The organism is Streptomyces axinellae, from assembly GCF_039532135.1.
Classification (GTDB): Bacteria; Actinomycetota; Actinomycetes; order Streptomycetales; family Streptomycetaceae; genus Streptomyces; species Streptomyces axinellae.
On sequence record NZ_BAAARJ010000006.1, the window covers coordinates 1 to 115,343 of the forward strand.

91 protein-coding genes and 1 pseudogene (1 of these 92 running past the window's edge) are annotated in these 115,343 nt (G+C 69.0%); 57 read left to right on the forward strand and 35 right to left on the reverse strand.

Annotation, left to right across the window (positions count from 1 at the left end; all coding sequences use genetic code 11):
• Positions 1 to 454 precede the first annotated feature (454 nt).
• The 7 genes from ABD339_RS10250 to ABD339_RS10280 all read left to right on the forward strand — a co-directional run bounded on the left by ABD339_RS10250 (position 455) and on the right by ABD339_RS10280 (position 6,732).
• Positions 455 to 673 (forward strand): hypothetical protein, encoded by a 219-nt coding sequence (locus ABD339_RS10250; protein WP_344564463.1) that lies wholly within the window; start codon positions 455 to 457, stop codon positions 671 to 673.
• 112 nt (positions 674 to 785) lie between these two features.
• A complete protein-coding gene (locus tag ABD339_RS10255) occupies positions 786 to 1,454 on the forward strand; it encodes a class I SAM-dependent methyltransferase (protein WP_344564464.1) in 669 nt (222 codons plus the stop codon).
• Between the two features lie 134 nt (positions 1,455 to 1,588).
• Positions 1,589 to 2,851 carry a N,N-dimethylformamidase beta subunit family domain-containing protein gene (locus ABD339_RS10260; RefSeq protein WP_344564465.1) on the forward strand — a complete coding sequence of 421 codons (1,263 nt, stop codon included), beginning with the start codon at positions 1,589 to 1,591 and terminating at the stop codon, positions 2,849 to 2,851.
• A 6-nt stretch (positions 2,852 to 2,857) separates the two neighbouring features.
• The gene (locus ABD339_RS10265) at positions 2,858 to 3,967 is read left to right on the forward strand and encodes a glycosyltransferase family protein (protein WP_344564466.1); all 1,110 of its coding nucleotides are present in this window, start codon (positions 2,858 to 2,860) and stop codon (positions 3,965 to 3,967) included.
• Between the two features lie 227 nt (positions 3,968 to 4,194).
• Positions 4,195 to 5,550 (forward strand): hypothetical protein, encoded by a 1,356-nt coding sequence (locus tag ABD339_RS10270; protein WP_344564467.1) that lies wholly within the window; start codon positions 4,195 to 4,197, stop codon positions 5,548 to 5,550.
• Positions 5,531 to 6,082 (forward strand): FkbM family methyltransferase, encoded by a 552-nt coding sequence (locus tag ABD339_RS10275; RefSeq protein ID WP_344564469.1) that lies wholly within the window; start codon positions 5,531 to 5,533, stop codon positions 6,080 to 6,082. The genes ABD339_RS10270 and ABD339_RS10275 overlap by 20 nt, the downstream gene beginning before the upstream one ends.
• A gap of 2 nt (positions 6,083 to 6,084) precedes the next feature.
• The gene (locus ABD339_RS10280; protein ID WP_344564471.1) at positions 6,085 to 6,732 is read left to right on the forward strand and encodes a histidine phosphatase family protein; all 648 of its coding nucleotides are present in this window, start codon (positions 6,085 to 6,087) and stop codon (positions 6,730 to 6,732) included.
• A gap of 26 nt (positions 6,733 to 6,758) precedes the next feature.
• Here the strand turns inward: ABD339_RS10280 and metG are convergent, their stop codons facing one another.
• A complete protein-coding gene (gene metG, locus ABD339_RS10285; RefSeq protein WP_344564473.1) occupies positions 6,759 to 8,480 on the reverse strand; it encodes a methionine--tRNA ligase in 1,722 nt (573 codons plus the stop codon).
• A 376-nt stretch (positions 8,481 to 8,856) separates the two neighbouring features.
• On the opposite strand from metG, the gene ABD339_RS10290 reads away from it, so the two are divergent.
• Together ABD339_RS10290 and ABD339_RS10295 are read left to right on the forward strand one after the other, a co-directional pair.
• Positions 8,857 to 10,083, forward strand: coding sequence for a nucleotide sugar dehydrogenase (locus ABD339_RS10290; protein ID WP_344565043.1), 1,227 nt, complete (start codon positions 8,857 to 8,859; stop codon positions 10,081 to 10,083).
• Between the two features lie 14 nt (positions 10,084 to 10,097).
• Positions 10,098 to 11,024: an NAD-dependent epimerase/dehydratase family protein gene (locus tag ABD339_RS10295; protein ID WP_344564475.1), complete on the forward strand. Its 927-nt coding sequence runs from the start codon at positions 10,098 to 10,100 to the stop codon at positions 11,022 to 11,024.
• Between the two features lie 137 nt (positions 11,025 to 11,161).
• On the opposite strand, the gene ABD339_RS10300 is transcribed toward ABD339_RS10295, so the two are convergent.
• A complete protein-coding gene (locus tag ABD339_RS10300; protein ID WP_344564477.1) occupies positions 11,162 to 11,713 on the reverse strand; it encodes a VUT family protein in 552 nt (183 codons plus the stop codon).
• Between the two features lie 488 nt (positions 11,714 to 12,201).
• Between ABD339_RS10300 and dpdE the strand changes: the two genes are divergently transcribed.
• Genes dpdE through dpdD form a run of 8 tightly spaced genes read left to right on the forward strand, consistent with a single transcriptional unit; the run spans position 12,202 to position 29,831 of the window.
• Positions 12,202 to 15,480 (forward strand): protein DpdE, encoded by a 3,279-nt coding sequence (dpdE, locus tag ABD339_RS10305; protein ID WP_344564482.1) that lies wholly within the window; start codon positions 12,202 to 12,204, stop codon positions 15,478 to 15,480.
• The gene (gene dpdF, locus ABD339_RS10310; protein WP_344564483.1) at positions 15,470 to 18,070 is read left to right on the forward strand and encodes a protein DpdF; all 2,601 of its coding nucleotides are present in this window, start codon (positions 15,470 to 15,472) and stop codon (positions 18,068 to 18,070) included. Before dpdE ends, dpdF begins: the two co-directional genes overlap by 11 nt.
• Complete coding sequence (gene dpdG / locus ABD339_RS10315) at positions 18,070 to 19,002, forward strand: protein DpdG (RefSeq protein WP_344564484.1); 933 nt, start codon at positions 18,070 to 18,072, stop codon at positions 19,000 to 19,002. Before dpdF ends, dpdG begins: the two co-directional genes overlap by 1 nt.
• Positions 18,995 to 22,096, forward strand: a complete 3,102-nt coding sequence (gene dpdH / locus ABD339_RS10320; protein WP_344564486.1) for a protein DpdH — start codon at positions 18,995 to 18,997, stop codon at positions 22,094 to 22,096. Before dpdG ends, dpdH begins: the two co-directional genes overlap by 8 nt.
• Entirely contained in the window at positions 22,093 to 22,779 is a 687-nt protein-coding gene (locus ABD339_RS10325; RefSeq protein WP_344564488.1) for a hypothetical protein, read from the forward strand. Before dpdH ends, ABD339_RS10325 begins: the two co-directional genes overlap by 4 nt.
• Before the next feature lie 22 nt (positions 22,780 to 22,801).
• Positions 22,802 to 27,286: a protein DpdJ gene (dpdJ, locus tag ABD339_RS10330; protein ID WP_344564490.1), complete on the forward strand. Its 4,485-nt coding sequence runs from the start codon at positions 22,802 to 22,804 to the stop codon at positions 27,284 to 27,286.
• Complete coding sequence (gene dpdK, locus ABD339_RS10335; protein WP_344564492.1) at positions 27,283 to 27,804, forward strand: phospholipase D-like domain-containing protein DpdK; 522 nt, start codon at positions 27,283 to 27,285, stop codon at positions 27,802 to 27,804. The genes dpdJ and dpdK overlap by 4 nt, the downstream gene beginning before the upstream one ends.
• Positions 27,801 to 29,831, forward strand: a complete 2,031-nt coding sequence (gene dpdD, locus ABD339_RS10340; protein ID WP_344564494.1) for a protein DpdD — start codon at positions 27,801 to 27,803, stop codon at positions 29,829 to 29,831. The genes dpdK and dpdD overlap by 4 nt, the downstream gene beginning before the upstream one ends.
• Positions 29,832 to 29,893: 62 nt before the next feature.
• On the opposite strand, the gene dbpB (ABD339_RS10345) is transcribed toward dpdD, so the two are convergent.
• Genes dbpB (ABD339_RS10345) through ABD339_RS10360 form a run of 4 tightly spaced genes read right to left on the reverse strand, consistent with a single transcriptional unit; the run spans position 29,894 to position 34,307 of the window.
• Positions 29,894 to 30,988, reverse strand: coding sequence for a DGQHR domain-containing protein DpdB (dbpB, locus tag ABD339_RS10345; RefSeq protein WP_344564496.1), 1,095 nt, complete (start codon positions 30,986 to 30,988; stop codon positions 29,894 to 29,896).
• Positions 30,989 to 31,033: 45 nt separating this feature from the next.
• The gene (dpdA, locus tag ABD339_RS10350) at positions 31,034 to 32,257 is read right to left on the reverse strand and encodes a tRNA-guanine transglycosylase DpdA (protein WP_344564498.1); all 1,224 of its coding nucleotides are present in this window, start codon (positions 32,255 to 32,257) and stop codon (positions 31,034 to 31,036) included.
• A complete protein-coding gene (gene dbpB / locus ABD339_RS10355; RefSeq protein ID WP_344564500.1) occupies positions 32,254 to 33,396 on the reverse strand; it encodes a DGQHR domain-containing protein DpdB in 1,143 nt (380 codons plus the stop codon). The genes dpdA and dbpB (ABD339_RS10355) overlap by 4 nt, the downstream gene beginning before the upstream one ends.
• Positions 33,393 to 34,307 (reverse strand): hypothetical protein, encoded by a 915-nt coding sequence (locus ABD339_RS10360; protein WP_344564502.1) that lies wholly within the window; start codon positions 34,305 to 34,307, stop codon positions 33,393 to 33,395. The genes dbpB (ABD339_RS10355) and ABD339_RS10360 overlap by 4 nt, the downstream gene beginning before the upstream one ends.
• 108 nt (positions 34,308 to 34,415) lie before the next feature.
• On the opposite strand from ABD339_RS10360, the gene queC reads away from it, so the two are divergent.
• The 4 genes from queC to ABD339_RS10380 are packed head-to-tail and all read left to right on the forward strand — an operon-like array spanning position 34,416 to position 36,875.
• Complete coding sequence (queC, locus tag ABD339_RS10365) at positions 34,416 to 35,111, forward strand: 7-cyano-7-deazaguanine synthase QueC (RefSeq protein ID WP_344564504.1); 696 nt, start codon at positions 34,416 to 34,418, stop codon at positions 35,109 to 35,111.
• Between the two features lie 2 nt (positions 35,112 to 35,113).
• The gene (queE, locus tag ABD339_RS10370) at positions 35,114 to 35,749 is read left to right on the forward strand and encodes a 7-carboxy-7-deazaguanine synthase (protein ID WP_344564506.1); all 636 of its coding nucleotides are present in this window, start codon (positions 35,114 to 35,116) and stop codon (positions 35,747 to 35,749) included.
• Positions 35,749 to 36,105, forward strand: coding sequence for a 6-carboxytetrahydropterin synthase QueD (gene queD, locus ABD339_RS10375; RefSeq protein WP_344564508.1), 357 nt, complete (start codon positions 35,749 to 35,751; stop codon positions 36,103 to 36,105). The genes queE and queD overlap by 1 nt, the downstream gene beginning before the upstream one ends.
• Before the next feature lie 2 nt (positions 36,106 to 36,107).
• Positions 36,108 to 36,875, forward strand: a complete 768-nt coding sequence (locus ABD339_RS10380; protein ID WP_344564510.1) for a GTP cyclohydrolase I FolE2 — start codon at positions 36,108 to 36,110, stop codon at positions 36,873 to 36,875.
• A gap of 350 nt (positions 36,876 to 37,225) precedes the next feature.
• Here ABD339_RS10380 and ABD339_RS10385 read toward each other — a convergent pair whose 3' ends face one another.
• Together ABD339_RS10385 and ABD339_RS10390 are read right to left on the reverse strand one after the other, a co-directional pair.
• Entirely contained in the window at positions 37,226 to 37,909 is a 684-nt protein-coding gene (locus tag ABD339_RS10385; RefSeq protein WP_344564512.1) for a hypothetical protein, read from the reverse strand.
• Positions 37,807 to 38,514 (reverse strand): recombinase family protein, encoded by a 708-nt coding sequence (locus ABD339_RS10390; protein ID WP_344564514.1) that lies wholly within the window; start codon positions 38,512 to 38,514, stop codon positions 37,807 to 37,809. The genes ABD339_RS10385 and ABD339_RS10390 overlap by 103 nt, the downstream gene beginning before the upstream one ends.
• A 347-nt stretch (positions 38,515 to 38,861) precedes the next feature.
• Between ABD339_RS10390 and ABD339_RS33755 the strand changes: the two are divergent.
• The 10 genes and pseudogenes from ABD339_RS33755 to ABD339_RS10435 form a co-directional block, all read left to right on the forward strand.
• Positions 38,862 to 39,113 (forward strand): annotated as a pseudogene (locus ABD339_RS33755) (DUF4158 domain-containing protein); the annotation flags it as partial.
• 133 nt (positions 39,114 to 39,246) lie between these two features.
• Positions 39,247 to 40,134 carry a hypothetical protein gene (locus tag ABD339_RS10395; RefSeq protein ID WP_344564516.1) on the forward strand — a complete coding sequence of 296 codons (888 nt, stop codon included), beginning with the start codon at positions 39,247 to 39,249 and terminating at the stop codon, positions 40,132 to 40,134.
• On the forward strand, positions 40,109 to 40,471 hold the full coding sequence (locus ABD339_RS10400) for a hypothetical protein (protein WP_344564518.1): 363 nt from the start codon (positions 40,109 to 40,111) through the stop codon (positions 40,469 to 40,471). Before ABD339_RS10395 ends, ABD339_RS10400 begins: the two co-directional genes overlap by 26 nt.
• Complete coding sequence (locus ABD339_RS10405) at positions 40,380 to 40,772, forward strand: Tn3 family transposase (protein WP_344564520.1); 393 nt, start codon at positions 40,380 to 40,382, stop codon at positions 40,770 to 40,772. The genes ABD339_RS10400 and ABD339_RS10405 overlap by 92 nt, the downstream gene beginning before the upstream one ends.
• Positions 40,773 to 40,801: 29 nt before the next feature.
• The gene (locus ABD339_RS10410) at positions 40,802 to 41,428 is read left to right on the forward strand and encodes a PadR family transcriptional regulator (protein ID WP_344564522.1); all 627 of its coding nucleotides are present in this window, start codon (positions 40,802 to 40,804) and stop codon (positions 41,426 to 41,428) included.
• 20 nt (positions 41,429 to 41,448) lie between these two features.
• Entirely contained in the window at positions 41,449 to 42,414 is a 966-nt protein-coding gene (locus ABD339_RS10415; protein ID WP_344565045.1) for a hypothetical protein, read from the forward strand.
• Positions 42,415 to 44,059: 1,645 nt separating this feature from the next.
• Entirely contained in the window at positions 44,060 to 45,229 is a 1,170-nt protein-coding gene (locus ABD339_RS10420; protein ID WP_344564524.1) for a 3-hydroxy-3-methylglutaryl-CoA reductase, read from the forward strand.
• Positions 45,230 to 45,519: 290 nt separating this feature from the next.
• On the forward strand, positions 45,520 to 46,692 hold the full coding sequence (gene pdhA / locus ABD339_RS10425; protein WP_344564526.1) for a pyruvate dehydrogenase (acetyl-transferring) E1 component subunit alpha: 1,173 nt from the start codon (positions 45,520 to 45,522) through the stop codon (positions 46,690 to 46,692).
• A 35-nt stretch (positions 46,693 to 46,727) separates the two neighbouring features.
• Entirely contained in the window at positions 46,728 to 47,750 is a 1,023-nt protein-coding gene (locus ABD339_RS10430) for an alpha-ketoacid dehydrogenase subunit beta (RefSeq protein WP_344565047.1), read from the forward strand.
• Positions 47,750 to 49,111, forward strand: a complete 1,362-nt coding sequence (locus ABD339_RS10435) for a dihydrolipoamide acetyltransferase family protein (RefSeq protein ID WP_344564527.1) — start codon at positions 47,750 to 47,752, stop codon at positions 49,109 to 49,111. The genes ABD339_RS10430 and ABD339_RS10435 overlap by 1 nt, the downstream gene beginning before the upstream one ends.
• A gap of 81 nt (positions 49,112 to 49,192) precedes the next feature.
• Here ABD339_RS10435 and ABD339_RS10440 read toward each other — a convergent pair whose 3' ends face one another.
• Positions 49,193 to 49,618 (reverse strand): SsgA family sporulation/cell division regulator, encoded by a 426-nt coding sequence (locus ABD339_RS10440; protein ID WP_344564528.1) that lies wholly within the window; start codon positions 49,616 to 49,618, stop codon positions 49,193 to 49,195.
• A gap of 426 nt (positions 49,619 to 50,044) precedes the next feature.
• On the opposite strand from ABD339_RS10440, the gene ABD339_RS10445 reads away from it, so the two are divergent.
• Complete coding sequence (locus ABD339_RS10445; protein WP_344564530.1) at positions 50,045 to 51,748, forward strand: amidohydrolase; 1,704 nt, start codon at positions 50,045 to 50,047, stop codon at positions 51,746 to 51,748.
• A gap of 248 nt (positions 51,749 to 51,996) precedes the next feature.
• Here the strand turns inward: ABD339_RS10445 and ABD339_RS10450 are convergent, their stop codons facing one another.
• A complete protein-coding gene (locus ABD339_RS10450; protein WP_344564532.1) occupies positions 51,997 to 53,205 on the reverse strand; it encodes a hypothetical protein in 1,209 nt (402 codons plus the stop codon).
• A 165-nt stretch (positions 53,206 to 53,370) separates the two neighbouring features.
• On the opposite strand from ABD339_RS10450, the gene ABD339_RS10455 reads away from it, so the two are divergent.
• Entirely contained in the window at positions 53,371 to 53,901 is a 531-nt protein-coding gene (locus ABD339_RS10455) for a nitroreductase family deazaflavin-dependent oxidoreductase (RefSeq protein ID WP_344564534.1), read from the forward strand.
• Between the two features lie 75 nt (positions 53,902 to 53,976).
• Here ABD339_RS10455 and ABD339_RS10460 read toward each other — a convergent pair whose 3' ends face one another.
• Positions 53,977 to 54,753 carry a hypothetical protein gene (locus ABD339_RS10460; RefSeq protein ID WP_344564536.1) on the reverse strand — a complete coding sequence of 259 codons (777 nt, stop codon included), beginning with the start codon at positions 54,751 to 54,753 and terminating at the stop codon, positions 53,977 to 53,979.
• 386 nt (positions 54,754 to 55,139) lie between these two features.
• Here ABD339_RS10460 and ABD339_RS10465 point away from each other — a divergent pair, with 386 nt between their 5' ends.
• A complete protein-coding gene (locus tag ABD339_RS10465) occupies positions 55,140 to 55,823 on the forward strand; it encodes a hypothetical protein (RefSeq protein ID WP_344564538.1) in 684 nt (227 codons plus the stop codon).
• A 269-nt stretch (positions 55,824 to 56,092) separates the two neighbouring features.
• Positions 56,093 to 56,581 (forward strand): phospholipase, encoded by a 489-nt coding sequence (locus ABD339_RS10470; RefSeq protein WP_344564540.1) that lies wholly within the window; start codon positions 56,093 to 56,095, stop codon positions 56,579 to 56,581.
• 5 nt (positions 56,582 to 56,586) lie between these two features.
• Here the strand turns inward: ABD339_RS10470 and ABD339_RS10475 are convergent, their stop codons facing one another.
• Genes ABD339_RS10475 through ABD339_RS10485 form a run of 3 tightly spaced genes read right to left on the reverse strand, consistent with a single transcriptional unit; the run spans position 56,587 to position 60,041 of the window.
• Positions 56,587 to 57,399 (reverse strand): DeoR/GlpR family DNA-binding transcription regulator, encoded by an 813-nt coding sequence (locus tag ABD339_RS10475; RefSeq protein WP_344564542.1) that lies wholly within the window; start codon positions 57,397 to 57,399, stop codon positions 56,587 to 56,589.
• Positions 57,400 to 57,441: 42 nt separating this feature from the next.
• Complete coding sequence (gene pdxA, locus ABD339_RS10480; RefSeq protein ID WP_344564544.1) at positions 57,442 to 58,446, reverse strand: 4-hydroxythreonine-4-phosphate dehydrogenase PdxA; 1,005 nt, start codon at positions 58,444 to 58,446, stop codon at positions 57,442 to 57,444.
• On the reverse strand, positions 58,443 to 60,041 hold the full coding sequence (locus tag ABD339_RS10485) for a four-carbon acid sugar kinase family protein (protein ID WP_425575950.1): 1,599 nt from the start codon (positions 60,039 to 60,041) through the stop codon (positions 58,443 to 58,445). Before ABD339_RS10485 ends, pdxA begins: the two co-directional genes overlap by 4 nt.
• A gap of 185 nt (positions 60,042 to 60,226) precedes the next feature.
• On the opposite strand from ABD339_RS10485, the gene ABD339_RS10490 reads away from it, so the two are divergent.
• The 4 genes from ABD339_RS10490 (at position 60,227) to ABD339_RS10505 (ending at position 64,749) form a co-directional block, all read left to right on the forward strand.
• The gene (locus ABD339_RS10490; RefSeq protein WP_425575951.1) at positions 60,227 to 61,294 is read left to right on the forward strand and encodes an aldo/keto reductase; all 1,068 of its coding nucleotides are present in this window, start codon (positions 60,227 to 60,229) and stop codon (positions 61,292 to 61,294) included.
• A 38-nt stretch (positions 61,295 to 61,332) separates the two neighbouring features.
• Positions 61,333 to 62,172 (forward strand): HpcH/HpaI aldolase family protein, encoded by an 840-nt coding sequence (locus ABD339_RS10495; protein WP_344564548.1) that lies wholly within the window; start codon positions 61,333 to 61,335, stop codon positions 62,170 to 62,172.
• Positions 62,169 to 63,128 (forward strand): phosphoglycerate dehydrogenase, encoded by a 960-nt coding sequence (locus ABD339_RS10500; RefSeq protein WP_344564550.1) that lies wholly within the window; start codon positions 62,169 to 62,171, stop codon positions 63,126 to 63,128. Before ABD339_RS10495 ends, ABD339_RS10500 begins: the two co-directional genes overlap by 4 nt.
• 208 nt (positions 63,129 to 63,336) lie before the next feature.
• Positions 63,337 to 64,749 (forward strand): Nramp family divalent metal transporter, encoded by a 1,413-nt coding sequence (locus ABD339_RS10505; RefSeq protein WP_344564552.1) that lies wholly within the window; start codon positions 63,337 to 63,339, stop codon positions 64,747 to 64,749.
• Positions 64,750 to 64,874: 125 nt separating this feature from the next.
• Here the strand turns inward: ABD339_RS10505 and ABD339_RS10510 are convergent, their stop codons facing one another.
• The 3 genes from ABD339_RS10510 to ABD339_RS10520 all read right to left on the reverse strand — a co-directional run bounded on the left by ABD339_RS10510 (position 64,875) and on the right by ABD339_RS10520 (position 68,592).
• Positions 64,875 to 65,345 (reverse strand): hypothetical protein, encoded by a 471-nt coding sequence (locus ABD339_RS10510; protein WP_344564554.1) that lies wholly within the window; start codon positions 65,343 to 65,345, stop codon positions 64,875 to 64,877.
• A 1,466-nt stretch (positions 65,346 to 66,811) separates the two neighbouring features.
• Complete coding sequence (locus tag ABD339_RS10515) at positions 66,812 to 67,543, reverse strand: hypothetical protein (RefSeq protein WP_344564556.1); 732 nt, start codon at positions 67,541 to 67,543, stop codon at positions 66,812 to 66,814.
• On the reverse strand, positions 67,540 to 68,592 hold the full coding sequence (locus ABD339_RS10520) for a C40 family peptidase (protein WP_344564557.1): 1,053 nt from the start codon (positions 68,590 to 68,592) through the stop codon (positions 67,540 to 67,542). The genes ABD339_RS10515 and ABD339_RS10520 overlap by 4 nt, the downstream gene beginning before the upstream one ends.
• Before the next feature lie 237 nt (positions 68,593 to 68,829).
• Between ABD339_RS10520 and ABD339_RS10525 the strand changes: the two genes are divergently transcribed.
• The 7 genes from ABD339_RS10525 (at position 68,830) to ABD339_RS10555 (ending at position 76,787) form a co-directional block, all read left to right on the forward strand.
• Positions 68,830 to 69,336: a DUF6668 family protein gene (locus tag ABD339_RS10525; RefSeq protein WP_344564558.1), complete on the forward strand. Its 507-nt coding sequence runs from the start codon at positions 68,830 to 68,832 to the stop codon at positions 69,334 to 69,336.
• A gap of 52 nt (positions 69,337 to 69,388) precedes the next feature.
• Positions 69,389 to 69,706, forward strand: a complete 318-nt coding sequence (locus ABD339_RS10530; protein ID WP_344564560.1) for a hypothetical protein — start codon at positions 69,389 to 69,391, stop codon at positions 69,704 to 69,706.
• A 57-nt stretch (positions 69,707 to 69,763) separates the two neighbouring features.
• Positions 69,764 to 70,549, forward strand: a complete 786-nt coding sequence (locus tag ABD339_RS10535) for a DUF8175 domain-containg protein (RefSeq protein WP_344564562.1) — start codon at positions 69,764 to 69,766, stop codon at positions 70,547 to 70,549.
• Positions 70,549 to 71,886, forward strand: coding sequence for a TrbL/VirB6 family protein (locus ABD339_RS10540; RefSeq protein ID WP_344564564.1), 1,338 nt, complete (start codon positions 70,549 to 70,551; stop codon positions 71,884 to 71,886). Before ABD339_RS10535 ends, ABD339_RS10540 begins: the two co-directional genes overlap by 1 nt.
• Positions 71,873 to 73,372 (forward strand): SCO6880 family protein, encoded by a 1,500-nt coding sequence (locus ABD339_RS10545; protein WP_344564566.1) that lies wholly within the window; start codon positions 71,873 to 71,875, stop codon positions 73,370 to 73,372. Before ABD339_RS10540 ends, ABD339_RS10545 begins: the two co-directional genes overlap by 14 nt.
• Before the next feature lie 14 nt (positions 73,373 to 73,386).
• Positions 73,387 to 74,919, forward strand: coding sequence for an ATP/GTP-binding protein (locus tag ABD339_RS10550; RefSeq protein WP_344564568.1), 1,533 nt, complete (start codon positions 73,387 to 73,389; stop codon positions 74,917 to 74,919).
• Positions 74,920 to 75,203: 284 nt separating this feature from the next.
• The gene (locus ABD339_RS10555) at positions 75,204 to 76,787 is read left to right on the forward strand and encodes an RICIN domain-containing protein (RefSeq protein ID WP_344564570.1); all 1,584 of its coding nucleotides are present in this window, start codon (positions 75,204 to 75,206) and stop codon (positions 76,785 to 76,787) included.
• Between the two features lie 208 nt (positions 76,788 to 76,995).
• On the opposite strand, the gene ABD339_RS10560 is transcribed toward ABD339_RS10555, so the two are convergent.
• Positions 76,996 to 77,364: a DUF4913 domain-containing protein gene (locus ABD339_RS10560; protein WP_344565049.1), complete on the reverse strand. Its 369-nt coding sequence runs from the start codon at positions 77,362 to 77,364 to the stop codon at positions 76,996 to 76,998.
• Between the two features lie 372 nt (positions 77,365 to 77,736).
• On the opposite strand from ABD339_RS10560, the gene ABD339_RS10565 reads away from it, so the two are divergent.
• Entirely contained in the window at positions 77,737 to 78,909 is a 1,173-nt protein-coding gene (locus tag ABD339_RS10565) for a hypothetical protein (RefSeq protein WP_344564572.1), read from the forward strand.
• 119 nt (positions 78,910 to 79,028) lie between these two features.
• Here the strand turns inward: ABD339_RS10565 and ABD339_RS10570 are convergent, their stop codons facing one another.
• From ABD339_RS10570 to ABD339_RS10585, 4 genes are all read right to left on the reverse strand, one after another.
• Positions 79,029 to 81,929, reverse strand: coding sequence for an AfsR/SARP family transcriptional regulator (locus ABD339_RS10570; RefSeq protein ID WP_344564574.1), 2,901 nt, complete (start codon positions 81,927 to 81,929; stop codon positions 79,029 to 79,031).
• A 209-nt stretch (positions 81,930 to 82,138) separates the two neighbouring features.
• A complete protein-coding gene (locus ABD339_RS10575; RefSeq protein ID WP_344564576.1) occupies positions 82,139 to 83,269 on the reverse strand; it encodes a hypothetical protein in 1,131 nt (376 codons plus the stop codon).
• Between the two features lie 339 nt (positions 83,270 to 83,608).
• Positions 83,609 to 85,078 carry a hypothetical protein gene (locus ABD339_RS10580; RefSeq protein WP_344564578.1) on the reverse strand — a complete coding sequence of 490 codons (1,470 nt, stop codon included), beginning with the start codon at positions 85,076 to 85,078 and terminating at the stop codon, positions 83,609 to 83,611.
• Between the two features lie 159 nt (positions 85,079 to 85,237).
• Positions 85,238 to 86,398 carry a hypothetical protein gene (locus ABD339_RS10585; protein ID WP_344564580.1) on the reverse strand — a complete coding sequence of 387 codons (1,161 nt, stop codon included), beginning with the start codon at positions 86,396 to 86,398 and terminating at the stop codon, positions 85,238 to 85,240.
• Between the two features lie 573 nt (positions 86,399 to 86,971).
• On the opposite strand from ABD339_RS10585, the gene ABD339_RS10590 reads away from it, so the two are divergent.
• Positions 86,972 to 88,042, forward strand: a complete 1,071-nt coding sequence (locus tag ABD339_RS10590; protein WP_344564582.1) for a DUF418 domain-containing protein — start codon at positions 86,972 to 86,974, stop codon at positions 88,040 to 88,042.
• Between the two features lie 225 nt (positions 88,043 to 88,267).
• Here ABD339_RS10590 and ABD339_RS10595 read toward each other — a convergent pair whose 3' ends face one another.
• The 8 genes from ABD339_RS10595 to ABD339_RS10630 form a co-directional block, all read right to left on the reverse strand.
• On the reverse strand, positions 88,268 to 90,124 hold the full coding sequence (locus tag ABD339_RS10595) for a type IV secretory system conjugative DNA transfer family protein (RefSeq protein ID WP_425575952.1): 1,857 nt from the start codon (positions 90,122 to 90,124) through the stop codon (positions 88,268 to 88,270).
• Complete coding sequence (locus ABD339_RS10600; RefSeq protein ID WP_344565053.1) at positions 90,121 to 91,671, reverse strand: ATP/GTP-binding protein; 1,551 nt, start codon at positions 91,669 to 91,671, stop codon at positions 90,121 to 90,123. The genes ABD339_RS10595 and ABD339_RS10600 overlap by 4 nt, the downstream gene beginning before the upstream one ends.
• Before the next feature lie 56 nt (positions 91,672 to 91,727).
• Positions 91,728 to 93,221, reverse strand: coding sequence for an SCO6880 family protein (locus tag ABD339_RS10605; RefSeq protein ID WP_344564584.1), 1,494 nt, complete (start codon positions 93,219 to 93,221; stop codon positions 91,728 to 91,730).
• Between the two features lie 122 nt (positions 93,222 to 93,343).
• Positions 93,344 to 94,705, reverse strand: coding sequence for a hypothetical protein (locus tag ABD339_RS10610; protein ID WP_344564586.1), 1,362 nt, complete (start codon positions 94,703 to 94,705; stop codon positions 93,344 to 93,346).
• A 1-nt stretch (position 94,706) separates the two neighbouring features.
• Positions 94,707 to 95,507 carry a DUF8175 domain-containg protein gene (locus ABD339_RS10615; RefSeq protein ID WP_344564588.1) on the reverse strand — a complete coding sequence of 267 codons (801 nt, stop codon included), beginning with the start codon at positions 95,505 to 95,507 and terminating at the stop codon, positions 94,707 to 94,709.
• A 38-nt stretch (positions 95,508 to 95,545) separates the two neighbouring features.
• Positions 95,546 to 95,821 (reverse strand): hypothetical protein, encoded by a 276-nt coding sequence (locus ABD339_RS10620; protein ID WP_344564590.1) that lies wholly within the window; start codon positions 95,819 to 95,821, stop codon positions 95,546 to 95,548.
• A 73-nt stretch (positions 95,822 to 95,894) separates the two neighbouring features.
• Positions 95,895 to 96,191, reverse strand: coding sequence for a hypothetical protein (locus ABD339_RS10625; RefSeq protein ID WP_344564592.1), 297 nt, complete (start codon positions 96,189 to 96,191; stop codon positions 95,895 to 95,897).
• On the reverse strand, positions 96,188 to 96,715 hold the full coding sequence (locus ABD339_RS10630) for a DUF6668 family protein (protein WP_344564594.1): 528 nt from the start codon (positions 96,713 to 96,715) through the stop codon (positions 96,188 to 96,190). The genes ABD339_RS10625 and ABD339_RS10630 overlap by 4 nt, the downstream gene beginning before the upstream one ends.
• 965 nt (positions 96,716 to 97,680) lie before the next feature.
• Here ABD339_RS10630 and ABD339_RS10635 point away from each other — a divergent pair.
• The 3 genes from ABD339_RS10635 to ABD339_RS10645 all read left to right on the forward strand — a co-directional run bounded on the left by ABD339_RS10635 (position 97,681) and on the right by ABD339_RS10645 (position 100,700).
• On the forward strand, positions 97,681 to 98,475 hold the full coding sequence (locus tag ABD339_RS10635; RefSeq protein WP_344564599.1) for a transglycosylase SLT domain-containing protein: 795 nt from the start codon (positions 97,681 to 97,683) through the stop codon (positions 98,473 to 98,475).
• A gap of 64 nt (positions 98,476 to 98,539) precedes the next feature.
• Positions 98,540 to 99,793 (forward strand): hypothetical protein, encoded by a 1,254-nt coding sequence (locus tag ABD339_RS10640; RefSeq protein ID WP_344564601.1) that lies wholly within the window; start codon positions 98,540 to 98,542, stop codon positions 99,791 to 99,793.
• Between the two features lie 349 nt (positions 99,794 to 100,142).
• Positions 100,143 to 100,700 carry a sigma-70 family RNA polymerase sigma factor gene (locus ABD339_RS10645; RefSeq protein WP_344564603.1) on the forward strand — a complete coding sequence of 186 codons (558 nt, stop codon included), beginning with the start codon at positions 100,143 to 100,145 and terminating at the stop codon, positions 100,698 to 100,700.
• A gap of 41 nt (positions 100,701 to 100,741) precedes the next feature.
• Here ABD339_RS10645 and narI read toward each other — a convergent pair whose 3' ends face one another.
• From narI to ABD339_RS10665, 4 genes are read right to left on the reverse strand one after another with little or no spacing between them, the layout of a single operon-like run.
• Entirely contained in the window at positions 100,742 to 101,509 is a 768-nt protein-coding gene (narI, locus tag ABD339_RS10650; RefSeq protein ID WP_344564605.1) for a respiratory nitrate reductase subunit gamma, read from the reverse strand.
• Positions 101,506 to 102,138: a nitrate reductase molybdenum cofactor assembly chaperone gene (gene narJ, locus ABD339_RS10655; protein WP_344564607.1), complete on the reverse strand. Its 633-nt coding sequence runs from the start codon at positions 102,136 to 102,138 to the stop codon at positions 101,506 to 101,508. Before narJ ends, narI begins: the two co-directional genes overlap by 4 nt.
• A complete protein-coding gene (narH, locus tag ABD339_RS10660) occupies positions 102,135 to 103,757 on the reverse strand; it encodes a nitrate reductase subunit beta (RefSeq protein WP_344564609.1) in 1,623 nt (540 codons plus the stop codon). The genes narJ and narH overlap by 4 nt, the downstream gene beginning before the upstream one ends.
• A complete protein-coding gene (locus ABD339_RS10665; protein ID WP_344564611.1) occupies positions 103,757 to 107,464 on the reverse strand; it encodes a nitrate reductase subunit alpha in 3,708 nt (1,235 codons plus the stop codon). The genes narH and ABD339_RS10665 overlap by 1 nt, the downstream gene beginning before the upstream one ends.
• Positions 107,465 to 107,942: 478 nt before the next feature.
• Between ABD339_RS10665 and ABD339_RS10670 the strand changes: the two genes are divergently transcribed.
• The gene (locus ABD339_RS10670; protein WP_344564613.1) at positions 107,943 to 108,365 is read left to right on the forward strand and encodes a CBS domain-containing protein; all 423 of its coding nucleotides are present in this window, start codon (positions 107,943 to 107,945) and stop codon (positions 108,363 to 108,365) included.
• 168 nt (positions 108,366 to 108,533) lie between these two features.
• Here the strand turns inward: ABD339_RS10670 and ABD339_RS10675 are convergent, their stop codons facing one another.
• Positions 108,534 to 110,159: a hypothetical protein gene (locus ABD339_RS10675; RefSeq protein ID WP_344564615.1), complete on the reverse strand. Its 1,626-nt coding sequence runs from the start codon at positions 110,157 to 110,159 to the stop codon at positions 108,534 to 108,536.
• A gap of 1,053 nt (positions 110,160 to 111,212) precedes the next feature.
• Between ABD339_RS10675 and ABD339_RS10680 the strand changes: the two genes are divergently transcribed.
• The 5 genes in view from ABD339_RS10680 to ABD339_RS10700 are tightly spaced (at most 4 nt apart) and all read left to right on the forward strand, a layout consistent with a single transcriptional unit that may run on beyond the window.
• The gene (locus ABD339_RS10680; RefSeq protein ID WP_344564617.1) at positions 111,213 to 112,823 is read left to right on the forward strand and encodes a sensor histidine kinase; all 1,611 of its coding nucleotides are present in this window, start codon (positions 111,213 to 111,215) and stop codon (positions 112,821 to 112,823) included.
• 4 nt (positions 112,824 to 112,827) lie between these two features.
• A complete protein-coding gene (locus ABD339_RS10685) occupies positions 112,828 to 113,232 on the forward strand; it encodes a roadblock/LC7 domain-containing protein (RefSeq protein WP_344564619.1) in 405 nt (134 codons plus the stop codon).
• Positions 113,229 to 113,597 carry a DUF742 domain-containing protein gene (locus ABD339_RS10690; protein WP_344564621.1) on the forward strand — a complete coding sequence of 123 codons (369 nt, stop codon included), beginning with the start codon at positions 113,229 to 113,231 and terminating at the stop codon, positions 113,595 to 113,597. The genes ABD339_RS10685 and ABD339_RS10690 overlap by 4 nt, the downstream gene beginning before the upstream one ends.
• Positions 113,578 to 114,198 carry a GTP-binding protein gene (locus tag ABD339_RS10695; protein ID WP_344564623.1) on the forward strand — a complete coding sequence of 207 codons (621 nt, stop codon included), beginning with the start codon at positions 113,578 to 113,580 and terminating at the stop codon, positions 114,196 to 114,198. The genes ABD339_RS10690 and ABD339_RS10695 overlap by 20 nt, the downstream gene beginning before the upstream one ends.
• A protein-coding gene (locus ABD339_RS10700) for a cytochrome P450 (protein WP_344564625.1) crosses the window boundary here: on the forward strand, positions 114,195 to 115,343 show its 5' portion. Its footprint extends 114 nt past the window's final position; 1,149 of the gene's 1,263 nt are visible here — the first part of the coding sequence; the start codon lies at positions 114,195 to 114,197; the stop codon falls past the right edge of the window. The genes ABD339_RS10695 and ABD339_RS10700 overlap by 4 nt, the downstream gene beginning before the upstream one ends.

Consider the following 115,343-nt stretch of genomic DNA (forward strand, 5'->3'; position numbering starts at 1 on the left):
GGGTCTCCTCCAGTTAAGGAAGTGATCAGGAACACCACTGGTCAGACGGCCATCCACCTGGAATTCCGGTGGCCATCAGCCTGGACTCGGCTGGCCGCACATCTGGACTTTGTCACGGCCACCGTCACCGTTCCGCGCCGTCCACGGTGAACTGCCTCGATCGGCAATCGGCGCGCACTGCCGACGAGGTGCTGCGCTGGATGCAGCACCGAGCTATCGCTTTGACTGCTGAGTGGGGCACCACGCTGGTGGTCTCCCAGGTGCGGGAGTGGGCCCGAGATCAGAGAGCCCAGGAAACGGCACTGCGTACGCTTCGTTCCGGGGAGATGTATCTGTTCGGAGTGGCGAACAGGGGCGTCCTGTACGAACTGACGGCACGGCCGCTCCAGCTCGTCTTGCCACCCGCTGAAGGGACGGCGGTACATCGGCCCGCGTCGGCAGGGGGTCCGTCCTGATGCCGGCCGATCACGAACGCCCCGTCTCGGTCTTCGATGTGAGCGCCGACATCCATAGCGACCGGCTCTACGGTCGCGCCTGCATCTGGTGCGGCAGCCGCTCGGGCCCGTTGACGTACGTCGGCTGGGCCCGCATGACGGGGCTCTTCGCGAAGGGCTACATCTCCTGCCCGGTGAACGCGTGTGCCGCGTGTCGTGCCTCCCCGCCTGCCCCATAGAGAAGACTCGGACGCGCTCTCGAATATCCGGCGCCACGTGGGGATACGTATGGGGCCGTATGGCTATTCAGTTGCGTACGAGACGATGCACGTCCTCCGGAGCTGTGACGTGATGGGCGAGGCGCCGGACAGTCGCCGGTGGCTGGACCGGCAGCTCGCCTACTACCGTGCCCGCGCCATCGAGTACGACGATGACTACGAGCAGCGCATCCCGGTGCCCTTGCTCCAGCAGGCGCTCGCGGAGCTCCCGATTGCCGGGGACGTGCTGGAGTTGGCGTGCGGCACCGGGTGGTGGACGCCGTTGCTGGCAGCCAGGGCGCGGGCGCTGACCGCGAGCGACGCCGCGCCCGAGACGCTGGAGATCGCCCGCCAACGGGTCCGGGACCCGAGGGTGCGGTTCCAGCAGATCGACGTCTTCGACTGGCGGCCCCGCGAGCGCTACGACACGGTCTTCTTCGGGTTCTGGCTCACCCACGTGCCGCCGGATCGGATGCCGGAGTTCTGGGCCGTGCTGCGGGGTGCGCTGCGTCTCGGCGGGCGTGTGGTCTTCATGGACGACGGTCCCGCGAAGGCGCAGATCGAAGAGCTGCTGGAGCCGGGCGGTCCGCCTCTTGTACGGCGCCGACTGCGCGACGGTGCCGAGCATTGCGCGGTGAAGGTGCTGTACGAGCCGGATGAACTCGCCTCCGTGCTGAGCGAACTGGGCTGGGATGCCGAGGTCCGGATGGTCGATGGTTATCACCTCACGGGGTGGGCGACCTGGCGGGGCGACCGCCGGTGACAGACTGCGTGCCGATAGCCGGGTACCCGTCCCGTCCGAGCATCCCGGCGGGGGCGAACCTGCGCCTGCATGTCTCCACGACCGCCCCGAGATTCCGCGCGGACTTCCACCGATTCGCCTCTCCCGTGCGGCACATGGCCTCGGCCGAGTGGTCGGCAGAGACGGCCCCCGGCATGCGCTTCGACGAGGACTGGGGCTGGCCCGGCTTCGACTTCGAAGTACCGGCGGAGTGGCCCTCCGGGGTGTACGTGGTGGTGCTCAGCACCGGGAGCACCCGCGGGGCGGAGCTGCCCCTGGATGCCCGGTCGGCGCGGTTGCTCGTGATCGTCACGCCGCCGAGCGGCAGCCGAAGCGCTGACATCTTGTACAAGGTCCCGGTGTTCACGTACCACGCCTACAACACCAGCGGCGGCGGCAGCCTGTACGGATCGCTGCGCCCCGAAGACATCCAAGAAGACGTCCAAGCCGGCACGCGCGTGTCCCGGGTGTCGCTGCTGCGGCCCGGCGGCGGTGTCGGCGGCCCGGTCAAGGGCCAGCCTGATCCATACGATCCACGCTCGCCGCGGCAGACGTTCGCGCACTGGGACGCGAAGTTCCTGGCGTGGCTGGAACGCGAGGGATTCGCATACGACTGCTGCACGGATCTCGATCTCCACGAAGGGAGCGTGCTACCCGACGGGTACCGGCTGCTCGTGTCCGCCGGGCACGACGAGTACTGGAGCGCCGAGGCCCGCGGCACCGTCGAGCGGTTCCGGGACGCGGGCGGCAACATCGCGAACTTCGGGGCGAACACGTGCTGGTGGCGCGTCACGCAGAGTGCGGACGGCGCCTTGCTGCGGTGCGAGAAGTTCCCGCCCGGTGCGCCGGCCGGTGCAGACCCGGACTCGCTGCGCGACGCGCCGGATCACTGGTGGGAGTCGGATCCGGAAAACGCCCTGTTCGGCGTCAGCTACCGCAATGGCGGCGGACACTGGAGCGGCCCGCGCCGCCCGCTCGGGTTCCGCATCCAGCACGCGGACCACTGGGTATTCGAGGGCATGAGCCTCCGCGAGGGCGACGTCCTGGGGGAGCATGACGCGCTCATCGGCTACGAGTGCGACGGTGCTGCCTACGTGCTGGACGACGCGGGCCACGCCCAGGCCAGCGGGAGCGACGGGACACCGCCCGGATTCCGCATCCTCGGCTTCGCTCCCCTGCCGCGTGAGGAGGCCGAGGGCTGGCAGTTCGCGGCGCGTGAGCCGACTGCCAGTCCACAAGCGGCGACGCTCGGCCTCCATCGGATGGGCGGCACGGTGTTCACCGCCGCCACTACGGATTGGGCCCGCCTCCTGGCAACGGACGCGCAAGTTCAGGCGATCACGCGCAACGTGCTGTCCCGGCTCTCGTCTCGGAGGTGATTCGCCATGCCCCTCGTCGCATCGCCGCTGGATGTCGTCATCGGGGTCAACGGCATCGGCATGGGCCACTCGGTCCGTGAGAGCGAGATCGCGCAGCACCTGCGAGCCCGTGGCCACCGGGTCCGGATCGTGACGACGAGCGAGCCGCGCGCCCGCTACTTCAGCGAGCAGGACTTCACCGTCCTGGAGGCGTGGATGCCCAAGCTCATCGAGCACGGTCACCGCATCCGCAAGCGCGACCTGGTGCGCAATAACGCCCGCCACGTCCTGCCTGGCCTGCACCGCCACCGCGCCGTACGCCACGCCCTGACAGCGGACGGTGTCCCGGACATCTTCCTCACCGACTACGAGCCCAACGTCTCGCGCCTCGCGGCGCACCTTCGACGACCGTTGATCTCCGTGGACCAGCAGAGCAAGTACCGCTACCTCGGCCTGCCGCCGCTGCCCCCGTACTCGCAGGCCCCTGACCGGCAGCGCCTGCGGCTGTTCGCCCCGCACCCGGATCACGCGTTCATCTGCTCCTTCGTGCCGCTGACCTCGGCCGACCCGAAGTTGGAGTTCCTTCCGCCGGTCCTGCCCGACGCCGTACGGAATGCCCAGACATCGAGCGAGCCCCTGTGCACGGGCTACTTCTCGCACTACTTCCACCACGGTCCCGGGCCGTACGTCGAACGCCTCGCCGCGTTTTTCCGCGACGACGTCCCGGACCGTCGGCTGCGCCTGTACGTCCAGCCAGCGGATCTGCCAGAGCTCACGGCGCACAGCGGAGGGAACGTCGAGATTCGCGCATTCGACCGTGCCGGGTTCCTGGCGGACATGGCACGTTCCGAGGCGGTCTTCTCCAACGCCGGCTTCAACCTGATCGCGGAGGCGATCGCGCTGGGCAAGCCGCTGTTCCTTGTGCCATTGCCGACATACGACCAGCACTGGTGCGCGCACGCAGTCGCCGATGCCGGTCTGGGGGTATGGTCCGCGGGGCTGGACGGCAAAGAGGTGCGGGAGTTCCTCCTCCGTGTCGATGATCTCGCCGCCGCCGTGCGCGATCACCGCGACCGTCATCTGGCCGGTGATCCGCGTAAGCGCATCGCGCAGTTCCTCGAAGCGATGCCCCGATGACGGCGACCGAACCGTTCTCAGGGGCCGTGGGACTCGCATTGTGTGTTGCGGCGACCTGCGGGTGCTACCGGTTCGCCGTCTCCCTGGCTGTACGGGACCTGGCACACCAGCTCGCCGCGAAGCGCGATCTCCGGCCCGCTACCTGGGCCGTGACAGCAGTCGCAGTCGCAGCTCCCGCCCTCGGGACTTCACCGTCCCCCGGGTCCCTGCGGTGGTGCACGCTGTTCGTGCTGGCCATACTCACATGGCGGTTCGCCACCACGGACTACGACCAAACTCAGCCGCTGGGCCCGCAGCGTCGTGCCTGGTGTCTCCTTCTCGCTTGTGCGGCAGGGGCTGCCCTGTGGCCTCCGCTGCTGCTGTACTGGCTCGCTCTCGCGTGCGGGCGGCTACGCGGATGGCAGCACCACCCGATGCTGGCACTTCGGCTGCTGAAGGCATACCTCGCCTGGTACTTCGCGGCCTTCCTCCTGAACGGAGCGGTCGCCGAATCCGTCCTCCAGGACGGACTCCTCCTCGTCCTGTGCTGCGTTGCCCTGTCCCACTACCTCAAGGCCGTCGAAAGCAAGCTCCGCCTCGGCCCTCACTGGTGGTCATGGGCCTGGCACAACCGCACCCACTGCCTGATCGCTTCGGCTTACTCCTGGGGCTGGGCCCGATTCATCTCGCCACCCACAGCAGTGCGCGTGATACGAGCAGCGGCACCGCTGAATCGGCCCCTGAACATCGCGACGATGCTGCTTGAGCTCGCGCCGCTCGTCGCCTTCGCAGACCGCTGGGCTCTCGTCGCCGCACTTGCCGCGACGGTGTCGTTCAATGTCGTCGTCGTGCTCGCTTCGGGGATCTTCTTCTGGGAGAACATCGCGGCGAACGCCGCCTTGGCCATCACCGTCGCGGCTTGGCCTCGGGACCTGTTCGGCTGGTCGGCTCTTCTCCTCGCATTCCCGGTGCTGGTCGCCGCCGTGGGCGGATGGCTGTGGCAGCCATGGCCGCTGGGCTGGTGGGACACACCGTTCACCGCGCGCATCCGATGGGAGGTCCGTACGGCTTCGGGGCGTCGGCTGGGCCTCTACAACGGCTTCATGTGCCCGTACGAACGGGACTTCGGCCGTGTGCTGGGCTACTTCCTCACCCACGAACCTGTCGTCCACGGCCATCTCGGCACCGTCTTCGACCACCAACTACGCGACCGGATTCTCACCGCAGACGCCGACCCGAGCACGCTCTCCCACATCAAGCAACACGACGGGCACGCACATGCCGACGCCACCCTCGCGAGGAAGCACCTGGACTATCTCAGCGCTACGTTCACTGCCCTGAACTCCGGTGCCCCCAAAGGACCGTTGCCCCGCCGCCTGCGCTGGCTCAAGGCGCCCGGAGGCCAGCTCTTCCGCTGGGGTGACCTGCCCTCCTACCAGGGAGAGGAGCCCGTGACCGAGATCAGCATCCACTACGAGGAGCGTTACTACCGCTCTGCGGTCGGGGAGTTCGTCACGCTCACCGACCGGCTCCTGCACCGCCTCGACATTCCGCTGTCCGTTCCCCGTCCGGCAAGGAGCGCAGATGAGAAAAATCCTCGTTGACTGCGGCGCGAACCTCGGCCACGTCCTGCGCGGATTCATCGAAGCCGAACCAGAACGGGACTTCTACGCCTTCGAGCCCAATCCCGCCTTGCTGTCCTCCCTGCGCGACGAGGTCGCCCACACCGACCACCCGCGCGTCGAGATCCACAACGGTGCGGTATGGACCCACGACGGAACCGTCGATCTGTTCCTCGGCCACCACGAAAGCTCCACCGTGATGCCCGGCAAACGCGTCCCGCCCGTCTACGACCAGCAGATCGACTACACCCGCCCAGTGCCCGTGCCGGCCGTGGACTTCAGCGCCTGGCTGCGGCGCACCGCTCGCACTGGCGACGACGTCACGGTGAAGATGGACATCGAGGGCGCCGAATACCCGGTCCTCGCGAAGCTGCTCCGCGACGGCACTCTCGACCTGATCACCACGCTCTACGTCGAATGGCACCACGACCGTTTCCCACACATGCCCCGCGCCGAGCACGACGCGCTCTACGCCGAGGTATGCGCGCGGACCGATGTACGGGAGTGGGACTGACCATGGACATACGCGCCACGAAGCGCATCCTGCTGTTCAAGCACGGCGAGACGGAAGAGAACTTGCGCGGCATCCACCAAGGACGTGGCATCGGCGGCACGCTCAGCGACCAGGGAGCCCGCGATGTCCACGCGTCCGCCGCAGCACTCGCCGAGGCGGGCCTGGAACCGGAGCTGATCCTGCACAGCCCGATGTCACGTTGCCGCCAGTCCGCCGATCTCGTCAGCGCACGATTCCCACGTGCCGCTGTGCGGGAATCCGTCCGCCTGGCCGCGAAGGACAGCGGCCACCTGTCCGGCCTCCCTCGCCGGGCCGCCGCCGATGAAGCCGCCGCAGTGGGCATCCCGATCCACCGACTGCGCGCCCCTGGCGGGGAGTCCTCCGAAGACGTCCAGGCCCGCTATGTGGATCTGCTGCGCGAGGTGAGCGAAGCGCCCTCATCGACGACGCTCCTGCTCGGCCACGGCGGAGGATTTGGCTGCCTGCTTCTGTGGCTGATGGGGCACGGCTGGGACCGGTACCTGGAACATGTCCCAGCCTCCGGAGCCCTGTCCTTGATCGAAGTCGACCCAGACGGCCCACATCTCACGCTCATCAATGTGCCGCCCGCCGAACTGCCGGGCGTACTCGCCGCCCGTACCGCATCATGAACGCTGTACAGGCGGCGATATCCAGTTCAGGCTGCTTCGGGCTCCGCGCCGAAGCGCTCGCGCCAAGCGGCCAGATCGTCCTCGGTGATCTTCTGGAAGAGCACCGGCGGCACAGTGAAGCCCGTCCCGGCCGGCACCGCGGTCAGCGCCTTCGCCTCATCCGCGCTCACCCACCGCGCGTCGTCGCCGGGCAGGTCGAAGACGCCCCGAGCCGTCTTCGCGGTCTCGGGGATGAAGGGCTCGGAGACGACCGCGTACAGCCGGATCAGGTTCATCGCGGTGCGCAGCGTGAGCGCGGCGGCGTCCTTGTCCTGCTTGATCTGGAGCCAGGGCGCCTTCTCCTCCAGATAGACGTTCCCGGCGCTCCACAGCGCGCGCAGCGCAGCGGCGGCCTTACGGAACTGGAGGGCCTCCATCTGCTGCTCGTACTCGGCCAGCAGACCCGCGATCTCCTGGCCGAGCCGCTGCTCGGCCTCGCCGGGCTCGCCGCCGGCCGGCACCTCGTCGCCGAAGCGTTTCCGGGAGAAGGACAGCACCCGGTTGACGAAGTTCCCGAGGGTGTCGGCCAGGTCCTTGTTGACGACCGCCGAGAACTGCTCCCAGGAGAAGGACGCGTCATCCGACTCCGGCGCGGAGGCGATCAGGTAGTAGCGCCAGTAGTCCGCGGGCAGCAGTTCCAGGGCCTGGTCGGTGAAGATGCCGCGGTTCTGCGAGGTGGAGAACTTCCCCCCGTAGTAGGTGAGCCAGTTGAAGGACTTCACGTAGTCCACGGTCTTCCACGGCTCGCGGGTGCCCAGCTCGGTGCCCGGGAACATCACCGTGTGGAAGGGGACGTTGTCCTTGGCCATGAACTGCGTGTAGCGCACGTCATTGGCCTCATACCACCACGACTTCCAGTCCCGGCCCTCGCCCGGTGCCGCGTCCGCCCACTCCTTGGTCGCACCCACGTACTCGATCGGGGCGTCGAACCAGACGTAGAAGACCTTGCCCTCGGCTGCCAGTTCCGGCCACGTGTCGGCCGGGACCGGCACTCCCCAGTCCAGGTCGCGGGTGATCGCCCGGTCGTGGAGGCCCTCGGTCAGCCACTTGCGCGCGATGGAGGTGGACAGGAGCGGCCACTCCTCGGCATGTGCATCCACGAACGTCTCGACCTCGGTCGACAGTTTCGACTGCAGCAGGAACAGGTGCGTGGTCTCGCGCACTTCCAGCTCACTGCTGCCACTGATCGCCGAACGCGGTTCGATCAGGTCGGTCGGGTCCAGTACCCGGGTGCAGTTCTCGCACTGGTCGCCGCGCGCCTTGTCGTAGCCACAGTGCGGGCACGTGCCGATGATGTACCGGTCCGGGAGGAAGCGGCCGTCGGCCGACGAGTACACCTGGGTTACGGCCCGCTCTTCGATGAAGCCGTTCTCCTTGAGCTTGCGCGCGAAGTGCTGGGTGATCTCCACATTCTGCGGCGAGGAGCTGCGGCCGAAATAGTCGAAGGCCAGTCCGAAGCCGTCGTAGATGGCCTTCTGAACATCGTGCTGCTGTGCGCAGAAGTCATCGACGGGCAGCCCGGCCTCGTTCGCGGCCAGCTCGGCAGGAGTGCCGTGCTCGTCGGTAGCGCAGATGTAGAGCACCTCGTGGCCGCGCTGGCGCATGTAACGGGAATAGACGTCCGCCGGGAGCATCGACCCGACCATGTTGCCCAGGTGCTTGATCCCGTTGATGTACGGAAGCGCACTGGTGATCAGGTGTCGAGCCATCCTCGGATGCTCCCTTTCATACGTACGGCGCGCACGGAAGCGCCGATGCGGGCCCAAGTCGGGAGGTCGCAGCGCGCACGGCTACGCGGGCCGGACCGCCGCGCTACGGGGCGTGACGGAACACACTGCGGACCGTCGCCATCGTATCGAACTGGGACCCCGCCCCAACCACTCGATATCCCCGGCCGAGACAGCCACAGACGGGCTGGAAAAGCGCTCGGCCGCAGCGGACAGGCGGCCAAGCGAGTCCGGTGCGGCCGAGCACTCCCCATCTTAAGGGCTCTGCACCCGCCCCGTGCCCGCCCCTCCCTTGCCGTCCCTACCGGAGGACCTCACCGTGACCCGCACCACCGTCCAGCCACTCCGCATCGTCATCATGGGCCAGGGCTACGTCGGACTGCCCCTGGCCGTGCGCGCCGCCGAGGCCGGACACGAGGTCGTGGGCTACGACGTGGACCCCGACCGCATCAAGACCCTGCTCACCGGTGGCACGGTCACTGACGACGTTCCTGCGGAGCGGATCGCACCACTGCTCGACGCAGGCCGCTACCGCCCCAGCATCGACGCCGCGGATTGCGCGGGCTTCGACCTTGCCGTGATCGCCGTTCCAACCCCGCTCGCCGACGGCGCCCCCGACCTCTCTCACGTCGAAGAGGCAGCCAGCACTCTTGGCTCCCACCTCCGCCCCGGCTCGACCGTCATCCTCGAATCAACCAGCTACCCCGGCACCACCGAGGACGTCCTCGCCCCGCTCCTTGAAGCCGCCTCGGGACTACGGGCCGGAGCGGACTATCACCTCGGCTACAGCCCCGAACGCACCGATCCCGGCAATCCGCGCTGGCGTCTGGAGAACACCCCCAAGCTCGTCTCGGGCATCGACGCAGCCTCAGCGACCATTATCGAGGACTTCTACGCGGGTCTGGTGGAGACCGTGGTGCCCATCGCCTCGTGCCGCACGGCCGAATTCGCGAAGCTGATCGAGAACACCTTCCGGCACGTCAACATCGCCCTCGTCAACGAACTCGCCACCGCAGCGCACGACGCGGGCCTCGACATCTGGTCCGCCCTGGACGCCGCCGCCACGAAGCCCTTCGGTTTCCTGCGCTTCACCCCGGGGCCCGGCGTCGGTGGCCACTGCCTCCCCACCGACCCGACCTATCTGTCCTGGCACGCAGAGCAGGCCACGGGCCGACGGCTCCGCCTGGTCGACCTGGCAAACGAGATCAACAACGACATGCCCGCCTACGTCGTCCGCCGCCTCAGCTCGGCTCTCCGCGCCCGGGACCGCCCCCTCGCCGGAGCCGACATCCTGCTCCTCGGCCTTGCCTACAAGCCGAACACGGCCGACCTCCGCGAAGCTCCCGCCCTCCGCATAGCGGACCTTCTAGCTTCCGAGGGCGCCCACGTCCAAGCGGCCGACCCCTACGTCACCGACGCTCCACTCCCTCTCGTGGTCCCCACCCCGGATCGCCTCGCCGCTGCCGACGCAGTCCTGCTCCTCACCAACCATGCAGCCTTCGACTACAGCAAGATCGCCACCCACGCCCGCTACATCCTCGACTGCCGCAACCGCCTGTCCGCCCCGCACATCGAGACCTTGTGAAGGAGCCCCACTCCATGCACGTCGTAATCACCGGCGGCGCCGGCTTCATCGGCAGCAACCTCGCCCGCGCTCTCACTCAACACCCGGACATCGCCGAGGTCCGCATCATCGACAACTTCGCCACCGGCACGAAGGACAACCTCACCGGCCTCGACGCCCAGCTCTTTGAGGGTGACGTCCAAGACCCCGCTCTCCTGGACTCAGCCCTCGACGGCACCGACGCGGTCGTCCACCTCGCTGCCCTCCCCTCCGTCCCCCGCTCCCTCTGGGACCCGATATCCACCCACCACGCGAACGCGACTGGCACCCTCCAGGTCCTCGAAGCCGCCCGCCGCGCCGGCAACCTCCACGTGATCGCCGCCTCCTCGTCCTCGGTCTACGGCGCGACCCCCGCCCTCCCCAAACACGAAGACCTCCCAACCGTCCCCATGAGCCCGTACGCGGTCACGAAGCTCGCCACCGAGGCATACCTGACCGCCTACCACCACAGCTTCGACCTCCCAGTGCTCCCGCTCCGCTTCTTCAACGTCTACGGCCCAGGGCAGCGCGCGGACCACCCCTACGCCGCCGTCATCCCCCGCTGGATCCACGCCGCCCTCAACGGCCACCCCGCCACGGTCTACGGCGACGGCACCCAGACCCGCGACTTCACCTACGTCGGCACGGTCACCACCCTGATCACCGACGCCCTCCTTCGCCGCATCGTCCACCCCACGCCAGTCAATCTCGCCTTCTGCACCCGCACTTCGCTCCTGAACCTCGCCGAAGAACTCGGCTCCGTCCTGGGCACCCCGCTCCCCCTCCAATACGAACCAGGCCGCCCGGGCGACGTTCCTCACTCTCAGGCAGACAGCGCGCGCCTCCGCGCGCTGTTCCCGGCGGTCACACCGACTCCTCTACTCCGAGGGCTCCTGGAGACAGTCGCATGGCATGCCCAATAGGCCGATTCGCAACCGGTCTGGCTTGACGGCCCGCACACAGGGCACACAGGGGGACAGGGCTGAACGATGGCAGACCCCCGAAGAGCGAAGAGCCATGCGTAGTTGTTGAAGTCGCTGCCGAATGGCCTGGGCGGGCTTTATACAGTGGCGTGCTTCCGGCGACGCAGGAGGACAAGGGTTGTGACTGCGCCCAGAGTCATCCAGGCCTTCCCGAGGATCTGCCCAGGCAGGAAGTCGAGGGAGCCGAAGGCAAGCTTGAGGAACAGCAGACTGTCGGCGAGGAGACCCACCGCATTCGAGACGAGCATGGCGACCAAGAAGCCGCGCGTCCGCAATGGCTCGTACACGGCGAAGTCCATGGTTTCGGCGACGGCGAACGCCGCGGCCGAGGCGAAGGCAAGAGTGGGGTCGGCAAGGAAGTAGGAGATGACAGTGCCGACGACTATCGCCGCGAGGATCGCCTTGCGGCCTGCGGTTTCGCGGGCGAGGTCGCGGAGTACGAGTGCCAGACCCACCATGTATACACCGGCAGGTGCGGCGTAGCCGAAGCCGACCGGCACAGCCCCGAAGTGGGCGACGACCATGTTGGCGCCCGGGATGGTGGCTATGTAGGTAATGAGCGTGGCGATGCCGACTGGAGCGGGGGCGTTCACGATCTTCTTTCTTCTCGGTGTTGCAGAACCGTCCACGTTGAGCAGGGCAGACGTGGTAGGTGTGCAGACAGTACAACTCACGGCACTGACAACAGCAGTCCGTCCAGGGCCTCGAGGCCCCGGCCGGAAGCTACCCCTCGCTCCAGGTTGCTCGGGAAGCACCTGGTAAGCGCCTGCACTGACTCAGGCTCAGGCCCGGGAGGGGGCCTCGGGAGCTTCCGAATCGGGCCCGCGAGCGGCTGGCGGGCACATGGGGGGCCGGGGGGATCGTCGAGTTCGATCACGAGAGGTGTGGACAGGCCCGGACACTGCACGTGTCGTCGCACCCTCGCTTCGCCTTCTGCTCGTCCGTCAAGGGCCGCATCGCGGGGTGTGATGTCAGGTGGTGAGCGGGCGGGAGGATCTCTCTCAGCCACTCTCGGAAGCGTATGCCAATGTGTGTGGTGCATTTTCGCCGCTGATGTCGGTGCCTCGGTTTACGCTGCGTCGGCACAGTCATACGAGCAGGTGGGGGCAACCGGAAGATGGCTTCGGGCTTCGCTGTGGGGTACCTCGTCGAGTTCCAGGGGGGCCCTGGGATCGGCAGAGTGGCGGCGACAGTTGACGGTTCGCTGCGCGTGGACTTCTTCGAGTCCACAGCTGAGCCCGTGGCCGAGTCTCAAACCGTTCCGGCCAGCAACTGCAGGCGCGTGCGACTCGAACCCCAAACCCGGGTGTTCCGGCGGAATCCCAGCACCAACGAGTGGAGAGCCGGCCGTGTGGTGGGCAGTACTCCCGGGGGCTACTTCGTGCGGTTCCCCAACACCGACTACGACCTGCCGGTGCCTGAATCCGAACTCCGGGTGCGCTGGAACAAGCCAGTTCGCGACCCGCTCGAGGTTCTTGTGTCCGGCGGTAACGAGTCCGGGCACCTCTACAACACGCGTATCCCAATGCTGCACAATCTGGTTGCGCAGCGTGCGGCGAGCGCCAGCACTCCAGCTCTATTGGCGGCTGCTACCGAAATTTACCCGCACCAGCTCCAGACCGCTTTGACCGTGCTGTCCGACCCCGTGCAGCGCTACCTTCTTGCGGACGAAGTCGGACTGGGCAAGACGATCGAGGCCGGGTATGTAGCGCTGCAGACCCTGATCGACAAGCCTTTGGCGCGCGTCACGATCCTCGCGCCGGATCCGCTGCGCCGTCAGTGGAGAGCTGAACTGCGGACAAAGTTCTTCACCGATGACTTCCCGGGCCGCGTAAAGATCGTCTCCCACGACACCCCAGAGCTGTGGGAGCGGCACCACGGTAGTGACCTTCTCGTGGTCGACGAGGCCCACCAACTGGTCCAGGACCGCGATGACTCCGACCCCACCTACAGCGAGCTGTGCCGACTCGCTCACTCAGTCTCGAAGCTCCTGCTGCTGTCCGCTACACCGGTAACTTCCAGTCACACCACGCATCTGGGGCTCCTTCACTTGCTGGATCCTGATTTGTACAAGTGGAGCGAGCAGGAGGCCTTCGAGCAGCGGTACCAGCACCGAGCCGAACTGGCCGACCACGTCCTGAGTCTCAGTGCGGACTTTCACCCTTTGCTGCCGTCCACCATCGATATGATCAAGGCGCTGCTGCCGCCGGAAGACTCCCGTTTCGAGGGTCTGGCAGCCCAGGTGCTGGACCTGCTCGACGCGGAGGGGAACCTGCTCGATACGGAAGGTCTGCCGACGCTTTCGGCACGTGTCACTGCCCTTCGCGCACATATCAGCGAGACGTACCGACTGCACCGCCGTGTGATCAGGCACCGCAGATCACACGTACTGCGCCCAGACGACGACTCCGCAACCGTTCCCTACGAGGCGCGTGGGCGAGCACAGCCGGAAAGGCTGATGGCCGAGCCCTACTCACTGGCCGCGGACGGTCTTCTGCAGTGGCAGACCCAACTGTGGGGGTATCTCCTCGACGAGGACCTGCAGGACAGGCGCACCGGCAGTGCAATGGCCCTCGCCGTGCTTGCTTCGCGCCTTGGCGGGCCCAGTGCTGACTTCGTGGACGCTCTGCGTTGGCGAGTTCGACGTGAGCACGACGCCGCGCGGCGTGCCGGCCTGAGTGCGCGGGAGCAAAGGCACCTTTCCCATGGCCCTGTAGCACCCCATGAGGCCGAAATTCTCCGCAATCTAGAATCCGAGATTGCGGAGGGCGGAGGCGCGTCCGAGACCGATGATCTCGTCAATGCTCTCTTGCCCGCCTTGCGCAAGGGCGGGCACATCATCGTTTTCTGCGGTCCGGGATCACTCGCTTCAGCTCTCACTGCGCGCTTGCGAGCGCGCTTCGCCAGGATCGGCTTCTTTGAACACTCCCGCAGCGCAGGACCCGAGGCGTCCGAGGCAGCCACGGCGGCATGGCACAAGCCGGGTGCCAAGGCCGCCGTTCTCATCACGGATGACTCAGCGGAGGACGGGCTGAACCTCCAGATTGCGCACACCGTCATTCACGTGCGCTTGCCATGGTCACCCAATCAGCTTGAGCAGCGTCTGGGCCGTACCGACCGCTACGTGGAGACCAACCAGCAGCGCCAAGCACCACGCCAGTATGCACTCACGGATGCTGAAGCACACACCGAGGAATGGCTCTCCCTGCTCACGGACGGGTACCGCGTCTTCGACGGGTCGGTCTCCACACTCCAGGACGCTATCGCGGAAGGCCTTGCCGATGTTTGGGCGCAGGCGCTGGAACATGGCCCTGAAGGGTTGCCCCGTTACGCCGAGACCGTTCGGGCGCAACTTACGCAGGCGCGACGCGAGATCGATAGCATGGACACCTTGGAGTCGATCTTCGATTCATCCCCTCACGAAATCGACTTCGCTGCCAAACTTGCGACGTTCGAGGCGAATTGGGCCGCCACCCGTAAGGACATGCTCGGATACACCGGACACGACGGCTCGGAGGGAATCAAGCTCCGCCACACCGAGCGCAAGGTCAACGGCGTGAGGTGTGAGGTCTTCGACCTCAAGTCGCGCACGCTCATCTCGCCTCACCTCTACAACCGCAAAGACCTCACCGATGAGATGGCCAAGGGCACGTTCAGTCGATCCGAGGCGCTCAAGGCCCCCGGAACGCGCTTGTTTCGTATAGGCAACCCGCTCGTCGATACATTCGCCAACGTCGTTTGGTTCGACGACCGTGGCCAGGCCACAGCCTTCTGGCGCGCTGATATGCGTCACCGGGGAGAGCCGGAGCCCTACTTTGGTTTCGACTACCTCGTCGAAGCCGACATCTCCACAGCACTGGCTCTAGCTCTTCCGCTCACGCGCGAGCCCCGCGACGCCGAGACAGCTCTGCAGCGCCAGGCCGAACGCCTTCTCCCCCCGTTCACGCTGAAGGTATGGGTTCCGGCTGGCGCTGCCGAAGCCCTGGCCGACAAAGACATTCAGAGGTGGCTCGACGCCCGCTACGGGGCTACGGACCATAATTACAACCTCAAAAATCTCCACGAGTTGCTGGAGGTGTTCGACGGACAGCCCGGGTACGAGGCAGCCGCGCGCAGCGCCGAAGCTGTGGCGCGCGCTGAACTGTGGCGTGTGACCAACCTGGCCGACAAATGCGCTGTGGCCCAGCAGCAGGGCCGAGAGCGACTCACCGTCGCGCAGGCGCAGGCAGAAGCCCGCCAAGCGGCTGGGAGGCTTCTGGGAGACGGAGAGAGCTATCTACTGGATGTCACCATCACCGATGCTCTGGTCCAGGGCCTGAGTGACCCAACGGTGCGGCTGGTGTCGGCGACATGCTTGGTGAAGACAGGGCCCCGGAGGATTTCTCGTGGCGACTGATAACTGGACCGGTGCCAAGACGCTCTTTCATGAACTGGTCCAGCACCGCGACGTCCAGCGTCTTCCGGAACTTCCGCAGGCGACGGGGACACTGCGCAGGCTTCGCGACGCTCTGCCAAGCGGACTCAGCGGATGGCGAGATATCGCATCGCTCACCCGACAGATCCTGCTCGAAGCGCAAGCGCGAGAGAACACCACCGGCTTCACTGTCCCCCTCCTCACTGGTCTGCCAACGCGAGAGCAATGGGAGGCGGCAGCTTGCCAGACCGGGGTCCGTGACCACGGCGCCAACTTGTGGGTGCAGGCATTGCCGTGGCATCCACCTGTCTCCGACCAGGCATCGCGGGCGGCGGCTGAAGAGGACCTTCGCCAAGTTCATCTGGGCGAGGACTCGCCACACCGTCGCAAGCTGGAGTCCTTTCTGGCCGACCCGTTCTTCACCGCCGCGCTCGGTCCCGAACACAGTCACTACGTGTCGGCCGGTCAGCGGCAGGCTGCACGGGCCATCACACTTGCCGAGCCAGGCAGCACCACCGTCATCTGCCTGCCCACCGGGCACGGAAAGACGGCAGTAGCGCTGGCCCCTGCCCTCCTGGCCAGCGCAAGCAGCGGTGTTTCGGTCGTCGTCGTGCCCACCAATGTGCTCGCGGCCGACCTGGAGCGCCGGGCCTTCACGATCGTGGACCGGTTGGGGCAGCACAGTCCTACGCGACGCTATGCCTTCACCAGCGGGCTGTCCGACGACGAGCGCCGGCAGATACGCCAGGACATCGCCGCGGGTCGGCAGCGGCTCGTGTTCACGTCCCCTGAGTCCTTGGTGCGGAGTCTGAAGCAGCCTTTGGAGGAGGCGGCGCAGGCCGGGTTGCTCAACTACTTCGTGATCGACGAAGCGCATCTGGTCGAACAGTGGGGCAACAGTTTCCGTACAGAGTTCCAGACAATGGCCAGTCACCGCCGAATGTGGCTGAGTAAGGCCCCCGAGGGCCGACAACCGGTGACGGTTGCCATGAGCGCGACACTGACTGGTCAACAGGTGGAGACGCTCGGATCATTGTTCGCCTCACCCCAAGAGGCAAAGGTTATATGGGCCTCGCAACTGCGCCACGAGCCGAGCTACTACATCGACACCTTCAGCAGCGAGGCCGACCGGCAGTCGGCAGTGCTCGACGCCGTAGCCCATCTGCCGAAACCCCTGATCCTCTATACGACCAAGGTCGAGGACGCCCAGGAGTGGACCAACCGACTCCGCAGCCACGGGCTGCACCGCGTAGCCGGCGTCACCGGCGAATCCAGCGATGCCGAACGGCGCGAAACCTTGGCAGGATGGAGCGGAAAGGCGAGCACGGAGGAAGTGACAACACGGTTCGACATCGTCGTCGGCACCTCCGCCTTCGGCCTGGGCGTCGATCTCGACGATGTGAAGACCATCGTGCATGCCTGTCTGCCGGAAACAGTCGACCGCTACTACCAGGAAGTCGGCCGGGCGGGGCGGAACGGCAGTCCCTGCATCGCGTATCTGGCCACCACGCGCAGGGACGAAGCGATCGCCAACTACATGAGCGACGAGGCGGTCATTGGCGCGCCGCGTGCGTGGCAGCGGTGGGAGGCCATGTTCCACAGCAGAATGACCAGTCACGACCGGCACCGGGTCAGTCTCGACGCCTACCCGACCGACATGCACGAAGGCTTCAAACGCAACCGACAGTGGAACATTCGGATCCTCAACCTCATGGTTCGATCGGGCCTTGTGGCCTTTCATCCGCCACAACCACCGGTCAGGATGGAGGGTGAAACCGAATCAGCTTGGGAAGCGCGGCGAGACCATTTCTTTGCAACTGCTGAGAGTTACGCCGATGTAGAGCTACTTGACTCCGATGCGAGGAACAGCGAGCGCTTTCTTACTCGTTTCAAAGCCGAGCGACGGAAGATGTTGGAAAGCCGCGCTTCGGCCCTGCAGGAATTGAAGGAAGCACTACGGGGTGACCGGTGCATCAGCGATGTGCTGAGGGAGTATTACCGGATTCCACATGGCCCGGGTTTTCGCCGCACAGGGGCAACCTGTCGAGGGTGCCCCCATTGCAGGGCCACCGCCGCGCGGCACACTTCGGGTTTTTACCGCCTCGCCGGAGAGCCGTATCCGCTGCTGCCACTCCCTGAGTCCGCCCGCCCGCTGCCGCTCAGGGCCTACTTCGGCGACCGTCAGTGCCTCAGCCTCTGGTGGGACGACGGTGATGACCAGGCTCTGGTGTCACGCCTGGTGGAAGGCCTCGTCCGCCGCAGAGTCTGCGTGGTCGGAGGGCCGGGCCTGAGCAGCCGGATCAGGAACCAACTGCAGACGACAGCACGGACTCGCGCCGTGATCACCGATGATGACGGCGCGCTCCTGGCGAACTGGCCAGGCCCTGTCATCTGGCTGGCGGACTCGAACACCACCGCACCCGGGCCCGCCATTGCAGAGCGCTTGGCCTGGGATGTACCGACGTATCTGATACACCCCTGGGCCATGCAGCACCCAGAACACGACCATGAGCGACTCGTCGCCATTCACCCGGCGAACCTGTCGATTCGCTGTGCCCTGGAAGAACTCTGATGACTCTACTGAACGTTGATGCAGCCATCCCCTCGCACGCATGGGCCTTGGTGCGCCTTCTTGCCTATATGGGCAAGAGCATCGCCGTGGACGAGGCACGAGCGCTGGTGAGCCCCCCATGCCTGCGCTCTGAGGACACATCGACCCGGCCTCCCTTCGACTGCGCGCTCGCCTCCCTGACGATGCTGGGATTGGTACAGGTCGACGCCGACCGGCAAGAACTGTCACTGGCCGACCCGATCCAGGTCCTTGCGGGTATCGATGATCTAGAGACCTACACCCGCATCCTGCGTCGCGCGGTCCTCAGAGCGGACCACAACCAAGACCTTGGCGCCGGCAACCTCCCGACCGGTCCTCGCGACCTGACCCGGGCTCTTGCCTGGTTCCTCGCACACGACCCCATGGAACAGCCCATCGATTGGGTTGCCGCGCAGCAGCTGCTGGATGAGAAGGACGGCAAGGACCGCCGACTGGTGAAGGAAGAGGTGCTCCCGCTTTTCGTCAATGACACCCGGTGGGCCCGCTTCGCTCACTGGGCGAGCGCACTCGGCCTAGCCGCCTCACCCGTCATCCGCACCGAGGGCCGCAGCCCTCTCGTCCCGGACTGCACCCTCGCCGTCAAGCAGACAGTGTTCGAACTGTGGCCGGCGGGGCAGCGCATCAATGCGGTGGAAGCCTTGCACGTCATGCGGGAGCATCTGCCGGTACTGCCCGGCGGCGCCCACTCGCTCGCCGTGGGAATCCCCTCTCCGGGCGACAATGCGGCCGGCCCTTCGCTTTCCTTCACGCTGCTGCGCGGCCACGACGAGAAGTGGCTACGACTGGACCACGACGACGACGCACGCAAAATCCTTCTCTTGCACGACCCTGAGCGGCCCGGCAGCCCACGCCCCGTCAGCGACATCACGATCTTGGAGCCCATCGATGGGTGACTTCCGCAGGGTGCTCTGCTGGGAACCAGCAGTTGCAGCCGCTACCATTAACACTGAGGCAGTCAGCCCTTCCCGGGCGGTCTTCTTGGCCACACATGCGCCGCTGCGGATCAAACGTGCCCGCATCATGGATGGGAAAGAACTTCTCACCGAAGGCGACCCGATCGGTGAAGAGACGGTACTCACTGATTTCATGGCGCTTCGCGCAGACAGCGGAGCCCTGCTCATGCCTGTTGTCGGTGAATCCGGGTCAGGCAAATCGCATCTCGTCCGATGGGTGCGCGAGCAACTGGCCGGGATGAGGGAGGGGGCTGACGAGAGGGAGGTCATCTACCTCGAAAAGTCCAAGACCAGCCTCAAGGCTGTCGTCAGTGCACTCATCGCAAAAGCGCAGAGCGACGAGTTGGCACAGCTCAAAGATGACATCAATCGCTTCACCGAAGGGATCGACGAGGAGGCTCTGGCCAGGCGCATCCTCAATGAACTGAGCGAGGCACTCGAAGCAACTGCCCCGAGCGCAGAATCGCACCCCCTGGCACGCATGCTGGTGGGCCCCGGCAAGTTGGCCGCGGTGCTGCTCGACCCTCATGTGCGTGCGGAACTGCTCGCACCTGGAAAGTTTGTGCCCGAACTGGCCCGTCAGCTGATCCATAATCGCCGGGACGGGCAGGCAGACCGGCCCGAAGGGTTCGACGTCAGCGACCTGCCCCTCGACATCCGGGACATCCAGTCCGCGTCGGGCATGGCTCAACGCCTGCTCGGCATGATGAGTACGCGTGGTGACCTGCAGGGGACCGCTGTCGACCTGCTCAATCGGCACCTCGAAGCCGCGATCAAGAGTGCTGCCAATCTCGGGGCGGGCCGGCTGCTCGATGCGATGAAGCAGGTCCGTGAGGAATACCACCGGCAGGGCAAGGAGATCATTCTCCTTATTGAGGACTTCGCGCTGATCCAGGGAGTCCAGCGCGACCTGCTCGATGCCGTCGTCGAGGCGGCAAACCGGGAAGGCAAGACGACTCTCGCCCCCATCCGCACGCTGATGGCCGTGACGACGGGCTACTTCCAGTCCCTGGATGAGACGGCTTTGACCCGGATCCAAGCCGGCACGGGCTATGTGTACCACCTGGACGTTCCCTTCAGCCCGGAGGAGACCGGGCGGACGGAGATTGCTGCGTTCGTCGGCCGCTACCTCAATGCCGGACGCCTGGGCCGTGCAGAACTGGAGCGAGCAGCCGACGAGGACGAGCCGCCCAACAAGTGCCTGACCTGCGCCTTTCAAACCAAGTGCCACGAGACATTCGGCGCCACCGACGAGGGCTATGGCCTGTACCCGTTCAATGAGTCCTCCCTCGTACGGGCCGTCCACGCCACGGCCGACCAGAACAAGCCCTGGTCCTTCAATCCGCGGGTCGTGCTGGGCAGCGTCATACGGCCGGTACTGGTTGAACATGCCACTGCCATTCGGGAGGGCGAATTCCCCGATCCTGCGTTCCGCCAGAGGTTCCGGCCGACCAAACTCGACCGCTTCATGAGCCGCGACGTGCTTGGCTTCGTGGCGGAAAACGATCACGACGCCGCCTCGGCCGAGCGACGCAATCTCGTGCTCGAATTCTGGGGAGACGCTCCTGAGCACGCCAACAGCCTGCAGCCGGCTCTCTTGGAGGCATTCTCCCTGGTGCCGCTGGGCGGTGAAGTGGAGCCAGGCCACTCACCCGCCCCTGTTGCCGCGCCGAACCATCGGGACGAAGCCTCAAAGCCCGGACCCGGCGACGGCGGCAGGCGCGAGGAGCTTCCCAAGGAACTGCAGCGCATGCTGGAGACGGTCGATGAGTGGGTGACCCGCGAGGGCGGTCTCGACACCATTACGGCCAACCGACTCCGCAGCGTTGTCTCCACCGCGGTCGTGCAGCGCTATCAGTGGAACTCCCCCTTGATGCGGGAGGTGAGTATCACCGAACTACGAAGAGCGGCCTGGCCGCCCAAGGCGACTGTGGTGTCCATCGAGGGAGCCAAGGAGAATCTGCCCGGGGTGGAGAATGCCCCCATCACCTTCACCCGTCGACCGAAGGACAGTTGGTTCTTCGACAGCCTGCTGAATGCAGAGCGGAGCTTTCCGGCGCGAGCGGAGGACCTCCGGCGACTGGCGCATCTGGCCGAGAAGCACGGCCCGGATCTCACAGCCCGGCTGCAGCGGCACCTGGAAATCAGCGACGCTCACCTCGTTGCCGGATTTCGTGCCTCATTGCTCGGTGGGGCCCTGGCCGGCAAGGCATGGCCCGGCATGCCGACCTCGCAACTTGTCGCCGCAGTCTTCGACGAGGGCAAGGAGTGGCGTCGTACGGATGGCGACATCCGAGCGAAACAGTGGATGGACATCCTCGAAGGGCACTTGAGAGCACGTCCCGCATTGGTGGAACGGTTGCGTTGCGCTGTCGGCATCGCCCAGGGCAAGGGAGGGGTGAACATGATCGATGCCGCACGGCTCCTGCCGCTGCTCGACAGGGCCACGGCGACGTGGACCTGGGACGCCGAAGCACTGGACATCCCGAAATGGGCGAAGTCGGCCGTCACCGGTTTCGCCTCCTGGGCGACCCTCATCGATGACCAACTTGGCACCCACGAACGGCTGCTGCAGTCCATTCGCAGCCGCCAGCCCCGCGGCACCACAGGCGCCCAGACCATGGCTGCCATCCGCGACGCCCTGGATGCCGCACGTGAAGTGGGCCTTCCGCTGACTGCCGAACAGACACGACAGTTCAACGCCCTCCACGACGATGCCCGGAGCGCGGACTGGAAGACCGTGTCCGTACTGGAAGACGACCTGACCCGTGCAACCGACGACACCGCCGAACCCAACAGCCGCCTGCATGCCCGTGTGACGGCCGCGGTCCAGGACCGCGGCACCTCGCTGCAACGGATCGACGAGCTGCTTACCGCGACCGATGCCTGGCTGGACGCCGCGCTTGCCAGCGCCGAGTCACGCTCCAGCACCTCCGCCGGCGACAGCGCCGCAGAAGACGTGGGACACATCTGTGTGGAATGGCAGGCCGTCACTGCTGCCACGTCCACCGAAAACACCGGGAAGGTGTCATGACCGAGGTGTCGGTGTACGACAAGGCCATACAACTGCAGAACCGGGCCCGCCAAATCGCTGCAGGCGCAGTCGGGGAGAAGGAGGCAAGCCGCGTCCTGAGCCGTACAAAGGAACTCCGCGCGGCATTGGCGGACCTCAAAACGCAAGTAGAGCTGCGCCATACGCTCACCGCCCTGGGGGCAACACACAAGCCTGACCTTTCCGACATCGACGCCGCCCGTACCGCGTTCGAGCGCAAGGCCCTCAACGGACTCCCCAGCGACACGGTCTTCAACACGGCAAGAAGAAAAGTTTTGGAGTTCTCGGTCAAGCTCAAGGGCGACACCAGCACGGCCTGGACCACCTGGGCCGCTCAACAGCTCACCGGGCTTCCTCTGGCCCGCGTCCCCATGCTCGGGCGGGACGAACGCGAGGCCGCCCGCACCCGCGCCAAGGAACTCCGCCAGGCGGTAACTCCCAAGAACCTGTCAAAGGCGGACATCGCTCTCTTCACCAGCACCTACAGCCTTCTCGCCGAGTCCCTGCGTGACAAAAGCGATCCACCCCAGGAGCTGCTGCAGCTTCTTGAACTGCTGGAGAAACGCCCCGGTCCCTCCCTCAGCGACATCTCAGACAGCGACATCGCACTGCTGCGCCAGTTCGAGATGGACACTCACATCACCTTGCAGCGGACCGGGGCGTGACAGAGTGACAGAGCACCTTGACATGCGTTTCGCGAACGAACTCCTGAACCGCCTGGAAGACCGCGAACTGCCGCTGCTGGCCTGGGGCGTCACCGAGACCGCCCTGTCGCAAGCCGAGGTGATGGAGACCATAGACCAACTCCTGCACAGCCACGCCGCCGCCCCGGTCGGTATGTCGGCGGATTCCCTGCTGGAGGAGTTTTTGCTGTGCGCCTTGCTGTTCGAGGTGCCGGTCCCGGTGACCTCACCACCGCGGTACCGCACCCGCCTGGCAGAGTCACTGCGACTCACGACCGGCCTTCGTCAACTCTTCGCCCAGGGCGGCTGGGCGCAGGAGGAACGACCCGGCTGGTGGCAACAGCAGCCCCGGCTAGTCGCCGACTACCGACTGCACGTGGCGCCGCGACGCTACCCGCGCCGGGACATCCCCACATCCGACGCTCTGCACCACCTCGCGCAGCTTCCCCACTGGGGCGATGTACAACAGCGCGTGGCGGCAGCCCAGTTGCAGGGCCGTGAGCTGGCTCAGTTCCAGCTGGATGCCACCTCATCGGTGTACGCCTCGCTCAGCGCCGGGCTGTCCAAGGGAATCATCGTCGGCGCCGGCACCGGCAGCGGGAAGACCCTCTCGTTCTATCTGCCTGCCTTCGCGGCAATGGCTGAACTCGCCCACCGCGGAAGGGCGAAGCGTGTCCACACACTGGCCCTCTATCCACGCAAGGAACTCCTGCGCGACCAGTTGCGGGAGTCGGTCCGCTCTGTTGACGCCGTCAAGCCGGCTCTGCATGCCAGTGGACGACGCCTGATCCGTATTGGCGCGCTTTACGGCGACACCCCCTGGACCGTCCGTGACCAGCGGCTGGAACCGGGCTCGAAACTCGCCACCGCCTGGAAACGCACCCCCCAAGGCGTCGTCTGCCCGTACCTGCCCTGCCCTGCTGCTGCCTGCGGCACGGGGGAACTGCAGTGGACCGACGCAGACCGCAGGCAAGGCCGTGAGCGACTGACCTGTATCCGATGCGGATACACACTGGATGAGGGGCGCCTTGCCCTCACCCGGGACTCCCTGAAGAAGAACCCGCCTGATCTGCTGTTCACCACCACAGAGATGCTGAACCGCTGCAGCGGAGACAGCTACCTGGAGTGGCTGCTCGGCTGGCGCGGCAGCAGCACCGCTCCCTCCCTCGTGCTCCTGGACGAAGTCCACACCTACAGCGGCGTACACGGCGCGCAAGTAGCACTGCTTCTGCGCCGTTGGCGCGAGGCAGCGCGCCGCCCCATGACATTTGTGGGGCTCTCGGCGACCCTGACCGATGCACAGCGGTTCTTCGCCCAGTTGGTCGGTCTGCGCTCCGGCGACGTGGACTCCATCGAACCGGACGACGCAACCATGGAGTTCGAAGGCCGTGAGTACGCGCTGGCACTTCGCGGTGACCCGGTCTCCGGGACGAGCCTGCTGTCCACCTCGATTCAGACGGCCATGCTCCACGGCCGCATGCTGGACCTGAACGCAAGCAAGTTCCTCTACGGCTCGACGGGCTTCTTGTTCACAGACGACCTCGACGTCACCAACCGCTTCTACAACGATCTACGCGACGCGGAGGGCGGCCAGGATCGGTCGGGTCGCCGACGCAACGGCCGTAAGTCCGTACTTGCCGGGCTGCGCTCCTCCGAACGGGACGAGCACGCCGCCCGCTATGTGGATGGCCAGTCGTGGGACATCGTCGAGAAAATCGGGCACGACCTCGACCCCACCCTGCAACTGCATCACCTGCACGTCGGCCGTACCTCCTCGCAGGATGTCGGAGTCGACCACGAGGCGAACCTGACCGTGGCGACAGCGTCACTCGAAGTGGGCTTCAACGATCCCCGGGTAGGCCTGGTGCTACAGCACAAGGCCCCCCGCGACGCAGCAGCGTTCATTCAGCGTCGGGGCCGCGCAGGCCGCGAACGCGGTAGCCGCCCCATCACGGTCGTCACTCTGTCGGACTACGGACGCGACCGGCTCGCCTACCAGGCATACGAGACGCTGTTCGCCCCACAGGTCCCCGCTCGCAATCTGCCCATCGGCAACCGCTACGTACTCAAAATCCAGGCCACTCAAGCTCTGCTGGACTGGACGGCCGGCAAGCTCCGCCACCGGAAACTGTCGGCCGACCCGCGAAAGATTCTCCGCGCCCCCAACGGCAGGTCGGTACGCGATGAGGACCGGGCAGGACACGAGGCGCTGACATCGCTCCTGCAGGCGATCCTCGACGAGCCCGGCCTGCAGGACGAACTGGCCCAGCACCTGGCGAGGGCTCTGCAGATCGGCGCCGACGACGTCCAGGCGCTGCTGTGGGAACAACCGCGCTCCTTGCTGCTTTCCGTCGTGCCGACCGCGTTGCGGCGGCTGCGCAGCAACTGGAAATCCCGGCGCGTCGATCCGGGGGCAAAGGAAGGAACGCTTCTCCCCGAGTTCCTCACCCGCTCGCTCTTCGAGCCGCTGAACCTGCCCGAGGTCGAACTGCGCCTGCCCTTCGATGCGAACGAGGCCCTGGAACAGCTTCCGATCGCCAGGGCGCTCCGCGAAGCCGTCCCGGGCCGCGTCAGTCGGCGCTTCGGACATCGCCGTGATGAGCACCGCACCTGGCTTGCCCCGCCCCCGGCCGGCAGCGGCCTGCCCTTGCAGCAGATCGTTGAGCAGGCCGAACCGCAGGGCCTCTGGCACCCCGAAGGGTGCGCAGCGGAAGGAGTGCAGGTATTCCGCCCGACGCAGTTGAAGCTGGAGCAGCCGGGCCTGGAGATCTCCGACCGCTCGCAAGGTGTGCCTCTGTGGGGCACCCAGATCGTCGTGTCCGAGGAGGCTCCGCCGACACCGGCGGACATTCCGAGCCCGTCGCAGTGGCACAACTGCTTGCAGGCCGTCAGATTCGCCACCCATGCGGCAGGCAACCCCATCGAGATTCGGCGTATGACGCTGGGTGCAGATTGCCAAGTGGCACTCGAACGCGGAGAAGTCGAGTCACGCAAGGTTCACTACGAACTGCACGGCAATCCGGCTGCTCTGGGCTTCAGGCTGGGCGTGGATGCCGTACAGATCCTCCTCAAGCCTTTGGACACGGCAGATCCGCTGGTCAGGAAGTACCTGTCGTCCCCGCAGTGGCGGTCGCTGGCCTTCTCGTCCGCCTTCGCCGAGGACCCTGCGCTCGAGGGCGTGGCGAATCGCTTCCAACGCGCCTGGCTCGGACAGATCTACCTCACCGCCTATGCGCTCGAAGGAATTGAAGAATCGTGTCCCGCACAGGAGGTGCGGGCCCGGCTGGCCAACGGAGCATGGGCGAGAGAACTGCCACGCATCCTGCGCGCCCTTTACCGCGACAACAGCGACGCCGATCAGCCGCTCGACAATGCGCGACTGATCGACGGGCTGACGGAACTGCTGGGCGACGACCGGGTGATCGCGGCTATAGACCGGGCGGCAGAGTATCTGTGTGAACCGGACATCGCTGTCAGAACCGAAGAGTTGGCGCAGCGCGCCTATCGCGACACCGTGGCTGCAGCGATCCTGTCCGCCGCCCAGAGGGCTTGTCCCGATGCGCAGGACGGGGACCTGATAGTTGACGTGGTGCCCGCGGCGACCAGTGGCGGCCCCGCTGCCGTGTGGCTCAGCGAGACGGCCATGGGTGGCCTGGGTGTGGTGGAGCACCTTGTGCGCTTCTACGGGCAAGACCCCCGCCGCTTTTGGTCGCTTGTCACCAGCGCGCTGGCCCCGAGCGACTATGAGTATGTGGATGCCACGGTGACACGCCTGCTGCGCCACCTGGCGGATGAGCCTGCCGGTGATGCCGCAGAAGGCATGCGTGCGCTGCGAGGTGCTCAGGATGCGGAAACTGCCCATGAGGCATTGGAAGCGCTTCTGGCTGCCTGGGAGCAGTTGGACGGGCGTCCGCGTCGCACTGCGGTCTCGGCTCTGTCCACCCGCCTCCTGCGCCCAGGCTCGAACCCCGACACCGATGCGCAGGCTTTGCGCATGGTCGAAGCATGGGCCGCACTGGAGGACAGACTCGGCGTCGAGGTCGACGCAAACGTCATCGCCTTTGCCGTCGGCGACAGCCGGCTGGACATCGGCGGCAGCAAACAACTGACCGCGGATCAGGCCTTCAGTCTGCTCTGGCCGCGTGGGCGGCAGGCTCGCACACAGGATCTTCAGCACTACCAGCCCTACGCGCAGGCCCCTGTGCTGGACCGGCTGCTCGTCCGTGCGGCGCACAACGACGACGTGTCCGAGGTCGACGTCACAGCGAGCGATTGGGATGCGCTTTATCAGAAGGCCATGGCCGCCGGCGGAGTTGCAAATCTCGTCTGTCCGGCGGGTGAGTCGCAGGCGCTGTCGGAGGCTCTCATCCGGGTGCCGGCGCTGCGCGTGGACTGGGATGTGATGAAGGTATTCGGCGAGGTCACCGGCTACATCCGGCATCGGGATCAACTGCGTGTGCGGGTGGAGTTGCGGGAGGCGACCCAGTGAAAGAACTGACCCCCAGAACCCTGCGCACCGGTCCGCGGACCGGGCTGCGCATCGACTCGGCGCTGTCCGCCGTGCTGATGGCGGAGATGCTCAACCCGAGCAGGGAGGTATGGCTGGTCTCTCCGTGGATAACCGATGTCACCGTCGTCGACAACAGCCACGGCGCCTATGACGCCTTCTTCGGTGATGTGCCGCCGAGTAGTTGGCGGCTGTCCGACACATTGCTGCGCATCGCCCGGGGCGGGGCCCGCGTAAGTGTGATCACGCGTCCTGACCCTCATAACGAGGTGTTTCTGCGTCGGATCGAGTCCTCGAGGCTGACGGGAGTAAAGGTGTGGCGCGATCCTGATGTACACGAGAAGACTCTGTGTGGCCAAGAGTGGATTCTCACCGGTTCCATGAACTTCACGGTGCGCGGCCTGGCGAAGAACGATGAAGCGGTCACCTACAAGGTGGGCGGACCGGATGCCGGGCAGGCGCGGCTGGATCTGGCACAGCGGTGGAGGAGCGACTCGTGAGTCAGCCGAATGAGCAAAAGCAAGCGGCTCTCGAAGGGTTCCTGCAACGGTTTTTCGGCCCGGGGAACATGGTCTGGCCGGGCATGGACCCGCAATACCGCCACAAGGACCGCACGCTGCCCTTCGTCGAGGCACTCCGCCGGGGCGATGACGCGCCCGTTGTTCTGCCACGTGTGTATCAGGGCCGCGATCGCTTCGTCGTCTACGTCATCGCACAAGAGCCCGGTGAGCGGGCCAGGACAGCCGAACTGATCCGGGCCTTTGCCGGCCCGACCTACATTGCCTACGACGAGCAGGTAGGGATCCAGCCTACCTGGCTGGATCCGGATGACCCCGTCGAGCAGGCCATCCGCGAGTTCGCGGGCGAGCGAACCACGTTCCGTTTGGAGACCGGGCTCACCCTTGAGCATCGCCGCAATCTGGCCGAGGCGTTGGGGCTGATGCAGCGGACCCAGGCAAGCCGGCCTGCGCGGTTGTGGCGGTCGACCAAGCCGATCGGGCGGCTCCTTGCGGAGTTCGATGCTTCTCTTTGTGCGGGTGCTGAGACCGCGTCCAACGTGGTGCTCGAACATCTGGCGGCGGCGGGCGGCGTGACCGCGGCCAACCTTGCAAACCTGCGGATCAAGCGGCTGGACCGGCTGGGGCAGAGTGCGGCGATTTTGCAGCTGCCCGAACTGGTCGATGTCATCCGGCAGGACCCTCCGTTGCCGGTCAAGGAAGCGATCCTCAACGCCGTCTATGCACAGGTGCAGGAACCGCTCACCGTAGGTGACCTGCCAGTAGCACGGGCGCGGCTGGAAGAACGAGGGCGGTTCGTTCCCGCGTTGCTGCAGGCAGATGCGGGACTGCTGGACGCACGGGCGGTCACCGTGCTGCTGATGGCCGCCACACTCCTGGAGGACCTGCCGGCTCTGCGCCGTCTGGTGAAGACTGTGGAGCGTGGGAGCCAACGAGCCGAGCTTCCTTCGTTGGTTTGGGAAGACGCTCAACGACTCCTGGCCGACACCCAGGAAGCTGCCGTACCCCTCGAATCCGGGCCCGCTGCACAGACGGCTGGAGACCCTCCGGATCCCTCGCCGAAGGCGATCGATTCCTGGGAGGCTTTCCTGGCCGCAGTAGCCGCAGGCAGCAGTGAGGGCAAAACGGCAGTCGACGAGCGCGCTTGGACTGCCTGGGCTCCGCCGGCCGCAGAGGATGCAGCCCTCGCCGAGTTTCTGGACGGGCTGGCGGACCAGCCCGCCGACGAGGTCTGGCGAACGGTCGGCTCGTTCATCGATGCCGTGGGGTACCAAGCCCCGGCAGGGCGGACCGCCCATGCCTACATCCGCAATGCAGTCACCTTCGACCGGTTCGGCCCCGGTGACCTTGCCGCGCTCCAGGCGCTCGCGGAGATTGCCCTCAGAGCAGCCCCCTCGGCGCAGACCTACGCGGAACTGCTCGACGACATCGGCGCCTATCGCAACCGCTGGGTATCTCCCGAACGGGCCGCCATCGCACTGGACTTCGTTGATCGTTTGTTCCTGGCCGCCTGCCCCGACGTGGAGGCCCGCAGTAAACTCGCCTACGGCCTGCTGGAGCCGCTCTGGCGCCATCAGGGCCGGCTCAGCGAAGCTGATCTGGCCTTCGCCAAACGTCTGTCGAGAGAGCTCGGCATCGACTTTCCCTGGCGCGACCGGGCCGGGACCGGTGGCGAACGCGAGGTGGCACTCGCAGACTTGCCGCCCATGAAGGTGCTGCTGTACTCCCTGGACGAAGCCGTGCTCGCGCGGTGCGTCGAGGAGATCGAGCACCTGGCCCCCGCCGTCAGCGCAGCCACGGCCAGTGACCACGTCGGCAGTACCCAACTCCGCCACAAGGCCCGCGCTGCGGACCTGGTGGTCTTGGCCACACGGTGCGCGAAGCACGCTGCAACCGGCTTCATCACGCAGCATGCGCGCACCAAGCACATCCACTATGCAGACGGAAGCGGTTCAGCATCTCTGCTGCGGGCAACGGCGCAGGGTCTTCGCGCAGCGGCAAGCCAGTGACGCGCTGGTGGTCTCCCCAGCATTTCGGGGAGACCACACCCAGCCGCGTTGGGAAGGTTCGATTAGCGGCTGACCTGGGCCTGCAGATGGCTGCTGAGAAGCCGCACATCGTTGGCCGTGTTCTGCAGGCTGTTCCAGTGCCGTTCCTGTCCGTCGGAGAACTTCCAGGTGCCGGAGGTCCAGGCGACGTGGTCTTCCAGTCCGCGCAAGGTGCTGCGGATCTTGTCCCAGTTGACCTTGTCGAAGGGGACGTCAGCGGTGAGCCGGTCCATGACGAAGCCCATCGCCTGGATGCCCACACCATGGGTCAGCCTGGACTCCTTGGGGGGCTTGTCCCACGCTTCCTCGAACATGCTCGCCACGGGCGTCCAGAAGGAGAGCAGGTGCGCTAGCATCCGCTCCTCATTCCCGGTGCCGTCCTTGGCATTGCGATACTGGTACAGCGCCCCCTCGTAGATGCTGTGCTCCAGCATCTTCAGGACGCTGTTGTCCTTGATGTTGCCGCCGGGCGAGGTCGGGCTGCTGATTCTCCCGGCGAAAGGCCCGTCGCTCATGTTCAGCATGACCATCAGCTTCGCGGCAAGTTGCCGTCGCGCGTAGGAACGCGGCAGTTGTCCGGTGGTCTCCGGCAGCAGTTCGTACACCAGGCCCTTGGGCAGCGGCTTGGTCGAGTTGACCAGGATGAACTGCGAGCGCTGCTCCTCCTGGGAGGCGATGAAGCCCACGGCTGCGACGGGGAACTCGGCGAGGTCGGCGTCCCTGATGGCAGCACTGCGCTGCTGGCCGTCGACAAGCCAGGCGGGCCGTTCTTCCTCGGACAGCGACTCGTCGACGGGGATGAGCAACTCGCCGGGAACGGAGTAGCCAACGTGCTTGGAGGGGCTGCCCGCAACGAACTCCACCCGCTCGTCGAAGGCCAGGACCACGGCGTTGGGCAGCATGGCCCCGTCCGACTCGAGGTAGCGGCGAATGGCCCGAATGTGGCTGAGGGCCTCCGGCCGCTGGTATCCCTGAAGTTGCTTCTCATTGTTGCGGCTGATCCGGGAGACGGCGGTGAAGTCATGCAACTTCTTCCCGTCGACCGCGAAGCAATAAATCTGCTTATCGCCTTGATTTACTTGCAGGGCAGGGAGTCGCAACGTGTATCGGTCGGCCACATCATCTCCTAGTGGACAGTTCGTAGGCGTCAGAGGGTCGAGTGCTTATGTGAAGTTGAGTTGGTTCATCTTCGCCTGCAAGACGGTCATGTTATGAAAACCGCGGCGCTTGTTCCGCTCGGTACCGCGAAAAATCACAACCTCCACGCCCAACTCCTTGCAGATGAGACAGGGGCAGTGCTTCCACGGCCGGTCGCTCAGGGTCTTCGTGTAGTTCTCGTGGTACTTGGCCCACTTCTTCTCATCGACGAGCTTGAGATAGGTCTCCAAGGCTGTCAGAGCCTCGGAGAGCCCCAACTGCTCTTTGCCGTACTCGCGCAGAGCCTGCAGGCATTCACGCTCGGCCTTGATGGCAGCGGGCTGGGAAACCACCCCTGCCAGAATCTGACGCTTGAGCGTGGGATTTCCGTCGACCTGGGGAACCCGGATGGCCGTGTACGTGCCCTCGGAGGTATGGAAATTATTGCGTTCGTCCATAAATGCCTGCCGGAATGCGGACGTGCTGTCGAAGCTAGCCACGCCACGTTTGGAGAACTCCTCCATGCTGCCGATTCGGGTGATCCCCAACAGGTGCAGCGTCGTATTTGCCTTGTCCCGCACTTCCTCGATCTTGTCCAGGCAATCCATAATCTCATTCGTTTTGAGGGGGACCATGCCGCCGAGGGCAATGCGCTTGTATCCCATGTCCTGCAGTTGGACGACGCTGTCGGCGTAACTGGCTGGGCTCCACCCCTGCGCGGCACCGAAGGGAATGAGATTGCTCTTGCGGGCTTCGACGCCGGCGAGGAAGTCCTCCGCGAGTCTGAGTGAGATGCGGCGACGCTCGGCCCATGCGGGGTCGACATCGGCATCGGATGCCTCCGGCTTGTAGCCGAAGATCACATGGTCGATGCTGACACCCTCATCGAACTGGCAACCCTCATAAAAATCCAGAACTTCGTCGATAGAATATGGCGGAATCGTCTCGTCAATGTAATTGAATGCGCCACAATCCCCAAGGCTGTCCATCTCCTCGGGCAATCTGAAGAACTCGCGAACACCGAGCCGGTACAGTCGCTCCCTTTGGGGTGCGGTGTATTTTCCGGCGCCCTTGGCCGAGCCGTCGACGATGGCCTTACTGACCAGTATTCCCCGGTAAGGGGCCGGAGAGACGACCTGGTGTGCATAGCGATCGTCACGCTGGCGGACTCGGAAAGGGGAGTACTCGTCGTTGAGGAAATCGTAGGTCGGGCTGACTTGGTCCTGACTGTCCGGGAAATAAAACTTCACGACGTACTCGTCCTCGACTGGAAGTAGATGCGAATCAAAAGGTTCGAGAGAGTGCTGATATGGCGCGGCGTGTTCTGCAGTTCATCCCATGGCGTGTTGAGTTCGGGCCAGCGGCCCTTGGTCCACCGGCAGTGGGGGGCGATCAGCGCCAGTTCGGCCTTGGCGCTCTCGTAAGCTTCGGGCGATCCCGGTTCCGCGACGGCGAGAACCCGGTCCATGACCCGATCCATGAGACGGCCCATCGAGCGGATGCCAACGCCGTGCATGAGACGGCTCCTGGTCGGCGCCACCCCCCACGCTTCCGGGAAGGTGTCGCGCACCGCACTCCAATAGGTGACGAGAATGCTGCGGATGGTAACGGTGTCGATTGTGCCGTTCGAGAGGTTCTTGTATGGGAAAAGGGCACCTGAAGGTTTGAGGGATTCCTCGATGGCCGAGATGAGGCTGTTGTCCTTCACCACGGCGCCGGGCCGCTTGTCAGTGGTGGTTGACGCCTGCTTGATCAACCCCTTGAAGGGGGAGTCGGCATCCTGGTTGAGGGCGTTCACCAAAACGGACGGCAGTTTCTTGGCCGACAGTTTCGTCGGCAGCTTGGTGTGTACCTCCGGAAGAAGTTCGGTCACCAGATTGCCGGGCAGGGGCGACACCGTATTGACGCGCAGGAACTGGTCGCGCTGCACCTCGATGTCCTCAGCCACAAAACCTGCCACCATGACGGGCAGCTTGGACTTCCGGGTGCGCGCGAGCGCGAGACTGCGTTGTTGGCCGTCCACGATGAGGGCTGGCCTGGGGTCGGAAGGCGAATCCGGGAGAAAAATCTCCAAGGTGCCGATCGTCGCAAGGCCGTCCGTGCTGTTCGGCCCGCGGCTTCCCCGGAACCGCACGGAGGCGGGCAGGGCCAGGATCAGTCCGTTGGGGAAAAGCACATTGTCGCCGTCGAGGTACTCCAGAATCTGTTTGACGTGTTGCTTCTTCTCCGGTCGCTGGTAGCCGAACAACTTGCCCGCCTCGTCGCGGGAAATCCGCGCTACATCAGCTACCCGGTCGATCTCTCCGGCCTCGAGCGCAAACACATACAGCGGGATGTCCGGGTTCTGCTCAATCCGCAGCGCCCTGCGCTTGATGACGTCCTCTGTCACCGTTCCCCCATGCTTCGCTTGTACAGATTGGCGAACCTGCTCTGCTCACAGGCTCTGCCGTCAGCGCGCAGAACCCGCAGCAGCCGGGTGCGGGACAGAGCCGGCTCCTTGGCGGTTTCCCGTCGGATGAAGGCGATCACCTCGTCGTCCGACATGGCAACCCGCTCGTACCTCTCCGGTCGTGAAGTGGCCGCCGCCCACTGTGCCCAGGCAGTGCAGGTGACCGACGAGGTGAGTTGTCCATCGCGGGAATGCTCGAGCCACATTGCGGCCATGCGCACGTTCAGGCTCGTCAATGTCCCACCCAGCGTGGCGCGCAACCCGGCATCGGAGGGGACGCGATGGACGCCGGGGATCTCACGCACTCCGCCGATGAGCAGCGCCTCCCCACCCAGAGCCCCCAGCGCGAGGAGCTCCTCCTCCATGGCGCCGGCATAGACCTCCGACAGCGCCATCAGGACCGGGCCGCGTCGGCCCAACTCTTCCAGCGTGCCCTGCCCGGTTCGCGCCTGGAGGTGGCTCCACCACTGGGTGTTCTCTGCGGCGGAGGCTCCCACGGAGTCGGCATGCCTGATGCTGAAGGTGGCCGAGTAGGGCGGCGCCGGCTGGGTCTTCGGCTCCACCGGCTGAAGGCCCAGACCCGCCGATGCCACCCAGAGTTGCGCTTCGAAGCCCGCCGAGACTGCCACGGACATCAGGCGACGGGCCCGACTCCAGTGATCACCGCGGTAGAGCTCGGTGAGTGCGGGCAGGGCGGACCCCCCGCGGGTGATGGCGCTCTGGATGCGCTGGTGCCAGTCGATGGAGCGTTCCCGCACGCTGCCCTGCGGCAGGTTCCTGGCATACAGAGCTGCGTCCGGCGTCGCGACCTTGCGGTCGGTGCACGTAACGACCAGCGAAAGTTGCTTCACGCAGCTCGACTCCCGACAGTCAAAACTAGAACCATGTGGCGGTTACTCTACCTGCCAGTTCTCGCGCTAGGGTGCACGCGTCACACCAAGCAAACCAGGGAGTGAGGCATGGGACGTCCTGCGATCGTTTTGCTGAGCGGCGGTCTGGACTCGACCACGGTTCTGGCCATCGCGAAGGAGCAGGGCTACACGCCGTACGCCCTCAGCTTCCGATACGGCCAGCGTCACAGCGTGGAACTCGAGGCCGCGAAGCGCGTAGCCGAGGCCCAGGGTGTCGCCCGGCATGTCATTGCGGACATTGACCTGCGAGTTTTCGGCGGCTCCGCACTGACCTCCGACATTGACGTGCCCAAGCACGACTCCCTGGACCACGCCGGTGACGGCGCCGTACCCATCACCTACGTGCCTGCGCGCAACACGATCTTCCTCTCGTTCGCTTTGGCATTCGCTGAAACTGTCAACGCCAGTGACATCTTCACCGGCGTTACTGCGGTCGACTACAGCGGTTACCCCGACTGTCGCCCCGAGTACATGGACGCGTACGCCAAGATGGCCAACCTGGCGACCCGTGCCGGCGTCGAAGGAACCCAGAAGCTCAAGCTCCATGCCCCGCTCATGGAGATGTCGAAAGCGGACATCGTGACGGAGGGCCTGCGCCTGGGTGTGGATTACTCGCTCACTTCCAGCTGCTATGACCCCGACGAACAAGGGCGCGCCTGCGGGCACTGCGAGACCTGCCTGCTGCGCCTCAAGGGCTTCGCCGAGGCAGGCACGATCGACCCCGTGCAGTACCAGGACGCGTGACAATGACCTATCTGGTCAAGGAAATCTTCTACACCCTCCAAGGTGAAGGCAGCCATGCAGGCCGCCCGGCAGTCTTCTGCCGCTTCTCACGCTGCAACCTGTGGACGGGGCTGGAGAAGGACCGCCATCGCGCCATCTGCCAGTTCTGCGATACTGACTTCGTGGGAACCGATGGACTGGGCGGTGGGCGGTTCGCGACGCCCGAAGACCTCGCCCAAGCTGTTGAGAATGCCTGGCCTTCAGAAGCCACCGAACACCGCTTCGTCGTGTGCACGGGAGGCGAGCCACTCCTCCAACTCGACGAAGCTGCCATCGAAGCCCTGCACGCCAGGGGATTCGAAGTCGCTGTCGAGACGAACGGCACGCGCGTACCTCCGTTGGGCATCGACTGGCTGTGCGTAAGCCCCAAGATCGGCTCCGAACTCGTGGTCACCAAGGGCAACGAGTTGAAGCTGGTTTACCCCCAGGCGGGCGGTGACCCCGCCCAGTTCGAGGACTTGGACTTCAGCTTCTTCCGGCTCCAGCCGATGGACGGTCCCGACGTCGAGGAACACACCCGCGCAGTGGTCGACTACTGCATGAAAAATCCGCGCTGGATTCTCTCTCTCCAGACGCACAAGTATCTGGGAATTCAGTAATGGAAATTTTTCGCGAGTTCACGTTCGAAGCAGCACACCGTTTGCCGAAGGTCCCGGAGGGCCACAAGTGCTCCCGGCTGCACGGGCACTCTTACAAGGTGATCGTTCATGTCGAGGCACCAGTTGACCCCGAGGCAGGCTGGGTCATGGACTTCGCTGACCTGAAGCGTGCGTTCAGGCCGATCGAAGCACAACTCGATCACTACTACCTGAACGAGATCGAGGGCCTGGAGAACCCGACCAGCGAGGTACTGGCCCGTTGGATCTGGGAGCGGCTCCAGCCCGGTTTGTCAGGGCTTTCGGCGCTGACAGTTCGGGAAACGTGCACATCGGGCTGCACTTACCGAGGCGAGTGAGCATGCACGACACTCAGAACGAGACCGACTCGCGCGGTATCGAGATCGACAAGGTCGGCATCGACCGTCTCCGTTACTCCGTGAGCTTCGAGGACGGGTACATCCGCCAGGAAGGCGTCGCCAACTTCGAAGTAACTGTGCGGCTTCAGCGTGACCGACGTGGCACGCACATGAGCCGCATGGTCGCCCTTGTGCACGAGCATTTGCAGAGGTTCGATCCTCGTCAGTTGCCAAGTGTCCTCAAAACCGGGGCAGATCTTCTGGATGCACCTGCCATTACAGTTGCGCTGGCGATGCCCGTAAGTACGACTGTGGTCGCGCCCGCGAGTGGGCGTGAGTCAACACAGGTACACGACATCTGCATTGAAGGCCATTGGGACAACGGCGACGTCACGGTGAAGACAGCCGTCACCACAGAGGTAACAAGCCTCTGCCCGTGCTCGAAGGCTATCTCCGACTATGGCGCACACAATCAGCGAAGCCGAGTGACGCTCACCGTGACTGGCCAGGGTGACGACCCATATCCTCTGCCGGTTCGGAGCGCCGTGCGGCTGCTGTCGTCGTCCGCTTCAGCGCCGGTGGTGCCGCTGGTCAAACGCACCGATGAACGAGTCCTGACCATGCAGGCGTACAACCAACCAGTGTTTGTCGAGGACATGGCCCGCGCAGTCAGCGCAAAGTGCTTGGACCGGGGTCTCCGGTACGCGGTCAGCATCCGTAACCTGGAGAGTATCCACAGCCACGACGCCGTCGCCTACGTCGCTGGTTAGCTGTCAGGCCCACGGGAGACGACGCGCATAGCGCTTTGGCCCGTTTCCTATGCATTGCAGAGGAAACGGGCCAAGCTCATGCCCACCTGAGTCAGCGACAACTGCTCCCGACTATCGCCGTGATGGGCTGGTTCTCACGCTCCGCTGCTCGCAGCTCATCGGGTATCCACACCCACGCGCCTCCCCCAGTCCTGGAACCGCATCCGCTGGGACATCCCAGCCGCATGGCTCAGCCGTATACCAGCAACCAGGACCTGGCCGATTCAGCAGTTCATCGGGGTCCGGGCGCCGGGTCGGTACCCATATCGACGTCGCATCACGGGCGGGCGTACGCTGCGGACCCGGACGGGTTATGGTAGCCGCAGCGTCCCCCTGGCCAGCGCCGGAACATCGTGCGCTGAGCTCGACACCCCCCTCGGACACTCACCATCCGCACGTCGCGTGCGGACGCTTGTGGGCCGTGACTCAACAGTCACGGCCCTTTTGCTGTGGTCGTAGGTGAGCGTGAGCCCGAACGCTGCGTAGAGCGGGGCTTTGCGTTCGGGGGCGGCCTGCTGGAGCCGGTCGGTCAGGTTGCCGAGGTCCTTGATGATCTGGGCGATCTCCTCCTCGGTGAGCGGGCGGGCGGCCTTCGGGGCGGGGGCCGTCTGGGCGGCGGTGATCTGGCGTTGGGCGGCGGCCTGGTTGATCCATTCCATGACGGTCGCTGGGTCCGTACCGGCGTCGATGGCGGCGCGGTAGCCCTCGATCCTGCGCTCGCAGTCGGCGACGGTCCGATGGGCGGCTTCGAGCGCGGGGTCCGGGGCGGAGGAGGCCGTGGTCTGGGCCTGGTGCAGGGCTTTGAGGGTCTGCTTGAGGCGCCCGGGGGCGAAGACACGGACGAGCCAGGCATCGAGTGAGGGGAGGAGCGCGCTCTCGCGGACGTAGACGGTCAGGGGGTGGGGGAGCGAGGCGCTGTGGGCGTCTCGGCCGGGTAGCGGCAGCGGTAGTGCGGAAGGCCACGGTTGTAGTTGCCCTGCATCTTGCGGTCGCACTGGCCGCAGCGCAGGAGGCCGCGCAGGGCGTAGCTACGCTTGCTCGGACCGACCTTGCGTTCCACACCTGCGGTGTTGCGACGGCGTTCCTGTTGGGCCTGGGCCGCCTGGAAGTCGGCCATCGGCACGAGCGGTTCGTGGACAGGCTCGGCGGACCAGATCCACTTGTCGTGGGAGTTCCACGTCAGTTGGGTGCGGTGGCCGAGGGTGACATCGTCGATGTCGAGCAGGATCTCTTTCTTGTGCTGCTTGTTCCAGACCTGATGGCCGGTGTAGCGGGGGTTCATCAAGATCGTGCGGACGGCGCCCTTGGACCAGGCGTGGCCGGCGCGGTGCCGGTTTCGGGCGCGGTCGTGCGCTGAGGGGCAGAGGACGCCGTCGCGGGTGAGGCCCTCGGCGATGGCGTACATGCCGTTCCCGCGCAGGTACTCGCGGAAGATGCGGCGTACGACGGGTGCGGCGACCGGGTCGGGGGCGAGCTTGTGGAGCCGCTCGCCGTCGGCAGCCTTGGCCGGGTTGGGATGCGGCCCGGCGTCGGCGAGGAGGTAGCCGTAGGGCGGACGTCCGCCGAGGTAGCGGCCCTCGATCTGGGCCTGTGCGGACATCGCGGTGTGGCCGTGTTCTCGTATAGCTGCCGCCACCCGTCATGTAGCAGAACGTGATGGGGCTGGGGTGCGGTTCTGTGCTTTCCATCCAGGTGGGGCGGGTGGTCGCCCCGATGTGGAGATCCAGTTGGTTGAGGCGCGGAGGCATCGGTGCGGCAGGAGTTGGAGCCAAAGGACCTGATCGAGGTCTGGACGCTTCTTGAGGACGAGGTTGTGCGGCTCCGGAACAAGACCGGGGCGAACGGCTGGGCTTCGCCCTGTTGCTGAAGTTCTTCGAGGTCGAGGCGCGGTTCCCTGAGGGCGCGGGAGAAGTCCCGGCGCCTGCGGTTGCGTAGGTTGCCCAGCAGGTGAAGGTAGCGGCCGAGGAATGGGCCGCGTACGACTGGCAGGGCCGGGCGATCACCCGCCACCGCACGGAGATCCGTACGGCTTTCGGGTTCCGGGCAGGTACCGAGGAGGACCAGGAGCGGCTGGCGGAGTGGCTGGCCGCGGAACTGTGCCCGGTGGAGCTCTCTCGCGAGCGTCTGATGGCGGCCGTGGTGGCCCGGTGCCGTAACGACCACATCGAGCCGCCAGTCCCGGCGAAGGTTCAGCGGCTGGTGGGCCGGGCGGTCACGGACTTCGAGGCCCAGTTCTGCCGCAGTCGGGTGGAGCGGATCTCACACGCGACGCACTCGCGCATGGAGGACCTGGTCGCCGGCAGCGAGGACGATACGGGTGAGGGGGCGGACGGTGAGGGGGGCGGTGTCGGGCGGCGGCCGGTCGCACTTCGCTGTGCTGAAGGCCGACCCGGGGGCGCCGGGCATGGAGAGCCTGCTGGCGGAGGTGAACAAGCTTCAGCGTGTGCGGCGGCTGGAGTTGCCCGCGGACTTGTTCGCGGATGTGTCGGAGAAGCTGGTGGACGCGTGGCGGGCGCGGGCGTCGAAGGAGCACCCGGCGAACCTGGAGCGGATGAAACCGCCCCGGCGCCTGACGCTGCTGGCCGCGCTGTGCCACGTACGGCAGACGGAGATCACCGATTCGCTGGTGGACCTGTTCATCCAGCTCGTACTGAAGATCAACACTTGGGCGGAGCGGAAGGTCGACGAGGAGCTCAACGCCGAGCTGAAGAAGGTCCGGGGCAAGGACGCGATGCTGGTGCGGGTCGCGGAGGCGGCGCTGTCCGAGCCGTCCGGCACGGTGCGGCGGGTGATCTACCCGGTGGTCGGCGGGGAGAAGACGCTCGAGGCCCTCGCCGCGGAGGCTGCGGCGAACGAGGCCCGCTACAAGGCCCGGGTCCGCACGGTGCTGCGGTCGTCGTACTCAGCGCACTGGCGCCGGGTGCTCTCGCCGCTGCTGGGTGCGCTGGAGCTGAAGTGCAACAACACCTCCTACCGGCCGGTGATGGACGCGGTCGACCTGCTCCAGCGCTACCTGGACCAGCCGCTGAAGGAGGGGGCGTTCTTCGATCCGGCGGAGAGCGTGCCGCTGGCGGGGGGTGGTGCCCGAGCAGTGGCGGGCGGTGGTGGACGACAAGGGTCGCATCGAGCGCATCCCGTACGAGCTGTGCGTGCTGGTCGCGCTTCGGGACGCGGTGCGCCGGCGGGAGATCTGGGTGGTGGTGGCGAACCGGTGGCGTAGTTCGGAGGACGACCTGCCCGCGGACTTTGAGGACAACCGGGACGTGCACTACGCCGCGCTGGGCCAGCCGCAGGACGCCCGCGAGTTCATCACCGCCCTGCAAGGCAAGCTCCGCACCTCGCTGGACCGATTCGAGCAGGCGCTGGCGGAGGGCACGACGGGCGGGGTGCCGATCGTCAAGAAGCACGACGAGCCGTGGATCAGGGTCTCCCCGTGCGGCAAGCAGGAAGAGCCGGAGTCCCCTGGTGGCGATCAAGGGGGAGATCGAGCGGCGCTGGGGCACGATCGACCTGCTGGACATCCTGAAGTACGCCGAGTTCGACACCGGCTTCGTTGAGGAGTTCACCTCGGTGGCCACCCGCGAGATGCTGTCGAAGGACGTGCTGTGGTGCCGGCTGCTGCTGGTCCTGTTCGGCCTGGGCACGAACATGGGGATCAAGCGGGTGGCGGTGACCGGCAAGCACGGTGAGCCGGAGGCGACGCTGCGGCGGGTGCGGCACCTGTTCGTCAATCGGGCCAACATGCGCGCGGCCCTGCGGAAGCTGGTGAACGCCACCTTCGCCATCCGCGATGAGATGTGGTGGGGCACCGGCACGGCGTGTGCCTTCGACTGCCGCCAGTTCCCACTGGCTGCCTAATAGTTTATTTAGACTGATAGAGTTCGACTATGCCACGTCGCGCTCTCGACAACCCGATCGTTCTGGCAGTTCTGGGTCTCCTGCTCGAACAGCCCTCGCACCCGCACCAGATGCTCGCCGAACTGCGAAAACGCAGCGACAACCACGCGGCCGCGATCACGCGAGGCACGCTCTACAACACCGTTGCCGCCCTGACCGAAGCGGGATGGCTTGCTTCGCAAGGCCAGCAGCGCTTGGGAAACCGTCCGGAGAGGACCGTCTACGCCCTCACGGAAGAGGGCCGCGACGAACTCGTACGACGGCTGGACTCCCAGATCCGCAACCCAGAACGCGAGTTCTCGCAGTTCCTGGGCGCAGTCACCTATCTCGGCGCCCTCGGGGTGAGCGGCGCGGTGGAGGCCCTGGTTGAGCGTGCCCAGCGCCTTCGGCAACGCACGGCCGCCGATGAAAAACGCCTCGCGGAGGCCCTGGCGGCCGGTGTGCCCCGCCTACACGTCATCGAAGCTGAATACGCGTTGTGCCTCGCTCGCGCTGAGATGGCATGGATCGACTCGGTCATCGACGACCTCCGCACCGGCTCACTGACGTGGCCGACCGACTCGGCGACAACCTCCACACCGCCTGTAACGCCGAACCGAGGGGAATTGAGCGCGTGACACTGACAGCGCATGACGGCATGCTCTTCGGGATCTACCCGGGCGGAGTCGCCGGTGATGACACTGGGGGCCTGGCCGGTGGCCTGCCCGATGACCCGGCCCTCGTATCGAGTGCACTCGACCGTCTCCAGGGCCGACCAGGCCGTCCGTTCCTGGTACGCGCCTACATAGGCTTCGACGATGCCACTCGCCTCGGCGAGCCACACGCGACCGCAGCGCCGGCCGCCGCAGCCCAACACGCCATCCGGGGGCGCCGCTTGGACTTGGTGGCGCAGTACCAGTCCCCAGGCGGAGACGTCGACGGCTACTGCGCCTTCCTGCGCGAACTGGTCGAGCAGTACGGCGCGGTCACGAGCACGTTGCAAGTGACGGAAGAGCCCAACGTCATGTCGAACCCGACGCTGGACGGCTACTATCCGGCGGTGCACGAGGCGATCGTCCGTGGGGTTTCCGTCGTCAAAGCGCGAGCACGTGAACTTGGGTACACAAACCTACGGGTCGGATTCAACACCACCCCTCTCTTCGGGCCAGCAACCTCCTTCGTCACTGAACTGACCAACCTCGGGGGAAAAGACTTCATATCCGATCTGGACTACGTGGGCCTGGACTTCTTTCCCGATGTCTTCCAACCCGTCGACGCATCCGACCTCCCGCACTCTGTCGCGGGACTGCTGCGTCATCACCGTGACTCGGTACTGGCACCCTCCGGCTTGGGACACCTACCGCTGCACATCACCGAGCACGGTTGGCCTACCGGACCCGAACGCCACCCGCACCGGCAGGCCGGCGTCGTCGAGACTGTGGTAGATGTGATCGCCGCCCAATCGAAGCAACTCCACCTGAGCGGTTACACGCATTTTGCGCTGCGAGATGCCGACAGCGCCGAAACGGGATTGTTCCATCAATTCGGGCTCACCACCGATGACTACTCCCCCAAGCCCGCCTTCGACACGATGAAGATGCTCGTCGAACGCTTCAGTGTCTGACGGGAACGACGAGTGCGACAGGCTGTCTCCACCGGATCGCAGTCTGCCCCCATTCTCACAAACGGTCCTTTTTCCGAGCAAGATCAAAGAGGACGGCCCGGCGACCGCGAAGCACCGTTCCGGTTCGCAGAACTCGTTCTCACCCAAAGCTGGGTTCGGGGCATTTCTGAGAATGGTTTGCCACAGCCTCCGGTGCCATGACGGCCCCTCAAGAAGCCTCCCCGAGCGACGCGGACGACGTCGAGCGCCACCCTGCCCGCGCTGCACGGCCGAGCCCGGCTCGCCGTGCCGCTCGCGCTCCGGCGCGGTCGCCGGCACCTACCACCACGTGAAGTACACAGCACACACGAGAAGTTGCGGTGACTGCAAGCCTGGCCATCCTGTCCGGAAAGCGCAGGGCATCCCAGTTGCGGCCCAGGTCTGGACGGCGACTGTCCGAAGGCCGCCCGAAGGGGGGTGCGGCGAACGCGTTCAAGGAACGTCCCTATCCCGGCGCCGAGTTGTGCGAGCCGCCCGGTCGGCAGGGTGATGATCTCGGTGCAGGGCCAGTGTCCGGCGAATCCCGGATGTCGCTCTGCGAGGCCGTGGTGGTGAGCCGGTCGACGGAGAACAGGCCGCGGGGCTCCCGCAGTCGTGCCAGCGGATCGAGTGCAGGCTAGGCGATCCCCAGCCAGGTAGGGTTCTGCCAGCCGCCATGGAGGGGGAGTCGGCGCAGACCGGTGACCCTCATGGCCCGGGTGCGGTTCTCGATGAAGCACACTTCCGCACCCCGGCTGACCAGCAGAATCAGCCGTCCCTACACGCCTGGATCACCTCACCGCGACCGTGGCACCCGGCATCCACCCGACGCGATAGCTGGGCCGTGAGCCTGCCCGCCGAACTGGGGGCCCGTCCGGGGGGTCTGACGAGCCGCCAGGGGAAATTGTGCTCAGTGATGCCTTTGCAACACGAGGCCAAGATGGTTTGCTTTGAGGCATCTTGTTTCGGGCTACCTCGACCCTCTGAGGAGTCGTACATGTGTCATGCCAGTCTGCCCTTAAGGCCGTAATTTCGCGGCCCGTTACGAAGAAGTTCACATACTGGCTCACAGAGCTTCAGGCGACACGAACGGGGTTAAGAGACACTGGTTCTCCTAAAGACTATCGATTTCCGTGAGTGAACAGATTCGTGTCGATTCAGGCCCAAAGCCCCCTTGGAGTACATGGGCTGCCGGTGCCCTGCGACCCGACCCGTCCAACCGTCTGTTCACGTCCTTGAGGTGTGGAGTCATCCGCCTCGGCGCAGGAAGCCAGAGTTCATCGGCGAGCCACGGCCCTGCCCCGCAAGCACGATCGCCAACCTCGCCAGCACCTCACACGCCGCCACCCCCCAACCAGCAAACTGATCAGCCCTGGTGGCGTGGCGATCTCCCGGTACCCGCAGGAGCGCGCCCGCAGACTCTGACGGCTGGGATCGCTCCACTGCCGCACAGCGTCTCGTAAACAAAATGAGGTCGGAAAGATTTTGGAGACAACGGTGTGCACCCCTATATGTGCAGGCACATTGTGCTTACGCACAATGTGCTGAGTATTGAAACCCGCTGAATCCCTGGCATCGTGAGGAGTCCAGGCTACCGCGTATGCCATCAAGTCAAGGAGTTGAGAGCGTGAGCGAGCATTTTTCCCGCAACGATATGCAGCAGCGAGTGGGCGTTGTGAAGAAATTGGCGGGGCCAGGGTACGAGGACCTGCAAACCGCTCTCACCGAGGAACAAGTGGCCGGCAACATCGAGAATTTCGTCGGAGCAGTTCCCGTGCCGCTGGGTCTGTGCGGGCCAGTTGAAATCTTGGGCGAGCACGCGAACGGCTCGTTCATCGTCCCCATGGCGACACTGGAAGGCACGCTGGTGGCATCCTACTCCAGAGGTGTCAAGGCCATGAACATGTCGGGCGGCTGCGAGACGCTGGTCTACGGAGATGCTTTTCTGCGCGGTGTTCAGTTCAATACCGCATCACTGGGCGACGCCGTCCGCCTGTTCACATGGTGCAAGCAGAAAGAAGCGGAGATCAGAAAGCTGACAGCCCGGGACAGTAATCACCTGAGGCCGTTGGAGATAACTTACGAGCACATGGGCTCGTCGGTCCTGCTCTCGATCAGCTGCGATACCGGCGATGCCATGGGCAGCAATATGAGCAGCAAGGCGATCAGTGAAGTGGCCAATTACATCACGGCACACAGCGGATTGGTGCAGGATTGCGTCCTCCCCTATCCGGAGGACAAGAAGTTCCTTCCCGCGCGGCGGAAGGGCAAGAAAGTAGTGGCCCGCACGGTTCTGCGGCGCGATGTCGTTGCTGCTGTCACGCGCACCAGCCTGGAGCGACTTCACCACTTCGTCGCTGATTACAAGAATCTGCTGGCCCTGCACGGCAGCTACTCGCTCAATATCCACGCTGCGAACGGTCTAGCCGGAATGTTTCAGGCATTCGGCCAGGACATGGCCTATCTTGCCGAGTGTTCACAAGCCATCGTCGACACGCGGTTTATCGACAAGGATAAATTGGAGGTGTCGGTCACGCTGCCTACTCTGATCGTAGGGACCGTGGGCGGCGGAACCGGGTTGCCCGCGTACCAGGCGACCTTGTCGATGGTGGGGTGCGCCGGCAGCGGAAAAGCGAAGAAGCTTGCCGAGATCATGACTTCGGTTGTGCTCGCCGGTGAGATCGGGTGTGCTGCTGCGCAATGCGCCCACGAGTTTGTCACCGCCCATGAGACTCTCGGGAAGAACCGCCCTCTGGAAAGCGTCGGCTCGGGTGCTGCGCACAGCGTTCTTCATTGATTGCCGAATTGTCGGAGAGCGGAAGGCCCTGGGGCGCGTGGGCCGCGATGGATCTCCGGTCCATCGGGAAGAGAAATTGGCGTTCGCAAAATTGACACACCCTCAAATAGAGGAGATTCGAAGCTTCGACCAAGCTCACTTGTGGGTTTGAGGCGGCCGAAGGGCCTACCGGCGAGCGGCGACTGGGAATGCCGCAGCTTCAGCTCCTCGGTGCTCTTATCCACGTGCGCAGCCTCGTGAGGTGCGCGTCCACTCAGAACCGTGAACACTGCATGATAGGAAGTCCGTTCATGACGGCATTGCAGGAATCCGTGCCGTACCGCTCGGCCCCGGCGCCTGCCTGGCGCCCAAGGATCGATCCCGAACCGCTCCTGCCCTCTATGGAGCCGCAGCAACTGCTGGGCACTCGTGCAGCCGCCCGGCTCGACCGCGATCTCCTCAAGCGGCTCTATACGGAACTGGTGCGCGGTCGCCGCTACAACACTCAGGCCACCGCCCTCACCAAGCAGGGGCGGCTCGCCGTCTATCCGTCCAGTACCGGCCAGGAGGCCTGCGAGGTCTCCGCGGCTCTCGCATTGCAGGAACGCGACTGGCTCTTCCCCAGCTATCGCGACACTCTCGCCGCTGTCGCTCGCGGGCTGGACCCCGTCCAGGCTCTGGGCCTGCTGCGCGGCGACTGGCACACCGGGTACGACCCCTACAAGCACCGGATCGCCGCACTGTCTACGCCGCTTGCCACTCAGCTTCCGCATGCAGTGGGGTTCGCCCATGCCGCCCGTCTCCGAGGGGATGACCTGGTGGCCCTTGCCATGATCGGCGACGGCGGCACCAGCGAAGGAGACTTCCACGAAGCTCTCACCATCGCCGCGGTGTGGCGTGCCCCTGTCGTCTTCCTCGTCCAGAACAACGGATTCGCGATCTCTGTACCACTCGCCAAACAGACCGCGGCCCCCTCTCTCGCCCACAAGGCGGTCGGCTACGGCATGCCGGGCCGACTCGTCGACGGCAATGACGCCGTCGCTGTACACCAAGTGCTCCAAGAGGCAGTGACCCGAGCCCGCAGTGGCGAAGGCCCAACCCTCGTCGAGGCCATCACATACCGGATCGACGCACACACCAACGCCGACGATGCCACGCGTTACCGCACCGAGGCAGAGGTCGAGACGTGGCGCACACACGACCCCATAGCCTTGATGGAAGAGGGGTTGCAGTCCGCTGGGGTACTGGACGAGGCGGATGTCCGGGCCGCCCATGAATCAGCGGAGCAACTGGCCGCTTACATGCGAGAGGGCATGGCCGATGTCCCTGCCTTGGACCCCATGGACCTTTTCGCTTTCGTCTACGCCGACAAGACCCCCCAGTTGCGCCAGCAGGCCGGCCAGCTCCGAGCCGAGCTGGAGGCCGAGGCGGAGCATGCCGCTGGAACCATCGGACCGCAGCGGGGGAAGGGGGAGCGCCGGTGACCGCCACATCTGCCGTCACGGAACCGGTCGCCCGCATGCGCAAGCCCGCCACCATGGCGCAGGCGCTCAACCGTGCGTTGAGCGATGCCATGGCCGAGGATCCACTCGTTCATGTTCTGGGCGAGGACGTCGGCACTCTCGGCGGCGTTTTCCGTATCACCGACGGTCTCGCTGAGCAGTTCGGGCAGGAGCGCTGTACCGACACTCCATTGGCCGAGGCCGGCATCCTGGGCACCGCAGTGGGAATGGCCATGTACGGACTGCGGCCGGTTGTCGAGATGCAGTTCGACTCCTTCGCCTACCCCGCCCTGGAACAGCTGATCAGCCATGTCTCACGGATGCGTAATCGCACGCGGGGCGCCATGCCGTTGCCCGTCACCATGCGCGTTCCCTATGGCGGAGGCATCGGCGGCGTCGAGCATCACAGTGATTCCTCCGAGGCCTACTACTTCGCGACCCCCGGCCTTCATGTCCTCGCCCCGGCCACCGTTGCCGACGCCTATGGGCTGCTGCGGGCCGCCGTCGCATCCGACGACCCGGTTGTCTTCCTTGAGCCGAAGCGTCTGTACTGGTCGAAGGCCGACTGGGCCCCGGAAGCACCGGAGCCGGTGGCGCCCATCGGGCAGGCTGCGGTCCGGCGAAGAGGGCGCAGCGCGACCCTCATCACCTATGGGCCCTCCGTGCCCGTCTGTTTGGAGGCGGCGGAGGCAGGGCGTGCGGAGGGGTGGGACCTGGAGGTCCTGGACCTGCGCAGCCTGGTGCCCTTCGACGACGACACTGTCTGCGCCTCTGTGCGCGAGACCGGACGGGCCGTCATAGTCCATGAATCGATGGGCTTCGGCGGTCCGGGCGGCGAAATCGCGGCGAGGGTGACGGAACGCTGCTTCCACCACCTTGAGGCGCCGGTGTTGCGGGTCGCAGGTTTCGACATCCCATACCCGCCACCGCACCTGGAGCGGTACTACCTGCCGAGCGTGGACCGCATCCTCGACACGGTGGCCCGTCTCCAGTGGGAGTCGGAGTGGGTGTCCGGGACGCAGAGGCAGGAGCGGTCCTGATGCCCGTGGTGGAGGAATTCCGGCTGCCCGACCTGGGCGAAGGGCTGACAGAAGCGCAGATCGTCCGCTGGCTGATCGACGTCGGCGACATCGTGTCGGTCGATCAGCCGGTTGTGGAAGTCGAGACGGCGAAATCGCTCATGGAGCTGCCATGCCCGTACGAGGGCGTGATCACGGCGCGCTACGGCGACGAAGGCGTCGAGATCCCGGTCGGCGCGCCACTGCTCAACGTCGCGGTCAGCAATCAGCCGGAAGGGTGCGCTCCCGGGTCCGCCCCCCTCCAGGAGGCAGGCTCCGGCAATGTGCTGGTCGGCTACGGCACGGGGGCGCCTGCATCACGCCGCCGCCGGATTCACCACAAGGCCGCGGCGGACGGCGCGCACCCAACCGAGCCGGTTGCCGGCCTCCGCCCCCGCGAGAGGACTACGCCTTCGGGGGTCGAGACGATCTCACCCCCTGCCGTGAGCTCGCCTCTGGTCCGCCGGATGGCACGTGAACACGGGCTGGATCTACGCGAGCTGACCGGTTCCGGGCCGGGAGGACTGATCGTGCGGAGCGACGTCGAGAAGGCCGCAAACTCAGCAGCCGCCGCCGAGCCGCAACCGGGCGAGGCCACGCTCATCGCGCAGTCCAGCGAGGTGGAGCGCATACCGTTGCGCGGCATACACAAGGCCATGGCTGACAAGGTCACCCGCAGCCGTCGGGAGATCCCGGACGCGACCTGCTGGGTACAAGCGGATGCCACCGAGCTGCTGGCCGTCCGCGCCGCCATGCAACGCCAAAGCGAGGGCCGCCTCCAGGACCCGCGAGCTTCGGGAGGAAGCCTCAAGGTCTCCCTGCTCGCCTTGCTCGCTCGTATATGCACGGCCGCACTCGCCCGCTACCCGGAATTGAACTCCATGGTTCATTCCGGAAGCGCGGAGATCGTTCGGCTGCCGGCTGTGCACATCGGGTTCGCCGCGCAGACAGATCGCGGCTTGGTCGTCCCAGTCGTACGAGACGCGCACACCCGCAATACGGGCGAGCTCGCAGCAGAGATCGCAAGGTTGACCGAGGCCGCTCGGGACGGGACCCTCAGACCGACCGAACTGACCGGAGGTACTTTCACACTCAACAACTACGGTGTATTCGGCGTCGACGGCTCGACCCCCATCATCAATCACCCAGAGGTTGCAATGCTGGGCGTAGGCCAGATAGCGAACCGGCCATGGGTCCACAATGGTGAGTTGGCGGTTCGGCGCGTTGTGCAGCTCTCACTGACCTTCGATCACCGGGCATGCGACGGGGCGACAGCCGGAGGGTTCCTCCGATATGTGGCCGACGCCGTAGAGCAACCGGCACTGCTGCTGCATGCTCTGTGAGCGGCCCGGTGCTCCGGCCGGAGCAACGCTCAAGGCTTGTGGATCGGAGCTTCACCCACCGCGCCCGTCCCCGTAGGCCGGTCACGCTTGGCGCAGCATCGAGGCGAGCTCCAGATCCCAATCGGGCCGGGGCTCGCAGCCCGCGGGCGCCTCCTCATAGGAGCTGTCCAGGAAGCGCAGGATGTCGGCAGTCATCAACTGCAACAGGGGCGCACGCCTGCGGTCCTCCCCTTCGGGTGCGTCCAGACTCATGGCGATGCGCTCGGAGTTCAGCGGCCAGATACGGACGGCGCCGACGCCCGAGGGAGTGTCCACTCCCTCGATGAGCAGGTTGCGCGCAAACGTCCACTCCATCGGCTCGTCGCCGCTCGTGCCGCTCATCAGCAAGCGCATCCGCACGGCGAACGGGTCTCCTGGGACGTAGTACAGCATGGCGTGGATTCGCTCAAGCGAGCCCAGGCCAGTATGAACGTCGGCGAAGAGCGACCGGCGTATTTCGGAGACCATGATCAAACCCCTGTTCCTCGTCCTGGAGAGTCGTTCACCTCTGACACAGGAGACGGAAAACGCTCGTCCGAATTTGCCTTTTTGGTCGTTGTTGAGATGTGAATCACGTTTGAGGGTGTTGTAACGCACCCCGTCCTAGCCTTGCAATTTCATGAGGCTTGGCGTCCGATGGGTGGCCAGATAAGCGAGAAGCGCCTCTGACCAGCCAGACTGAGGATTGTCGAAATCCTTGTTCCTGCTAGCATTCGATGGCGGGCCCGGCGGAAAAGTTCACGGAGAGTGCGGTTCTTTTTCCGGGATCGGCCGCTCCGCTCCGGTCCCAGCCGCCCGCTGCGTCCGGCAGCGGCGGGCTGGTCGCGGTGATGCAGCACGACTCTGATCGATGGCACGCGTGCTCTGCCCCGGTACTCAGTTCGAGAGGTGGCCATGCCCGCATTCGCCGATCTGGTCTTCGTCAATGGTTCCGTACTGACCGTTGACTCCCGCTTCACCGTCGCTTCCGCTCTCGCGGTCACCGGCGGCACCATCACCGCTGTCGGTGGCCGCGAGGACATCGCGGCATGCGTCGGCCCCACCACCCGGGTGGTGGACCTCAAGGGCGGAACGCTGCTGCCTGGGATCAACGACTCGCATCTGCACGGCTGTGGGTTCGGGATACGCACACCCCCCATGGCGCTGGATCTCAGCTATCCGGGCGTGGGGTCGATCGCCGATGTGGTGGAGGCTGTCCGGGTCGCTGCCGAACAGACTCCGAGAGGTGAGTGGATATTCGGAATCGGCTGGGACCACGGCTATCTCGCCGAGTGCGTGGACGACTCGTCCCGGCTGCCCACCCGCCAGGACCTGGACGCCGTCAGTCCGCACCATCCGGTGGTGCTCGTGGACTTCTCCGCGCACGTCTCGTGGGTGAACTCGGCCGCCCTCGCCCGTGCCGGGGTCGATCGGGGCACGGTGCCCCCGCCGGGAGGGATCATCGTGGCCGATGAGGCGGGGGAGCCGACGGGCCTGCTGCGGGAAGGCGCGCAGGCGTGTGTTCAACGAGCGGTGCCCGCCCTGACCCGAGAGACTCGGGCCAAGGCCATCCGGTCGGCACTGGCCACACTGCGCGGACTCGGTATCACCAGTTACACGGAGCCCGGCCTCGGCCCCGGCGGCGGCCAGATCATGGGCGGGGCGCTGGCGCAGGAGACCCTGGACGTCTACCGGGAGCTGTCGGCCGCCGGCGAACTGACCGCGCGGGTCAGCGTGCTGCTGCTGCCGACCGGTTTGTCGAGTACGGCGGCGGAGTTCGCGAGAGCGCTGGACGGGATCGAGGCGCCGCCGAGCAGCGACCCGCGCCGGCTGAACGTCATAGGTGTGAAGATCTTCGCCGACGGCATCCCGCCGAACAAGACGGCGTGGATGCACGAGGCATACCTCGGCGGCGGCTGCGGCGCCCTCTGTGTGGGAGGCGACACGGACGACGAACGTGTGGCCCAGATCCGGGAGATGGTGCGTCACGCGCACGCCGCCGGCTACCAGGTGGGGGTGCACGTCACAGGGGACCGAGGTATTGACACCGTCGTCGACGCCTTCGCCGCCGCCGCTGCCGAGTATCCCCGCACCGATGCCCGGCACTACGTCATCCACGGGGATTTCCTCAGTGGCCGCAGCATGAAGACGCTGGCCGAGTACGGCTTCGGCGTCAACATGAACCCCACGATCAAGTGGACCGTCGCCGATCTGGAGCAGGAGTTCGTCGGTCCCGAGCGGGCCGCCTACGCGTGGCCCTACCGTGACGCCATCGACGCCGGGGTCATGGTGGCGAGCAGTTCGGACGCGCCCGTCACCTTCCCCGACTGGCGCCGGGGCATCGCCTCGATGCTGCTTCGGGAGTCGAAGGCCAGCGGTCGGGTCAGCGGCCCCGAGCAGCGCATAGGGCTTGCGGAAGCGGTGCGCACCTATACCGTCAACGCCGCCTGGCAGGATTTCGCCGACGAGTGGAAGGGCACCTTGGAAGTCGGCAAGGTCGCTGACCTGTGCGTGCTCGGAGGCGATCTGCTGACCGCCGACCCGCACGAAATCCCGGGCATGCCGGTCGAACTGACCATGGTCGGCGGCGAGATCGTGCACGACGTTCTCACCGGCTGACTATGGCTGACCGGGGTCGGCCCGCCGCGCACGCCGAGCGAGCGTCCAAGACGCGGACAGCGCGGGCTCGCCGCAGGGCGGAGGCATGGCTCGTCGGCCGGTCACCGTGTTCCCGCCCGCTGGCCGCGCGCCGGACAAGGTCGGTGCGGCGGCGCGTCCGTGGGCGGGGCCGCGGTCCCCGGCCGCGCCCAGGGACGGCAGGACCTCGGCCACCGCGAGAGGCGCGAGGCCCGCACTGGGTGTGGGGCTCAGCGCCCGGGCCCTCGGCGGGCCGGGGTCGTGTTCGGGTTCCGGTTCGCGTTCGGGCCGGCCGGGGTGGCCGCCGGGTCTTGTTGCCGGACGGGCGTGTGCGGACGGTGCTGGTTGCGGTCGAATCCGGCCGGGAGGAACTGGGCCGCCGATTTCTGGTGTGGGGCGTCGTTGCTGCGGACGTGGATGGCGTTGGCGAGCGCCTCGGGCGAGTAGCCGAGGTCCTTGGCCAGTTGAGTGGCTTCGGCTTGGGCCAGCATCTTCTTGAGGGGGGCCATCAGCGCTTTGTCGCGTTCGATGATCCTGTGCGCGGCGGCTTCCATCGCGGGCAGGGGCGTGTCCGGCAGTGGCTTCTCCGCCACCGAGTCGGGGCCGGACCCGGGGCTGTAGGAGGGGGGCTGCCCGGCCTGTGACGAAGGACGCGAGGGGGTCGGTCCTTGGTGCTGCTCGTGTGAGGGAAGGGCCGCCGACTTCGTGTGGGGAGCGTCGTCGCTGCGGACCCGGATTTCGTTGGCGAGTGCCTCGGGCGAGTAGCCGAGGTCTCTGGCCAGTTGAGTGGCTTCGGCTTGGGCCAGCATCTTCTTGAGGGGGGCCATCAGCGCTTTGTCGCGTTCGATGATCCTGTGCGCGGCGGCTTCCATCGCGGCCACCGAGTCGGGGCCGGACCCGGGGCTGTAGGCGGGAGGCGGGCCGGTCGGTGTCGGGGCCGGGGTGGGGGTCGGGGCAGGCGGCGCATACGGGGGCGGAAAAGCCTGTTCTGGTCCGGGGCGTTGCGGTGCGACGGGCTCCCGCTGCCGGCCGGTCAACTGCTGGAACGCCGACCGGATTCTGCGCGCGGCCCGGACCCAGCCGTTGTGGTGGGGAAGGTTCGTGGAGGCGTAGGGCTGCCACGTCTGGTCGATTCTCGCCTGGAGGGCGGCGGTCGACGACCCGTGTGTCGCTGCCAGCCGCCCGAAGGACGAGCCCGCCGCATGCATGTAGGACAAGTCCCTCAGGTGTAGTGCGGACTCTCCGCCGAGCCGGTCCGCCCGTTGGTTCGCCAGGTCCTGTAGCCAGGTGCCGTCTTGCATGAACTGGCCGCCACCTGCGGTGTGCCGCCCGGACTCCATCGCCGAGGCCCAGACCCGCTGCATGTCGGGATCGTTTTCCCGCATGCTCCTCAGGGGCTCGTCCAGGTATTTCGGGCCGAGGCGCTCTTCCCACGCCATCCGCTCCTGCGGACTGAGCTCAGAGACCCTTGGCCGCCTCGGTGCCACAGCAACTCCCGTCCATGTCAATGCTTCGGTCAACGCTTCGCCGGTTCACCACGCTGTCTCTACTACGTACCAGCGCCCCTCCCGGTTCATCCTTCCGCGTGTCTGTAGTGTGCCGGCGTGAACGAGTCCGCATCGGGTCGTCCGCCGTTGCCGAAGGGCTGGCGGCGCTTCCTCTTTCGCCTGCCGATCTGGCTGTTCCGGGCCCGGCTGGGCCGGCTGTTGGGGCAGCGGTTCCTGTTGCTGGAACACGTCGGACGCAAGTCGGGGCACCTGCGGCGGGTCGTGATCGAGGTGGTCGCCCGCGACGATCCCGCCGGGCCTTCCTGGACGGTGGCCGCCGGGTTCGGGCCGCAGTCCGCCTGGTATCAGAATCTGCGGGCCACGCCCCGGGTGACGGTTCACGTCGGTGCCGGGCGCCACGATGTCGTCGCGCGGTTCCTGTCGCCCAGGGAGGGCGGGGAGCTGATGGCGCGGTACGCGGTGCGGCATCCGCGGGTGGCGCGACGGCTGTGCGCCTTCATGGGATTCGAGCTGACGGACGGGAGCCCGGAGGAGTTCCGGCAGGTGGGGACGGCGATTCCGTTCGTGCGGTTCGAGTTGGCCGGCCCGGGCTCGGCTGTCTGCGACGGACCGGACCGGGAGCCGTAATCCTGTCGCGGCGGGGTGGGCGACGGGGGCGGCGTCGTGGCATGCGGTCCGCCGGTCGAACCGAAAAGCGGAGGCTTACGTTTCTCTGGTGAGCGGAATCCCACCAGAGGAGTTCACAATGCCGGACAGGGAACCAAGAGGGCGCGCGGGCGAAGGCCCGTACGGGAGGCGAGGGGGCGCTGAGGGCGTCTTCGGGTCCTCCCAGGGGCGTGAGCGGTACGAGTACCAGTCGCCCTTGCAGCCCGGCGCGGAGGACGGGCTGTTCATGAATCCGCGGCGGGCTCCCGCGCCGCCGCCGGAGGCGTTCACGAACCCGAGACAGGCTCCCCAGCCGCCGACTGCCGTGCCGCGTGCGGAGTCGCCGACTTCCGTGTACTCGGAGCACGCGCCGGAGTCGCCGACTTCGGAGTACTCGCGGGGCGAGACTGGTATCCGCCCCTCGTCCTCGGTGTACTCGGAGCACGCGCCGGAGTCGCCGACTTCGGAGTACTCGCGGGGCGAGACTGGTATCCGCCCCTCGTCCTCGGTGTACTCGGAGCACGCGCCGGAGTCGCCGACTTCGGAGTACTCGCGGGGCGAGACTGGTATCCGCCCCTCGTCCTCGGTGTACTCGGAGCACGCGCCGGGCTCGCCGACTTCGGAGCACGCGCGGGAGGACACGGGCCCTCGCCCCCGGTCCTCGATGTACTCGACAGACCCCAACGGGTATCGTCCCGCGTCGTCCCCCGCATCCTCGTGGGACGAGGCCCGGGGCAGGCCCGAGCCTTCCGCGTACCCGCCGTTCGCGCAGGTGCAGGTGCAGGTGCCGGTGCCGGGCTCGCCAGCAGTCGAGGAGCCGCCCGAGGCCGTCAAACGGTCAGTATTCGAGGTGGACGACAGCTCCGGCGATGAGAAGGAGCAGGGGCTGACGGACCGGCTGGCCCACAACCGGCTGGCCCGCGGCGTCAACCGAGCGGGCCACAGCCTCGCGAGCAGGGTGAGGAACAACCTTCCTCACGTGAACCGGGGCGTGTCGGCACAGAAACAGCAGCAGAAGCGACAGCCGGGGACCGGAGGGGCCGGCCAAGCCGTCCCGGGAGCGAAGCAGTTCACCTCCCAGCAGCCGAACAGCAGCTCGGCACTGGTCAGGAAGCCGCGCGGTCGAAGGTGAGCCGAAGGCCCGTCGACCAGCACGGGGCCCGGCGTACCCGCGCGGGCGAAGTCAGCGAAAGTTCGGCGAGAGAACACGAAGGCAAGGCATGACGATACGCAGCTCGAAGTACACGAAGAAGAAGAGAGCCCTCGGCCTGGTCGCGGGCACCTGCCTGGTGGCCATCGCCCCGTTCGTGGCCGGTTGCTCGGATGACAAGAACGACTCCGAGAAGGCGGCGGCCTCGGACATCACGCCTACGGCCGACCCGGCCGAGAACGTGCCTCGGGAGCCCGACTCCTCGAAGGGCTCCTCGAAGGCGCCCCCCGGGGCCGGCAAGCAGCAGCAGGGGCCCGCGGGGGCGTCCTCCGCGCAGGAGGCGGTGACCCGGTGGGTGTCGGCAGTTGTCCAGGACCGTCCCGAGGAAGCCTGCAAGGTCATGGCGATGCCGGCTGAGGGCAGCAGCGACGAGGCGAAGCCGAAGGCCATGGGCAAGTGCGGCGACAACGAGGCGGAGACGCGGAAGACGAAGAAGCAGCTGAGCCGCTTCCACACCACGTTCACGCCGGACAAGGTGAGCAACCCTCCGCAGGTGAACGTGGCCGAGCCCAAGGGATCCGGTGACAAGGCGGCCGTGGACGGGGATCACATCGCCGTTGACGGGCAGACGCTCAACGCCATCGTCCTCTCCCACTCCACAGGGGTGAAGAAGGGCCAGGTCGATGTCAACGTCAAGACGTCCCGCGTGGACAACAGCTGGTATGTGACCGACCTCGGCCTGTCCGTGGGCTGACCCGAGAGCCGGCGCCCAGCGCGGGGCGCCCAACGGCCGACGCTCAGCGGACCGTTGGATGAACGGGTGTGACGGGGCGGCGGCGCGGTGGCGCGGCTGCCCCCGTCCGTCTTGCGGCCGGGCCGCCGCCACAGGGTGTCCCGGGGCTCGACTCCTCCACGAGTGCGGGCAGGTATGCATGGCCAGGGCAGGAGCGCGCGCTCCTGCCGTGAGCGCCGCTTCGCGGAAGTGCTGACCGGCTCGCGCTCTTCCCCTCGTGGAGGTATGGAATGCGTCGTATCCGCCGTAGGAGATCCACCGTCGGTTTCGCGGTGGCGACCGCCGCCCTGCTCACCGTTCTGGGCTCTGCCACGACGGCCTCGGCCGTCCCGGCTGATAAGCCCCAGGTGCTGGCGAGTTGGACCCAGACCAGCGCTGCCAGCCAGAACGCGTTCCTCGCCGCACGTGCCCGCCAGGGCGACTACGCCGCGTACAACTTCGACTGGTCCACGGACAAGTGCTCCTCGTCCCCGGACAACCCCTTCGGCTTCCCCTTCGAAAACAGCTGTATCCGGCACGACTTCGGTTACCGCAACTACAAGGCCATGGGCGCCTTCGACGCCAACAAGGCCCGCCTCGACAGCGCCTTCTACGAGGACCTCAAGCGTGTGTGCACCCGCTACAGCGGCGCCACGAAGGTCTCCTGCGACGGCCTGGCCTGGACGTACTACCAGGCGGTCCGGGTCGCCGGTACGAAGAAGGCCAGTCCGGTCGGCTGAGCGGTTCAGGGGGTGGGCGGGCCGGGCGGCGGCACCAGCTCTTCGACCGGCTCGGCCCGGACCACCCGAACCCCGCGCTCGGTGAACGGCCGCTCCTGTTCGGTGGCCGCCTCCCAGTCCGTGACCAGCGTCCAGCCGGGCGGCAGCGCGGCCCAGGCGTGGAAGGGGGCCCGGCCCAACTTCGCGGCGTGGGCGAGCACGTAGAGGTGCGTGGCGCGGCGGGCCATCAGCTCCTTCAGCCGGGTCTGGCGCAGATCCGCCTCGCAGATCCCGCCGTCCGCCGTCACCCCGTCCGCCGACAGGAAGACCCGGTCGAACGTCATCCGCTCCAGCGCCGCTTCGGTCAGCGGGCCCACGAACGCCTGGCTGAGCGGGCGCAGCGTCCCGCCCAGGCACTCCACATGGAGCGTCTCGACGTCCGCCAGTTCGTGCAGCGCCGTCAGCCCGGTCGTGGCCACCGTCAGGTCCTTGACCGTGCGCAGTTCGTGGGCCAGCGCCCCCACTGTCGAACCCGCGTCCAGCAATACCGTCTCGCCCGGCCGCACCCGCGCCGCCGCCCACCGGGCGATCGCCCGCTTCTGCGCGTACGCCTCGCCCGTCCGCTGCCGCAGCGACGACTCGGGGTGCGCGGCCAGCGCCATCGCCCCGCCGTACGTGCGGGCGAGCCGCCCGTCGGCGGTGAGCCGGGCGAGATCGCGGCGGATGGTGGAGGCGGTCACGCCGAAGCGCTGTGACAGCTCCTCGACGCCGGCCAGGCCCGTGGTGGTGGCGAGTCGCAGGATCTCCGCGCGCCGGTCCTGGGATCCGATGGGCTGCATCACGTGTCCTTCGCGCTCAAGTGTCCGTCTCGATACGGGGGTTCAGCCGGCGGTGGACATGTGCGCGGCCTGCCGCAGCGCCTCGATCATGCTACCGGCCTCGGCCTTGCCCTTGCCGGCGATGTCGAAGGCGGTGCCGTGGTCTACGGAGGTGCGGATCACCGGGAGGCCGACGGTGAGATTGACCCCGGCCTCGATGCCGAGCACCTTTACCGGCCCGTGGCCCTGGTCGTGGTACATCGCCACGATGAGGTCGTAGTCGCCGCGCGAGGCCAGGAAGAAGGCGGTGTCGGCGGGGAGCGGTCCGCGCGCGTCGATACCGGCCTCGCGCACCTTCTCCAGCGCGGGCACGATCTTCTCCTCCTCCTCGCCGTAGCCGAACAGCCCGTTCTCGCCTGCGTGCGGGTTGATGCCGCAGACGCCGATGACGGGGTGCGGCAGTCCGGCCCGGACCAGGGCCTCGTGGCCGCGCCGTACGGTCCGCTCGACGAGACCGGGCTCGATCCGCGCGACCGCGTCGATCAGACCGATGTGGGTGGTGACGTGAATGACCTTCACCTTCTCGGTGGACAGCATCATCGACACCTCCTCGACCCCGGTCAGGTGCGCCAGCAACTCGGTGTGGCCGGGGTAGAGATGACCGGCCGCGTGCAGGGCTCCCTTGTTGAGCGGCGCGGTGCAGATCCCGTCGATCTCGCCCGCGACCGCCAGCTCCGCCGCGTGCTTGACGTACTCGTACGCCGCGTTGCCCGCCGCGGCCGACAGCTCGCCCCACGGCAGGCCGGGCGGCAGCAGCCCGAGGTCGATGACGTTGACGCGGCCGGGCGGGTACGCGGCCTCGCCGGGCGCCGCGACGGTCACGACCTCGCAGTCGGCGCCGAGAATCCGGGCCGCCTCCCGCAGCCGTGCGGCATCGCCGATCACCACGGGCCGGCACCGGCTCAGCGTTCCGGCGTCCAGTACCGCCGGCACGATCACCTCGGGCCCGACACCGGCGCCGTCACCCATGGTGAGGCCGATCAGGGGGAGGGGCTGCTGCGCGTTCACTGTGTGACTCCTTGACGTGGCGGGGCGGTTGGGGGCTTGGGGGGAGACGGTTCCGGGGCGGCCGGTGGGCACAGGAGGTGGGGGCGTAGCGCGGTGGCGATCCGCAGGAGCGAGTCCGGGCCGCCGAAGCTGCCGGGCCGGGTGACCACCGAGCGCCCCTCGGGGGTCCGGCAGTGCACCGCGCCGTGATGGATCTCCCCGACCGGCCGCAGCGTGGTGATGCCCAGGGCATCGAGTACCCGGCGAGCCGTCTCCCCGCCGGTCAGTACCAGATCGGGCCCGCCGGGCAGCGCCGCCACGGTGCGGGCCAGCCCGCACACCAGGTGGCGCGCCTGGGCCGGGCGGATGCCGTCGGCCCCGTCGATCGAGAGGACGGTGACCGCGTGGGGCGCGAGCGATGGCAGGGGGGCGTGGGCGGGTGCACTGCCGGGGTCGGAGTCCGCGCCGGAGTGGAAGACCGTGCGGGCGGGGGCGGGGGAGTGGCCCTGGGCGTGCGCGTGTTCGCGGGTGTTCGGGCTGAGGTCGGCGTCGGCGTTGACCAGTGATCGGGGGGTCAGCGTCACGTGGTGCGCCCCGGCCGCCACCAAGTGGGCGATCTGAGTGCGGATCACGGGCTCGGCGCTCCCCACGACGACGAGCAGGGGGCGCGCGGCGGCGTGGATACGCTCCGTCGGCGCGTCGTGCGCTGTGCCGTCGCCGATGATCCGGCCCAGGGCCGCCGCCAGCCCGCCGCTGCCCAGCAGCCGGTATCCGGGGCCGAGGGAGAGCGCGGCCTCGGCGATCACCGTCAGGTCGGCGTCGGTCTCGGCGTCGCACACGGGATGCAGCCCCTGCGCGGCGGCGTCCTTCAGCCGGCCGGCGAGGGCGCGGGCTCCCCGTCGCACGGCCCCGACCGGCAGGCAGACGGTGGGCAGTGGCGCGAGCGCCTCGGGGAGCGAGCGGGGCGCAGTACGCCCTTCGGCGCGCCACGCGCCGCTCTCGTGCAGCGGCACGCCCTGGACGTGGACCACGCCCTCGCGCACCACCCGTCCGGTGCCTGGCAGCGCCATGGCCGTCACCACGGCCTCGGCCCCTTCCGCGAACGCGGCGGCCTCGGCTCCCACGTTGCCCCGCAGCAGCGAGTCGGCCTTCTTGTACCACAGAAGCGGCTCGCGGCCGGTGGCGGTGGTGGCCTGGGCGGGGGCCACGCCGGTGCCGCCTTCGGCGTACGGGATTCCGCGCGGGGGGAAGGCGTCCGGCCCGCTCCCGGCCAGGAGCGCGCGTACGGCCTCGGCCGCCGATTCGGGGTCCGCCTGGCGCGAGTCGAGGTCCGTCACGACGGCCGTACGGACACTCCCGGACGCCCACTCGGCCAGGGCGTCCGGGGTGTCCGGGGGCTGCCGCGCTCGTGCCGGGTCCAGCTCCAGCCGCGCGGGCAGCCGGAGCAGTGCGGCCACCTCAGCCGCTCCTGACAGGTCATCAGCAAGTGCCAGAACCGGCGACGCGCTGTTCCAAGGGCACACGAGAACCTCCTTCAAGCCCCGCGCGGGACGCGCATACGGCGCGCGGAATGCGCATGCGATGTGCGGAACGCGCGCTGCGCACTGGGTGACCACGGGGCCGTTGGTGTCCGCCGCTGTCCGCTGTCGCCCGATGATGGCACAGGCTGCGCGATTCGCGCGAGACTCTTGCGCGAAACGCGCAGCCCGTGCGAGCGTGCCGTCCACGCGACAACGACCGTCGCCAACCACCCCTGGGGCGGCGGCGCACGGCACGGCCCTGTACCGGAAGGAAACCGCTCGTGAGCACCGGCCCCGGCACCCACCCCGGCCCAGACCCAGGCCCCGACTCCGCTCCCGGCCGGGCACCAGGCCCGGCCCCGGACCCCGGAACCCGGGGCATCGTCCTGCCCGCCGTCCCATTCCCCCTCTCCCGGCTCGTCCTGGGCACCATGACGTTCGGTGACACCGTGGACCGCGACGGGGCAGCGGCGATGCTGGACGCCGCACTGGACGCGGGCATCACGGGCATCGACACCGCCAACGGCTACGCGGGCGGCGAGAGCGAGCGCATCCTCGCCGGGCTGCTGCCCCGGAGACGCGAGCGGATCGTGCTCGCCACCAAGGCCGGCATCCCCCACCCCGACCAGGGAGACCACCCTCCCCTCTCCCCGACCGGGCTGCGTGCGGCGCTCGAAGGCAGCCTCAAGCGGCTGGGCACCGACCACGTGGACCTCTTCTACCTCCACCAGCCCGACCGCGGCACGCCGCCGGCCGAAACCCTGGCGGCCGTCGCCCAGTTCGCGGCCGAGGGGAAGATCCGCGCTCTCGGGGTCTCCAACTACGCGGCCTGGCAGATCGCGGAGCTGACCCGCACCGCCGACGAGGTGGGCGCCCCGCGCCCCGTCGTCGCCCAGCAGTTGCACAACCTCCTCGCCCGCAGGATCGAGGAGGAATACGTCGAGTACGCCGCCGTCAGCGGGCTGCGCACCATGGTCTACAACCCGCTCTGCGGCGGCCTCCTCACCGGCCGCCACCGCTTCGACGCACAGCCTGCCACCGGCCGCTTCGGCGACTCGAAGCTCGCGCGAATGTACAAGCAGCGCTACTGGCAGGAGGACCTGTTCGCCGCCGTCGGGCAACTGGCCGCCGTCGCCGACGGGGCGGGCCTCCCGCTCACCGAACTCGCGCTGCGCTGGCTCCTGGACCGGCCCTCGACCGACGCGCTCCTCCTCGGCGGCTCCAAGGTGCACCACCTGCGGGCCAACATCGCCGCCGCGCAAGCCGGCCCGCTGCCCGCGGACGTCACCGCCGCGTGCGACACCATCGGCGAGGAGCTGCGCGGCCCGATGCCCGCCTACAACCGCTGAGCCCCCGCCCCGCCCCTACCCCTCCGGAGAGCCCCTTCATGACCACCGCCGCGCACTTCACCGACGCCCTGCGCAAGCGCCAACGCCTCCTCGGCTACTGGTCGTTGCTCGACTCGCCCGTCGCCGCCGAACGCCTCGCCCGGCTCGGGTACGACTACCTCGCCTTCGACGCCCAGCACGGCCTCTTCGGCTACCAGGGCCTCCTCAACAACCTCATCGCCACCGACACCCGGGACTCCACCGCCGTGGGTGTGGTCCGGGTGGAGGCCAACGACCTCACCTGCATCGGACGAGCGCTGGACGCCGGTGCCGCCGCCGTCATCGTGCCGCTCATCGACACCGCGCGGGACGCCGCCGAGGCCGTGGCCGCCGTACGGTACCCGCCGCACGGCCGCCGCTCCTACGGCCCCATGCGCGCCCAGTTGCGGATCGGCCCCGATCCGGCCGACGCCCACGAGCAGACCGCCGTCCTCGCCATGATCGAGACCGCCGACGGGCTCGCCCACGTCGAGGAGATCTGTGCGACCCCGGGCCTCGACGGCATCTACGTGGGCCCCTCGGACCTGCGTCTCGCCCTCGGCGGCCGGACCTCCACGGACCCCGATGTCGCCGAGGAGTTCGAGGCCGCGCTGGTGCGGATCCGGGAGGCCGCCGAGGCCGCGGGGATCGCCGCCGGTATCCACAACGCCGACGGCGCGAGTGCCGCCCGCCGTCTCGATGAGGGCTTCACCTTCGCGAGTGTCGCCGCCGATGTCGTCCACCTCCAGCAGGCCGCCGCCGCGCACCTCGACGCCGCCCGGAACGCCACGGAGCGGAACGTCACGGCCCGGGACGCCACGGGGCGCCGGGACGCCACGGACCGGAGCACCCGCGCATGACCGGTCCGGGACGTACCACCCTCATCACCACGCCGACCTTCGCGCGGCACTCGCCCGACCCGTGGACGCTGCTCGCCCAGAGCGGCGCGGGCCCCGTCCGCCCCCGTGCCGACGCGGCGCTGCCGTACGGCGAACTGCTGGAGCGGATAGCCGGAGCCGACGCGCTCATCGCCGGCATGGACCCGGTCACCGCCGAGGTCATGGACGCCGCCCCGCGCCTGAAGGTCATCGCCAAGCACGGCGTGGGCACCGACACGATCGATGTCGGCGCGGCCCGCGAGCGCGGCATCCCCGTCGTGTACGCGCCCGGCTCCAACTCCCGTGCCGTGGCCGAGTACACCTTCGGCCTCATCCTCGACGCCACCCGCCGGATCACCGCCTCGCACACGGCTGTCGCGGACGGCGAGTGGCCCAAACTCTTCGGCCCCGAACTGCACGGCCGCTGCCTCGGTCTGGTCGGCTTCGGCCGGATCGGCCGCCTCGTCGGCGGCTACGCACGGGCGTTCGGCATGCGGGTGCTGGCGCACGACCCGCACGTGCCCGACGAGTCGGTGTCGAAGGCGGGGGCCGAACCGGTCTCCCTCGACGCGGCGCTCTCCCGCGCCGACGTCCTCAGCCTCCACCTCCCGCCCGCCGGGGCCCCGCTGCTGGACGCCACCCGGCTGGCAGCCGTGCGGCCCGGCGCGATCGTGGTCAACGCCGCGCGCGGTGGGCTCATCGACAGCGACGCGCTCGCCGAGGCCCTGCGCTCCGGCCACCTCGCCGCCGCCGCGCTCGACGCCTTCGCGGTGGAACCCCTCCCGGCCGGTCATGTGCTGCGCACGGCGCCCAACGTGACGCTCACCTCGCACATGGCGGCCTGCACGCCCCAGGCCAACCGCGCGATGGGGCTGATGGTCGCCGAGGACATCGTCCGCGTCCTCGACGGTGAGCCTCCGCACCACACGGCGGACTGACCACCACACGGCGGGCTCACGGCACCACAACGGCGGGCTGAGGGCGCCGCGCCCCTCCCGCTCCCTCCGGCCCCCCTTCCGACTCCCCCTTCCGGCCCTCCCTTCCGGGTCTCCCCGCTCTCCCTTCCGGGTCTCCCCGCTCTCCCTTCCGGGAGCCCCGCTTTCCCTTCCGCTCCGGCGACGGCGCCGGAACCAGCAAAGGAACACCGTGACGACGACCACCGCACCCGCCCCCACGCAGGCCGATCCGTATGCCCTGCGCGCTGAAGACGCCCGCCCGGCGCCCGTCACCTTCACAGCCCGGCTGCGCCATCTCGGGCCCGGCTTCGTGCTGTCCGCCGCCGTCGTCGGCTCCGGCGAGTTGATCACCACCACCGCGCTGGGCGCGAAGGCGGGCTTCGCCCTGCTGTGGCTGGTGGTGCTCTCGACGGCGGTCAAGGTCTGGGTACAGATGGAGCTGGCCCGCTGGACCATCCTCAACGGCCGCCCGGCACTGGAGGGTTACCGGGAAGTCGGCCCCCGCGTCGGCCGCCTGGGCTGGATCAACTGGCTCTGGATCGGCATGGACTTCGCCAAGATGTTCCAGCGCGGCGGCATCATCGGCGGGACCGCCGCCGCGTGTTCGGTGCTGTGGCCGGTCATCGGCGAACCGCTGAGCACCGGCTCCCTCACGCTGTGGGCCCTCGTCGTCACCCTCGCCACGATCTGCCTGCTCCAGTCCGGTAAGTACGGCCTGGTGGAGCGCGCCTGCGTGTTCTCCGTCATCGTCTTCACGGTGATCACGGTCAGCCTCGCGGTGGGCCTGCCCGCCACCGAATTCGGCTACGGCGCGGGCGACATCGGGGGCGGGTTCAGCTTCGAGATACCCGCCGGCACCGTCGGCATCGCCCTCGCCGTCTTCGGCATCACGGGAGTCGGCGCCGACGAGATGACGACGTACACCTACTGGTGCATGGAGAAGGGCTACGCCCGCTGGACCGGCCCCGACGACGGCAGCGAGGAGCGGGCCCGGCGGGCCGAGGGCTGGATCAAGGTGATGCGGCTGGACACGCTGACCGGGCTGGCCGTGTGCGTGCTGTGCACGCTGTCCTTCTACACCATCGGCGCGGCCGTGCTGAACCCCCAGCACCTCGTCCCCGAGGGCAACCAGATGATCACGACGCTCTCCCGTATCTACACCGACACCATGGGGCCCTGGGCCGAATACCTCTTTCTCATCGGCGCGTTCGCCGTCCTCTTCTCCACCCTCATCGGCTCCACCGCCTCCGTGCCCCGGCTGTGGACCAACACCCTCGGCCTGCTCGGCGTCATCGACTGGACCGACGTACGTGCCCGAACCCGCACCATCCGCCTCCTCACCTGGATCCTGCCGCTGGTGTGGGCCTGCTTCTTCCTGTGGATCCAGTCCCCGGTCCTGATGGTGCAGGTCGGCGGCATCGGCGGCGGCGTCTTCCTGCTCGCCGTGGTCGTCGCGGTCTGGCGACTCCGCTACACCGGCGTCCCGAAGCGCTTCCGCGCCAACCCCTGGCTGACCGCCGCGCTGGTCCTCAGCAGCGTCGCCATCCTCTGCGTCGGCGTCTACGGGATCCTGGAGACGCTGGGCGTGGTGACCGGGGGATAGCCGGCCACCCGGCGCCACCCGGCCCTACGTGGCGGATCCGCCCCAGCCCCAGCGGCCACCTGCTGACGCGTCCGTGCCCCTGTCACGAGCTGACAGGGGCACGGACGCGTTTCGAGACGATGCCGCTATCGCGTCGCCGCGGCGGCTCCGGCCTGTCCGGCCTGCCCCGCCTGTCCGGCGGCGTTCCTGGCCGCCGTTTCGAGCTGGGTCTGGTACTCCAGCACGGCGGCGAAGGCGCTGCCGTCCGCGCCCGGAATCTGGTTGCGCATGCGCACCATGGCGACTCCGGCGGCCACCGCCGTCTCCAGGTCCGGGATCTCCAGCCACAGCGCGTGGGCGCGATCCGCCACCGCCTCGGCCTCCTGACCTGCTCCCTGGTAGAGCCAGCGCTCGGCGACGTCCCGGTACAGCCGTATCCCGCCCACAGCGTCACCGGCCAAGGCGGTGACGTGGGCGTGGGCTTCCCGGACGCGGAGGGCTTCGGGATGGGAGAGCCCGAACGTGCCCGCCGCGTGCTCGTCGAGCTGCGCGGAAAGCGTGACGGCCTGCTCCATGCGCCCCGCCGCGATGTGCGCGTCGAGATGAGTCATGGCCATGCTGAGCGCCTCGGGCGTCGTCTGCGCGCCCCCGCCCGCCCGGGCCGCGGCGGCCGTCCGCCCGGCCCCCGGACCCGGCGCAGCACCAGCGGCCTGCGGCGCCGCGTGAGCCTGCGGGCCCGCTTGAGCCTGGACCTGCGGTGTTGCCGGGACCCCGGCCGACACCGGTTCAGGAGCCGGAGTCGCGGCAGGCGCGGGAGCAGCGACCGGCGCTTGCGCCACAGCCGGTTCGGGAGCCGGGACCTGGACGGGAGCTTGGGCCTGGGCCGGGGCGTACGCCGGGTCCGGTGCCACCGTCTGGGCCGGGACCGGTTCGGGAGCCGGAGCCGGAGCCGGAGCCTGGGCTGGCACGGGAACTTGCGTCTGGGCCGGGGCCGGGGCGTACGCGGGGTCCGGTGCCACCGTCTGGGCCGGGACCGGTTCGGGAGCCGGAGCCTGGGCCTGGGCTGGCACGGGAACTTGCGTCTGGGCCGGGGCCGGGGGGTACGCCGGGTCCGGTGCCACCGTCTGGGCCGGGACCGGTTCGGGAGCCGGAGCCGGAGCCTGGGCCTGGGCTGGCACGGGAACTTGCGTCTGGGCCGGGGCCTGGGCTTGGGCAGGTGCTTGGGCCTGGACGGGAGCCTGGGCTTGGGCCTGGACGGGAGCTTGGGCCTGCGTCTGGGCCGGGGCGGGTGCCTGCGGCTGGAGCGGGGCTTGAGACTGGGCCCAGGCCGACGCCAGGGCCGGATCGGGCGCCGGAGCCTGTGCCTGGCCCGGGTCTGGTGCTTGGGCCTGGCTCTGGACCGGCGCCGGAGCCGGGTGAGGGACCGGAGCGGCGGCGGGCACGGCGGCTGCCGGACTCGCACCCAAGTACTGTGCCCCAGCCGGATCTTGCACCCCGCCCACACCGGGGGCCCCGCCAACGTCCGGTTCCATGCCCACACCTGGCGCCCCGCCAACACCCGCCGCTTCGCCAGGGACCGGCACCCCGCCGACACCCGCCGCCCCGCCAGGGACCGGCACCCCGCCGACGGCGCCCGCGGCGGCACCATCCTGCCCAGTGGTCCCCTCCGGGGCCGTGCCGGCCCCCTCCGTGCCGGCCTTCTCCGTGCCGGCCTCCTCCGTGCGGGCGGCGCCGCGCCCCCGGTTCCCGCCGCGCCCCGCGGCCCCCCGCTTCTTCGACGCCTTGCCGCGCTGTGGGCGTCCTTCGAGTTCGCTCACCGAGCCGTCGGGGGAGATGACCAGTTGCCACACCGTGCCGTCCGGCTCGGTGGCGGTGGCGCGTACCGGGCGGCCCAGGCCGACCGCCGCGGCGGCCACGGCGTCGATCGCCGAGCCGCGCGTGGGGTGTTCGGACGCGGGAAGGAGCGGGCCCGAGACGGAGACCCGGCCACTGTGCTGGACATCGAAGGCGTACACGGGCCAGGCGGGTACCTCGGCGGGCTTGTACGTGGGCATGGAACTCCCTTCTGGTGGAACGCGCCTGGCTATTGCACGGTGACGCCGGCGACCCGCCATCCCGCGTCGGGTGCCGACCGGACGAGCTGCACATATGCCGCGACCGTGGTGGGCTTGGGCTTCCAGCCGTCGCGGCCGTGCGGTGCCGTGGTGACCGTCCACTGCCGCCACGCCTCGTTGCCGGTGTCGTCCGGCTTGGCCGCGTCCTCGGTCTTCGTGAGCTCGACCTTGGTGTAGGCCCGGTGGTCGGTCCATTCCGTCCACTGTGCCCCAGGTGCGGCCTGGGCGCGGTGCCCGCTCAGCTGCTTCGCGTACTTCTCGCTCAGCCAGCCCGCCTTCGCCGTGCGCACGGCGGCGTCCTGCGGACCGTTGTCCACGGCGGTGTCGGAGGTGTACATCGCCGTGAGCGCCCCTTCGCCCACCGCGTCGGCGTCCTTCTGGTCCACGTCCTCGGGTTTGGGGATGCCGCCCTTGGGGGTGCCCCCGGTCTTGCTCGGTGACGGCGCGCCCGTGCCGGTGGAGGGCGAGGCGGTGCTCTTGTCCGCGCCGGTGGTGGGGCTCGGGGTGGAAGTCCGCGACGGGGCGGGTGTGTCGGCGCTCTTCTTGGCGTCGTCGCTGCCGCCGTCGTCGCTCCCGCCGCAGCCGGCCAGGGCGAGCGAGAGGCCGAGCGTGAGCGCGAGTGCGAACGTCTTCGCGGCCTTACCGCGCGAACCGGGACCGGGACCGTGACCGTGACCGCGGTTGTGGTTGTGGCCGGTCATCCGAACCGCCTCACCTTCTGGGGCTTGCTGGCGTAGTAGCTGTCGTCGAGCTGGCTGATCTTGACCACGTCGCCGGTCTTCGGCGCGTGGATGAACTGCCCGTTTCCGATGTAGATCCCGATGTGGTCGTAACTGCCGTGCAGGGCGAATCCGATCACATCACCCGGCTGCATATCATCCCGGGATACCGCTTTGCCCGCGGTGACCTGAACCTGGGAGGTGCGCGGCGGGACCGTCTTGCCCTCGCTGGCGCGGTAGACCGAGTACTGGACGAGGCTGGAGCAGTCGAAGCCGACGGTGTTCGCGCCCTGTGCGAAGCCCCGCCCGGGGCCTTCCGGTCCGCCGCCGCCCCACGCGTAGGGGGTGCCGAGCCACTTCTTGGCGTAGGCCACCACCCGCTTGCCGAACGGGCCGCCCTTCTCGACGTCGCCGCCTCCGTCGCCGCCTCCGTCGCCGCTGGAGTAGTCGGCCATCGAGGAGATGATCCGCGTCACATAGCCCTGGGTCTCCGGGTACGGGGGCAGGCCGCCGAACTGCTGGATGGCGCCGGGGCCCGCGTTGTAGGCGCCCAGCAGCAGCCGCGTCAGGTCGCCCTCGACGCCCATGTCCTTGACCTTGCCCGCGAGCCAGCAGTCGTAGCGGGCCTGGGTCATGATGGCGTCGCCGGGGGTGAACGGGTCGGCCTTGCCGTCCGGTTCGTCGCCGCCGTCCTTGCCCGCAGCGTCAACCCCCCAGGTGTTCCACGTGCCCGGCATGAACTGGCTCAGCCCCTGGGCCCCGACCGGGCTCTGCGCCTTCGGGTTCCAGCCGGACTCGGCCGCGATCTGCGCGGCGACCAGTGGCGCGCTCACCTCCTTGCACTCCTTGCCGGCGCGCTCTACCCACATCGCGTACTCCGGCGGAACGCTCTTGGCGTCGAGCCCGGTGACGAGCCCCACCGGAGCGCCGGACTCCTCCTCGTCGGCTGCCGCGACCACGGTCAGTCCGACGAGCAGGGCGAGCAGTAGCGCGATGACAGCGCCCGCCCATCTCACCGTGGCCGTGGTCATCTGCAACCCCCCTTGAACCAGTTCGATCGAGCGTCCGTAGGTGGGCTCGTAGTCGAAACCTGTGCTTGGAATTTTTTGTCAATTTATGTAGCGATTCGCGGTACTCAGCTCGCGTCGAAGGGAGATGCCATGGCCGGGGATGCGCCGGTTTCCAACCCCTGGCTGTCACCGACCCGCCCCCCTTCGGAGGGCAACAACGGGGAGTCGCAGCGATCGGTTCAGGACGCTTTGCGGACGTTGACCGGTCCGGCGGCCCCCCAGGCCGGAGTGCCGCGGCCCGCTCAGGTCCTGCCCGTCGCCGCACCCCAGCCGGCCGCGGCCGGTCCGGCGTGGTGGTGGCTGGGTGTGCACGGTGGCGCCGGGGTCACCACGCTGGAGCAGGTGGTGCCCGGCGGCAGGGACGCGGGCCGCGCTTGGCCCTCGTCCGAGGTGCCGCAGCCGGTGGTGCTCGTCGCGCGCTCCAGCGCGAACGGGCTCAAAGCCGTGCAGAACGCCGCACAGCAGTGGGCCTCCCGGATGGTCACCGGCGTCGAACTGCTCGGCCTGGTCGTGGTCGCCGACGCTCCCGGTCGGCGGCCCCGGGTCCTGCGGGACCTGGTGAACCTCGTGTCCGGCGCCGTGCCCCGGCTGTGGGAGATTCCGTGGGTGGAGCAGTGGCGGCTCGGGGAGCCGCCCACGGCTGCCCCGCCCAAGGAGTGCGCACCACTGGCACGTGACCTGTCCCGACTGACCCGGCCCGTATGAGGGTCCAACCGGCCGTAATCGGCCGTAACTCGCCGTAAGGGGAAACAACCGCATGTCCAGTCTGCTGGCGGCCGTCTCGGACGCCTCGCCTCATCTGTCGTATCTCGCAGCGCCGTTCGCGCCCTCCGGCCCCCCGGACGTCGGCGGCGGCTCCGCGCCGCCCGGAGCCGACGGCCTGATCACCGTCCTCAAGTGGGTGGCCTGGACGGTCACGGCGCTGTGCGTCGCCGGCATCTTCGGCGTGGCCGCGCGGATGGCCGTGGACCACTCCAAGGGCGGCGGTCGCGAGCACATCAAGGGGCTGGGTCTGGTGCTGGGCGCGTGCGTACTCGTCGGTTCCGCCTCCGGTGTCGTCGGCGCACTGGTATGACGACGCGTCAGTAATTAGCTGGGAGAGCACATGCGCATCTCAGGGATGGGGAGGGACATGGCAGAGCCGGCCAATCGCGCGGGCGCCGACGAGCCGCGCAGTCCATGGCTGCGGAGCGGCTTCGTCCTCGCAGCCGCGTTCATCGGCTTCGTAGCCGTCATCGGGGTGGTGGTCCTCGTCAATTCCGACTCCTCCGGCCGGGATGACGGCTCCGCCGCCTCGGCGGCGAAGAACGCGGCCACCCCGCAGCCCGACGGCGCCGATGACGCGCCGCAGTCCTCGGCGGAGACCGACGGCGGCGGCTCCTGCCCCCGGCTGCCGGACCGGCGCACGGAGGTGCCCACCGCCGCGCCCAAGGGCGTGGGGTGGAAGCTGTTCGGCACCGTCGCCCTCCCGGCCTCCAAGGCCGCGGGACCCGCTGTCGCGGGCAAGGACGTGGCGCGCTGCTACGCGCACACCCCCCTCGGCGCGCTGCTGGCGACCAGTCAGATCAGCGTGCGGTATCTGGCCGCCGACAACTGGCAGAAGGTCACCCGCCAACAGGTCGTCGGCACCGGGCGCGACTCCTACATCGCCGCCCGGACCAAGTCGGAGAGCACGGCCGACCCCGGCTCGCGGGACGGCGGTGGGCAAGGGCAGATCGCCGGCTTCAAGTTCGTCACGTACACCAGCAGCACGGCGGTGATCCAGACCGTGTGGCGGTTCCCCGACGGCAAGATGCAGGCCGCCACGACGACGGCACTGTGGAAGGGCGGGGACTGGCGGCTGGAGTACCCGGCCGACCCGGCGGCGCCCACCGCCGTCGATTCCCTCGCCGGATACGTCAGCTGGGGTGGTGTGTGATGGCCGGCTGCGACTTCGGATTCGTCCAGCCCACCGTGGGCGGCTACTGCGTCGGCGACGGGGAGGGCACCGGGCCCAAGGACCTGGGCGACAGCGCGTTCGACAACATCGTGGACAGCGCGGCCAAGGCGGCGGGCTCCACCGTCAAGGCGCTGGGCAGCGCGTGGACGGACATCAAGACCCCCGACCTGAGCTACGACAGCGGGCCTGCGGCGTTCCTGCACGGCTCCACCTTGTGGTTCACCTCGTTCACCGCCGTGCTGTGCCTGCTCATCGCGGCCGGGCACATCGCCTGGCAGCGCCGCAGCGAGCCCGGCAGGCAGGCGCTGCAAGGGCTGCTCAACCTGATCGTCGTCTCCTCGGCCGGGGTGGCGGCGGTCAACCTGCTGACCGTGGCGGGGGACAAGTTCAGCGTCTGGATCATCGACAGGTCCATGGGCTGCCAGCAGATCAGCCCGGACGGCGTGCCGGTCAAGGAGTGTGTGACCGAGTTCGACAACCGCATCTCGGCCATGCTCTCCCTCGGCGACGCGGACTCCTCCTTCCTCGTCCTGATCATGGCGCTGCTGGTGATCTGCGCCAGCCTGGCGCAGATCGCCCTCATGATCGTGCGAGTGGCCCTGCTGGTGATCCTCGCCGGTACGCTCCCGCTGTCCGCGGCGGCCAGCGCGACCCCGGCCGGGCGGGCCTGGTTCCGCAAGTCGGTGGGCTGGCTGATGGCCTTCGTGCTCTACAAACCCACCGCCGCCGTCGTCTACGCGGCGGCCTTCTCGATGTCCGGCGGCAAGAGTTCGGGCGGCGAGGGCGGCGCGATCATCTCCATGGTCTCCGGCGTGGTCCTGCTGGTGCTGGCCTGCTTCACGCTGCCCGCGCTGCTGCGGCTCGCGGCGCCCGTCGCGCAGACGACGCTCTCGGGCAGGGGCGGCGGGTCCAAGTCCGGTGGCGAGAGCGGCAGCCAGAGTGTGGCCACCGGCGCGCAGACCGTCCCGCACCTGCGGGGTCTGGCCGCCGGACGGTCGGTCTCCGGGGCCACCGTCGTCGGGGGCCGCAACGACGCCACAGGGGCGCAGGGCACCGCCGGACGGGGTGCGGGCGACCGCCGGAGCGCGTCCGGCTCCAGCGGGGCGAACACGGTACTGGGCGGCGACGCAGGCGCAGGCGCTCAGGCCGCCGTCAACGAACGCGCCCGGCAGGCGGCGCGGAACCGCTCCGGCGAACCGGGCGCCGACGGCCCTCCCGACGAGGAGCTGATCGCGTCGGCCTCGCCGAGGACAACGGCAACAACCACGTATCCGTACAACGATGACCAGCAGAGGGAACACCGTGGCAGCGATTGACGTACACACCCCGCGCACCTACGGCAACTTCCGCAAGCCGCGCACCTCCGGGCTCCGGGGCCTGTCCCTGGGGGCGACCCTGCTGGTGTTCGGCGGTCTGATCGCCGTCGTCCTCACCACACTGTTCTCCCTGTGGGCCGCGGTCGCGCTGGCCGTCGTCCTGGCGGCGGCCATGGCGCCGCTGGCGGTGCGCGACCGGCACGGCCGCACGCTGATGCAGCGCCTCGCGATCCGGCTGGCCTGGCGGCGCACCGTCGCCTCCGGCGGCAACCTGTACCGCTCGGGCCCGGTGGGCCGGGCCGGTGACGGCACCTGCCGACTGCCCGGCCTGGCCGCGCAGTCGTCCCTGAAAGAGGCGCAGGACGGCTACGGCCGCCCCTTCGCCGTGATCACCATCCCGGCGACCAACCACCACACCGTCGTCCTGTCCTGCGACGCGGACGGCGCGGCGCTCGTCGACGAACGGCAGGTGGACACCTGGGTGGCGCACTGGGGCCAGTGGCTCTCGGCGCTGGGCACCGAGCCGGGGCTCGTCGCCGTCGGCGTCACCGTGGAGACGGCCCCCGACTCCGGCGTCCGGCTCCACCAGGAGATCGTCAACAACTCCGTGGACGACGCCCCGGAGCTGGCGCGGGGGATGCTCCGCGACGTGCTCGCCGCCTACCCCAGCGGCTCGGCGCAGATCAGCACCCGGATCGCGCTGACGTACTCGGGCGCGGCCCGGGCCGGGGCCCCGCGGCGCAACGCCGAGGACATGGCGATCCACATCGGCACCCGCCTGCCGGGGCTGACCGCCGGGCTGTCCATGACCGGCGCGGGAACGGCCGTCCCGATGACGGCGACCGAACTGGCCGAGGCCGTCCGCGTCGCCTACGACCCCACCGTCGCCCAGCTGGTGGAGGAGGCCCGCGCCGCCGGCGGCAGCGGACTGACCTGGGACGAGGCGGGCCCGACCGCCGCCGAGGAGGCGTGGGACCACTACCGGCACGACGGCGTCTTCAGCGTCACCTGGGCCATGACCCACGCCCCGCAGGGCGAGGTGCTCTCCAACGTGCTCACCGGCCTGGTGCAGCCCAACCGTGACATCGCCCGCAAGCGCGTCACCTTGCTGTACCGCCCGCACAGCCGTGCCGAGAGCGCCCGCGTCGTCCAGCAGGACTACAAGAACGCCCTGTTCACCGCCCAGCAGTCGCCGATCGGCCGGGCCAGCGACGACGCCGAGGTGGTCGCGGCCCGCAAGGCGGCCGAGGAACAGGCCCAGGGACACGGGCTGATCCAGTTCGGCATGCTGATCACCGCCACCGTCGATTCGGCCGAGGACCTGCCCCGGGCGAGCGCCGCGGTCGACAACCTGGCGCCCGCCGCACGTATCGCGGTGCGGCCCGTCTACGGCTCGCAGGCCGCCGCGTTCGCCGCGGCGCTCCCGCTGGGCCTGGTGCTGCCGCTGCACACCGCCTTGCCGCAGACCGTTCGCGACGCGATGTAGCTCAGGAGAATCCGATGGCACGCAAGACCGAGAAGACCCGGGCACCCAAGCCCGGCAAGCCCGGTAAGTCCGAGAAGAGCGCCAGGGCACGCCAGCCCGCCGACCCCGCCCGCCGGCCGCAGCCCACGGCGCGGGGCTGGCCGGGCCGGGGCGGTGGCACGGTCGGCTACGTCGATCCGGCCCCCGAGTGGCGCGGCACCTCCGTACAGGTCTGCGGCCTGTGGCCGTTCGGCGCCGGTGCGGGCACCCCCATGGTCGGCGTGCCGCTCGGCCGCGACCTGGACTCGGGGGCCACGGTGTGCTGCGACCCGGTGAGCTGGTTCATGCGCACCGGCCTGCTGGCCAACCCGTCGATGTTCGTGCTCGGCCGCCCCGGTCTCGGCAAGTCCACCGTGGTGCGGCGGATGGCGCTCGGCCTGTCCGGCTACGGCGTCCACCCGCTCATCTTCGGCGACCTGAAGCCCGACTACGTCGATCTGATCAGGGAGATCGGCGGACAGGTCATCAGCCTGGGCCGGGGCCGCGGACACCTCAACGTCCTCGACCCGGGCGAGTCCACCGCGGCGGCGGCCCGCCTCACCGGCTCGGCCCGCCGCCAGCTCCTGGCCGGCACCAACAGCCGCCGCCTGCACATGGTCTCGGCGCTGGTGACCATCCTGCGCGCCGAGCCGCCGACCGACCGCGAGGAGACCCTCCTCGCCGCCGCGCTGGACATCCTCGACGACCGGCACGGCCCCGACAAGACACCGGTCCTCGCCGACCTGGTGCAGGTCATCAAGGACGCCCCGGAGGCGCTGCGCGCCGTGGCCCTCGACCGTGGCGACATCCAGCGGTACTGGGACATCACCGAGAACCTGGAAGCCTCGCTGACGGCACTGCTGGGAGACGGCCTGCTGGGCGACTCCTTCGCCCGCCCGACGACGGAGCCGATGAAGCTCGACCGGCCGGTGTGCTTCGACATCAGCAACATCGACGACAGCGAGACCGTCCTCCAGGCCGCCGCGCTGCTGTCCTGCTGGTCCTACGGCTTCGGCGCGGTCTCGGCCGCACACGCCCTCGCGGATGCCGGACTGGAGCCGCAGCGCAACTACTTCCTCGTGATGGACGAGCTGTGGCGGGTGCTGCAAGCGGGCCGGGGCCTGGTGGACCGCGTCAACGCCCTCACCCGGCTGGACCGGCAGCGCGGCGTGGGCCTGGCCATGGTCACCCACACCATCGGCGACCTGCTCGCGCTGCCCACCGAGGAGGACCGCATCAAGGCCAAGGGCTTCGTGGAGCGCTCCGGCATGGTCGTCTGCGCGGGCCTGCCGCCGGCCGAAATGCCCCAGCTGTCCCAGGTGGTGGAGCTGACCGAGGTCGAAAAGCGGCTGCTCGTGGACTGGTCCACGCCCCCCGCGTGGGACAGCGCCCGCAGCCGCCAGGCCGACCCGCCCGGCCTCGGCAACTTCCTCATCAAGGTCGGCAGCCGCCCCGGCATCCCGGTGCACGTGGACCTGACGCCGGGGGAGCTGGCGGTCAACAACACCAACAAGCGGTGGAACAAGTGAGCGGCGCCGCCGGGCAGTCCGGGGCGGGCCTCACGCGCGCCGCGGGGGCGGCCGACTGAACCACCCCGCCCTCCGCCCCGTAGTGAGAGGCATGAGGCCACTACCCCCACGGTGGCCTTACCTGAACCGGGCCCGGCCGCCCCAACCACCCACTGGCGGCCGGGTCCGGTCCCCGTGCTGCGCGGAAAATGCCGGACATTCGGCTCTGGTCTGAACCGATCCGCGCAGGCGGCCGTTTCGCTTTGTGAGTTCCTTGCAAGCTAAAGGTCAGGAAGTGGGTTTGCATGAGCGAGGACGGAGAAATGCAGCGGTCGGGGGCGCCACCGGGCCAGCCCTCACCCTTCGCTGTGGTCATCACCGGTGAGGGCGCCGCCACCATTGACGGCGAGCCGATCCCGGTACTGGGCGACCAGCCGCTCGACAGCGCGATTCTTGACACACTCCAGGGATACGCCCGCGTCCGCGGCACCGCCGTGACGGCGACCATCGCCAACCCCTCGACGGGCTACGCCGTTCAGGTCGAGATCGACCCCGACGGCTCCAGCCGGGTCCTGGGCGAGGAGTCCGCTTCCGCGGCCGCCGGCGAGGCCCCGAAGGCCGGAGCCGGACCGGCGGGGGAGGGCCCCGCCCCAGCGGTCGCCCCGGCCCCCGGGGCCGGTACGACACCCGGAAACGCCCCGACGCCCGGCGCCGGTACGGCAGCCGGTGCGGCGGCGGCCTGTGGTGCCGCGGGAGCCGGTGCGGCGGCGGCCGGTGGTGCCGCGGCGGCCGGGGGAAGCCCGGCGCCCGGCGTCTCCGGGTCGGTCGGCGCTGCCGGGGCCGAGGCGGCGTCGAAGCGGCGGATGCCCGTGCCCTCGATCCCCAGGCCGTCGATTCCGCGGCCGTCGATTCCCCGCGTGTCCTCCAGCGGAGGCTCGGCCAAGGGGAAGAGCGGGACGCGCGGGTCGGACGAGGAGTTCCAGCCGATCAGCCTGCTCAAGAAGCCGTGGGTCGTCGCGGCGACGGCCGTGGCGGTCGCCGCGCTCGTCACCACCCCGCTGGCGATCGCCGGTTCGAAGGGCGACGAGGCGGCGAGCAAAACGACGCAGAAGCCGCAGGACGGCCCGAAGAACAAGCCCGGCGGACCGTCGACCGTACGGCCCTCCGCGCCGGGGTTCCCGACCGGATCGCCCTCCGCGACCCCCGACTCCGAGCCGGGTCATATGAAGGACAAGAAGGACAAGGACCCGGACGGGAAGTCCTCGGACTCGAAGTCGGACTCCGGCGGCGACTCGAAGGGCAAGGGCACGGGCAAGGGCAAGGGCAAGGGCAGTTCGGGGGACGGCGACTCGAAGTCGGACTCGGGCGGAGGCGGCAAGAAGAGCGGCAACAAGCCCAGGGCCGCCGGGCACAAGTCCGGTATTCCCAAGGGGAGGGTCACGATCCTCAACCGGAAGACCGGCAAGTGCATGGACATCCCCGGTATCAACGAGGGCAGGCCGGAAGGCCCGGTCCAGCAGGGCCCCTGCAACTCGTCGGCCAGCGACAACCAGCGGTGGGCTCTGGACATGCACGGGAAGGGCAAGGGGCCCGGCGGCTCCAACCTCTACCTGATCCGCAACGTCAAGGACAACCTCTGCCTAGACCTGCCCGGCCGCGGTCCGGCCCCGTCCACCACGAAGGTGAACGAGACCCACTGCGCGGCCAGCGGGGACAACCAGCTGTGGTGGTTCGACAAGCGGTCCAACGGCACGTACTTCATCCGCAACGACAAGAGCGGAAACCTGTGCCTGGACGTGGACTACGACGGCAAGGACGCCCACGCCCGCCTCACGATCTTCGGATGCAGTGACAAGGACGACCACCAGTGGCGCTTCCGGAAGGTGTGAAGCGGTACGGGCACCGGCCCGGGACCAGGCGCCGGAACCGGCCGTGAACCGGCACCGGCCCTGAGCCCTCCGCCCGCCCGCACCCCGCTTCGGCCCCGGGCCCGCCACCGGCCCCGAGCCGGCCCCCGGCTCGGGGCCGACATCATGTCCGGCTCGGGGCCGAAGCGCCTTCCGGGCCGAAGCCGTCTCCCGAGCCGGATCCCCGGCGTCAGCCGGCGGGCGGCGGGCCGAACAGCGCGGCGGTGTCCACCGGCGGAATGTCCTTCGGACGGTGCCCGCCGAGCTTGCAGCCCGCGAAAGGCCCCATCGGGTCGCGCAGGGCGCCCATCACCGGGGCCAGGAAGTCGCGGTGCCAGCTGGCGGGGCCCGCCATCCCGGCCGCCGGAGAGGTGAGTTCGGCCCAGGCCAGCCACAGGCCGTGCAACTGGGCCACCGCCTCCAGGTGCTCCCACCAGCGCGGGCACCAGGGCGCCGAGGAGGTGACCTCCCGGCCGTAGACCGGCAACAGCACCTGGTGCGTCCAGGAGATCAGCTGGTGCAGCGTCTGCTGGTACTCGATCCCGTCCAGGTAGAGGATGAACTCCGGCGGCCCCGGAGGCGCCGGTTCCCCGCCCTGCCCGGCCTGCTGTCCCTGCTCGCTCTGCTGTCCGCCGGGGGCGCCCTGGCCTCCCTGGTCCGGGGCCGGCTGGCCGCCTGGACCACCCGGGGCTTCCTGGGGGCTGCTGGGGGGCGGCTGTTCTGCGGCGTAGTTCTCGCTGTTCACGGTCATCCGGGTCGCTCTCCTGCGGTGTGGTTTCCAGGCGTCGTCCTGTTCAGCACCACGTGCGGAGGCCGTGCCCGGTTCATCCGCGATTCGCCGGGCACCCCGTTGAACCGATCTTTACCCGCGTCCGTGTTCTACAGCAGCATCGGCCGCTGACAACGCTGACGAAACGGAGGACGGTTCCCCATGCCCGAACCGACCGACCCCCAGCGCGCGTTCGATCCGAGGCAGTTGGCGCGGGAGATGCTCACCTACGACCTGAACGGCGGCGAACAGGTCCGTCGCGAACAGGCCCGCGCGCAGGTCGATGCGGACGCGAGAACGGCGGCCGGCCTCCAGCAGGAAGAGTTCCGCAGCGAGATCCGCCGCCAACAGGACGGGCTGCGCAGGTACGAGGCCCAGGTACCGCAGACGCGCGCGGACGGGCAGCTGGCGGAGCGCCTCCAGCAGGAGGAGTTCGACGCGCGCGTCGCCGAACAGGTCCGGGTCAACGCCTCGATGGCACGCGACCTCAGCCCGGACCAGGTGGAGCAGGACGACCAGCGGGAGCGGTTCCTGGGTGCCGGAGCGGCCGGCCGAACCCGGCAGTCCGGTGTCGTGGCCAGTGCCATCCGGACGCTGTGGCAGTACCTGCGGCGGAACCGGAAGACAGAGAAGGAACAGGCTTCCGAAGGACTCGGCGAGAGCGAGCCGCTCCTCCCGCAGCAGCAGTTCGCGCCGCAGGATCGGGGGTTCCAGCAGTCCGCGCAGCTCGCGCCACCGCCGCCGGACTTCGCGCCGCAGCAGGGCTTCGTCCCCAGACCCGACCTCGGGATGCCGCCCGACTCCGTCCAGCAGCAGTTCGCGCTGCAGGAGCCGCCCCCGGCGTACGAACGCCTCGGGGAGCACGCGTCCTACCGGGAAGCCCTGGGATACGAGGCGGCGCCACAGGAATTCGGGCTGCCCCCGCAGGTCTTGGCGGAGCCTCAGCAGCGCTACGAGGCGCAGCCGCAGGACTTCGGGCTGCCCCCGCAGTTCGCCCCCCAGCAGACCCCCTACCAGCGTTATGACGCGCTCGGCCCCACGGAGAAGACGGCGGTCGAGAACGCCATGCTGGACATGGTCGGCAAAAACCCCATCTACAAGCAGGCGTACGCCGAGAACAGACTGCCCACCGCGGGACCGGTCGCCGGTGAGGCCCAGATCCGGCAGCTGGCCGAGGAGCAGCGGAAGGTCTCCGGGATCGCCGCCGCCGCGCGCGCTTCCCAGTCGCAGGCCGGTCCGCTCCAGGCCAGGCCGAGGCCGTCGGCCCCGGGGACAAGGATCCCGGCGCCCGTCCAGACGAACACACAGGCGAAAGCCCGGGGGATGGGCAAGTGAGCCCCGTGACACGCGGCCCACACGACACCCCGGTCCGGGAGCGGCACTCCCACCCGGCTCGGCACCGGCAGCCGTTAGGGGCCCAGGGCGCCCAAGAGGCCCGAGGAATCCCGAGCGCCCTAGGCCGCCGGGTCCTCGGCGAGCCGTATGACCGGGCCGTCCAGGGCGTGGAGCTTGGCACGGACCTCGTCGGCGTCGGGGTGGTCGAACTCCTCCAGCAGCCGCAGCGCCTGGGTCCAGTGCGCGCGGGCCGCCTCGCGGTCGCCGACGGCGAGGTGGATCTCGGCGAGCAGGCCGATGGCGTTCGCCTCGCCCCACTGGTTGCCGACGGCCCGGTGCGCTTCGAGCGCCATGTGGTAGTGCTCGACCGCCTCGTCGTAGTGCTGGAGCTGCTGGTAGACGGTGCCGAGGTGGACCAGCGTGACGCCCTCCACCCAGCGGTTGTTGATGCCGCGCTGGACGCTGAGCGCCTGCGTCAGATAGTCGCGGGCCTCCTCGTGCCGGCCGAGTCGCAGATACGCCTCGCCCAGGTTGTTCAGGATGATCCCCTCGCCCCAGCGGTGACCCAGGGCGCGGTCGATGCGCAGCGAACGGTGGAAGTGGAGGATTGCCTCCTCGTACCGCCCGGCCCTCAGCTGGACGTCGCCGAGGTTGCCCGTGACGCGCGAACAGCCGCGCTGGTCGCCCAGTTCCGTGTAGATGGGCAGCGCCTGCTGGTAGGTGCCGATGGCCTCGTCCAGGCGGCCCGCGGCGGTGAGCGCGTTGGCCAGGCCGGTGAGGCACTCCGCCTCGCCGGCGCGGTCGTGGGCTTCCCGGGCGGCCGTCAGCGCCGTCTGATTCGTGGAGTGCCAGTCGTGCGTGTGGCTGCGCAGGTAGAAGAACCCCCAGAGCGCCGCGGCCAGTCGCCAGGCGGTGCCGGGCGCGGCCGTCGCCGCGTGTTCGACGGCGGCGACGAGGTTGGCACGCTCGGCCGTGCACCAGTCCAGCGCCTGGTCGTAGGTGGAGAAAGCCAGCGGACGGCAGCCCTCCGGCAGCGGGGTGAGCGGGACGCCGGGGCGCTGCGGAGTGAGGTACTTCGAGGCGGCGTCCGCCGTGTGCAGATACCAGGTGAGAAGCCGTTCCACGGCCCGGTCCCGGTCGGCTGCCGCCTCCTCGGTGGCTGCGCACTCGGTGGCGTAGACGCGCAGCAGATCGTGGAAGGTGTAGCGGCCCGGGAAGTGCTCGGTGAGCAGGTGGGCGTGGGTGAGTTCGACGAGCAGCCCGCGCGCCTCGCGCAGCGGGAGCCCCGCCAGAGCGGCCGCCGCCGGCGCGGAGATGTCGGGGCCCGTGTGCACGGCCAGGAGCTGGAAGAGCCGCGTCGCGGGGGCGGAGAGCGCCTGGTACGACCAGGAGAACACCGCCCGCACATCGGTGCTGATGTCGCCGCCCGTGAAGGCGTCGAGACTGCCGTGGCTGTCGCGCAGTTCGTCGGCCACGGCACGCAGCGGGAAGCTGGGGTTGGTGGCGGCGCGCGCCGCGACGATGGCCAGGGCCAGCGGCAGCCGGGCACAGCGGGCCACGATCTCGTCCGCCGCCTGCGGCTCCTCCGCGAGCCGCTTGGCGCCGATCCGGCGGCTCAGGAAGTCCCGTGCCTCGGCGGGCGTCAGCGGGCTCAACGTCAGCGGTTGCGCACCGTCGTTGGCGATCAGGCCGGTGAGCTGGTTCCGGCTGGTGACGATGGCCATGCAGCCGGGGCCGGTGGGCAGCAGCGGCCGGACCTGTGTGGTGTCGCGGGCGTTGTCCAGCAGGAGCAGCACCCGGCGCTCGGCGAGGATGCTGCGGTAGAGCGAGACTCGCGCGTCGAGCCCGCCGGGCATCTGCTCCGGCGAGACGCCCAGGGCGTCGAGGAAGGTGTGGACGGCCTCGTCCGTCGGCATGGCCGTGCTGGTCGGGTCGAAGCCGCGCAGGTTGACGTAGAGCTGGCCGTCGGGGAAGCGGTGGGCGATCTCGTGCGCCCAGTGCACGGCCAAGGTGGTCTTGCCGACGCCTGCCATGCCGCCGATGGCGCTGATCACCACGGCGGTCGGATGCTCACCCCCGGGGGGCAGCAGGGCGTGGGACTGGGCGAGTTCGCTGCCCCGCCCGGTGAAGACCGGCAGGTCGGCCGGCAGCTGCGCGGGGCGGGCCGCGTGCGTGGCGGGCTGGGCGGCCGGCGCGGCGCCGGTGGCCGGGCCGGAAGGCTGCGGCGCGGCCGGGGTGCGCAGCGTCGGGTCCGCGGCCAGTATCCGGCAGTGCATCTCCTGTACGGGTGGCCCGGGCTCGACGCCCAGCTCCGCCACCAGGGTCTTGCGGAGCCGTCGGTAGGCGGCCAGCGCCTCGACCTGACGCCCTGTCCGGTACAGCGCCAGCATGAGCAGCTCGCACAGCCGCTCGCGCAGCGGGTACCCGGTGGTCAGCGCGCTCAGTTCGGGGACCACTTCCTCGTGGTGGCCGAGCTGAATACCGACATCCAGCCGGATTTCGAGCGCGTTCAGCCGCTGCTCGGCGAGCCGGGAGCGTTCGGACTCGGCCAGCGGTCCCGGCAGGCCGTTGAGCGGACGGCCCTCCCACAGCTCCAGCGCGGCATGCAGTAGTTCCCCGGCGGCGACAAGGTCCCCCGAGGTGCGGAGCTTCTTCGCCTCGGCGACGCGCCGCTCGAAGACGCTCAGGTCCAGGGCGTCTTCGGACAGGTGGATGCGGTAGCCGTCGGGCACCGAGACGATCACTTGCGGGGCGGCGCCCCCCTCGCGTCCCGGCTCCAGCACTTTGCGCAGGCGTGAGATGTACGTACGCAGTACGGTGACGGCGCCCGCCGGCGGCTCGTCCCCCCAGATCGCGTCGATCAGCTCACCGATCGTGGCGGGACGGCCGCGCCGCAACAGCAGCGCCGCCAGCACCGCCCTCTGCTGCGGCGAGCCCAGGGCCAGCTCCTCTTCCGCACGCCAGGCGCGAACAGGCCCTAAAACAGCCGCCCGCAGAGTACTCACATCACTCACGTTCACGCGTTCGACTTTACCGGCGTAAGAGTGTTCCGGAAGCACCGCGGGTCATTTGTAATGTGCCGGTGACGGAGGGGACGCCCCTCGTTCACCTACCGAGACGTAGGCGGAATGTGACGGTCCGGTGGCCGGAACAGGCCGCGGGACCGTCACATGGCACGCCGGATATCACACCTGACGCGAAGTCGGATCCGCCGTCCGGTGCGGTGTGCTCACTTGGCGCCGCCCCGCCCGCGGCCTCGGAGAGGCTTGTCTTTCGCGCTATAGGCCCGGGGCTGGACGGTAGGACGGGAGGGGTTGCCGGAGCTGTCGCCGTTTCCGCCGCTCCGGCTGCCCGTGGGAAGGGTCTGGCCCGCCGGGACTGTGGGCAGGTCCGTGGTGGTGTACGTCCGCCGCGGCCTCAGCCCAGACTGCATCTCCTTGTACGCTGCCGAACTCGTCCGCGTGAGCGGGGCCGAGAAAGACGGGTCCGAGTCCGGTGACGACCGCTCGCCGCTCGGCGGCCCGGACCTGCCGGTCGGCCGGCTGGCTGCCGCGTCCGGGCTGAAGGGGAGGGGCGCGGTCTCGGTGGGGGATTCGGCGGGGGACGTGGCGGCGGAGGTGACGGCGGAGCGGAGGGCCGCTGAGGCGTTCGGGTCCCAGCCCGGGGGCGTTGCGGCTCGTCCGGCCAGGTCGGCCGGGTCGACCGGCTGGAGGTCGCGAAGCTCGATGGGCCTGTTGGGGTGCTGCGTGTAGCCCTGCGTTCCCAGGGAAGCCTTGGCCTTCTTCATTTTCTCGGCTTCCGTGTCGCCCAGGGTGACCAGTCCGCTGGCACCCTGGACGGAGGTGCCCGCCGTCACTCCCGGGACCTGTGCGTGTTCCGGCAGGCCGGTGTTCGGCATCACGACGTTGCTCACGAACCCCCCGACCAGGCCGGCGGCTTCGCTCACCGCTTTGGCCGCGTCCACCTTGCTGCCGGTCTCCCGGGCGGATTTGGCGAACCTGTAGAGGTTCGAGAGGTTGCCGGCCATGCCCAGCACGGAACCGGACTGTGCCATGGCGTTGCCCACGGCGGGGGACGCGTACGCCTTGACCAGCTTGCTTCCTCCCGTGAGGAGAGTCGCGGCGACCTTGGCGGCCAGGACGACCTCGGCCGGGTGTGCCTCCACCCACTTGCGGGTGCCCTCCGCCCAACGGAGTACGCGCCAGTCGCTCTCCCCTTCGGGGACAGCGGCATAGAGTTCTCCGTCGCTGCTGTTCTCCAGGCCCACGGTGCTGCGCTCGGATTCGGTGCTTCGCCGGGACAGGGCCGGTCCCTGTTCGAGGTCCGTGTCGAACCCGGTAGGTCTTCCGTCGTCCGTCATATCGGGGGGTATCCCTTCGCACAGCCAGACGTTCTGCTTTCAACGAGAGGGAACGGAAGCGGAACCCAAGCGGTTCAAGGTGACGTTGTGTCAACTCGTCGGCTCTGCAAGGTACTTCGGCCCTGCGGAGTCGGTCTCGGGATTCGAAGTGGACGTACTCCTCTCCGGTGCCCAGGCTGCCTCGGACGACTCGTCGCCCGGGCACCGGCCGGACCGTTCGACGGCGCGGTCCCGACCGGCGGGGTCACCGGCCAGTCGTCCACCACGTCATGCCCTGCCATGTCGTGCCGTGCCGTGCCGACGGGTGTGGAGACCTCACGCCCGCTCTGCCGTCACCGCTCAGCCGGGACCGCGCCTCGGCGACTGACGCCGCTGCTGGTCCGGCTGTCGGTTGGGGGGACGGTTCGGCGATGCGGTCTGGTAGCGCGTATTCGCTGTGCTGGTCGGCGACGTCCCCAGGCCGGGGTCCGACGCGGAGCGTGCGCGTGCGGGCCGGTGGCTGTTGAAGGCGGACGCCAACTGGTTAGCGCCGCCCGGCGGTGGCGGGACGGGAGCACTGGGGCGTCCGGGGTCTCCGGGGTCGGGCGCCGGGATGTCGCGCAGCAGCGGGCTCTCGGGCCGCGTGAAGTCCTGGCGGTAGGCGGGGGACGGGGAGTTGGCGCGTGGGGAGTCGGGTCGCGGGAGATCCGCGAGCGGGACGTCCTGCCGGACTCCGCTTTGCGGCAGGTGCTGGGAGCTTCCGAGCCGCACGTTCGCCGCGGCGGCGTCCTGGTTGGTGTAGGGCAGCACGGGCTCCTGCTGCTGTCGGCCCATCCAGGGGTACAGCGTGGCGCCCACGGCGGAGAGAGCGGCGCCACCGTTCGAGAAGGCCCATGAAATGGTGGTGCTCTTGACGGCGTTGGCGACGCCGACGCCGTAGACGCCCTGCCCCACCATGTTGAGCGCGGCGAGCGCCTGTTGTGCGCGGGTCGGATCCTTTGTCTGCCACAGCTGTATCGCGGAGAGCGCGCTGCCCAGCGAGATGCCGCCGAGGCCCCTGACGAACGTGGCCCAGTTCCTCACCTGCTCCGTGGCCGGGGGGTTCGCGAAGCCGCCGATGGCCAGGGAGGCGAAGGCGGTGCCCGAGACGGCCGCCGAGACGTGGTCCGGGTGGTCCTCGACCCACTTCCACGAATGCTTCGCCGCGTCGCGGGCGCTGGTGACGAGCGTGGAGCCGACCAGATGGTGCCAGGTTTCGGTGGCGGGCTGGTACCACGGAGAGCGGGCGTCCTGCGGGATCGGTGCGACCGCTGCGGCCAACTCGGGCGGGACATTGGGCCGGGGAGGAGCGGAGAAGTCGCTCGCGGTGTCCACCGACGACGCGTAGGGGGACGGCTGCTTACGGGGGAGCCGATCCTGGTGGGCGAGGGCCTCTTCGGCGAGGGCGACGACGATGTCGCGGGATGCGGCCGGGGAGGTCGAGGCGGCTGCTTCGTAGAGGCCGCCGTCTCCGGAACCGTGGCTGTGCGGCGAACGGGCCGCTGAGCGCCGGGAGCTGGGCCCGGGGTTCGGCTGGGGGTTGTGCGGGGGGCTTTCAGGGGCGGGGAGTTCCTGGCCGTCGCTGTCCGAGAAGGTGGGCAACGGGGGACCTGAGTCGGGGAACGCCCCGGGCATCAGCCGTGGCGGTCCCTCTTGCGGCGGCGGCCCCCAGTCCCCCTGCTTCGCTCTGATCTGTTTTCGCAGTTCGCGTATCTGTTCCTGAGTGTCGCTCGCTGACATGTCGGACCCCTCCTGGTCGGCCAGGAGCCCGTCGTCATGTGACGGGCCCATCAGTGGGCTCCGTGCCGCGTTCCGCGTGAGAAGGCGTCGTGTATACGCGCGTAGCGCATTCCGGAAGCGGGGAACCGCCTCGCTTCTCATCCCTCTCTCTCGTCACGCTCAGCACATTGCCGCGGCGGGCGCCTACCCGGATTCGCCCATCTGATGCGACTATCCGCTGCGCCTGCGGCCCCTGCCGTGTCCGGCGGCGGGCGCGGTGCCGTAGACGGGGTTTCCCCGAAGGCGCGCCGGAGGGGGCGGCGGGTAGCCGCCCGGCGTCTGACCGGCGCCCTGTTGAGGGGCCGGTCCGCGCGGCGGCGCCTGGTACCGGAGGGCGTTCGCGTTGGCCGCGACCGGGTTCCCGGCGAGTACCGGCACCGGCCGCTCCGTCCGGGCAGGCCGCGACTCGTGCGGCGGGCGCGGGGCCGAGTGGTCCGCGGCTTCGGCGGGACGGTACGGGGATTCGGCCGGGCGGGGCGGCGCGTCGGCCGGGCGGGGCGGGGTGGCGGCGCGGCTCTGTGCTTCCGGCGTCGGCGACGCGTTGCTGACGGGAAGCAAGGGGGACTTGGCCTTGGAAGGCCCGAGCCAGGGGAGCGCCCAGGTCCCCGCCGAGATGGCCGCCGCGCTCACCCCCCTGGCCAGGGACGGTCCGGTACCGGCGGTGGAGCCGTAGGCCACGGACGCGGTGGCGGCCAGCGTGGCCGCCGCCCACTGCTTGTAGGTCCTGTCCTCGACCTTCGCCAAGGTGTGCGCCACGCTCAGGGCGTTCATGCCGACGCCTGCCGCGTACACGGCGTTGCTTCCGGACAGCAGGCCGACCGACTGGACGCCCGCTATGAGTCCCTTGATGACTCCGTCCGCCTTCGACGGGTTGTGCTTGTACCACTCGTAGCTCTGCTTGAGCCCGGACTGGACGGCCGACCAGACCCTGGAGTTCTGCGGCGTCGCCGCCTCGGAGGGCGGGGCCGGAGCCGGGACTGGGGCCAGGGCCGGAGCCGGGACCGGGGCCGGAGCCGGGACCGGGGCCGGAGCCGGGACCGGAGTGGCGGTCGGAGTCGGGGTGGGGGCCGAGGACGAGTAGGAGGGCGGACGCGGGGACGAGGGCGAAAGCGAGGGTGAGGGGGGCTCGGAGCTGAGATACAGCTCGTACAGGGCGTCGAGGCTGTCGGCGCTGTTGACCGAACTGACGGAGTCCCTCCGGCTGCTGCCGCCGTGGCCGAATTTGCGATCGTAGCCGTACGCGTAGCCGTAGTCCGGGTCACGGTCGCGGTCGCGGGCCTCGGGGGGCGAGGCGCGGGACGCTGCCGCGGGGTTGCTGGCGTTCGATGCCATGCCGGGTGTTCCTCCTGGCTGAACAGGGAGCCCTGTCGTGGAACTGTTCGTGGAAAGGGCTTCGCGTTGGGCTCCCCATTGAGCGCCGCGCTGTAAGTCACTCCGAGCGTAAGGAGCGGAAGCGGGAAAGGTTCAACCTGCAAGGAACGCGGAGGTGAACGATTCTTCAAGGTCTGTTGGCCACCGGGCACCCGGGTCGCCACCTCGGACGGAGTCGGTGGCGGTTGAACCCTTTCGGCGCGGCCCCCGTGGTGGCCCTCGAAGCGCATGCCGCGCGGCGGGACCGCAGCCGCCCGGCGAGCGCGGAACGCGCGGCACCGTGGAGAGGCGACGAGGGCATTGTCCGCAACCGAGGCAGGAACAGAGCCGGGGACAGGCAGTACCGCAGGGGATACCGGGGCAGCGGCAGCGGCATCAACGGCCGAACCGGCGGCCCCGACCTCCACCCCGCCCCTGACGTCTATCCCGAATCCGGACCCGGCTCCGAAGCCGTCCGCGTCCCCGTCCCCGTCCTCGCGCCGTATCAGGGACGTCGATGCCCTGCGCGGCTTCGCGCTGTTCGGCATCGTCCTGGTGAACGTCGAGATCATGACCGGCCCGTACAGTGCCGGAGCCGGGCCGTCCGCCTCGATGCCGGACCAGGTGGCCGCCTGGCTGGTCACCGCGCTGGTCAGTGGAAAGTTCTACCTGCTGTTCGCCTTCCTCTTCGGCTACAGCTTCACGTTGCAGGCGCGCGCGGCCGAACGGGACGGCGCCGGGTTCGCGGCGCGGCATCTGCGGCGGGTGCTCTGCCTGTTCCTGCTCGGCCTCGCGCACGCCGTGCTGCTGTTTCCCGGCGACATCCTGATGACCTACGCGGTGCTCGGGCTCGTGCTGTTCGCGGTGCGGAACGTGACCCCGCGCAAGCTGGTGCGGGCCGCGGTCTGGCTCGTCGTGGCGCTCAGCGCCGTCCTGCTGGCCAGGGGGCTGGCCGCGCTCGGCAGCGCCGCCGCACCGGCCGACGCCGCCGGAGCGGCGGACTCGGTGGCGGCCTACCGGGGCGATCCGATGTCCGTCGTCCACACCAACCTGGAACAGTGGCGGCTGATGCTCGGCGGAGACTTCCTCTACGCGCCGCACATCCTGGCGGCCTTCCTGCTGGGGCTGGCCGCGGGCAAACACCGGGTGCTGGCCGAACCCCACCGGTATCGCGGGCAGATGATCCGGCTGCTCCGCTACGGCCTGCCGCTCGGCCTGGCCGGCGGCGCGTTCGCGGCGGTCTGCGGCAACGGGCCGCTGGATCCACGCTGGAGCGACATCGGCATGGCCGTCGAGGTGCTGACGGCACCGGCCCTGACCGGCGCGTACGTGAGCGCGCTCGTGCTCGTGCTGGGGACGCGGCGCGGCCGGAGGCTCGGAGGCGTGCTGGCCCCGGCAGGCCGGATGGCGCTCACCAACTACCTGACGCAGTCGCTGGTCATGGCGCTGGTCTTCACCGGCTACGGCCTCGCGCTGTACGGCCGGGCCGCCACGGCGGCCGTACTGGCCGGGAGTTGCGTCCTGTACGTGGCCCAAGTGGCCGTCAGCAACTGGCTGATGCGCCAGGTGCGCTACGGGCCGGTCGAACGGCTCCTGCACACGGTGACCCGGGGCCGCACGGGCTGACCCGGGGCCGGACGGGCTGACGCACGGGCTCGGGCCGCCGCGCCCGGTGGCGGCTTCGGCATCACCGACGTACCCGACGACGCGGTAGCGGCCGGCGGCCGGCAGTCGGCTGCCCCGAACGTGGCCGGGCCCAGCTCCTCAGCGCGGTGTGCGGCAGGACTGCTGAGGAAGCTGGGCCCAGTGGGATCCAGCCGGGATCGGCCGGACCCGGCTGTCGGGCGCCGGTCAGGCGCCGGGACCGGGGGCGGTCTCCTTGTTCCACATGAGTGCGCCCTCGGGAAGCCCGGGGAGTCCGGGCGGCATCTGCTCGACGCCGCCACCCACGGCGTTCCCGGACCCGGCCCACGCACGCGCCGCCCGGTCGGTGATCGCCTGCACCTCGGCCTTGGCCGCCGCCGAGATCGCCCCGGCGCCCGGCTCCTTGTACCAGGGGCGCAGCTTGATCAGCGCGGGGCGGATACCGGTGGCCAGCAGGAGCGCTGTGCCCTTGGGCAGGGCGCGGATCTTGTCCGGCGGCAGGATCGGGTCCAGCCGGTAGGAGACCGAACGCGATCCGCCGTCCTTGCTCTTGGAGTAGGAGGCCGTCTTCACATCCTGCTGACCGACCAGTTTGGACACCTTGTCCACGAAGTCGGCGTCGTCCAGACCGGCACCGAGGAGCTTGATGGTGGCGGCGCTCCACAGCGCGTCCATACCGGCGTCGCCCCACACCCGGGCGCCCTGCCGGTAACTCTGGAGCAGCGTGACGACGTTGATGCCACGGGAGCCGAGGTGGCTGTAGAGGTCGGGGAGGTCGGAGATGCGGCAGACGTTGGCCGCCTCGTCCAGTACTGCGGTCATCGGCGGGTCGAGCCGGCCGCCCATCCGCTCGGCGGCGATGACCCCGGCCCGCAAGGTGGCGTCCGCGAGACCGGCGATGACACCGGCCGCCGAGCCACCGCCGTCCTTGGACAGCAGGAAGAGCGTGTCGCGGCCGATCGCGTGCTCGTGCGGGCGGAACTCGGGAACCCGGGGGTCGGGGGTGACCCAGGCGGCGATCTCCGGGTCGAGCAGACAGGCCACACACTGACGGGCGGTCTCGAAGATGCCGTCGCGGGTCTCCACGGCGCCCCGCACGGTGCCCTGGAGCTGGTCGGCCATCGCGATCATGTCGGCGTCGCGCAGCAGGTCCACGGGGGTGCGGTCGGCCGGGTCGGCGAGCCAGCCCAGCAGGTCGATGACGGAGGCGTTGCCGCGCGCGGCGGAGAGGAACAGCGCGGTGAGCGTGTTCTGGGCCGCCGAGATCCAGAAGTCCTTCTTCGACGCGTCGTCGTTGACGGAGGCCACGAAGTGCCCGGCCAGACGGCGGGCGCCCTCGATGGTCTTGCAGTCCGCCAGCATGTCCCACCACATCTCCCGGGGGGAGTGGGCGATGGCCTGCGGATCGAACGTCCAGACCTTGCCGATCTTCTCGCGTTCGGCCCGGGTGACGGTGTAGACGTCGGACTTGTTGGAGGTCAGCAGCACCGCGCCGCGCGCCCGCAGCACGCGGGGAACGGCGATACCGGTGGACTTGCCCGCACGCGGAGCCATCAGGTCCAGCTCCACGTCCTCGAAGGAGGAGCGCAACTCCGGGCCGTTCGGGTCCAGATCGCCGAGCAGGTTGCCGGTCTCGTCCGGGTGCAGGTTCGGCTCGTTCTTGATGGAGGGACGCAGGTCCCGGGCGCGCTGCTCGATGCCGGCCGGGCACATCGCGGCCAGTTCCCGCGGTCCGGCCAAGCCCTTGGTCTTGGAGCTGGCACGGGAAAAGATCATCCAGGCCGGGATGACGACGGCGGCCGTGGCCCCGCCGAAGACCAGGATGATGCCGCAGTACACGGCGATCGGCGAGGCGCCCGGCCACAGCCCCCCGGTACCCTCGGTGGCCAGTGTGGCGATCAGCCCGAGGGAGAAGTCCGGGGTGTGCCAGCCGGCGCCGTTGAGGGCGGCGCCCAGCGTCCCGCCGAACCAGACGCCTCCGGTTGCCAAGAGGGCCACCACCACCAGCGCGACGATGGCCCAGGGGGCCATGTCACGGGGGTCCAGACCCGCCTTTGCGCTCATGCTTTCCTCCAGTCCGGCCCCGGTGCGGGGACCGACTCGACACCGCCCCCTGCTGGGGGGACGGGCCCGGCAGCGGGGGCGGTCCCCGCGGCGGGGTTGGCCACGTGGGTGTCGGGGTGGTTGTTCTGCACCCAGCGGGTGTTGGTGTCGTGCAGATGGCGCTCGGTGTCGGTGATGCTGACCCGGATCGGGATACCGGGGCGGCCACCCACCTTGATCAGGAAGCGGCCCCGGCCCGGGGGCTCCTCGCGCTCGCCCTGCATGGCCCAACCGGGGGGCGAGGACCAGGAGGAGACCAGCTCGATCTCCCGCTGGGAGAGGCCGACGATCTGCCCCAGGTCCTGCATCTCGGCCTTCGGCAGCCCGGCGCACACGACCATGCCCGCACGCTCGACGAAGCCGCGCGCCTTGGCCTTGTCGGCCTCGGTGCCCAGCGACTCGGCGTCCTTGAGGGTGTGCGTGATCTTGGCGTCGCCCAGGCCGAGCGTACGGTTCAGCCGGGTGAGCGCGTCGATCCGGTCCACGATGCCGGTCGCGGCGCGCAACGGCCGCCACAACTCGTCGAGCACGGTGAAGAACCAGCGCCGGGGGGTGAGCCCCGCGTCGGCCAGCGCGTGGGAGGCCGCCACCGAGCCGAGCCCGTCGGACCACGCCGCGAGCATCGCCGCCGCGGTCAACTGCGTGTCGGCCTCGCCGATCCGGGAGATGTCGATGCAGACCGCGGGCGCGTTCGGGTTGACGCGGGTCGAGGTCTCGGAGGCGAACGTGTCGCCCAGCGGCCCGTCCAGGATGCCCAGGATCGAGCGGTGCAGCGGGTCCACGGCGTCGCGGTAGCGGGCCTCGTCCCCACGGTCCAGGGTCACGGCGCGGACCCGGTCCGGGGCCTCGTCGAGCACCTTCAGCACGTCGGGCAGCAGCGGCGCCCGGCCGGGGGGAGTGCGCTCGCGCAGATGGTGCAGCACGGCCGAGAGCACGGCCTGTTCGTGGTCGTCCATGGCCCGGCCGCGGACGATGGTGATCAGCGCGGCGACCATGTTCAGGACACGGCCGTGCGCCTCCGCCTCCAGGGCCTGGCCCGCGTTGCCGCCGATCTTGAGCGCGGCGGCGCCCATCGCGCCCGGGTCGAGCAGGTTGATGCCGCCCATGCCGCGCCCGATGGAGATCACCTGGCCGCCCAGCGCGCGCACCGTGTCCGCGTAGTCGGGCTTGAGGTCGCCGAGCACCAGCGGCACCACACCGGTCGCGGACAGCCCGATGAGCATCCGGTTGATCAGCGTGGACTTGCCCAGGCCCGGCATTCCGAGCATGAACAGCGACGGGTTGGAGATGTAGCGGGCCCGGGTGAACCAGGAGAGCGGGTCGCCGCACACCGTCGCACCCGTGTGGATGTGCTGTCCCAGCGGGACACCGGACATCGGGGCGCCCGAACCGGCCGCGAACGGCCACAGCCCGCACGCCTGCACGGTCGTCGCGCGCCACATGGTGGGCGGGTCCATGGCGCCGACCTGGCCGCCGGCCGGCCCCGGCCAGCCGCGCGAGGGTGCCATCGGCTCCTTGCGGGGCCTCGGCTGCTTCTTGGGGCGGCTGTTGCCGCCGCGCGGGCTCACAGCGCCTCCCGCAGGTCGCGCGGAACCAGGGTCATCTCCCATGGGAGAAGCCCGACGGGCAGGGTGCAGCTGAAGGCCGCCGCCTGCATCCGGTCGGCCGGACGCATCGAAAGCCGCGCCGCGCCCTGGAGGTTGCGGACGGCGGAGCTGACGTCGGCAAGCTGGTCGTCGGCATCGACGGTGGCCGTGAGCATCAGCGAGAACTCCACGAGGCCCGCACCGGTCGCCTCCTCCTGCGCGGTCTGCTCGGCCGCGCGCATCTCGGTGGCGGCCCGCGCCTGGACCATGCCGCGTCCGGAGGTGGCCATGAACTGGGCGGCGCGGCGGTCGTTCTCCACGATGCGGGCCGAAGTCGCCGGGTCGATGGGCCGGTAGAGCAGCGCCACCCGCTTGCGGCGGGTGTTGGGCGAGGCTTCCAGCAGGCCGCGCAGCACATTGGCCCGCACCGTGCCACGGGGGGCGAGGGTGAGCATCCAGGTCCGGGAGACGCCGGAGTCGTGCTGGTAGGAGCCCACATCCTCCACGGTGGCCGCGGGACCGGCGTCCTCCCACTCCAGCCCGGTGCCGCCGTTCTGGGCACGGGCGTTGAGGACCTCACCGGCGACGGCGGGGTCGTAGGCGACCCGTACGACCTCGGCGATGCGCTCGGCCGACAGCGGGTAGGCGACACCGCCGCCCGCCCCGACCAGCCCCGAGAGCAGGCCCGGGATGCGGGTGGCGAGTTCGGTGATCAGCTCTTCCTCTTTGAGCTTGTTGCCCACCGGCAGGCCGTAGGTGAGCGTGATGTAGGTGTGCATCTCGGAGGACGCCTGCGGATAGCTCTGGACGACCTCCTCCATCACGGCGCGGGCCGCCGGCGGGGCGTTGGGGTCCAGGCGCGGCAGCACCTCGTTCGCGAGCCGGGTGCCCGAGTCGGGCGCCGTCTCGACGATGACGGAGGCACCGCGCAGCTGCGGCTCGTGCGACAGCCGGGCCAGCCATCCGCCCCAGGCGGCCACCCAGGTGTCCACCTGGTCCGGATCGACCAGGGAACCGCCGTCCGGCTCACAGCCGAGCACGATGCTGTAGAAGTTGCGGGTGCGGTGGAACAGCACGCCGAAGTCACGGTCGTAGGCGTCCCTGCCCTCGGCCATCTGCATCCGGCCGAGCAGTCCGGGCGGCTGGAACCGCCCGGCGTGGCGCCGCGAGAGCGGCCCCGAGACGTAGGTCGTCGATCCCTTGGCCTTGCGTCGCATCCATCCGATCCTTACTGCGATCAACTGGTAGGCATTGCGCCCGTCCTGGGTCCGTATCACCAAAGGCACGATCGCCACGGCCGTCGGGACCAGCACCACCATCGCGGCGTACAGCGAGACCAACGAGGCCAGCAGCGTGATGATGAGCCCGCCGAAGAGGCCGGCGGTCCCGAGCATGCCGAAGGGCCCGAGCCCCGGACGCCTCGGCCGGCGCCAGTTCCCATAAGTGGGGCTGGACGCGGCTTGGGTTGACATGGGTATGGCTTCCTTCCCTGTCCCCCGGGGAGCGGGGGGTCCCTCAGTTCTTGACGGAGCGCGCACGGTACGCGAGCCGGGCCGGGCGGCTCTGGTGGGGGCCGCCCGGCCCGGAATGCCGACTAGTGGTGCTGATGGCCACCGGTCGGATGGTGGCCCTCGTTCCCGTCGTTGCCCTCAATCGTGCCGGTGACGACCTGGTTGACGGCCTGCACGGCGCCCGTGGCGGTGGCAACCGCCGCCTCGACCGCGAGACCGGCAGGTCCCGCCGCGGCGCCGGCGCCCTTGGCGGCGCCGGTGGGAGCGCCGCCCCCGCCACCGCCTCCGCGGCCTCCACCGGCTCCGCCTCCGCCACCTCCGGCTCCGCCCCCGGAGCCGCCGCCGGCTCCGCTCGGGCTGGAGTCGCTCGACTGGCCCGAATCGCTGCTGCTGCCCGGTGGTCCGGCACGTCCGCTGGGTCCGGAGTCCCCGCCGCTGGCGGAAGCTCCCGCGGGACCGGAGGTGCTCCGGGAGCCTCCGCTCCCGCCTCCACCGCCCCCGCCGCTTCCACTGCCGCTTCCACCGCCGCCGCCGGACATCGCCCCGCCTGCGAGTGCCTTCGCACCGCTGGCGAGTCCGCCGCCGATGGCCGCCGCGGGCGCCCCGTAGGCGCTGCCGCCGCCGAGCGCCGCCGTGGCGGGCACGACGAGCTTCAGCAGCGCGGGCAGGGCGATCGCGGACAGGAGCATGATGCAGATACCGGCGATCTTGGTGTGGACCTGGTCCATCTCACCGTCGCCGCCGTCGCCGTTGGTGAGCAGATCCGTTCCCGCGTAGATGACGAGCGCCGCCGCGGGTTTGTAGAGAAGCCAGGCGATCATCCAGCCGATGTGCTTGCGCCACCAGCCGCCGCCCCAGTCGCTCATGGACGCGGCAGCCGCCATCGGCAGGGTGCCGAACAGCACGATCATGACGGCGAGCCGGATGTACAGCATGATCCCGTGCACGATGGCCGCCAGGAGCAGCAGGAACGCGAGGATCAGGTACAGGAACGACTCGATGCTTCCGGAGGAACCGCAGCCGATCTTCTCCAACTGCTCATCGATGGCGTACTTGTACAGCTTGCTCGCGAAGTCGTCGCTGACCGTGGCAGCGGCGCCGAAGATGGCGGTGCTGCCGCCGGCGACGAGAATGAGCCGGATCATGCCCCGCAGCGCCGTCTGCCCCGCATCGCCCTTGCGCTCCGCCGCCATGCGGATGCAGGCGAAGATGAGCGAGCCGATCGCGAAGTAGATGACAAGCCAGTTCAACTGGCCCTGAACCGGCTTCGATGCGGCTGCCGAGAACGTGGGAATCGACGTCGTGAGTGACTCGAACGCACTGAGCGCTGCCGCCATGATGAGGTCGGCGATGCCCTTGATGATGCTGCCGACCGGGTCGCCCAGGAATTTGAAGAAACCTACCAGGGCATCGATGAGCGGGTTTCCGGTCCCGGAACACTTCATATCAGGCCGCCCCCCATCTGACGAACCCGTCACCGCCACCTGTGGAGGTGGAGAAGAGCTCCCCGTTCGCGCGCGGCTTCACTTTCCAGTCGCCGCCGCTCCACCGCATCGAAACGGTCGTCGTCCCCAGAGTGCCGCCGGAACTTTTGATGAGGATCCGTACGTTGGCGGCATTCTTCGAATACGACGCGACGTTGAACCCCGTGTAGACCCCGGGCTCCTGGTTCTCCGCGTCCGACTGGGGGAGGTTGGAGCGCCCCTCGATGAAGGTGTCACGACCCTCACCGGCGACGAGCTGCTGCTCCGCCACATCCCGCCAGTCGGTGGAGCTCATGTGCGTGAGGATGCTGTGGGCCGCCATGACGGCGCCCATGGGGGTGCGGGAGTAGCACCACCACACCGCGCCGTTGTACCGCGTGGGTCCGGCCGTGGGGGAGGTGGGCACGCTCGCGAGCCCCAGGGACTTCCAGGCGGTGTCCTTCGGCGCGGCCTTGGGCATCGCCACCTGCGGGTTCTGACTGATCCGCGCGTACTTCGCGTCCTCGTCCTCGGTGCTGCACCCCTTCGGCCGCTGGTCGTCCGAAGGGGCGTCACGCTTGGAATCGTCGGTGGAAAGGGGCCCCTTCACAGCCTTCCGAGGCGGAGCGGCGGCATCGGCCGAGCCGCCGTCCGAACCCGTGAGGTAGGCAAGTGATGACACGAACACCACGGTCGCCAGGAAGACGGCTGAGAAGACCCAGCTCCGCTGTTTATAGAAAGGCGAATCATTCGCCTCGTATACGTCCTTTTTGCGTCCGAACATTGCTACTCATTTCCGCCTCGGTGCGCTGGGGCCCGTCGTCAGAAGACCCAGGTGGCGAAGGGACCCGCGGTCGCGACGAGGCAGCAGCCGCCCAGCACCATGCCGAGCCGGCTCATGTGCTCGGAGCTTTCGCCGCGCTTCAGGGAAATGCCCATCATCGCGCCGGTGATCAGGATTCCGAGAACCCCGGCTGCGGTGCCGGCCCACATGGCGAGACCGAGCATCTGGTCGATCTTGCCGCCGAGGCCCTGCGGCTTCTGGGCCTTCGGCTGCGGAACGGCGGCCAGGTGGTAGTAGAGCATGGCCTTAGTCATGGGGACTCCTGTGGGGCGTTGTCAACTGGTTGGGTGATGTACGTATTGCGGTCGCCGGAATATCCGGCGGTTTTCAAGGGGTGAACGGGCCGAACCACTGCACGAGGGGAGCGGCCGTCGTGGCGAGGATCGAAGCGATCATCACGATGAAGAAACCCCGGAAGTGCGAGGCTCCTTCGCCCATTTCTCCGTGCCGCAGCTGGAGAGCCATGTTGGTGCCGACGATGATGATGCCGAGCACACCGGCCGCCGAGGCACCGTAGGCAAGCCAGCTGAGAAGGTTGTTGAGCGATTCCTTCGCTTCCCCTGTCGGCTGGTAGGGCGGCGGCCTGTCGGCCAGGAGCATCGGCAAATGGCTGACGACTGTCATTGATTCCTCTCCCGCTTTCCAGGCTTGCCGGGTTGGGTGCCGGCCAACTCGGCAAGTACGCGAACGGCCTTCGGTATGCCTTCCGACCGCTTTTCCCCGCGCCATCCGGGGATCCAGGGGACCTTGTGCACTTCCGCGACGGAACGCAGCACGCGAATCCGCTGCATGAGGTGGAAGGGCAGCCGCCCGGGGGCGTCGGCGACGAGGACCACGGCGATCAGCTCCACACCGGCGGGGTGCTGTCCCGAGTGCAGGGCTTCCAGCGCCCGGGACGCGGCCCGCAGGCCGGCACCGTGGGTCCGTGCCACCAACAGCATCCGGCCGGCGTCGCCTTGAGCCGGGTCGGGCCAATGCCGTCCCAGGTCACTGCCACCGACGACCTCGGCGAGCGTACTGGTTCCGGCGCCGCCGTGCGCACCCACCCAGCTGACCGGACCGTGGCCCCCGGCCGGGGGCAGCCCGAGTTCCGGGTACTGCGCGGCCCCGGCCGGAGCCGGCCCGGCAGCGGCGGCCGGACGCGGCACGGCTGTCGCCCCCGCGGCCGGCGCGGCCGGGTGCGGCGCCGCCGTGGCGGGACCGGCCGGTGCCGGAGTCGGAGACGGCTGGTACAGCGCGGCCGGTTCCGGCGACGGGTGAACTGGAGTTGCCTGTGCCTGAACTTGGGCCTGTGCCTGTGCCTGTGCCTGAGCTTGTGCTTGGGCCTGCGCCTGAGCTTGGGCCTGTGCCCGCTGGTACAGCGCGGCCAGTTCCGGCGGCATTTGGGCAGCCGGATCCGGGGCGGGAGCCGCAGGTGCGGCAGGCGCCGGGGCAGCCGCTGGTGCCTGTGCCGCGGGCGCGGCCGGCGCAACGGGCGCCTGCGCTCCGGTCGGTGCGGCTGGAGCAGCCGACGGGGCCGCGGCCTGAGCGGTAGGCGCGGCCTGAGCCGGGGCTTGCGGGGCGGGGGCAGCCGGAGCCGGGGCCTGCGGAGCGGGGGCGGCGGGCGCGGCCGTTGCCGGGGTGACCTGCCCAGGCGGTACCGCGGCCGGCGCCTGAACCCCCGGCTGTGCTGCCGGTGGCGGGGCGGGCGCGGCCGGAGCCGGAGGGGGTGCCGCCGCCGGGGTGACCGGTTCCGACGGGGTTGCCGTGGGCGGCGTCTCTGCCGGTTCGGCTGTTTCGGCCGTCGCAGCCGGCTCAGGCTCCGGCGGCGCCGGCGTGGGCGGGGCAGCGGTCGGCCCGCGTACCCACATCTGCGCCCCGGCGGGCTCCCTTGGAGGGACGCTCATGCGCGTCCTGCCTCCTCTCGTGCGACTCATGGGGTTGGTGTGCTTCCGCGTACTTCCGAGATTCGGATCGATCCGAGTTGAACTGATTCGGCCTCGGGCCCGTTCCGATCTGCAAGCGCGTTGCGTTCCGTCGGAGAGCCACAACGGGACTTCAGCGGAAGTGGTTCACCGCCCTGGCAACCCGTTGTCTTTCGGTGATCGGAGAAGGAGAGTGAGGGTGTGCGCCCATGAGCGAGAGCGAAGGCTCGTCGGGCTCGGGAGCCGTGGTCGGCGGCGCGGTGGCGACGGGCTGCGGATGCATGATGGCGCCGCTCGCCGTAGGGGGACTCGGCGTCGTGGTGGTCATCTTCGGGGGGCTCGGTGTCCTCTTCGCCCCGATCATCGCCCTCATCCTGTTCTTCGGTGGCGGAGGCAGCGGCTCTGATTCCGGTCACGAGATCGACACCGACAAGGTCTCCAATTCCGTCCAGGGCGACGGCAAGGGAGAGTTGAACGAGAAGACCGTTCCCACGGACCTGGCGGACACCATCAAGGACGCCGGTTCGGTCTGCGACGCCATCGGCCCGGTGGTCATCGCGGCACAGATCGAGCACGCGTCCTCCTTCAACAAGGACATGCTCGGCAGCGACGGCAAAAAGGGCATCTCGCAGCTGCCGCCCGACAAGTTCGACGAGTTCGGCGAGGACAAGGACGACAACGACAAGACCCGGGCGACCGATCCGGAGGACTCGATCATGGCGCAGGGCAAGTACCTGTGCTCACTGGTCGACAAGGTCACGCCGATCGTCGACGCCAGCGACACACCGAAGGACAAGAAGCCCGAAAAGGTGCTCGATCTGGCGCTCGCGGCCTACGACGTGGGGTTCGAAAAAGTGGAAAAGGCCAAGGATATTCCGGACGGCGAAGCGGCGAGCTACGTCTTCAGCGTCCGGTCGCTCTTCCCCCGGTTCGAGGGCATCGGCGGCGCCCTGCCGCCCGACGAGTACCCGACGCCGTCCGACTACCCGACGGAGGCGTCGTAGTCCGGCCCACCCGACAGACCCGACCCCGACAGACCCGACCCCGACAGAGTGGAGAGTGAGCACCATGCTCCACACCCCCAACAGACCGGTGCGCCAGGACGACCAGACGGCGCAGCATGACGACGGAGCGGCACAGGCGCCGCTGAAGCCTGCCCGCTTCGAGGTCCTCATCTCCAGCAACGGCAGCGCGGCGCTCAATGGCGATCTCCTTCCGGTTGCTGAGGGAGAGGAGGTCCATGTCGCGGTGCTCGACGCTCTGCAGAACGCCGCGCAGAGCCGAGGCGCGTCCCTGGACGCGACCATCCTCGACCTGCGGGAGAACGGCTACGCGACCCACATCCGGGTCGAGCCCGACGGTTCGAGCCGGATGCTCGTCAACGGGGCGCCTGCTGCCGAACCTGCCGCCGAACCTGTGGGCGGGGCCCAACCGGTGACGGCCGACGAGGGGCAGCCGTCGGCCGCGCCCGCCGAGGCGGCAACGGCCGCTCCGGCCGCACCGGAGCCCCACCAGGCCGCACCTGCCGCACCGGCCCAGCCCGGTGCGGGGCAGGCGGCACCCGTCGGAGGGGCGGGTCACGCGTCGGACATGGAGACCACCGCCGTACTGGACGTGGAGAGCACCGCGGTCCTGGACATGGAGAGCACCGCCGTGCTCCCGCAGCCCGTCGTGCCCGGCCCGAGCGCTCCGTTCCCGCCCGCCGCACCGGAGCCCGACCAGGCCGCGCCCGCACCCGCGCCCGCACCCGAAGCCCCCGCACCCGCCACCGAAGCGGCTCCGCCTCCGGCGCAGTTCCGGCCGACCGCGGTCCCCGCCGAACCGGCCACGGCCGGTGCCGGTGCCTCGGCGGCGGCAACGCCCGTCGCGAAGCCGACAGTTCCGGGCGAGATGGCCGAGGCCGTCGCGCACATCAACCGGGCGGCTGCGGAGGGGGAGACGCAGCGCGCCATGGTGCTGGCCTACCGGCTGAGGGAACACGCGATGCGCACCTACGGCGAGGAGCACCCCTACACCCTGGAGACCCGCGATCTGGAGGCGTACGTCGGGCGCCTGGGCGGCAATTACGCCAGTTCCACCACGATCTACCTGGAACTCGCCCTGATCTGCCACCGGCAGGGCAACCCTCGCGCCTACGGATATTTGAAGCGCGCGTCCGGAAACTGGCTGATGCTCACGGACGGGCCGTCACTCGTCAACCACGGCCGGGCGTTGCTCGACACGTGGGCCGTGCTCGCTGCCGGCGGCGGCCCGGCGGCGGCGGATACCGCGATCCCCACCCGGGTCCAACAGTGCCTGGAGGCTCTTTCGAATCCCATGTGACCCGCTGACCTGCGACATCAACAACGGATTGACGGCGGTCCGGTATGCCGTAAACCTGCCGCGCAGCCGCAGTTGATGTGAGCGGCGTCACAGTGTGAGCGGTGTATTGCCGTGAACTTCCCCTTCACAGGCCGCATCTAACCCCTCGTAAAGCACACAAGCATCTGGTTCGCAGGGGTCTGAGCGCGTTGGTTCCCGTTTGTGTGGCGCTGTGCTGTCTTGCGCTGGGCAATCGGTCGTCAATGCGGTGTGGACCTCCTCTCGCGAGACTCACCCGCGTGAGAGGGGTGCCATGGGAGCCCCGGGACCAGATCGCCCTCGCGAGGGGCGAAGACGTGGGGATTCCGCTGTGAGTTGGACTGTCTTGGGGTCGGTTGGCGCGGTCAGCGCCCAGGAACGTGAGACACGCTCGCTCTACGAGGAGCACGCGCGGCCTTTGCACGGGTATGTGCTCCAGCTGCTCGGAGGTGACCTGCAGCGGGCCGAGGACGTGGTCCAGGAGACGCTGCTGCGCTGCTGGCGCAATCAGCAGCTGACCGGCGACCGTGGCCAGAACCTGCGGCCGTGGCTCTTCAAGGTGGCACGCAACCTCGTCATAGACGACTACCGTCTGCGCAGCGCGCGCCCCAAGGAAGTTGACGGCACGGCCTGGCTGGATGACGTGCTGGCGGACACGGACGACGTCGATCAGGTGCTCTCCGCGCTGGTCCTCGCGAAGGCGTTCCAGTCCCTGTCGCCCGCGCACCGCGAGGTGCTGTACGAGACGTACTACACGGGACGCTCGACGCGGGAGGTGGCCGTCGTGCTCGGCATACCGCCGGGTACCGTGAAGTCCCGTCTGTACCACGCCGTGCGGAACCTTCGGCAGGCGCTCGGAGTGCCCGAGCCCGAGGTCAGCGGCAAGTAGCCCCCGCGGCGCGGGCTTCCGCGGCCACGGGGGCGGGGGCTTCACCGGTAGGGGGATCCGGTCCGCCGCGATGCCGGGGCCGGGCCGGGGGAAGGGCGGTCGGCGAAGGTGCGGTGTACCGCCGTGGTGGTCGCGGGCCGGTGCCGGTAGACGACGTAGGGCCGCACCACATAGCCCACCGGGGCCGTGAACGCGTGGACGAGGCGGCTGAAGGGCCACAGCGAGAACAGCGCCATCCCCAGCAGCGCGTGCAGTTGGTACACGAACGGCGCGTTCGACATCGCCGGAACATTCGGGTCCAGCTCGAACAGGGAGCGGAACCACACCGAGACGCCCGTCCGGTAGTCGTAGGGGTGGGCCTCCAAGGTGGTGGCGGTCGCGGCCAGCCCGCACACCAGCACGGCGAGCAGCAGCGGATAGACGGCCCGGTCGCTGCGGCTCGTCCCGGCCCGCACGGCCGGCACCCGCAGCCGCCGGTACAGCAGGATCGACAGCCCGGCCAGGGTGACCAGCCCGGCCAGGCCGCCGACCAGCAGCGCGTTGTAGTGGTACATCCACTCCCTGACGTGCAGCTGTTCGGTCAGCGGCTCGGGCACCGCCAGGCCGATCACATGCCCCGCGACCACGAACAGCAGCCCGTAGTGGAAGAGCGGGCCGCCGACCCGCAGCAGCCGGTGTTCGTGCAACTGACTGGAGCGGGTGGTGAAACCGAACCGGTCGTAGCGGTAGCGCCAGGCGGTGCCCGCCACGAGCAGGGCGACGACGAGATAGGGGAGTACGCCCCACAGCGCGATGTGCAGGTGTTTCACCGGGGTGTCCCTTCGATGGGTGAGGCGGATCCCGGGGGTCGGGAGAGGAAGGGCAGCAGACCGACGGTCTCGGTCGGCGGGCCGCTGCGGGCCATGCGCAGCGCGGCGGCGCGGTCGGCCGGTGAAGCACCCGGCAGCGTGCGGCACACGGCGCTGAGTACCTCGGCATAGGGGCTGTCGTAGTCGGTCAGCGCCATCCGCAGCAGCTCCAGCGCGGCCCGGTGTTCCTGGAGCGCCGCACGGCCGGCCTCGGGGCAGCGGGCCGCGAACTCCAGTGCTAGCGGCAGGAAGTCGGGCAGTTCGTCGTCCGGCGGCTGCCAGCCGTTGTCCACGTAGAGCGAGCGCCAGCGCAGCAGGGACTCGCCCCGCCGTCGGGTGTCCCCGTCCGTGAAGTACGTCAGGTGCAAGGTGCGGCGCCTGCTGCGGTCGAAGGTGGTGATGTACCGGGCCGCGAAGTCCATCGGCGATTCGGCGGCCACCTTGTCGCAGAAGCTCCGCAGCAGCGCGGCCTCCTCCCCGGGCAGCTCCGCCGTCGCCGCGGTGACCGCCGCCAGCCGTCCGGCCCACTCGGGCCCGGGGTAGCGCAGCAGCAGCGAGGCGGCCTGGTGCACGGCACTTACGCGCCTCATGCGCCCTCCTGGCGCGGGAAGAGGCCCTCGGGCCGCCCCTGGCCGTTCCAGCCGAGCAGGTTCACCCGGCCCTTGAGAGAGGCACCGGCCGGGTCGGTGGCGGGTTCCGGTTCGGGATCGGGCGCGCCGACCAGCGCGGTGGCGGCGTGGAAGCGCTCCACGTCGTACATGCCGGGGCCGCCGGCCTCATCGAGGCTGCACCCGAGGTCCACCGGGCTGCCCGGCTCGGCGGAGTAGCTGGTCGGAATGACGTAGCGCTCCTCGTACTTGGCCAGCGCCAGCAGCCGGTACATCGCCTGGATTCCGGGCTCGTCCATGCCGACGGAGCGGGCGATCTGCGGGTCGGGAGTCTCGCCGAGGTTGATGCCGCGCATGTAGGAGCGCATGGCGGCCAGCCGGCACAGCGCCGCCTCGACCGGTGCCGGGTCCCCGGCGGTGAAGAGTTCGGCCAGGTAGGACAGCGGGATGCGCAGGGTGTCGATGGCGCCGAACAGGCTCGCGGGGTCCTCCCCGTCGTGGCCGGTGCCGGTCAGCGCGTCCACGACGGGGGAGAGCGGCGGGACGTACCAGACCATGGGCATGGTGCGGTACTCGGGATGCAGGGGCAGCGCCACCTTGTACTTGCTGATCAGCGCGTGGACGGGCGAGTCGCGGGCGGCGGTGATCCAGTCGTGCGGGATACCGGATTCGGCCGCGGCCCGCTCCACCTCCGGGTCGTGCGGGTCGAGGAAGCAGCCCAGCTGCGCCTCGTACAGGTCCCTCTCGTCCTCGACGGAGGCGGCCTCGCCGACCATGTCCGCGTCGTAGAGGATCACCCCCAGATAGCGCAGCCGCCCCACGCAGGTCTCCGAGCAGACGGTGGGCTGGCCCGCCTCGATGCGCGGGTAGCACAGCGTGCACTTCTCCGCCTTGCCGGTGGAGTGGTTGAAGTAGACCTTCTTGTACGGGCATCCGGACACGCACATCCTCCAGCCCCGGCAGCGGTCCTGGTCCACCAGGACGATGCCGTCCTCGATGCGCTTGTAGAGCGCGCCGGAGGGGCAGACCGCGACGCACGAGGGGTTGAGGCAGTGCTCGCAGATGCGCGGCAGGTAGAACATGAACGCCTGCTCGTACTCCAGCCGCACCTGGTCGCTGATCTTCTCCAGCAGCGGGTCGCCGGCGGTGTGCTCGGGGCCGCCGCCCAGGTCGTCGTCCCAGTTGGGGCCCGCCGAGATGCCCATGGTGCGGCCGTCGATCTGGGAGCGGGGCGGTGCGGTGGGCAGGTCGTCGCCGAGCGGCGCCTGGGTGAGGTTGGCGTAGTCGTAGGTCCACGGCTCGTAGTAGTCGCTGAGCGAGGGCAGTTCGGGGTTGGCGAACAGCCGCGCCAGGCGCCGCGCCCGGCCGCCGGAGCGGGGAACGAGCTTGCCGCGCTTGAGCTGCCAGCCGCCGCGCCACTTGTCCTGGTCCTCGTAGCGGCGCGGAAATCCCTGCCCGGGGCGGGTCTCCACATTGTTGAACCACACGTATTCGGTGCCTGTCCTGTTGGTCCAGGTCTGCTTGCAGGTGACCGAACAGGTATGGCAGCCGATGCACTTGTCGAGGTTCATGACCATCGCGACCTGTGCCATGACACGCATCAGTACGTCACTTCCTGGGAACGGCGGCGGATGACGGTCACCGCGTCGCGCTGGTTGCCGGTGGGGCCGTAGTAGTTGGGCGCGAAGGAGAGCTGCGCGTGCCCGCCGATCAGATGGGTGGGTTTGATCAGGAGGCGGGTCAGCGCGTTGTGCACGCCGCCGCGCTTCCCGGTGGCCTCGGACTTGGGCACGTTCACGAGGCGTTCTTGGACGTGGTACATGAACACGGTGCCCTCGGGCATCCGGTGGGAGACGACGGCCCGCGCGACGACCACGCCGTTGACGTTGACCGCCTCGATCCAGTCGTTGTCCGACACCCCCACGGCCTCGGCGTCCTGGGGACTGATCCAGATGACCGGGCCGCCCCGCGCGAGGGTCTGCATCAGCAGGTTCTCCTGGTACTCGGAGTGGATCGACCACTTCGAGTGCGGGGTCACATAGCGCACGGCCACCGACCGCTCGCCCGCACCGCCGTCCCGCGTACGGCCTTCGAGCGGACGGCCGAGCGCCGCCATGTCCAAGGGCGGCCGGTAGACGGGCAGTTGCTCGCCGAACTCGGCGATCCACTCGTGGTCCAGGTAGAAGTGCTGTCGCCCGGTGAGGGTGTGCCAGGGCTTGCGGTGCTCGGTGTTGATGGTGAACGGCGCGTACCGGCGCTCGGCGCCCTCCTTGCCCGACCACTCGAAGCTCGCCCCCACCTGCACGGGACGGGCCTGGGTGTCGGAGAAGACGATGCGCCGCCCGGACGATTCGGTGGCCAGCTCGTCCAGGTCGGAGTCGGGTCCGCAGCGTTCGGCCATCGCCCGGAAGCCCTCGGCCGCGATCCGCCCGTTGGTCGTCCCGGACAGTGCCAGGATCGCCTCGCACAGCTTGACGTCGGTATCCAGCAGCGGGCGGCCCCGCGCGGCGCCCTCGTTCGCCGTCCCGCAGCGCGCGGAGAGCCAGCGGCTCTCGGCCCGGGTGTGCACGGTGATGCCGCGCACCTGCATGCCGACCTCGTCCGCGCGCGGGCCGAACGCCGCGAGCTTGTCGGCGATGGCGGTGTAATCCCGCTCCACCAGCGTGTACTTGGGGCCGGTCGGCCCCTCCGGCGGGCTCTCGTCGGGGGTGTCGTGCTGGAGCGCGGTGGCGACCAGGTCGTACCGGGTATCCAGCTGCCCCTCGGCCAGTTCGCTGAGCTTGGCCGCCAGCCCGTGGAAGATCTCGAAGTCGGTACGGGTCTGCCACGGCGGGCTGATCGCGGGGGAGAAGGCGTGCACGAACGGGTGCATGTCCGTGCTCGACAGGTCGTGCTTCTCATACCAGGTGGCGGCGGGCAGCACCAGGTCGGAGTACAAGGTGGTGGACGTCATCCGGAAGTCCAGCGAGAGCAGCAGGTCCAGCTTGCCGCGCGGCGCCTCCTCGTGCCAGGTCACCTCCTGGGGCCGGGCATCGGGCGGGGCGTCCGGCGCGTCGGCGTTGTCCTGGGCGCCGAGCAGATGCCGCAGGAAGAACTCGTTGCCCTTGGCGGAGGAGCCGATCAGGTTGGCCCGCCATACGGTCAGCACCCGGGGCCAGTTGGCGGGCGCGTCCGGGTCCTCGCAGGCGAAGCCGAGCCGCCCGGCCGCCTGTTCCGCCGCGATCCAGCGGCCCGGGTCGGTCCCGGACTCCCGCACCCGTTGGCCCAGGTCGAGCGGGTTGGCCGCGAAGGTGGGGTAGGAGGGCATCCATCCCTGGCGCGCCGAGCGGGCCACCAGGTCGGCGGTGTGGGCTCCGGCGAACAGGCCCCGGCCGGCGGGGGAGGCGAGCGTGTCGGCCGGTGCCTGTTCGTATCGCCACTGGTCGGTGTGCATGTACCAGTACGGGGTGCCGGCCATCTGCCGGGAGGGGCGCACCCAGTCGGCCGCGGTGGACAGTTGCTGCCATCCGGCGAACGGACGAACCTTCTCCTGGCCCACGTAGTGCGCCCAGCCGCCGCCGTTGACGCCCTGACACCCGGTGAGCATGAGCAGCGAGAGGAAGGAGCGGTAGATGGTGTCGGAGTGGAACCAGTGGTTGGTGCCGGCCCCCATCACGATCATGCACCTGCCGCGCGTCTTCTCGGCCGTCTGCGCGAACTCCCGGGCCGCGCGGACCACGGCGGCGGCCGGTACGGAGGTGATCGCCTCCTGCCAGGCGGGGGTGCACGGCAGCGCCGCGTCCTCGTAGGAGACCGGCCACTGCCCCGCCAGGCCCTCGCGCTGGACGCCGTAGCGCGCCAGCAGCAGGTCGAAGACCGTGGTCACCAGCCGCCCGCCGATCCGGCGTACCGGCACCGCGCGCCGCACGGTCGTCCCGGGCTCGTCGAAGCGCGGCAGCACCACCTCGGCGCTCTCCCCGCCTGCCTGATACAGGCTCAACAGCGGGTCGAGGTCGCCCAGATCCAGGTTCCAGCGGCCCTCGCCGCCCTTGGCCCAGCGGTCCCCGAGCGTGCCGTTGGGCACAGTGGCGGCGCCGCTGGCCGTATCGATCAGCACCGGCATCCAGCGCCGCGCCGCCTCCTCCGCCTCGGTCACCAGCTCCAGGTCGGCCGCGGTGACCATGCGGCCCGGCAGCCGGCCCGTGCCGCCGTCCTCGCCGCAGGGCTCCAGTTCCACCAGGAAGGGGAGGTCGGTGAAGCGCTTGACGTAGTCGGTGAAGTACGGCACCTCGCGCTCGACGAAGCACTCGTTGAGGATCACATGCCCCATGGCCATGGCCACCGCGCCGTCGGTGCCGGGGTGCGGGTGCAGCCACTCGTCGGCGAACTTGGTGGCGTCCGAGTAGTCCGGCGAGACGACGACGACCTTCTGGCCCCGGTAGCGGGCCTCGGTCATCCAGTGCGCGTCGGGGGTGCGCGTGACCGGGACGTTGGAGCCCCACAGCATCAGGTAGGCAGCGTCCCACCAGTCGCCGGACTCGGGCACGTCGGTCTGGTCGCCGAAGACCTGCGGCGAGGCGACCGGCAGATCCGCGTACCAGTCGTAGAAGGAGAGCATGGGCGCGCCGATCAGCGAGTGGAAGCGGGCGCCCACGGCGTGCGAGGCCATCGACATGGCGGGAATCGGGGAGAACCCCGCGATCCGGTCCGGCCCGTGCTCGGCGAGCGTGTGCACATGGGCAGCCGCCGCGATCTCCAGCGCCTCATCCCAGCCGATCCGCACCAGCCCGCCCCGGCCCCGCGCGGACTGGTAGCGCCGCCGCTTGTCGGGGTCCCGGGTGATCTCCGCCCAGGCCGCGACAGGGTCCCCCAGCCGCGCCTTTCCCTCCCGGAACATCTCGACGAGGACGCCGCGCGCATGCGGATAGCGCACCCGGGTGGGCGAGTAGGTGTACCAGGAAAAGGAAGCTCCGCGCGGACAGCCCCGTGGCTCGTATTCGGGGCGGTCGGGGCCGGTGGTCGGATAGTCGGTCGCCTGCGTCTCCCACGCGATGATGCCGTCTTTGACGTGGACATTCCAGGAGCAGGAGCCGGTGCAGTTCACGCCGTGAGTGGAACGCACGACTTTGTCGTGTGCCCATCGTTCGCGATACGGAGAGTCGTTGCTGGCCTGATCTGTTCGAAAAACCGCCCGCAGATCTGGCGTGGCCGGTGTCTTGCGCAGCAACTGCCCTACTTGCAGCAGTCGTTCGGCCGCCGCGTCCGCCGCCGCCTCGGCCCGCTTCCGTGATCCGCCCCGCCTCACCACATGGCCCCTTTCAGATGTCATCGCATCCGAGAGTCGAAAACACGTCGATGCGTGCCGCATCCACGCCCCTGTGAAGCCTCCTCCGGGGCAGAGGATTGAGAAGGGCGTTTTCCGATAATTGAGCGTCGTGAGGTGGAGTCTTTGCCGTGCTATGCATGGGCGTTACCGATGAATATGCCTTACGGGCATTCGTACGAAGGTGCTCACAACCCCGATTTCATGGCCGGTCGGCGCCGTTGTGAATTGGCCGGTAAACAGATAAAGCCCCCGCCGTGAACTCGGCATTACCGCCGCATGGCAAGAAGATCCGGAGCTGCGCCCAGGTCTCGCCCCGAAGGGGTGCGCCCTCGTCGCGGCGGCGCACGGGCTCCCGAAGTGCGCCTCTCCCCGGCTCTTCGGGGGCCACTTCTCGGCCAGGGCACCCGAATGGCACAAAGCGGACATCGCGGAGACGATGGGTCGGGAGGAAGAAAAGATTCACGCCAACAGGAGGCTCGTGATGACCACGGCAGCCGACATCATGCACCCCGACGCCCAGTGGGTGCCCGCCACCGAATCCCTGGACCGGGTCGCCCAGCGCATGCGGGATCTGGGCGTGGGCGCCATGCCCGTCAGCGACCCCGGCGACAACGAGCGCATGTGCGGCATCATCACCGACCGTGACATCGTGGTCGGCTGCATCGCCGCCGGGCACGACCCCTCACACGTCACGGCCGGAGACATGTGCCAGGGCACCCCGCGCTGGATCCGCTCCGATGCCGACGTGGACGACGTACTGCGGGAGATGGAGGGCAACCAGATCCGCCGGCTGCCCGTCATCAACCAGGACAAGCGCCTCGTCGGCGTGATCAGCGAGGCCGACCTGGCCCACCACCTGAGCGACGCTCAGCTGGCGCAGTTCGTCGGACGCGTCTACGCCTGACCGCCCCGGCGGTGCCGGACCCGGCCTGACCGCCCCGGCGGTGCCGGACCCGGCCTGACCGCCCCGGCGGTGCCGGACCGGCTCGCGGTCCGGACCGGCTCGCGGTCCGGACCGGCTCGCAGTCCGGACCGCCCGGCGGGCCGGGCCGGGGCCCACCGCGGCGGGCCCTCAGCCGTCCAGCCAGTCGCCGCCGACCGCGGTCGGCGCGAAGCCCTGGCCGTTCCACAGGAAGTGCGGATGGGCGCAGCCGAACATGTAGGCGAGCAGGGCCGTGTCCTCCTTCCACGTCGGCGGCCGGTGCAGCGCGTGGAACAGATCGGCGCCCACCTCTCCGGAGTCCACCTGGACCTCGCGCGCCGCCGCGCCGCCCGCGAGGGAGGCGAGGACGCCCGCCACATAGGTGCGGCGCACTATCTCCCAGACCGTATCGACGTCGCCGCGCCACTCCCCGTGCAGGGCCTCGAAGGCGGCGAGTTCGCGGTCGAACAGCCGCCACGCTGCCGGGTGTTGGGCGCGGCAGCGCGCGGAGAGCAGCGCCGCGCGTGGGCCCAGAGCCGCCACGGTGGGGGCGGGCCCGGTGCGCAGCGCCACACCGCCGGTCAGCAGACCGGCGCAGGCGTTGGGCTCGATGCCGCACAGCAGACAGCCCTCCCGCGGGAGCAGCCCGTTGGTGATCCCGTCGAACCACAGGGCGTGCCGCCCGGTCAGCCCCTCCCACACGATCGTGGTGCCCATCAACCAGGTGTTCCACCGCGCCCCATGGGCCTCTGGCATGCACCCGTACTTGATCAGCGCGAGGACGCACGCGCCGTACAGCGCCTTGTCGTGCGTGGGCATGGAACTGAGCCAGAAGTTGCTGATCTCCCCGGTGACCGCGTCGGCGCGCACGTCCGTCATGTCGTTGAGCACGCGGCACAGCACCAGCGCGGCCAGGTGCTCCTCATCCCAGAGTTCCGCGTCGGGGGAGACGTGCCAGAACAGGCAGTCCATCAGCTGGAGCAGGGTGTAGGCGGGCTTGTCCAGTGGTGTGGACTGGGGGAGGACGGCGCTGCCGGCCACATGCCGCTTGATCCGGAACTCATCGACGGACCGCTTGTGGGCGGCGTAGAGGCCGCAGATCAGGGCGCGCGCGCCGTTGGTCGTAGGGTCCTGGGCGAGGCGCTGTTCGATGACCCGGGCGGTCGCGGACACCTCGATGGCCGCTTCGACGCGCTTGTACTCGTGGAGCACCAGGATGTCGTCCTCGTGCCGGAGCCGGAGGCCCAGATCCCGCTCGGCGTCGTTCATCTTCCTCGTCCACACCCAGCCGCCGGTCAGCACGCTGCCCAGCTCTTTCCGGTAGGGCCAGGTCGTGACCGAGAGCGGACGCCCGTCGCTCCTGCGCCAGTCGTAGTCCGCCAGCGCGCGGGTGAGCGGCTTGGGCAGGTGGGCACAGAGCGCACAGGCGCACGAGTCGTCGCAGCCCGGCGGATCGGCTGCCTCCGCCCGCTCACGCCAGGCGCCCTCCAGCAGCACACACGAGAGCCGGCACAGGGCGGCACTGGTTTCCACGCCGGGAAATGCGTCGGTTACGAGAGCGAGGCACTCATCCAGCCTGCGTAGGCGCTCCACACCGTACTCGTCGGGTGCGGGGAATTCCCTGGGCGTGTGGGTCAGCGCGCCCGGTGCCCGGAATACCGTGCTGCCGCCGTGCGGCTCTTCCCGGGAGGCCGCCGCCCCGTGCCATCGCGCGACCCCGGAATACTCCCGCTGGATGTCATCTTCGGTGCGGCTCCTGACATTTGCGATGACCACCCTTGCCAGTTCTCCGCTGGCCCCGTTTCGACCCATCGGTGTTTCCTCCTGCTCGTGGGGACGCTCACGCAGTGCTGATTGTGCGACGGTCGTGCGCGGCGCGGCAGGGCGTTCGGTGGATTCGCGCTCCTTCCGGAACGAGGGGGAATACCGGGTGGACTTGTCGGCCGGCGATCTGTCGGCCCAGGCCGCCACGGCGGAAGGGGCCGCCACCGCCGCCGTCTGCGAGCGCGCGGCCCGGCAGGTGGACGCGGCCCGCGGCGGATGCCCTCGGTGCCGGAGGCAGTGTCCCGCACAATCGGCGGGCGGGACCGGGTCACGTAGGTGCTATGTGTCGCGCGCATGTGACTGATCAGAAACGATCCAAATCGATCGCAAAAACGATGTATTCGTAAAATTATTGCTTGGGAGTGCCGCCAGGGCGACAAGACGAAGCGTCATTGGCACATGCCATCGGTATCCCCCCTTGTAAGGCGAGGCGCGAGCCGGACGCGATCCGGTGTGCTCGCGGGCGCGGCCCGGCGCGTGAGTGTGCGGCGCGTGCTTCCCCTCCATTCCCTCGGTGCGCCCGGCTCGGTGCGCCGGAGTGCGGCCCTCCGTGCACCCCGGACATTCCGTGTGAACGCTGTACCGCAGGGGGGCGGAAAGCCGTATGTGCCGCTCTCGAACGGAAATTCGAGGCGTATGGCAGAACACGGCATCTCCTGCGAGGTGGCCCTTCTCCTCGCTAAGCTCCTCGACTCCCGGCCCGTTGACGCACTCGCAGTGAGCCGGGACCTGCCATGCCCGGCTTCACGTCCCACGAGGTGTGCACCGCTTCACCTCCCGCGGCGTGTTCACCGGTCTCCGCGCCCCCGGAAAGAGAAATCGAAATCCCACGGACCCCACGGGAAACGACGAACCAAGAAGCACCGGCAGGTCATTCGGTGAGTGTCGCCGCCATGCACGGCACAGATATGCCGGGCACGGCACGCGCAGGGCACACCAACGGCACCGGCCGTGCGACGAGTGCACTTCCGTCCGCCCCGCTTGAGCAATTGGTTGAGGATCCCGATGGAACTTGCCACCACCCCACCTGCGGCCCGGCTGCCAGCTGCCTGGTACGCGTGGTGGTCACTGCCCGTAGCTATATGTGCGGCCACGGCCGTGGCGATCGCCGTGGGAACAGGCCCGGCCCGGCCCGCCGTGCTCATCGCCGGAGCACTGGCCACAGCCGCCGCGGCCGTCTGCGTCGAGCGCCTGCTGACCTGCGAACGCCGCGCCCGCCAAGCCGCCGTGGCACAACAGGCAGCCGCCGTCGAACTCCAGGAACACACCGAGTCCGACAAGGAGGACCTGGAGCGCTGGCTGGCCTCCCTGCAGGAGAAGCACGCGGCCGAACTCTCCACGCTCTACTCCCGCCTGGCCGAGGTGACCGAGCTGCACCAGGTGCAACTGATCCGGCTGGCCGACCATTTCCTGCCGCGAGCGGTCGAGGCCGTACTCCAGGGCGCGGTGATCGACGACGCGCTGCGGCCACTGGCCAACGACCCCGATGTGCCGGAGGAGTTCCGCGCCCCGTTCCGGAAGGTCGCGCGCTCCTGTCTGCTCTCCGTCGAGGAGGAGTTCGACAAGAGCAGCTCCGCCCGTAACTCGGTCATCAGCATCGGCAGCCGGCTACAGGTCCACACGAACAAGATCCGCGCCATGCTCCACGAGATGCAGGGCGTCCACTACGGCATCCCGGCCGTCGCCCGGGACCTCATGGACCTGGACCAGGAGATCGGCCCGGCCGACTGCCTGGCCGCCAGCATCGTCGTACTGGGCGGCGCCGACCGTCCCGGCAGGCAGTGGCAGACCCCACAGCCACTGCTCAGCGTGGTCCGGGGCGGTATCGGGCGCATCAAGGAGTTCAAGCGCGTACAGGTGCGCCGCCTGCCCGAACTCGGCGTGGACGGCGCCCTCGTCGATCACCTCACGCTGATCTTCGCGCACCTCATGGACAACGCCGCGCGGTACTCGCCCCCCGCCGAACAGATCATCGTCTCCGGCCGGGAGGTGCCCAACGGGCTGGGCATCGAGATCCAGGACGCCGGCACCGGGCTCAGGGCGGAGAAGCGGCGCCGCGCGATGCGGCTGCTGGAAGGGGTCTCCGTCGGCGCCGGGCCGGGCGGGCTGGCGGAGGACGCGCAGCTGGGCCTGCGCGTGGTGGGCAACCTCGCCCGCAAGCACGGCATCACCGTCACCTTCGACGACTCGCCGTGGCTGGGCACCGCGGTGGTCGTGGTGGTGCCCCACAAGTTCTTCAAGCCCCTCGACAAGCGCCCGTACTCGGAGTCGGCCGCCGGACGCCCCATCGGCACCCGGCGCCGGGCCGAGCCCGTGCCGGCCATGCCCGCCCCCCCGCCGCACGGCCCGGTGGCGGCGGCCGAGCCCTACGCCATGGACGAGGACGGACCCATCACCGGCCCCACCACCCCGAACGGACTGCCCAAGCGGAGCCGGCACGCCCGGGAGGTACCGGGCCCACGGCACGCCCTGGGCCCCGCCACCGAAGGGGCGGACACCTCAAGCGTGCCGCCGGAGGAGTCGTTCGCCGGGCTGGCCGCCTTCGTGACCAGCGGCAGCCCGGCCGACGGGCCCGAGCCGCACGACCGCCCCGATGAGCGACGAGAGAGTGACTAGCCACATGACGCAGCATCAGACCGACCTGAGCTGGGCGCTTCGCGAACTGGCGGAGAGCATCCCGGAGATCCGCTTCGCCCTGGTGGCCTCCTCCGACGGAAAGGCCATCACCTCCTACGGCGCCGACCCGGATGACGCCGATCGGTTCGCGGCCATCGTCGCCGGACTCCAGTCCCTGGCCCAGCCCGTCGCCGAGCAGTTCCCCAAGGGGAAGGGCAGGCTGCGGCTCGCCGGGATCGAGGTCGATGGCGGGCACCTGTTCGTCGTCCGCGCCGGGAACGAGACCTACCTCGGCGTGCTGGCCGTCACCGGGCTCGACCAAGGGCTGCTGGGGCACCAGATGAGGGACTGCGCCCGCAGGATGGGCGACCTCCTCGGCACCGTTCCGCGACAGGAGCAGCCTGGATGAGCGGACCACAGCGGGGCTCGGTGCCCGCCGGGCTGGAGCGCTACTACGTCGTCACGGGTGGCCGCAGCGCGCCCACCGCGGGAGCGTCCACGCTCGATGTGGCCACCCTCATCGTGGCCCGCTCCACGCCGGCCCCGGGGACCCAGCCCGAGCAGGACGCCATCCTCCGGTGGACCCGCGACCCGCTGTCCGTGGCCGAACTGGGCGCGCACCTCGGGCTGCCCTTCAACATTCTCTCGGTGCTGTTGGCCGACCTGCTCAGAACAGGCCGGGCGGAAGCCCGTGACCCCATCGCAGGGACGGGCGACCGCGGCCCCGACCTCGCGCTTCTCGAGGAGGTACTCAGTGGACTTCAACGGCTTTGACCAGCCGGCGTTCCCGCAACGGGCGGAGGCGCTGCACGCGGGCAGCCGGTCGGTCAAAGTGATGGTCGCCGGCGGATTCGGCACCGGAAAGACGACCATGGTCGGCTCGGTCAGCGAAATCGTGCCGCTCACCACCGAGGAGACCCTCACCCAGGCCACCGTCGGCGTCGATGACCTGGTCGGCGTCGCGGACAAGAAGAGCACCACCGTTAGCCTCGACTTCGGCCGGATCAGCCTCAACGAGCAACTGGTGCTGTACCTGTTCGGCACCCCGGGGCAAGAGCGGTTCTGGTTCCTGTGGAACGGCCTGTGCAAGGGCGCACTCGGCGCGGTCGTCCTGGTGGACACCCGGCGGCTGCGCTCCAGCTTCCGGGCCATCGAGGAGATGGAGCGGCTGGATGTGCCGTTCGTCATCGCCCTCAACGTCTTCCCCGACGCCCGGGGCCACCCCGTCGAGGAGGTGCGGGAGGCGCTGGCCATCTCACCCCGCACGCCGATCGTCACCTGCGACGCACGCGACCGGGTATCGAGCCGCGATGTGCTGATCGCGCTCATCCACCACATCAAGGAACGGTCCGTTGCCGCATTGGAGTCCCGATGAACCCCCAGTCCTCCGACAGCCCGCACCCCGAGGTGCCGCAACCGCCCGCGGGCGGGGGCTGTCCCATGCGGCACACCGGTGCCACGACGCGGCTTTACGCACCGGAGTCCACGGCCGACGTGTACGGGACCTACTCCCGGCTGCGCAAACAGTACGGGCCGGTGGCGCCGGTACTGCTGGAGGGCGACGTGCCCGCCTGGCTGGTGCTGGGCTACCGGGAGAACCGGAGGGTGCTGGACAACCCCGGCCAGTTCAGCCGGGATTCGCGCATCTGGCGGGACTGGCGGGAAGGACGGGTCGAGGACACCTCACCCCTCATCCCGATGCTGGGCTGGCGGCCCGACTGTCTCTCCCAGGACGGTGAGCCCCACCTGCGGCTGCGGCGCGCGGTGACCGACAGCATGGAGACGGTGGCCAGCCGGGGGATACGCCGCCATGTCATCCACTTCGCCCACCGCCAGATCGACGCCTTCGAGGACCAGGGGCGGGCCGACCTGGTCCGCCAGTACAGCGAACACCTGCCGATGTTCGTCCTCACCCGGCTCTTCGGCCTGCCCGAGACGGACGGCGGGCAACTGGTGGAATCCTGCGCCCACGTGATGAAGGGCGGCGAGGAGGCCATCGCGCACAACGAGCGGATCGGGCGGGTCCTCGCCGACCTCACCTCCCACAAGCGCGCCGAACCCGGCCCGGACTTCACCACCGGGCTGATCGGGCACCCGGCGGACCTCGACGACGACGAGGTCCAAAACCACCTGCGGCTGGTGCTCATCGCGGCCCACACCACCACCAGCAACCTCCTGGCACGGGTGCTCCAGAAGATCCTCAGCAGCGGCACCCACCTCGCCGATCTGGTGAGCGGACAGATGACGATCACCGCGTTCGTCGAAGAAGCGATGTGGAACTCCCCGCCGCTGGCCGTGCTCCCCGGCCGGTTCGCCACCGCCGACTGCGAACTGGGCGGCCAGCACCTCCAGGCCGGGGACCTGCTCATCCTCGGTCTGGCCCCGGGGAACCTGGACCCGGAGGTCCGCCCCCACCCGGGTACGGCGGTCAGCGGCAACCAGGCGCACCTGGCGTTCAGCAGCGGCCCGCACGAGTGCCCGGGACAGGGTGTCGGCCAGGCCATCATCGAGACCGCCGTG

Coding starts and splice junctions, on each gene's coding strand:
- ABD339_RS10250 (WP_344564463.1), top strand. CDS start 455: ATGCCGGCCGATCACGAACGCCCCGTCTCGGTCTTCGATGTGAGCGCC.
- ABD339_RS10255 (WP_344564464.1), top strand. CDS start 786: ATGGGCGAGGCGCCGGACAGTCGCCGGTGGCTGGACCGGCAGCTCGCC.
- ABD339_RS10260 (WP_344564465.1), top strand. CDS start 1,589: ATGGCCTCGGCCGAGTGGTCGGCAGAGACGGCCCCCGGCATGCGCTTC.
- ABD339_RS10265 (WP_344564466.1), top strand. CDS start 2,858: ATGCCCCTCGTCGCATCGCCGCTGGATGTCGTCATCGGGGTCAACGGC.
- ABD339_RS10275 (WP_344564469.1), top strand. CDS start 5,531: ATGAGAAAAATCCTCGTTGACTGCGGCGCGAACCTCGGCCACGTCCTG.
- ABD339_RS10280 (WP_344564471.1), top strand. CDS start 6,085: ATGGACATACGCGCCACGAAGCGCATCCTGCTGTTCAAGCACGGCGAG.
- metG (WP_344564473.1), bottom strand. CDS start 8,480: ATGGCTCGACACCTGATCACCAGTGCGCTTCCGTACATCAACGGGATC.
- ABD339_RS10290 (WP_344565043.1), top strand. CDS start 8,857: ATGGGCCAGGGCTACGTCGGACTGCCCCTGGCCGTGCGCGCCGCCGAG.
- ABD339_RS10295 (WP_344564475.1), top strand. CDS start 10,098: ATGCACGTCGTAATCACCGGCGGCGCCGGCTTCATCGGCAGCAACCTC.
- dpdE (WP_344564482.1), top strand. CDS start 12,202: ATGGCTTCGGGCTTCGCTGTGGGGTACCTCGTCGAGTTCCAGGGGGGC.
- dpdG (WP_344564484.1), top strand. CDS start 18,070: ATGACTCTACTGAACGTTGATGCAGCCATCCCCTCGCACGCATGGGCC.
- dpdH (WP_344564486.1), top strand. CDS start 18,995: ATGGGTGACTTCCGCAGGGTGCTCTGCTGGGAACCAGCAGTTGCAGCC.
- ABD339_RS10325 (WP_344564488.1), top strand. CDS start 22,093: ATGACCGAGGTGTCGGTGTACGACAAGGCCATACAACTGCAGAACCGG.
- dpdJ (WP_344564490.1), top strand. CDS start 22,802: ATGCGTTTCGCGAACGAACTCCTGAACCGCCTGGAAGACCGCGAACTG.
- queC (WP_344564504.1), top strand. CDS start 34,416: ATGGGACGTCCTGCGATCGTTTTGCTGAGCGGCGGTCTGGACTCGACC.
- queE (WP_344564506.1), top strand. CDS start 35,114: ATGACCTATCTGGTCAAGGAAATCTTCTACACCCTCCAAGGTGAAGGC.
- queD (WP_344564508.1), top strand. CDS start 35,749: ATGGAAATTTTTCGCGAGTTCACGTTCGAAGCAGCACACCGTTTGCCG.
- ABD339_RS10380 (WP_344564510.1), top strand. CDS start 36,108: ATGCACGACACTCAGAACGAGACCGACTCGCGCGGTATCGAGATCGAC.
- ABD339_RS10390 (WP_344564514.1), bottom strand. CDS start 38,514: ATGTCCGCACAGGCCCAGATCGAGGGCCGCTACCTCGGCGGACGTCCG.
- ABD339_RS10410 (WP_344564522.1), top strand. CDS start 40,802: ATGCCACGTCGCGCTCTCGACAACCCGATCGTTCTGGCAGTTCTGGGT.
- ABD339_RS10415 (WP_344565045.1), top strand. CDS start 41,449: ATGCTCTTCGGGATCTACCCGGGCGGAGTCGCCGGTGATGACACTGGG.
- pdhA (WP_344564526.1), top strand. CDS start 45,520: ATGACGGCATTGCAGGAATCCGTGCCGTACCGCTCGGCCCCGGCGCCT.
- ABD339_RS10430 (WP_344565047.1), top strand. CDS start 46,728: ATGCGCAAGCCCGCCACCATGGCGCAGGCGCTCAACCGTGCGTTGAGC.
- ABD339_RS10435 (WP_344564527.1), top strand. CDS start 47,750: ATGCCCGTGGTGGAGGAATTCCGGCTGCCCGACCTGGGCGAAGGGCTG.
- ABD339_RS10440 (WP_344564528.1), bottom strand. CDS start 49,618: ATGGTCTCCGAAATACGCCGGTCGCTCTTCGCCGACGTTCATACTGGC.
- ABD339_RS10445 (WP_344564530.1), top strand. CDS start 50,045: ATGCCCGCATTCGCCGATCTGGTCTTCGTCAATGGTTCCGTACTGACC.
- ABD339_RS10450 (WP_344564532.1), bottom strand. CDS start 53,205: ATGGCGTGGGAAGAGCGCCTCGGCCCGAAATACCTGGACGAGCCCCTG.
- ABD339_RS10465 (WP_344564538.1), top strand. CDS start 55,140: ATGACGATACGCAGCTCGAAGTACACGAAGAAGAAGAGAGCCCTCGGC.
- ABD339_RS10470 (WP_344564540.1), top strand. CDS start 56,093: ATGCGTCGTATCCGCCGTAGGAGATCCACCGTCGGTTTCGCGGTGGCG.
- ABD339_RS10475 (WP_344564542.1), bottom strand. CDS start 57,399: ATGCAGCCCATCGGATCCCAGGACCGGCGCGCGGAGATCCTGCGACTC.
- ABD339_RS10495 (WP_344564548.1), top strand. CDS start 61,333: ATGACCACCGCCGCGCACTTCACCGACGCCCTGCGCAAGCGCCAACGC.
- ABD339_RS10500 (WP_344564550.1), top strand. CDS start 62,169: ATGACCGGTCCGGGACGTACCACCCTCATCACCACGCCGACCTTCGCG.
- ABD339_RS10510 (WP_344564554.1), bottom strand. CDS start 65,345: ATGGCCATGACTCATCTCGACGCGCACATCGCGGCGGGGCGCATGGAG.
- ABD339_RS10515 (WP_344564556.1), bottom strand. CDS start 67,543: ATGACCGGCCACAACCACAACCGCGGTCACGGTCACGGTCCCGGTCCC.
- ABD339_RS10520 (WP_344564557.1), bottom strand. CDS start 68,592: ATGACCACGGCCACGGTGAGATGGGCGGGCGCTGTCATCGCGCTACTG.
- ABD339_RS10530 (WP_344564560.1), top strand. CDS start 69,389: ATGTCCAGTCTGCTGGCGGCCGTCTCGGACGCCTCGCCTCATCTGTCG.
- ABD339_RS10535 (WP_344564562.1), top strand. CDS start 69,764: ATGGCAGAGCCGGCCAATCGCGCGGGCGCCGACGAGCCGCGCAGTCCA.
- ABD339_RS10540 (WP_344564564.1), top strand. CDS start 70,549: ATGGCCGGCTGCGACTTCGGATTCGTCCAGCCCACCGTGGGCGGCTAC.
- ABD339_RS10550 (WP_344564568.1), top strand. CDS start 73,387: ATGGCACGCAAGACCGAGAAGACCCGGGCACCCAAGCCCGGCAAGCCC.
- ABD339_RS10555 (WP_344564570.1), top strand. CDS start 75,204: ATGAGCGAGGACGGAGAAATGCAGCGGTCGGGGGCGCCACCGGGCCAG.
- ABD339_RS10565 (WP_344564572.1), top strand. CDS start 77,737: ATGCCCGAACCGACCGACCCCCAGCGCGCGTTCGATCCGAGGCAGTTG.
- ABD339_RS10575 (WP_344564576.1), bottom strand. CDS start 83,269: ATGACGGACGACGGAAGACCTACCGGGTTCGACACGGACCTCGAACAG.
- ABD339_RS10580 (WP_344564578.1), bottom strand. CDS start 85,078: ATGGGCCCGTCACATGACGACGGGCTCCTGGCCGACCAGGAGGGGTCC.
- ABD339_RS10585 (WP_344564580.1), bottom strand. CDS start 86,398: ATGGCATCGAACGCCAGCAACCCCGCGGCAGCGTCCCGCGCCTCGCCC.
- ABD339_RS10595 (WP_425575952.1), bottom strand. CDS start 90,124: ATGAGCGCAAAGGCGGGTCTGGACCCCCGTGACATGGCCCCCTGGGCC.
- ABD339_RS10600 (WP_344565053.1), bottom strand. CDS start 91,671: ATGGCACCCTCGCGCGGCTGGCCGGGGCCGGCCGGCGGCCAGGTCGGC.
- ABD339_RS10605 (WP_344564584.1), bottom strand. CDS start 93,221: ATGTCAACCCAAGCCGCGTCCAGCCCCACTTATGGGAACTGGCGCCGG.
- ABD339_RS10610 (WP_344564586.1), bottom strand. CDS start 94,705: ATGAAGTGTTCCGGGACCGGAAACCCGCTCATCGATGCCCTGGTAGGT.
- ABD339_RS10615 (WP_344564588.1), bottom strand. CDS start 95,507: ATGTTCGGACGCAAAAAGGACGTATACGAGGCGAATGATTCGCCTTTC.
- ABD339_RS10620 (WP_344564590.1), bottom strand. CDS start 95,821: ATGACTAAGGCCATGCTCTACTACCACCTGGCCGCCGTTCCGCAGCCG.
- ABD339_RS10625 (WP_344564592.1), bottom strand. CDS start 96,191: ATGACAGTCGTCAGCCATTTGCCGATGCTCCTGGCCGACAGGCCGCCG.
- ABD339_RS10635 (WP_344564599.1), top strand. CDS start 97,681: ATGAGCGAGAGCGAAGGCTCGTCGGGCTCGGGAGCCGTGGTCGGCGGC.
- ABD339_RS10640 (WP_344564601.1), top strand. CDS start 98,540: ATGCTCCACACCCCCAACAGACCGGTGCGCCAGGACGACCAGACGGCG.
- narJ (WP_344564607.1), bottom strand. CDS start 102,138: ATGAGGCGCGTAAGTGCCGTGCACCAGGCCGCCTCGCTGCTGCTGCGC.
- narH (WP_344564609.1), bottom strand. CDS start 103,757: ATGCGTGTCATGGCACAGGTCGCGATGGTCATGAACCTCGACAAGTGC.
- ABD339_RS10665 (WP_344564611.1), bottom strand. CDS start 107,464: ATGACATCTGAAAGGGGCCATGTGGTGAGGCGGGGCGGATCACGGAAG.
- ABD339_RS10670 (WP_344564613.1), top strand. CDS start 107,943: ATGACCACGGCAGCCGACATCATGCACCCCGACGCCCAGTGGGTGCCC.
- ABD339_RS10680 (WP_344564617.1), top strand. CDS start 111,213: ATGGAACTTGCCACCACCCCACCTGCGGCCCGGCTGCCAGCTGCCTGG.
- ABD339_RS10685 (WP_344564619.1), top strand. CDS start 112,828: ATGACGCAGCATCAGACCGACCTGAGCTGGGCGCTTCGCGAACTGGCG.
- ABD339_RS10690 (WP_344564621.1), top strand. CDS start 113,229: ATGAGCGGACCACAGCGGGGCTCGGTGCCCGCCGGGCTGGAGCGCTAC.